The organism is Amycolatopsis silviterrae, assembly GCF_042684085.1.
GTDB lineage: Bacteria > Actinomycetota > Actinomycetes > Mycobacteriales > Pseudonocardiaceae > Amycolatopsis > Amycolatopsis silviterrae.
Map to the genome: position 1 here is coordinate 228,265 of NZ_JBHUKS010000006.1, position 115,343 is coordinate 343,607.

Annotated in this window: 65 protein-coding genes and 1 pseudogene (2 of these 66 only partly in view); 44 read left to right on the plus strand and 22 right to left on the minus strand. The window is 70.4% G+C overall.

What is annotated here, in order from left to right; translation table 11 throughout:
• A protein-coding gene (locus ACFSVL_RS10250; RefSeq protein ID WP_378302805.1) for an NACHT domain-containing protein crosses the window boundary here: on the minus strand, positions 1-1,316 show its 5' portion. 1,510 nt of this gene lie to the left of the window's left edge; only the first 1,316 of its 2,826 coding nucleotides appear in the window; the start codon lies at positions 1,314-1,316; its stop codon lies off the left edge, out of view.
• A gap of 101 nt (positions 1,317-1,417) precedes the next feature.
• Here ACFSVL_RS10250 and ACFSVL_RS10255 point away from each other — a divergent pair, with 101 nt between their 5' ends.
• Together ACFSVL_RS10255 and ACFSVL_RS10260 are read left to right on the plus strand one after the other, a co-directional pair.
• On the plus strand, positions 1,418-1,873 hold the full coding sequence (locus tag ACFSVL_RS10255) for a flavodoxin family protein (RefSeq protein WP_378302807.1): 456 nt from the start codon (positions 1,418-1,420) through the stop codon (positions 1,871-1,873).
• 234 nt (positions 1,874-2,107) lie between these two features.
• Entirely contained in the window at positions 2,108-2,869 is a 762-nt protein-coding gene (locus tag ACFSVL_RS10260) for a hypothetical protein (RefSeq protein WP_378302809.1), read from the plus strand.
• 79 nt (positions 2,870-2,948) lie between these two features.
• On the opposite strand, the gene ACFSVL_RS10265 is transcribed toward ACFSVL_RS10260, so the two are convergent.
• Positions 2,949-3,320: an antibiotic biosynthesis monooxygenase family protein gene (locus ACFSVL_RS10265; protein ID WP_378302811.1), complete on the minus strand. Its 372-nt coding sequence runs from the start codon at positions 3,318-3,320 to the stop codon at positions 2,949-2,951.
• A 667-nt stretch (positions 3,321-3,987) separates the two neighbouring features.
• Here ACFSVL_RS10265 and ACFSVL_RS10270 point away from each other — a divergent pair.
• Positions 3,988-6,741 carry a helix-turn-helix transcriptional regulator gene (locus ACFSVL_RS10270; RefSeq protein WP_378302813.1) on the plus strand — a complete coding sequence of 918 codons (2,754 nt, stop codon included), beginning with the start codon at positions 3,988-3,990 and terminating at the stop codon, positions 6,739-6,741.
• Positions 6,742-6,807: 66 nt separating this feature from the next.
• On the opposite strand, the gene ACFSVL_RS10275 is transcribed toward ACFSVL_RS10270, so the two are convergent.
• Positions 6,808-7,638 carry an SDR family NAD(P)-dependent oxidoreductase gene (locus tag ACFSVL_RS10275; RefSeq protein WP_378302815.1) on the minus strand — a complete coding sequence of 277 codons (831 nt, stop codon included), beginning with the start codon at positions 7,636-7,638 and terminating at the stop codon, positions 6,808-6,810.
• A gap of 325 nt (positions 7,639-7,963) precedes the next feature.
• Here ACFSVL_RS10275 and ACFSVL_RS10280 point away from each other — a divergent pair, with 325 nt between their 5' ends.
• The 4 genes from ACFSVL_RS10280 to ACFSVL_RS10295 all read left to right on the plus strand — a co-directional run bounded on the left by ACFSVL_RS10280 (position 7,964) and on the right by ACFSVL_RS10295 (position 11,479).
• Positions 7,964-9,145 carry an LLM class flavin-dependent oxidoreductase gene (locus ACFSVL_RS10280; RefSeq protein WP_378302817.1) on the plus strand — a complete coding sequence of 394 codons (1,182 nt, stop codon included), beginning with the start codon at positions 7,964-7,966 and terminating at the stop codon, positions 9,143-9,145.
• Between the two features lie 69 nt (positions 9,146-9,214).
• On the plus strand, positions 9,215-9,400 hold the full coding sequence (locus tag ACFSVL_RS10285; protein WP_378302819.1) for a hypothetical protein: 186 nt from the start codon (positions 9,215-9,217) through the stop codon (positions 9,398-9,400).
• Positions 9,397-10,623, plus strand: a complete 1,227-nt coding sequence (locus ACFSVL_RS10290) for a cytochrome P450 (RefSeq protein WP_378302821.1) — start codon at positions 9,397-9,399, stop codon at positions 10,621-10,623. The genes ACFSVL_RS10285 and ACFSVL_RS10290 overlap by 4 nt, the downstream gene beginning before the upstream one ends.
• Before the next feature lie 25 nt (positions 10,624-10,648).
• Positions 10,649-11,479: an SAM-dependent methyltransferase gene (locus tag ACFSVL_RS10295; protein WP_378302822.1), complete on the plus strand. Its 831-nt coding sequence runs from the start codon at positions 10,649-10,651 to the stop codon at positions 11,477-11,479.
• Between the two features lie 76 nt (positions 11,480-11,555).
• Here the strand turns inward: ACFSVL_RS10295 and ACFSVL_RS10300 are convergent, their stop codons facing one another.
• On the minus strand, positions 11,556-15,530 hold the full coding sequence (locus tag ACFSVL_RS10300) for a type I polyketide synthase (protein WP_378302824.1): 3,975 nt from the start codon (positions 15,528-15,530) through the stop codon (positions 11,556-11,558).
• 4 nt (positions 15,531-15,534) lie between these two features.
• The gene (locus tag ACFSVL_RS10305) at positions 15,535-27,279 is read right to left on the minus strand and encodes an SDR family NAD(P)-dependent oxidoreductase (protein ID WP_378302826.1); all 11,745 of its coding nucleotides are present in this window, start codon (positions 27,277-27,279) and stop codon (positions 15,535-15,537) included.
• A gap of 296 nt (positions 27,280-27,575) precedes the next feature.
• Here ACFSVL_RS10305 and ACFSVL_RS10310 point away from each other — a divergent pair, with 296 nt between their 5' ends.
• From ACFSVL_RS10310 to ACFSVL_RS10360, 12 genes and pseudogenes are all read left to right on the plus strand, one after another.
• Complete coding sequence (locus ACFSVL_RS10310) at positions 27,576-28,100, plus strand: pyridoxamine 5'-phosphate oxidase family protein (protein ID WP_378302828.1); 525 nt, start codon at positions 27,576-27,578, stop codon at positions 28,098-28,100.
• 205 nt (positions 28,101-28,305) lie between these two features.
• Positions 28,306-30,726: pseudogene (locus tag ACFSVL_RS46620) on the plus strand (type I polyketide synthase); the annotation flags it as partial.
• Positions 30,727-30,861: 135 nt separating this feature from the next.
• The gene (locus tag ACFSVL_RS10315; RefSeq protein ID WP_449224371.1) at positions 30,862-40,599 is read left to right on the plus strand and encodes a type I polyketide synthase; all 9,738 of its coding nucleotides are present in this window, start codon (positions 30,862-30,864) and stop codon (positions 40,597-40,599) included.
• Positions 40,596-58,361, plus strand: a complete 17,766-nt coding sequence (locus ACFSVL_RS10320; protein ID WP_378302832.1) for a type I polyketide synthase — start codon at positions 40,596-40,598, stop codon at positions 58,359-58,361. The genes ACFSVL_RS10315 and ACFSVL_RS10320 overlap by 4 nt, the downstream gene beginning before the upstream one ends.
• A gap of 28 nt (positions 58,362-58,389) precedes the next feature.
• The gene (locus tag ACFSVL_RS10325; protein ID WP_378302834.1) at positions 58,390-59,610 is read left to right on the plus strand and encodes a cytochrome P450 family protein; all 1,221 of its coding nucleotides are present in this window, start codon (positions 58,390-58,392) and stop codon (positions 59,608-59,610) included.
• Positions 59,611-59,641: 31 nt separating this feature from the next.
• The gene (locus tag ACFSVL_RS10330) at positions 59,642-60,001 is read left to right on the plus strand and encodes a nuclear transport factor 2 family protein (RefSeq protein WP_378302836.1); all 360 of its coding nucleotides are present in this window, start codon (positions 59,642-59,644) and stop codon (positions 59,999-60,001) included.
• Positions 60,002-60,029: 28 nt separating this feature from the next.
• Positions 60,030-60,452, plus strand: coding sequence for an allene oxide cyclase barrel-like domain-containing protein (locus ACFSVL_RS10335; RefSeq protein WP_378302838.1), 423 nt, complete (start codon positions 60,030-60,032; stop codon positions 60,450-60,452).
• 8 nt (positions 60,453-60,460) lie between these two features.
• Positions 60,461-61,294: a mycofactocin-coupled SDR family oxidoreductase gene (locus ACFSVL_RS10340; RefSeq protein ID WP_378302840.1), complete on the plus strand. Its 834-nt coding sequence runs from the start codon at positions 60,461-60,463 to the stop codon at positions 61,292-61,294.
• Between the two features lie 11 nt (positions 61,295-61,305).
• Positions 61,306-61,770 (plus strand): nuclear transport factor 2 family protein, encoded by a 465-nt coding sequence (locus ACFSVL_RS10345; protein WP_378302842.1) that lies wholly within the window; start codon positions 61,306-61,308, stop codon positions 61,768-61,770.
• Between the two features lie 22 nt (positions 61,771-61,792).
• Positions 61,793-61,927: a hypothetical protein gene (locus tag ACFSVL_RS10350; protein WP_378302844.1), complete on the plus strand. Its 135-nt coding sequence runs from the start codon at positions 61,793-61,795 to the stop codon at positions 61,925-61,927.
• 36 nt (positions 61,928-61,963) lie between these two features.
• Entirely contained in the window at positions 61,964-62,719 is a 756-nt protein-coding gene (locus tag ACFSVL_RS10355; protein ID WP_378302846.1) for a thioesterase II family protein, read from the plus strand.
• On the plus strand, positions 62,716-64,425 hold the full coding sequence (locus tag ACFSVL_RS10360) for a 3-hydroxyacyl-CoA dehydrogenase family protein (protein WP_378302848.1): 1,710 nt from the start codon (positions 62,716-62,718) through the stop codon (positions 64,423-64,425). Before ACFSVL_RS10355 ends, ACFSVL_RS10360 begins: the two co-directional genes overlap by 4 nt.
• A gap of 244 nt (positions 64,426-64,669) precedes the next feature.
• Here the strand turns inward: ACFSVL_RS10360 and npdG are convergent, their stop codons facing one another.
• The 5 genes from npdG to ACFSVL_RS10385 are packed head-to-tail and all read right to left on the minus strand — an operon-like array spanning position 64,670 to position 69,399.
• On the minus strand, positions 64,670-65,356 hold the full coding sequence (gene npdG, locus ACFSVL_RS10365; protein WP_378302850.1) for an NADPH-dependent F420 reductase: 687 nt from the start codon (positions 65,354-65,356) through the stop codon (positions 64,670-64,672).
• A 32-nt stretch (positions 65,357-65,388) separates the two neighbouring features.
• Positions 65,389-66,798 (minus strand): NAD-dependent succinate-semialdehyde dehydrogenase, encoded by a 1,410-nt coding sequence (locus tag ACFSVL_RS10370; RefSeq protein ID WP_378302852.1) that lies wholly within the window; start codon positions 66,796-66,798, stop codon positions 65,389-65,391.
• Positions 66,799-66,827: 29 nt separating this feature from the next.
• A complete protein-coding gene (locus ACFSVL_RS10375) occupies positions 66,828-67,535 on the minus strand; it encodes a transglutaminase-like domain-containing protein (protein ID WP_378302854.1) in 708 nt (235 codons plus the stop codon).
• 32 nt (positions 67,536-67,567) lie between these two features.
• Positions 67,568-68,572: a TIGR03619 family F420-dependent LLM class oxidoreductase gene (locus tag ACFSVL_RS10380; protein ID WP_378302856.1), complete on the minus strand. Its 1,005-nt coding sequence runs from the start codon at positions 68,570-68,572 to the stop codon at positions 67,568-67,570.
• Complete coding sequence (locus ACFSVL_RS10385) at positions 68,569-69,399, minus strand: Rv0792c family HTH-type transcriptional regulator (RefSeq protein WP_378302858.1); 831 nt, start codon at positions 69,397-69,399, stop codon at positions 68,569-68,571. The genes ACFSVL_RS10380 and ACFSVL_RS10385 overlap by 4 nt, the downstream gene beginning before the upstream one ends.
• 174 nt (positions 69,400-69,573) lie before the next feature.
• Between ACFSVL_RS10385 and ACFSVL_RS10390 the strand changes: the two genes are divergently transcribed.
• The 3 genes from ACFSVL_RS10390 to ACFSVL_RS10400 all read left to right on the plus strand — a co-directional run bounded on the left by ACFSVL_RS10390 (position 69,574) and on the right by ACFSVL_RS10400 (position 71,567).
• A complete protein-coding gene (locus tag ACFSVL_RS10390; RefSeq protein WP_378302860.1) occupies positions 69,574-69,885 on the plus strand; it encodes a putative quinol monooxygenase in 312 nt (103 codons plus the stop codon).
• Positions 69,886-69,949: 64 nt separating this feature from the next.
• Positions 69,950-71,302 (plus strand): MFS transporter, encoded by a 1,353-nt coding sequence (locus tag ACFSVL_RS10395; RefSeq protein ID WP_378302861.1) that lies wholly within the window; start codon positions 69,950-69,952, stop codon positions 71,300-71,302.
• Positions 71,303-71,321: 19 nt separating this feature from the next.
• Entirely contained in the window at positions 71,322-71,567 is a 246-nt protein-coding gene (locus ACFSVL_RS10400; RefSeq protein ID WP_378302863.1) for a hypothetical protein, read from the plus strand.
• 12 nt (positions 71,568-71,579) lie between these two features.
• Here the strand turns inward: ACFSVL_RS10400 and ACFSVL_RS10405 are convergent, their stop codons facing one another.
• On the minus strand, positions 71,580-72,185 hold the full coding sequence (locus tag ACFSVL_RS10405; RefSeq protein WP_378302865.1) for a LysE family translocator: 606 nt from the start codon (positions 72,183-72,185) through the stop codon (positions 71,580-71,582).
• Positions 72,186-72,548: 363 nt separating this feature from the next.
• Here ACFSVL_RS10405 and ACFSVL_RS10410 point away from each other — a divergent pair, with 363 nt between their 5' ends.
• The 4 genes from ACFSVL_RS10410 to ACFSVL_RS10425 all read left to right on the plus strand — a co-directional run bounded on the left by ACFSVL_RS10410 (position 72,549) and on the right by ACFSVL_RS10425 (position 76,536).
• Complete coding sequence (locus tag ACFSVL_RS10410) at positions 72,549-73,481, plus strand: nucleoside hydrolase (protein ID WP_378302867.1); 933 nt, start codon at positions 72,549-72,551, stop codon at positions 73,479-73,481.
• Positions 73,482-73,562: 81 nt separating this feature from the next.
• A complete protein-coding gene (locus ACFSVL_RS10415) occupies positions 73,563-74,288 on the plus strand; it encodes an alpha/beta fold hydrolase (protein ID WP_378302869.1) in 726 nt (241 codons plus the stop codon).
• A 333-nt stretch (positions 74,289-74,621) separates the two neighbouring features.
• Positions 74,622-75,044 carry a BP74-related protein gene (locus tag ACFSVL_RS10420; protein ID WP_378302871.1) on the plus strand — a complete coding sequence of 141 codons (423 nt, stop codon included), beginning with the start codon at positions 74,622-74,624 and terminating at the stop codon, positions 75,042-75,044.
• A 508-nt stretch (positions 75,045-75,552) separates the two neighbouring features.
• A complete protein-coding gene (locus ACFSVL_RS10425; protein WP_378302873.1) occupies positions 75,553-76,536 on the plus strand; it encodes a S1 family peptidase in 984 nt (327 codons plus the stop codon).
• Between the two features lie 53 nt (positions 76,537-76,589).
• Here ACFSVL_RS10425 and ACFSVL_RS10430 read toward each other — a convergent pair whose 3' ends face one another.
• Positions 76,590-77,639: a LuxR C-terminal-related transcriptional regulator gene (locus tag ACFSVL_RS10430; protein WP_378302874.1), complete on the minus strand. Its 1,050-nt coding sequence runs from the start codon at positions 77,637-77,639 to the stop codon at positions 76,590-76,592.
• A 76-nt stretch (positions 77,640-77,715) separates the two neighbouring features.
• On the opposite strand from ACFSVL_RS10430, the gene ACFSVL_RS10435 reads away from it, so the two are divergent.
• A complete protein-coding gene (locus tag ACFSVL_RS10435; protein WP_378302876.1) occupies positions 77,716-78,882 on the plus strand; it encodes a glycosyltransferase in 1,167 nt (388 codons plus the stop codon).
• Here ACFSVL_RS10435 and ACFSVL_RS10440 read toward each other — a convergent pair.
• Positions 78,845-79,672 carry an IclR family transcriptional regulator gene (locus ACFSVL_RS10440; protein ID WP_378302878.1) on the minus strand — a complete coding sequence of 276 codons (828 nt, stop codon included), beginning with the start codon at positions 79,670-79,672 and terminating at the stop codon, positions 78,845-78,847. The two genes, ACFSVL_RS10435 and ACFSVL_RS10440, sit on opposite strands and share 38 nt — an antisense overlap.
• Before the next feature lie 103 nt (positions 79,673-79,775).
• Between ACFSVL_RS10440 and ACFSVL_RS10445 the strand changes: the two genes are divergently transcribed.
• The 5 genes from ACFSVL_RS10445 to ACFSVL_RS10465 all read left to right on the plus strand — a co-directional run bounded on the left by ACFSVL_RS10445 (position 79,776) and on the right by ACFSVL_RS10465 (position 85,851).
• Complete coding sequence (locus tag ACFSVL_RS10445) at positions 79,776-80,726, plus strand: DUF1177 domain-containing protein (RefSeq protein ID WP_378302880.1); 951 nt, start codon at positions 79,776-79,778, stop codon at positions 80,724-80,726.
• A complete protein-coding gene (locus tag ACFSVL_RS10450; protein ID WP_378302882.1) occupies positions 80,723-82,063 on the plus strand; it encodes a cytosine permease in 1,341 nt (446 codons plus the stop codon). The genes ACFSVL_RS10445 and ACFSVL_RS10450 overlap by 4 nt, the downstream gene beginning before the upstream one ends.
• Complete coding sequence (locus tag ACFSVL_RS10455; RefSeq protein WP_378302884.1) at positions 82,060-83,349, plus strand: M20/M25/M40 family metallo-hydrolase; 1,290 nt, start codon at positions 82,060-82,062, stop codon at positions 83,347-83,349. The genes ACFSVL_RS10450 and ACFSVL_RS10455 overlap by 4 nt, the downstream gene beginning before the upstream one ends.
• Positions 83,350-83,378: 29 nt before the next feature.
• The gene (gene pepE, locus ACFSVL_RS10460) at positions 83,379-84,113 is read left to right on the plus strand and encodes a dipeptidase PepE (RefSeq protein ID WP_378302886.1); all 735 of its coding nucleotides are present in this window, start codon (positions 83,379-83,381) and stop codon (positions 84,111-84,113) included.
• A gap of 466 nt (positions 84,114-84,579) precedes the next feature.
• The gene (locus ACFSVL_RS10465; protein ID WP_378302888.1) at positions 84,580-85,851 is read left to right on the plus strand and encodes an MFS transporter; all 1,272 of its coding nucleotides are present in this window, start codon (positions 84,580-84,582) and stop codon (positions 85,849-85,851) included.
• 6 nt (positions 85,852-85,857) lie between these two features.
• On the opposite strand, the gene ACFSVL_RS10470 is transcribed toward ACFSVL_RS10465, so the two are convergent.
• Positions 85,858-86,340, minus strand: a complete 483-nt coding sequence (locus ACFSVL_RS10470) for a MarR family winged helix-turn-helix transcriptional regulator (protein WP_378302890.1) — start codon at positions 86,338-86,340, stop codon at positions 85,858-85,860.
• Between the two features lie 50 nt (positions 86,341-86,390).
• Here ACFSVL_RS10470 and ACFSVL_RS10475 point away from each other — a divergent pair, with 50 nt between their 5' ends.
• The gene (locus tag ACFSVL_RS10475) at positions 86,391-86,798 is read left to right on the plus strand and encodes a nuclear transport factor 2 family protein (RefSeq protein WP_378302892.1); all 408 of its coding nucleotides are present in this window, start codon (positions 86,391-86,393) and stop codon (positions 86,796-86,798) included.
• A 6-nt stretch (positions 86,799-86,804) separates the two neighbouring features.
• On the opposite strand, the gene ACFSVL_RS10480 is transcribed toward ACFSVL_RS10475, so the two are convergent.
• From ACFSVL_RS10480 to ACFSVL_RS10490, 3 genes are read right to left on the minus strand one after another with little or no spacing between them, the layout of a single operon-like run.
• Positions 86,805-88,217: an amidase gene (locus tag ACFSVL_RS10480; RefSeq protein ID WP_378302894.1), complete on the minus strand. Its 1,413-nt coding sequence runs from the start codon at positions 88,215-88,217 to the stop codon at positions 86,805-86,807.
• A gap of 9 nt (positions 88,218-88,226) precedes the next feature.
• Positions 88,227-89,525, minus strand: a complete 1,299-nt coding sequence (locus ACFSVL_RS10485; RefSeq protein WP_378302895.1) for an MFS transporter — start codon at positions 89,523-89,525, stop codon at positions 88,227-88,229.
• Between the two features lie 7 nt (positions 89,526-89,532).
• On the minus strand, positions 89,533-90,729 hold the full coding sequence (locus ACFSVL_RS10490; RefSeq protein ID WP_378302897.1) for a dipeptidase: 1,197 nt from the start codon (positions 90,727-90,729) through the stop codon (positions 89,533-89,535).
• Between the two features lie 201 nt (positions 90,730-90,930).
• Between ACFSVL_RS10490 and ACFSVL_RS10495 the strand changes: the two genes are divergently transcribed.
• The gene (locus tag ACFSVL_RS10495; protein ID WP_378302898.1) at positions 90,931-92,031 is read left to right on the plus strand and encodes an oxidoreductase; all 1,101 of its coding nucleotides are present in this window, start codon (positions 90,931-90,933) and stop codon (positions 92,029-92,031) included.
• A 6-nt stretch (positions 92,032-92,037) separates the two neighbouring features.
• On the opposite strand, the gene ACFSVL_RS10500 is transcribed toward ACFSVL_RS10495, so the two are convergent.
• The 3 genes from ACFSVL_RS10500 to ACFSVL_RS10510 are packed head-to-tail and all read right to left on the minus strand — an operon-like array spanning position 92,038 to position 97,406.
• Positions 92,038-92,820, minus strand: a complete 783-nt coding sequence (locus tag ACFSVL_RS10500) for an IclR family transcriptional regulator (protein ID WP_378302900.1) — start codon at positions 92,818-92,820, stop codon at positions 92,038-92,040.
• Between the two features lie 52 nt (positions 92,821-92,872).
• Positions 92,873-93,415 carry a DUF2165 domain-containing protein gene (locus tag ACFSVL_RS10505; RefSeq protein ID WP_378302902.1) on the minus strand — a complete coding sequence of 181 codons (543 nt, stop codon included), beginning with the start codon at positions 93,413-93,415 and terminating at the stop codon, positions 92,873-92,875.
• Between the two features lie 25 nt (positions 93,416-93,440).
• On the minus strand, positions 93,441-97,406 hold the full coding sequence (locus ACFSVL_RS10510) for an nSTAND1 domain-containing NTPase (RefSeq protein ID WP_378302904.1): 3,966 nt from the start codon (positions 97,404-97,406) through the stop codon (positions 93,441-93,443).
• A gap of 1,084 nt (positions 97,407-98,490) precedes the next feature.
• Between ACFSVL_RS10510 and ACFSVL_RS10515 the strand changes: the two genes are divergently transcribed.
• From ACFSVL_RS10515 to ACFSVL_RS10540, 6 genes are all read left to right on the plus strand, one after another.
• On the plus strand, positions 98,491-98,853 hold the full coding sequence (locus ACFSVL_RS10515; protein ID WP_378302906.1) for an effector-associated constant component EACC1: 363 nt from the start codon (positions 98,491-98,493) through the stop codon (positions 98,851-98,853).
• Positions 98,854-98,856: 3 nt separating this feature from the next.
• Positions 98,857-100,170, plus strand: a complete 1,314-nt coding sequence (locus tag ACFSVL_RS10520) for a caspase, EACC1-associated type (protein WP_378302908.1) — start codon at positions 98,857-98,859, stop codon at positions 100,168-100,170.
• A 367-nt stretch (positions 100,171-100,537) separates the two neighbouring features.
• Positions 100,538-101,131, plus strand: coding sequence for a TIR domain-containing protein (locus ACFSVL_RS10525; protein WP_378302910.1), 594 nt, complete (start codon positions 100,538-100,540; stop codon positions 101,129-101,131).
• Positions 101,128-102,777 carry a KGGVGR-motif variant AAA ATPase gene (locus ACFSVL_RS10530; protein ID WP_378302912.1) on the plus strand — a complete coding sequence of 550 codons (1,650 nt, stop codon included), beginning with the start codon at positions 101,128-101,130 and terminating at the stop codon, positions 102,775-102,777. The genes ACFSVL_RS10525 and ACFSVL_RS10530 overlap by 4 nt, the downstream gene beginning before the upstream one ends.
• 11 nt (positions 102,778-102,788) lie before the next feature.
• The gene (locus ACFSVL_RS10535; RefSeq protein ID WP_378302914.1) at positions 102,789-103,394 is read left to right on the plus strand and encodes a hypothetical protein; all 606 of its coding nucleotides are present in this window, start codon (positions 102,789-102,791) and stop codon (positions 103,392-103,394) included.
• A complete protein-coding gene (locus tag ACFSVL_RS10540; protein ID WP_378302916.1) occupies positions 103,391-106,549 on the plus strand; it encodes an ATP-binding protein in 3,159 nt (1,052 codons plus the stop codon). Before ACFSVL_RS10535 ends, ACFSVL_RS10540 begins: the two co-directional genes overlap by 4 nt.
• A 57-nt stretch (positions 106,550-106,606) precedes the next feature.
• Here the strand turns inward: ACFSVL_RS10540 and ACFSVL_RS10545 are convergent, their stop codons facing one another.
• Entirely contained in the window at positions 106,607-107,509 is a 903-nt protein-coding gene (locus ACFSVL_RS10545; protein WP_378302918.1) for a hypothetical protein, read from the minus strand.
• Positions 107,510-107,747: 238 nt separating this feature from the next.
• Here ACFSVL_RS10545 and ACFSVL_RS10550 point away from each other — a divergent pair, with 238 nt between their 5' ends.
• Both ACFSVL_RS10550 and ACFSVL_RS10555 read left to right on the plus strand, forming a co-directional pair.
• On the plus strand, positions 107,748-107,921 hold the full coding sequence (locus tag ACFSVL_RS10550; RefSeq protein ID WP_378302920.1) for a hypothetical protein: 174 nt from the start codon (positions 107,748-107,750) through the stop codon (positions 107,919-107,921).
• A gap of 113 nt (positions 107,922-108,034) precedes the next feature.
• Complete coding sequence (locus tag ACFSVL_RS10555; protein ID WP_378302922.1) at positions 108,035-109,228, plus strand: helix-turn-helix domain-containing protein; 1,194 nt, start codon at positions 108,035-108,037, stop codon at positions 109,226-109,228.
• A 3-nt stretch (positions 109,229-109,231) separates the two neighbouring features.
• Here the strand turns inward: ACFSVL_RS10555 and ACFSVL_RS10560 are convergent, their stop codons facing one another.
• Positions 109,232-112,165 (minus strand): AfsR/SARP family transcriptional regulator, encoded by a 2,934-nt coding sequence (locus ACFSVL_RS10560; protein ID WP_378302924.1) that lies wholly within the window; start codon positions 112,163-112,165, stop codon positions 109,232-109,234.
• A gap of 249 nt (positions 112,166-112,414) precedes the next feature.
• On the opposite strand from ACFSVL_RS10560, the gene ACFSVL_RS10565 reads away from it, so the two are divergent.
• Positions 112,415-113,404 (plus strand): hypothetical protein, encoded by a 990-nt coding sequence (locus ACFSVL_RS10565; RefSeq protein ID WP_378302926.1) that lies wholly within the window; start codon positions 112,415-112,417, stop codon positions 113,402-113,404.
• 115 nt (positions 113,405-113,519) lie between these two features.
• A protein-coding gene (locus tag ACFSVL_RS10570; protein ID WP_378302928.1) for a hypothetical protein crosses the window boundary here: on the plus strand, positions 113,520-115,343 show its 5' portion. The gene runs 36 nt beyond the window's last position; the window shows 1,824 of its 1,860 coding nt (coding positions 1-1,824); it begins with the start codon at positions 113,520-113,522; its stop codon lies beyond the right edge, outside the window.

Sequence of the window (115,343 nt, forward strand, 5' to 3'; positions counted from 1 at the left end):
GGAATGTAGCGGTCGCTTGAATACATGGCGCAAATCAGGGCCAGGATGAGGGAGTTGCGGCAGAGTTCCTTGACGTACTCGCTCTCGCTGGTGAACGACTGCGCCAATTGCCGCTGCTCGGCGGCCGACAAAGCCGGGTCCAGCGCGAACCATTTTTCCGCGTAGGCGGCGACCTCGTCGTCGGCCAGCTCGGTCACTACGCCGACCTGGAAGAGGTTGAGGCTCAACGGAGCCTCCGCGTAACCGATCTTCCGGGCGGTGACCAGCACGGGAACCAGCGGGTACCGGTTGACGAAGCCCTCGACCAGCTGTCCGACCCGCCGGCGAAGCTCCGGCTCGGCAAGCTCGTCGAGACCGTCCAGCACGACCACTGCTCTTCCGTTGCGCAGCAAGTAGTCCACCGCGTGTGCGGGCGGCTGGAGATTGTAGGGATCCTGGCACGCTTTTTCGAGGTAGCGCACCAGCTGTGCGCCGCCCCGCCGGAAGGAGCCGGCGAAACTGCGGAGCACGATCAGGAACGGGACCCGGCCCTCCGCACCGGGAAACCGGTCCGCGGCCACGTCACAGGCGAGTTTGGCGGCGAGGGTCGACTTCCCGGCTCCAGGATCGCCGAGGATCACCGTGCGGCGGCAAGGATGTGCCAGCTGGTCCAGCTTCGGGACGGGCTGACCGTCTTTCTCGCTGCAGAGACTGGGTTCCGTGTAGAGCTGTTCGTACGGGACTGACCGGCTGATCCCCAGATGAGGCAGCCGGATCTCGCTGTGCAGGGCGACGACCTGAGCACGCAGCTGCTCGGCGAACCGGTGGAACTCCGCGAGGCTTTCCACCTTCTGGAGCAGCCTGCTGTTGGCCGCCGCGGCCGCGCTCAACCGGCCGGCGACCGCCAGGGTGTTCGGATCGATGGCGGGGCCGACGCTCTGAATCGCGTCCTTGCCGGCGACGACCAGCGCCTCGAAGACGACATCGGCACACGAGGTCAGCAGTTCGGTGCGGATGCGGGCCGCGCGCCGGAGGCCCAGCCGCAGCTCGTCGCGGATGTCGACGGACAGCCGCTCCCACCGCACATCGCTGAGCTTCAGGCCGAGCACCAGCTGGAGGGCTATTTCTTCGAAGTCGGGAGAGCGCAGGTATTCGTCGAGCCGGAGCCGCTCGTCGTCGGAGAGGTCTTCGAGAAGCTGATCGGCGACCTGGCCGGCGGTGAGCGGGCGGGCCTGCGCTCGGGTTCTCCGCCGCTTGCGTTGTCCCAGCGCGGCGCTGAACAGCCGAGGCACCACCTTCTGCAGTGCTTGCTGAGCAGCCACCTCGATACCGGACATCGTGCCCCTCCCTAGCCGCGGACGCCGCACTCCTGCTGTCACATTCTCCGCCCCAGCCTCGTCCTGGAGTCATGAATCAGGGAAGCGAAGGGGACCGCGTCATGAAGTCCGTCATCGTGTGCACCTCCGTGTCGCACGGCAACACCAAGAGGATCGCCGACGTCATGGGCCAGGTCCTGGACGCCCCGGTCGCCGCTCCGGGGCAGGTCGGCCCGGCCGCGCTCGCCGGCTGCGATCTCGTGGGTTTCGGTTCGGGGATCTTCCTGGGGTCGTTTCACGCGCAGCTGCGCGAGTTCGTCCAGTCGCTGCCGCACGGACGGCGCGGCAAGGCGTTCGTCTTCGCCACCAGCGGTTTTCCCGAAGCCCGGTTCCAGCGGTTCTCCCGTCCGCTGGTACGGCTGCTGGAGGAGAAGGGTTTCGAGGTGGTCGACACCTTCTCGTGCCGCGCGTGGGACACCTACCTCCCGTTCAAACCGATCGGCGGCATCCGGAAGGGGCGGCCCGACGCTGCCGATCTGGCCGCGGCGCGCCTCTTCGCCGAAGGATTGCGCGCCTGACCCGCTGGATACGCGTGCAGGCCGCGCCCGGCCCAACCGGCCGGCGTCGATCCGGCCACCTGCGGAAGCGTGCTTCGACCCCCTCACCCGCTACGGACCTCTCGGACCCAACGACCCGGTCTTCCACCTCGCGCACGCCCGGGAAATTTCGTGGTCCTCGCGAGTAGATTGATTGTTGTCCCGGTCCACCGGGAACGACCCCATGAGATTGGGTCTGGTTTAGAGGGGAATCAGATGCACAAGGGTTTTGTCCTGTCCATCGGCCGCGCGGCCGTGGCGATCGGCACGGTCGCCGCGCTGGCGGCGTGTTCGTCGGAAGCCACCTCGGCGCCGCCGGAAACCGCCAGACCGGAGGCTTTCGGCGCCGCGGGGTACCGCGGCATCGCTCCGGGGATGGCCAAGGAAGCGGCGCTCGCCACCGGGAAACTCGCCACCGCCCCGGTGTCCGCGCTGGACGGCTGCACCGTTTTGAGCTGGCAGGGCGGCCCCGCGCCGGACCAGGCCCGGCTGGCGGCCGAGGCCGAGGCGGAGCGGAAAGCCACCGACCTCCACGCCAAGTCGGACGCGGCGGACCAGGAGGCGAAGCAGCGCACCGGCGGGTCGTCCGCCGCGGATTCGGCCAAAGCTGCCGCCAAGGACGCGGAGGCGGCCCAGCTGGCGGCAGACTCGGCGATGGCGGCCGCCGACCTGGCAGGCAAGCGAGAAGAGCGCGACAAGGCGTTCGCCGCGGCCGGCGGCGCTTCGTTCGGCAAGAACGGCTTGCACGAGCTGGGCGCGCCGCCCGGGGCCAAGACCGCGGAGGGCATCGGCGCCGGATCGTCGCTGGCCGACTTGCACAAGGCGTATGACGCACGCGGCCTGAAGCAGGGCAAGGCGGGACGGTTCGAGCTGCCCATCGCGGAAAAGCCGGGCTGGGTCTTGGCGTTCACTCCCACTGCCGATGGTGCCGCGGTCGGGGGAGTGGCGATCGTCGACAGCGTCACGAAGTGCCGTTGACGGAGCGCGGCGCGCGCTGAGTCCATTGTGGACGGATGAGGGCCTCCTTGTCGCCGTGGCAAGGAGGCCTTCTTCGCGCTCAGGTGTCGCGAAGGCCGGGTATGTCGATCTCGCGCTCCAGGGCCGGATACAGGACGGTGCCGTCCGGGTACAAAGGCAGGAGTTCCTTGAATTCCGGGCTGCCGAGCACTGCCCGCAGGTCGGCGACGGATTCCCAGACGGCCACGACGGTCACCACGCGGCTCTGCCCGATCCCGCGGAGGAGCTTCGCGGAGACGAACCCGGGCGCGACCTTGATCAGCTCGAAGCCCAGCCGCCACGCCTCCGCGAAAGGCTCGTACTGCCCGGCGGGCACGACGAAGGTGTTGATGACGGTGACCGGCCCGGGGTCCGGCTCCTCGAACTGCGCCGACCACGGCAGGTCCGGTTCGAAGTCTCTGATCTCGAGCACGCGCGTCCCTTCGGAGAAAGAAAGTTCCCGGGTCCGGTGGCCCACGCTAGCGAGGCGCCGCGAGTTTCGCCACGCCGCGGGCGTCGGTGCGGCGGGGCAGGGAGTGTTCGGACACGACGGCTGACCGGCCGTGCAGAATCCGTTTCGGGTGGTCTCCGCGGGGTCTCGTCCGCCGGTAGCCTGCGCTCATGATCAAGACGGCACCGCCGGGAGGGGCCCGGCCGCGCGGGCCAGGGCGGACGGCGGTGATCTGCGCCTCAGCCGTGCCCGGGGGCGCGGGGCCGGACCGCCTACCCGATCAGCGCCCGCGGTTCAAGAAGAATTCGCTGAGAAAAACTCGATGTGCTAATGCGGCAATCGGCGAGCGCAATTCTTCCCGGTCCGGGCAATGCGCCCCGCGCGTTCTTCGCCCGTCTCCGGCGGATCCGCCAGGTGTGCCCGTTCCTACGCGGTGGTGTGCCTCTCCTGCTCAATGATGGAGGCCTGGCAGGCGGAACGGGAATTGTGTCCTGTTGCGACCCGTTCGCAGAAGTGCTTGGCCGGTATGTTCGAAGCGGGAGAACCGATTCTTTGCGCAAGAAATAGTACTGGCCGCGTATCCCGCGCGGTCCATCGGCGCGGCCGCCGCACTCCTAACGAACCGCTCCGCAAGGCAGGGGGATCGTGCATGATCGAACGAGAGTCCGAACTCGCTGAATTGACCGAGGCTTTCGCCGAGTCCGCCACCGAGGGCGTGCGCGTCGTCGTGCTGAAGGGGGTTGCCGGGACCGGCAAGACAGCGCTGATCGACGAGTTCGACGGCCGGGCCCGCGGCCTCGGGGCGCGGCTGCTGCGCGCCAGCGGGGCGCCGACCGAATGCTCGTTTTCCCTGGGCATCGTGCGTCAATTGCTGGCTGGCGGGGTCTTCGACGGCGAGACGGCCGAGGTCGTCGGCGGCCTGCTCGACTACCAGCTGCTCGCCGACGCGGCGTCCGACGGGGTGAGCCGCTCCCGGGTGCTCGACGGGCTGGCGGCGGCGGTGCTGGACCTGGCCCGCCGGCATCCGGTGGTGATCGCCATCGACGACGCGCAGTACATCGACGCGTTCTCCCAGGAATGGCTCATCTATCTGATCCGCCGTGCCAGCCAGGCCCGGATCCTGATCGTCCTCGGCTGGCGCGACGACACCGAAACGTGCCCGAGCAGCCCCCGGGTGTTCTGCGCAGAGTTCTACCAGCAGCCCTACTTCCGGCTGCGGCTGCTGGCCCCGCTGTCGCCGGGCGGCGTCGCCGAGCTGATCACCGAACGGCTTCCCGAGCCCGCCGCGCCGGACCTGGCCGCGAAGGCATACCGGCTCACCGGCGGGAATCCGCTGCTCCTGCACGCGTTGCTGGAGGACAGCCGGGCGTCCGCGGGCGGTGACGGCCCGCGCGCCAGCCTGGACACCGGGCCCGAGTTCGAGCGGGCGGTCCAGCGCGTCCTGCACCGGTGCGATCCGGTGACGCTGCGGGTCGCGGGCGCGATCTCGGTGACCGGCGAGCCGTCGCGGTTCGCGTTGCTCGGCGGGCTGGCCGGAGCCGAGCCGGACCGGGTCGACGCGGCGGTGCGGGTGCTGACCCGGATCGGGCTGGTGGAAGCCGGGCGGATGCGGCATCCGGTCATCGCCGGCGCCGTGCTCGCCACTTTCTCCGCCGCTGACCGGTCCGAGCTGCGCCGGCGCGCGGCGGAGCTGCTCAAGGCCTGCGGCGCGGACTCCCTGACGATCGCGGAGCACTTCGTCGCCTCCGGCCGGCTCGACGACCCGTCGGCCGTGCCGAACCTGGTCGAGGGGGCGCAGCAGGCGCTGGAGGAGGGCTACCCGCGCCGGGCCGCGGAGCTGCTGCGGCTGGCGTACCAGGCGGACACCGACGTCCAGCGCCGGACGGAGACCCTGGCCTTGCTGCTGCGGGCCGAGTGGCGGGTCGACCTCGGCGCCTCGGCCGGCCATCTGTCCGCGCTGACCGACGCGATGCTGAGCGGACGGCTGCGGGGCGCGCACGCGACCATGCCGTTGATCATCATGCTGCTCCAGGGCCGGGTGGCCGACGCGTGCACCGTGCTCTCCCGGATGGAGGCCGAGTCGCCGCCGGGCTCCCGTCCGTCGTGGGAGTTCGAGACGATGCAGACGTGGCTGGCCGAACTGTATCCGGGCGTCGTCCGGCGGGCGGCCGGCACGCCCGCCAGACCGCCGGGCGCCATCGGCTACCGGCTGCTCGAACACTTCCAGAGCACCCACCACCAAGGGGCGACCGCGGAACGCCTGGTGCAGGCGGACGAGGCGCTGTGGCAGCAGCCGCTGACCGAGGCCAACCTGCTGCCGCTCGTTCTCGCGCTCTGCACGATGGTTTACGCCGAGCGGCTGGAGGAAGCGGAACGGCGGTGCCAGGGGCTGATGCTGACCTGCCTCGAACTCCAGGCGCCCACCTGGCACGCGCTGTTCTGCGCGATCGCGGCGGAAATCGCCTTGCGCGGCGGTTCGCTCGGCGTCGCGGCGACCCGGGCGGCGGCCGCGCTCGAACTCATCCCGGCCGCCGATGCGGGCGTGCTGGCCGGCGTTCCGCTGAGCACTCTGCTGACGGCGCAAACGCTGCAGGGCGAAACCGAAGAAGCGGCGCGCACGCTCGCCGTGCCGGTGCCGGACGTGATGTTCGAGACGCCGTTCGGCCTGTTCTATCTGCTGGCGCGCGGCCGGCACTACGTCGAGCGCGGGCTCGCGCAGGTGGCTCTCGACGACTTCCAGGCCGTCGGCGACCTGCTCGACCAGTGGGGGATGGCGGAGACCGGGGCGTTCCCGTGGCGCACCGAGATGGCCGCCGCCTACCTCCAGCTCGGGGACCGCGAGGCGGCTGCCCGCCATGCGCGCGAACAACTTCGCCTGCTTGGCCAAGGCGGCCCGCTGCGAGTGCGCGGGCGCACCCTGCAGTTGCTGGCGGCGACGCGCGAACTGCGCGCCCGGCCGCCGGTGCTGCGCGAGGCGGTGGACGTCCTGCACCGAAGCGGGGACAAGTTCGAGCTGGCGAGCGCGCTCGCCGCCCTGCACGACGCGTACACCCGGCTCGGCGAGGCCGGCCGGGCGCGGTCGGTGGCGCGCAAGGTCAACAGCATCAAGCAGGCGTTCTTCGGGGAACAATCTGCCCGGCGGGCCGGTGCTTCGGACGTGCTGGAGGAGTCGGAGGTCGACCTGCTGATGCTCAGCGACGCGGAGCGGCGGGTCGCGAAGTTCGCGGTGAAAGGCATGACCAATCGGGAGATCGCCGGTCGGCTGTATCTCACCACGAGCACGATCGAGCAGCACTTGACGCGGATCTACCGGAAGCTCGGGGTGAGTTCGCGGGTGCAGCTGTTGTCGCGGCTCGGGCCCCAGTCGGCGCTTCCGCGCCCGGCGGGCGAGGCCTCCGCGTAAACACCAGCGCTGGCAACGAAAAGCGCGTCCTGCCGGGCCAGCCGGCAGGACGCGCTGTGGAAAAGCTCAGTCGCGGTGCGCGGTGTCCAGCGCCTTGTCGCGCCAGGGAGCGATCTGCTTCGCAACCATCGCGTTCTTGGCCTCAAGCCGCTCGTAAGCATCGCTGCCCACCAGCAGATGCGAGGGCAGCATCTCGCCGTCGGTCACCTCGACGATCAGTGCCGCGCCCTTGACCGGATCCCCGGGCTGTGCGTGATTCGCCGCATCGATCCCGTCGCGCACAAGGTGGGCGGGGGTGCCGTCGTAGGCCGCCAGGCGCGTCGCGGAGATCGACAGCGAGCTGGCGTCGAAGAGGTCGGTGCGGAACGCCCCGGGCTCGACGACCATGCTCTGGATCCCGAACGCGGCCACCTCGGCGGCGAGGGCTTCGCTGATGCCAGCGACCGCGAACTTAGTGGCGCTGTACAGGCCCACCCCCGGCTCGCCCTCGAACCCCGCCCGCGAACCGATGTGCACGATCTTGCCGCGGCCGACGGCGCGCATGACCGGCAGGACCGCGCGCGTCACATTGATCAGCCCGAAGACGTTGACGTCGAACAGCGACTTGGCCTCGGCGTCGGTGACCTCTTCCAGCGCACCGGCCAGCACCCGGCCCGCATTGTTGATCAGCACGTCGATCGTGCCGAACCGGTCGACGGCCTGCGCCACGGCCCGGTCGATCTGGGCCTGGTCGGTGACGTCGAGGGCGACCGGAAGGCAGCGTTCGCCGCGCAGGTCGCCGGGCAGCGCGCCGACCCGGCGGGCGCCGACGGCGACGTCGTGTCCCGCTTTCAAGGCGTGCCGGGCGATCTCGGCGCCCAGCCCCCGGGCGGCTCCGGTGATGAACCATGTCGCCATGACGGAAACGTCTCCTTCTGCCGGCATCGGTGCTTACGGCTATCCCACCACGCATTCCCGGTCCCGGCCGCAATTTCGCGCGGATCGCGACCCCAGGATTCCGGGCATAAAACCCCAGAAATGCCGGGGCAGAATTAGGGGGGCGCCGAGCGGTCCGGAGAGGGTGCTGACCGGGCCGGAGGTGGACTACGTTGGGCCGCAGCCAGCCTGCTGGAGGTAAATTCATGGCTAATGCCGGGCACGCGCCGATCCTGATCCTTTTTCCGTCCGCGCCGAATGCGCCGCTCGAGCGAACCTCAGGCGCCGAGTCCTTCGCGGTGCTCGCATGACCAGCCTGCGCTTCGGCGCGTTCCTGCCGCCGATCCACCCGCTGGGCGAGAGCCCGACGTGGTGGCTGCGCCGCGACCTCGACCTGATGGCGCACCTCGACCGGCTGGGCTTCGACGAGGCGTGGATCGGGGAGCACCATTCGACCGGCCGGGACATCATCGCCTCGCCCGAGATCTTCATCGCGGCGGCCGCGGAGCGGACCACCCGGATCCGTCTCGGGACCGGCATGACCACGCTCCCGTACCACCATCCGCTGTGGACGGCCGACCGGATGGTGATGCTCGACCACCTCACGCGCGGCCGGGTGATGTTCGGGGTCGGCCCCGGCTCGCTGCCCGCCGACGCGGCGATGATCGGCCTGACTCCCACCGAAAGCCGCGAACTGCTCGAGACCCATCTCGACGTCGTCCAGCGGCTGCTGGCCGGCGAGTCGGTCACCGCGAAGGTCGGGGCCCACACGCTGGTCGACGCGACGCTGCAGATGCGCCCGTACACCGAGCCGTGCTTCGAGATCGCGGTGGCCGCGACGGCGTCGCCGACCGGCGCGCGCCTGGCCGGAAGCCGTGGCGTGAGCCTGATTTCGCTCGGCGCGACGATGACCCAGGACGGCTTCGACGCGCTGGGCTACCACTGGGGGATCGCCGTCGAGCGCGCCGCCAGCGCGGGACGGCCGGAGCCGGACCGCTCGACCTGGCGGCTGGTCACCGAGGTGCACGTCGCCGAGACCCGGGAGCAGGCGTACCGCGACGTCGAGTTCGGGCTGAAGGAGTGGCTGGGGCACCTGAACGAGAACGCGGCCGTGCCCGGGCTCGCACTGCCCGAGGGCAGCACGCGGGAGCTGGTCGAGTTCGTCAACAGTTCGGGCCTGGGCGCGATCGGCACCGCCGAGGACGTCCGCCGCCAGATCCAGCGGATGGTCGACCAGTCCGGCGGGTTCGGCACGGTGCTGCTGCTGGCGCACGACTGGGCCGACCCGGCGGCGTCGTGGCGCTCGTGGGAGCTGATCGCCCGTCAGGTCGCCCCGCATTTCCAGGGCGCGGGGAAGACGCACGCCCAGTCGTCCCTCGACGCCCGCGCCCGGATTCTCGCGCGGCGCGAGGAAGCGACCGTCGCGGCCGGCGCGGCGCTCGAGCACATGAACCGCAAGTACGCCGACGAGGTGGCCGGCCGAGCCTGACCGGCCGGTCGGGAAACGCTTGCCCGCGCCCGGATTTCGGCGCCGATCAGCCAACAGGAGAGTGCGGCCATGGGCCTTGAAGTGAGCTGCCCGATGTGCGGAGGCCTCATCGAGGCAGCGGGCAAGGACGACCTGATCCGCTTGGCCCAGTTGCACACGCGCGACGCCCACCGCTACGACGTTCCCGCCGAACACGTTGTGGCCGCGATGACACCCGGCGAGGCCGATCCCGGCCGGGGAGAGGACCTTCGATGAACCCTGCAGTGGCGGACTGTCCCGCCGTCGACTTCGACATGCTCGACCCTGCCTTCGCGCAGGATCCCTACGACACCATGGACTCCTGGCGCGCGATGGGGCCGGTCGTCTACAACTCGCATCACGACCAGTACATGATCACGTCGCATCACAACTGTGTGCGAGTGCTGGGCGACACCAGCCACTTCAACTCCGCGAAAGTGCTCGCGGAGATGGAAAAAGCCTTCGGCGGGCCGACTTTCCTCGGCACGGACGGGCACCGGCACCAGACGGTCCGCGAAATCTGGGCACCGGGATTCGAGCGCAAGGCCGTCGAGGCCGACTGGACCGCGCGGATCCAGCGCATCGTGGACGTTTATGTGGACGAATTCGTCGAACGCCTTCGATCCGGCGAATCTCTCGACGCACTCGCCGGGATGACGCGGATTATCCCCACTGTGGTCACCGCTCAATTGCTGGGCGTCGAAGAGGATGTGTACCAAGACTTCATCAAGTGGAGCGACGCGACAGCGGCGGTTCTCGGCGCCCGGCTGGACCCGACTCCGCGTGGTCAGGAGATTATCGCCGAGGGTGCCGCCGCGGCGGCCGCGTTGAATTCGTACATCGGCGGCCTCATCGAAAAGCAGCGTGCGCAGGGGTCGTCGGACGGAACGCTGATGGCCCAGATGGTGTACGACGATTTCGCGTCGTCCATGCCGGACCGGGAAATCATCGCGAACGGGACGATGCTGACGGTCGCGGCGAACGAGAGCACGGCGCAGGTGATGGCGATGGCCCTGTACGCGCTGGCGCTTCATCCCGACCAGCGTCGCGCGCTGGTGGCCGACCGGTCGCTGGTCGCGCCCGCGATCGAGGAGGTCCACCGCTGGTCGACGCTCACGCAGCTGGTTTTGCGCCATGCCTGCAGCGATGAGTCGCAGGTCGAGGGCATTACGATTCCCGAAGGCGCGGCGGTCGTGTCTCTTCTGGGGTGCGCGAACCGCGATCCCGCTCGCTGGAAGGACCCGCATTCCTTCGACATCTCCCGTCCCCGCAAGGCGCATATCGGCTTCGGTTTCGGGCCGCACATCTGCCTGGGAATCCACCTGGCCCGGCTGGAGATGGGCGTCTGGCTGAACCGGCTGCTGGACAAACTGCCGGAGTACGAGCTGGCCGGCGAGATCAAATTCGGCTCCGACTTCACGCTGCGCGGAGTTCTGGGCGTCCCGATCGCCGCGGCCTGACCGAGCATCTACCGGGAAGAAGGACATGACGGAAAAGATGGCTGGCCAGCCGGAGCTGGTCTCGGAATTCTACGACGTTTTCACCCATATGTTCCTGCGTTTCTGGGGCGAGAACTTCCACTACGGATACTGGCTTTCCGACGAGGACGACAGTTCCGTGGACGTCGCCACCGACCGGCTCACCGACGTGCTCATCGAGCGCCTGAAGCTGCGGCCCGGCCAGCGGATGCTGGACGTCGGCTGCGGTATCGGCACGCCCGCGCTCCGCCTGGCCGGCACCGTCGAAGCGGACATCACCGGCGTCACGATCAACCCGGGACAGGCGCGGGAGGCCACCGCCCGCGCCGCCGCGGCGGGACTGTCCGGCCGCGTCCGGTTCGAGCACGCCGACGCGATGGCGCTGCCTTATCCGGACGCGTCGTTCGACGTGGCTTGGGCGTTCGAATCGTTGCTGCACATGGACCGTCCCCGCGCGCTGGCGGAAATGCGGCGCGTGCTGCGCCCCGGGGGCCGCCTGGTGATTGCGGACACGTGCCAGCGCGAACCGATCCGGCCGGAGTACCAGGACGTGCTCGACGACGCGAAGGCGAAGTTCGCCATCGCCGAACTGCCCAGCATCGACGACTACCGGGCGCTGATCACTGGCGCGGGCCTGGAGCTGGACGAGATGCTGGACGTCAGTGCTCATACGAGCCGGACGCTGCGGCTGATGGGTGAGGGTGCGAGTGAGCATCGCGGGGCGCTGGAGGAGCAGTTCGGCGACGCGGCGCGGCAGTTGATCGAGGTGCTGCTGCATCCGATTTCCACGCTGCCGGAGTTCGGCTATTTGGTGGCTACGGCGCACAAGACGGCGTAATCCCCGGAGGTAACTTTACGTCCGTGAGGGGAACCCTGGGGGAATCTGATTCCCTCAGGGTTCCCCTCACGGCCTGTCACGGGATTCCTTGCCCGGCAGCATCCGAAGCCCGGGGATGAGCGGCCAGCCAACTGCTGATCGCCGAGGCAGTGCTGCCAGCGTGTTCGTCGATCAGACTCAAGTGCGTACCAGGCACATCAACAGCGTCGTGGCCGGAAACCCATCGGGCCCGCCAGTCGTCGCCGGTGCGACCGCCCATCCGTTCCGTGGCGCGCAGCAACAGCGTTGGCACGCCAGGGATCTCCGCAGGCACCCAATCGTCGAACAACTGCAGGTGGTGTGCCATCGCGGTCAGTTCGGCGGCGCGCGGCGGTTGTGCCGCGGTCCAGTCGGCGTACGCGTCGCCGAGCAGATCGACCTGGATCTCGGCCAGGCCGGTGCTGCCGGGCAGGTGGCTGTCCAGCAGCACGAGCGACTCCGGTGCCGCGCTGAGTTCCTTGAGCCGGGCGGCGGCCGCGTGGGCGATCCAGCCGCCGGAGGAGTAGCCGACGAGGACGTACGGTCCGGTCACGCTGCCGCGCACGGCTTCGGCGACTGTGGCCACCAGGTCGGTCCGGGTCGGGGGAAGGGACTCGTGGTCGGCGTAGCCGGTCAGCGGCAGCACGGCCACGTTGTGCGTGGTGCGCAGTGCGCGGGCGATTCGCGAGTATTGGTAGACATTGCTGGGCGCGACCACGGACGGGATGCAGACCAGCGTCGGTCCCGCGAGCCCCTGCGAGAAGCTGACCGGTTCGCGCGGCTGGCCGGTGCCCACGCGCAGCCGGGCGGCGACGGCCAGCAGGTCCAGCCCGTCCTGTACTCGGCCCTGTGCGCAGGCCTGGGCGAACAAGGCCGGGAGCGGTTCGGCCGCCGGCGGGGCGGTGGGGGACAGGTCGAGAGCGGCGAAGCGGTCGGCGAGATGGGTGGCGACGGCGTACGGCGTCGGATGGTCGATCGTCAGCGTTCGGGAAAGGTCCAGACCAGTGGTGGCACCCAGTCGTTCGGTCATCCAGGCCGAGGTCAGCGAGTCGAAACCCTGTTCGGCGAAGCCCCGCTGGGCGTCTACGTCCTCGGGTGCGTCGTAGCCCATCAGCTGCGCCACCTGGTTGCGCACCTCGGCGAGCAGGATCTCCGCCCACTCCTCGCGCGGGTGATCGGCCAGCCTGTCCCGTGTGGAGGGTGTTTCCTCGACTGGGGCGACGTCCGGCGGCGTGCCCGTCCCGGCGACAACGCCTTGGTCGGCCAGCAAGCTCGCGCCTGGGGGCAGGTGGTCGACCAGCCAGTAGCGGCGGCGCTGGAAGGCGTACGTGGGCAGGTCGAGCTGCGCCGCGCCGGTGCCCGCGTACACCGCGCGCCAGTCGACCGGCACACCGCGGACGAAAAGGGCGGCCATCGCGTCCATCAGCGCGGCGGGCTCGGCCCGGCCTTGACGCAGCGTCGGCACGAAGACCCGCTTCGGCACGTCTGGACCGGCCGGCGGAAGGCAGTCCGGGCCGAGGGCGGCGAGGACCCCGCCCGGGCCAAGCTCCAGGAAGGTGGTGACACCGGCCTCGCTCAACCGCGCGACACCGTCGGAGAAACGCACCTCCGCACGGGCCTGGGCGACCCAGTAGTCCGCCGACCGCATCCGCTCGCCCCGGTCCGCCTCGCCGGGTGCGAGCGGCACGATGGGGATGCGCGGCGCGGCGTACGAGATGCCCTCGATCGCCGAACGGAACTCGGCCAGGATCGGGTCGATCAGCGGGGAGTGGAAGGCATGGCTGACTCGCAGTTCGCGGGTGTGGAAACCCTTGTCGGTCAACGCTTCCGTCAGGGTGGCTAGCGTCTTCTCGTTGCCGGAGAGCACGACTGAAGCGGGGCCGTTCACTGCGGCGACGGACACGTCGTCGGCCAGGTCCAGCATCGGCCGGATGTCCTCTTCGGACGCGCGTACCGCGATCATCGCGCCGCCGGGCGGCATGCTCTGCATGAGCCGGGCCCGGGCGGCGACCAGCGCGCAAGCGTCCGGCAGAGACAGTATCCCGGCCACGTGCGCGGCAGTGATCTCGCCGATCGAATGCCCAGCAACGAAATCCGGGCGCACGCCCCACGATTCGACGAGCCGGAAAAGCGCGGTCTCGACGGCGAAGAGCGCGGGCTGGGCGAAGCCGGTGCGGTCCAGGAGACCAGACTCGTCGGAGGCGAAGATCAGGTCGCGCAGCGAGCGGCCGATCGGGCCGTCGAGATGCGCGCACACCGCGTCGAACGCTTCGGCGAAGACGGGGTGTTCGACGTATAGCTCGCGGCCCATGCCCAGTTTTTGCGCGCCCTGGCCGGTGAACAGGAAGGCCAGCCGTCCGCGCACCGTCGCGCCCGTCGTGACAGCGGCGTCTGGAGTGCCCGTGGCGAGGGCGTTGAGCCCGCTGAGCAGGCCGTCGCGGTCGGTGGCCACGACGACGCTGCGGTTCTCCAGTGCGGCGCGCGTCGTGGCCAGCGAATATCCGACGTCGACGGGGTCGGCCTCGTCGGTCAGGAAGGCGGCCAGCCGCGCGGCCTGGGCTCGCATGGCGGCTGGGGTGCGGCCGGAGACCAGCCAGGGAATGGCCGCGAGTGCGACACCGTCAACTTTCCGTTCAGTGTCCACTTCGGACACTGCTTCCAGAATGGCGTGCGCGTTGGTGCCGCCGATGCCGAAGGCGGAAACCGCCGCGCGTCGGGGGCGGCCGTCGGTGTCCGGCCACGCTCGCGGCTCCTGCAGGAGTTCGATGTCGCCCGCCGTCCAATCGACCTCAGTGGACGGTGGGTCGGCGTGCAAGGTAGGGGCCAGCTTGCCGTGCCGGAGCGACATCACCGTCTTGATCAGCCCGCCCACTCCGGCGGCGGACTGGCTGTGGCCGAGGTTGGACTTGAGCGACCCCAGATACAGCGGACGGCCGGGCTCCCGGTCCCGTCCATAGGTGGCAAGCAGCGCCTGAGCCTCGATCGGGTCGCCCAGCGTCGTGCCGGTGCCGTGGGCCTCGACGGCGTCGACATCGGCGGACGTGAGCCCGGCGGCGGCCAGCGCGCGCCGGATCACTCGTTGCTGGGACGGGCCGCTCGGCGCGGTGAGCCCGTTCGACGCCCCGTCTTGGTTGATCGCCGAGCCGCGCAGCACCGCCAGGACCGGGTGCCGGTGGCGGCGGGCGTCGGAAAGCCGTTCGACCGCCACGATGCCGACGCCCTCGGCCCAGGACGTGCCGTCCGCGGTGTCGCCGAACGACTTGCAGCGGCCGTCCGGAGCGAGCCCGCGCTGGGTGCTGAACTCGACGAACGGGCCCGGCGTGACGAGCACGGACACCCCGCCGACCAAGGCGAGCGAGCAGTCTCCGGCGCGCAGCGCGCTCGCCGCGAGATGCAGGGCGGTGAGCGACGACGAACAACCGGTGTCGACGGTGACTGCCGGTCCCTCCAGCCCCAGGAGGTAGGAAAGCCGGCCGGAGATGATGGCCCCGGCCAGGCCGCTGAGCAGGAGGCCCTCGAACCCGGCGGGGTAGCGCGCGAGCAGGGCGGCGTAGTCGGTCACGCTCGGGCCGATGAACACTCCGGTTTCGCTGCCGTGCAGCGAATGCGGATCGATCCGGGCCCGTTCGATGGCCTGCCACGCCGTTTCCAGCAGCAGCCGCTGTTGCGGGTCCATCGCGATCGCCTCGCGGGGCGAGATGCCCCAGAACTGCGCGTCGAAGTCCGCGACGTCGGCCAGGAACCCGCCTTGCTGGGTGTAGCTGGTGCCGGGGTGTTCGGGGTCGGGATGGTAGAGCGAGGCGAGGTCCCAGCCCCGGTCTTCCGGGAACGGGGTGATCGCGTCCCGCCCGGTGACCGCCAGCTCCCACAGGTCTTCCGGCGAGCGCACGCCGCCCGGGTAGCGGCAGGCCATGCCGATGATCGCGATCGGTTCGCCTGCCCGCCGCTCGAGTTCCTCCGTCCGTTTGCGGGCCTTGACGAGGTCTGCCGTGACCAGATTCAGGTAGCGCCGGAGTTTGGGCTCGTTGTCCATGTGCTCACCCGTCCTGGCGGCCGAGTTGGGTGTTGATGAAGCTGAACAGTTCGTCGTCGGAGGCCGCGGTCAGCGTCGCCACGTCGCCCTCGCCGTTCGCTTCCGGCGTCGGGCCCGTGAGCCGGCTGAGCAGTTCTCGCGCCCGGCTGACGAGCACGTCGCGCACTTCCCGGTCTTGGGACGGTATCGAGGAAAGCGACGCCTCCAGCCGGTCGAACTCGGCGAGTGCCGCGTCCGTCGGCGACGGCACGCTGGCAGCCACCTCGGAGCGCAGGAACGAGGCGAGGCTCGCCGGATTCGGGTAGTCGAAGACGAGCGTCACCGGCAGCCGCAACCCGGTCGCCGCGTTGAGCCGGTTGCGCAGCTGGACGGCGATCAGCGAGTCGAAGCCGATCTCCTTGAACGCCCGCTTGCGATCGACCTGCTCCCCGGAGTCGTAGCCGAGCACGGCCGCGACGTGCGAGCAGACCAGGTCGAGCACTGCCGGTTCCCGGTCCTCCTCGGGCAGCGCGGCCAGCTTCTCGATCAGCGCGCCGCCGCGCGCGGCCGAGTCGGCGGGCTCCGCCGTCGGCAGCGCGCGCACGTCCGGCAGGTCGGCCAGCAGCGGGCTGGGCCGCAGCGAGGTGAAGCGGGAATGGAACCGGGGCCATTCGACCCTCGCCACGACCGGGCAAGGCTCGTCCCCGGCGACGATCCGGTCCAGGGTCGCCAGCCCGGAATCCACTGGCAGCAAAGGCAAACCGCCGCGGCGCAGCGAGTCGGCCATCTCCTGGTCGTGGGCCAGCATGCCAGCCTCCCACGGGCCCCATGCCACCGAAACGGTGTGGCCGCCGCGATCGTGCCGCTCCCGGGCCAGTGCGTCGAGGTAGGAGTTGGCTGCCGCATAAGCGGATTGGTTGCCGACGCCCCAGGTCGCGGAGATGGAGCCGAACAGCAGCACCGTCTGGATGCGGTCGTGGTCGAGGAGTTCGTCGAGGTGCGCCGCGCCGAGCACCTTGGCCGCCAGGATGTCGCCGAACTCGGCCGGTGTCATCTCGGCGATCGGCCCGCCGTCGAGGCTGGCGGCAGCGTGCACGAGCGCGGTCAGCGGGCGCTCCTCGGGAACGGAGGCCAGCAGTTCGGCTACGGCGGCCCGGTCCGTGACGTCGCAGGCCTTCACCGAGACCGAGACGCCCTTGGCGGTGAGTTCTTCGACCAAACGCTGCGCACCGGGCGCGTCGGCACCGCTGCGGCTGGCGAGCATCAGGTGCTCGGCACCGCGGTCGGCGAGCCAGCGGGCCGTCTCTGCGCCGAGGCCGCTCGTGCCGCCGGTCACGAGCACAGTTCCGCTTGGCTGCCAACGTGTCGGCTTTTGCTCGGGTGCTGCCGCCCGGACCAGGCGACGGGCTAGGACAGCTTGTGAGCGTACGGCGACTTCGTTCTCGTCACCGCCCGCGAGCACTCCGGCCAGTTCGGCGATCGCGTCGTCGTCCACTGTCTCCGGAAGGTCGATCAGGCCGCCCCAGAGCCGGGGGTGTTCGAGACCGGCGACCCGCCCGAAGCCCCAGACCAGCGCCTGGGCGGGGGAGCCGATGCGGTCCTCGGGACCGGCCGCCACCGCGCCCCGGGTAGCCGCCCAGAGCGGGGCGTCGAGTCCGGCGTCGAGCAGGGCTTGGGTGAGCACCAACGTGCCCGCGAGCCCTTGCGGCAGCGCCGCCGAGCCCTCGCACGGGGTCTCGTCCTCGGCCAGCAGCGAGAGCACTCCGGCTGGATTCAGCTCGCGCAGCCGCTCGGCCAGCGCCGTCCGGTCGAGGTCCCCGCACGGCACGGTCCAGGTCACGAGGTCGGGTGCGTGAGCAGCGAGGCGGCGCACGGTTTCCGCGGCCCAGCCGTCGGTCTGCCCTTCGGCCACCACCGCCAGCCAGGTGCCGCTGAGCGGCGAGCGCGGGCCGCCGGGCAGCGTGCGCCACTCGACGCGGTAGTGCTCGTCGTCGGTATCCACGGTGATCCGCAGCTGGTCACGGCTGACCGGCCGCGCGACGATGGAGTCGAACGAAGCGACGGGCTGGCCCGCGTCGTCGGCGAGCAGCATCGTGGACGCGTCCGGGCCCTTGCGCCGGAAAGCGACCCGCAGCGAGCTGGTTCCCCGGGTGTGCACCGTGATGCCGCTCCAGGAGAACGGCATCACTGCTTCGCTCTCGCTGTCGATCAGCCCGGCGACCGGCACCTGCAGTGCGGCGTCCAGCAGCGCCGGGTGCAAGCCGAACTGTCCCGCCTCGCCGCGGACGACGCTCGGCAGCGCGACCTCGCCGTACATGTCGTCGCCGTCCCGCCACAGCGCGCGGATCCCGGCGAAGGCAGGCCCGTAGGCGTATCCGCGCTCGGCGAGCCGGGGATAGAGGTCGGTCACGTCGACCGGCTGCGCACCGGTCGGCGGCCAGGCCGTCAGATCGCCCGCCGCCGGGCCGGTCCCGGCCGGGGCGAGCGTGCCTTCCGCGTGCAGGATCCACTTGCCGTCGGCTCCGGTGCGCCGCGAGTGCACCGTGACCGAACGCCGTCCAGTGGAGTCGGCGGCACCGACCGCGACCTGCACGGCCACGCCCGACTTCTCGGAAAGCACCAGCGGAGCTTGGAAAGCCAGCTCTTCCAAACGACCGCAGTCGACGTGCCGCCCGGCGTGGGTGAGCAGTTCGACGAACGCGGCCCCCGGCAGCAGGAGGGTGCCGAGCACGACGTGGTCGGCCAGCCACGGCTGGGTCGCCAACGACCACCTGCCGGTGAAAAGCACCCGGTCGTCGTCGGCGTGTTCCACGGCGGCACCCAGCAGCGGGTGATCGGCGGACGCCAGCCCGAGGTCGGCGGCACTGGCGGCCGTCACGCCGGCGGGCTCGACCCACAAGCGGCGGTGCTGGAACGCGTAGGTGGGCAGGTCGATTCGCCCGCCGGCGGGGAATGCCGTTGCCCAGCGCACCGGTGCGCCGTGCACGAAAGCCGCGGACAGCGAGCGGGTGAACTCGGCGTCGCCGCCGTCCCGCCGCAACGACCACAAGGTGGTGACTTCGGCGTCTCGGGCCTGGGCAACCGCTTCGACGGCATCGGCGAGCGCCGGGTGCGCGCTCAGCTCCACGAAGCAGCTGTGCTCGTCGTCGAGGAGGGCCTCGACGGCTGCGCTGAACTGCACCGTCTCTCGGAGATTGCGGTACCAGTACTCGGCATTCAGTTCGGTGCCGTCGACCTGGCCGCCGGTAACCGTGGAATAGAACGGCACTTCCGCCTCGGCCGGCGTGACGCTGGCCAGCGCGTCGATGAGTTCGGTGCGGAGTTCCTCCACGCCATGCGAGTGCGACGCGTAATCGACGAGGAGCTTGCGCACCGGGACTTCCTCGGCCGCGAGCGCATCGCACAGGTTCTGCAGCTCGTCGGCGGGGCCGGAGACGACCACCGACCGCGGCCCGTTGATCGCGGCGACGCCGAGCCCTGGGTAGTCGGCGAGCCGTTCCCGGACCTCGGCGACCGGCAGGCCGATCCAGCCCATTCCGCCGCGCTCGGTCAGACCGGCGATCAACCGCGAGCGCAACCCGGCGATGCGGGCACCGTCGGCGAGAGTGAGGACACCGGCGACGACGGCCGCCGCGATCTCGCCTTGAGAGTGGCCGACCACTGCGGCGGGCTCGACCCCGAGCGACCGCCACAGCCGCGCCAGCGACACCATCACCGCGAACAGTGCGGGCTGCACCGCGTCCACCCGGTCCAGGCTGGGCGCGTCCGGAGCGCCGGTGAGGACGTCCAACAGGGTGGCGCCGTTCCAGTCGACGTGCGGCGCAAGCGCGGCGTCGCACTCGGCCATCGCGGCGGCGAACAGCGGGCTGGTGTTCCAGAGGTCGACGGCCATGCCGCGCCACTGCCCACCCTGACCCGCGAAGACGAAGACCGGCCGGTTCGCCGTGCCGCCGTTGCCCAGCACGACATCCGCGTTCGTGTCCGCGGTGCCGTCGGCGATCGCCGCGAGCCCAGCGGTGAGCGTGCCCAGGTCCTCGGCGAGCACCACGGCGCGATGCTCCATGGCGGTCCGGCCGCTGAGCGAACGGCCGAGCGCGTCGAGGTCCGCCTCCGGGCGCTCGGCGAGGTAGGCGCTGAGCCGGGCTGCCTGACCGCGCAGTGCCGCCGCGCCGCGTGCCGAGACGGCGAACGGCTTGATCGAGGGCGCGAGCAGCCGCTCGGACTCGGGCCGCGGTTCCAGCTCCGGTGCCTGCTCCAGCACCACGTGCACGTTGGTGCCGCTGATCCCGAACGCGGAGACCGCGCCGAGTCGGGGCCGGTCGCGCTCCGGCCACTGCCGGGCCGCGGTCAGCAGCTTCACCGCGCCGTCCGACCAGTCCACGTGCGGGGTGGGCTCGTCGGCGTTCAACGTCCGGGGCAGCAGGCCGTGCCGCAGCGCCTGGACCGTCTTGATCACCCCGGCGACGCCGGCCGCCGCCTGCGCGTGGCCCAGATTCGACTTCAAGGAGCCAAGCCACAGCGGGTTTTCCTCGGTGTGCTCCCGCCCGTATGTCGCCAGCAGCGCCTGCACCTCGATCGGGTCGCCGAGCTTCGTGCCGGTGCCGTGCCCCTCCACGAGGTCCACGTCCGAGGCGGAGACGCCCGCATTGGCCAGCGCTTCCCGGATCACGCGCTGTTGCGAGCGGCCGTTGGGCGCGGTCAGCCCGTTGGAAGCGCCGTCCTGGTTCACGGCGGAACCCTTGACCACGGCGAGGACCTGGTGGCCGTTGCGGCGAGCGTCCGACAGCCGTTCCAGCACGAGCAGCCCGACGCCCTCGGCCCAGCCGGTGCCGTCCGCGTCCGCGCCGAACGCGCGGCAGCGGCCATCGGGGGAGAGGCCGCCCTGCAGCGAGAACTCCTGGAACACCACCGGGGTGGACATCACGGCCACTCCACCGGCCAGCGCGAGGTTGCACTCGCCGGTCCGTAGTGCCTGGGCCGCCATGTGCACTGTGGTCAGCGAGGACGAGCAGGCGGTGTCGACAGTCACCGCGGATCCTTCGAGGCCGAACTCGTAGGCGATGCGGCCCGATGCCACGCTCGGTGCGGTCCCGGTGAGCAGGTGACCGTCCAGGCCGTGCGATTCCCGGGCGAGCAAGTTGCTGTAGTCGTGGGCGCTGAGGCCGACGTACACGCCGGTTTTCGTGCCGCGCAACGCCGACGGGTCGATCCCGGCCCGCTCGAACGCCTCCCACGCCGACTCGAGCAAGAGCCGCTGCTGCGGGTCCATCGCGGTGGCCTCGCGGGGCGAGATGCCGAAGAACTCGGGATCGAATTCCGTTGCCCCGGAAAGGAAACCGGCGGCCCGGGCGTTGGTCGTGCCCGAACGGCCGGGCTCGGGATCGAAGAGTTCGGCGAGGTTCCAGCCGCGGTCGGCCGGGAACTCGGCGGCGGCGTCGCGGCCCCCCTCGACCATGGCCCACAACGCCTCCGGCGAGTCGGCCCCGCCGCCGTAGCGGCAGGCCATGCCGACGATGGCGATCGCGTCGCCGCTGGTGTCTGCGGTCGCGGTCGCCGCTGGTGCGGCGGGGCTGGTGCTGACCAGCTCGCCGAGCACGTACTCGGCCAGCGAAGCGGGATCCGGATAGTCGAAGACCACCGTCGCCGGCAGCCGCAGGCCGGTGAACGCGGCGATCCGGTTCCGCAGCTCCACCGAGGCCAGCGAGTCGAAGCCGATGTCCTTGAAAGTCCGGTCCGGCGAGAGATTCGCCGCCGACGCGTGTCCGAGCACAGCCGCGGTTTCGGCGGCGACCGCGTCCAGCACGATCCGGTGCCGGGCGGCTGGCGGCCGGGCGAGCAGGCGGCGCGTCCACGAGCTGGCGTCGCCGCCGCTCGCGACCGCGGCCCGGCGCACCCGCCCGGAGACCTGGTTGCGCAGCAGCGGCGGCACGTCGCCGCGGAAGGCGGCCAGGTCGAGCCGGACCGGCAGCACCACCGGGGCGCCGACGGTGAGGGCGGCGTCGAAGAGGTCCAGACCTTCCTCGTCGGAGAGCGCCTTGATGCCGGCGCGGGACATCCGTTCCCAGTCGGTGTCCTGCAGCGAGGTCGTCATGCGGCTGGCGGCGGCCCAGAGACCCCAGTCGAGCGAGACGGCGGGCAGCCCCAGCGCGCGGCGGTGCCGGGCGAGAGCGTCCAGGAATGCGTTGGCAGCGGCGTAATTGGCCTGTCCCGGCGCGCCGAAGGCCCCGACGGCGGAGGAGAACAGCACGAACGCGGAGAGGTCGAGGTCCTTGGTCAGCTCGTGCAGGAGCCAGCCCGCGTCCACCTTGGGCCGCAGCACAGTCTCGACCTGTTCAGTGGTCAGCGAGCCGACGACGCCGTCGTCGCTGACGCCCGCGACGTGCACGACTGCTGTCAGCGGGTGTTCGGCGGGGATCGCGTCCAGCATCTCCTGCAGCGATGCGCGGTCGGACACGTCGCAGGCGACCGTCGTCACCGAGGAGCCAAGCTCGGTCAGCTCGGCGGCGAACTCGGTGGCACCAGGGGCATCCGGACCGCGCCGGCTCGCCAGCACCAGGTTGCGTACGCCGTGCTCGGCGACGAGGTGCCGGGCGATCAGGCCGCCGAGCGCACCGGAAGCTCCGGTGAGGAGCACAGTCCCTTGTGGATCCAGGGGAGTCGGGATGGTGAGCGCGATCTTGCCGATCTGCCGGGCCTGGCTGAGGAACCGGAACGCGTCCGGTGCGCGGCGGACGTCCCAAGTGGACGTCGGCGGCAGGGTCAGCGCGCCGCGGCCGAACAGGTCGAGCACCTCGGCCAGCATCTCCCGCACCCGTTCCGGCGGCACCGCAAGCAGATCGAAGGCCTGATAGCGGACCCCGGGGAACGCGTCGGCTGCCCAGCCGGCGTCGCGGATGTCGGTCTTGCCCATCTCGGCGAACCGGCCGCCACGCGGCAGCAGCCGCAGCGAAGCGTCCACGAGTTCGTTGGTGAGCGAGTTGAGGACCACGTCGACGCCGCGACCGTCCGTGGCAGCCAGCAGATCGGACTCGAACTGCGTGGTGCGGGAGTTCGAGATGCGTTCGCGGGGAATGCCGAGTTCGCGGACGGCGGCCCATTTGGCGGGGCTGGCGGTGGCGTAGATCTCGGCGCCGAGATGGGCGGCCAGCTGCACGGCCGCGATGCCGACGCCGCCGGCCGCCGCGTGGATGAGCACGGACTCGCCGGACTTCAGGCCGGCCACGTCGACGAGCCCGAAGTACGCGGTCAGGTAGGTGATCGGGACGGTCGCCGCCTGCAGGTACGACCATCCGTCCGGGATCGGCGCCACCATCCGGTGATCGGCCACGGCCAACGGCCCGAACGGCCCGAAGAACAGGCCCATGACGCGGTCGCCGGGCTTGAGGCCGGTGACGCCCGGACCGACCTCGGTCACCACGCCCGCCCCTTCGCCGCCAAGCACTTCCTGGTCGCGGACCAGCCCGAGGGTGGACATCACGTCGCGGAAGTTCATGCCAGCCGCCCGGACGGCCACCCGGATCTCGCCCTCGGCCAACGGCGCGACCGCCTCGGGCGACTCGATGAAGGCGAGCCCGTCGAAAGTGCCGGGCTCGGGAGCCGAGAGACGCCAGGCAGCCGACTCCGCTGGCACGGTGAGCGTCGTCGAAGCGGAGACTTTTGCCAGGCGTGGCACCAAAATCGTGCCCGCTCGTACCGCAACCTCGTCCTCCCCGGCGTCGAGCGCCGCCACCACGGCGGAGTTCGGCTCGCCGGGCGCGAGGTCGACCTGCACGAGCCGGCCCGGGTTCTCCGCACGCGCCGAGCGGAACAGGCCGTGCAGGGCCGCGCCGGTCAGGTCGCCGACGTGTTCGCCGTCGTACGTGGCCAACGCGCCGCGGGTGACCAGGACCAGCCGCGAGGCGGCCAGCCGTTCGTCGGCCAGCCAGTCGCGCACGAGGTCGAGCATCTGGTTGACGCCCGTGTGCACGTCCGCGGCGGTGTCGCGGCCGTCGTCGGGAACGGGAGCGGCCAGCACCACGGAGGGCGTCTCGTCTCCGGCGTCGAGGGCCGCTCGCAGCTCGGAGAAGCCGTCGTACGCCGTGCCGATCGCGGGCGCTGCGCCGCCCAGGTTCGCCCAGCTGGTGGGGGAGGAGGCGGCGGCCTCGCCCGCGGAGATCCACTCGATCTCGTAGAGGGAGTCGCGGGACTGCGGGGCGCTCGCCGCGATCTGCTTCGCGTTGGCAGACCGCAAAGTCAGCGAGTCGACGGACAGGACCGTGCGGCCAGTTCCGTCGGCGGCCAGCAGCGAGACGGTGTCGGCCCCAACCGGAGTCAGCCGTACGCGGAGCGCGGAAGCACCGACGGCGGACAGGCGGACGCCCGCCCACGAGAACGGGATGACGCCCTCGGCGGTGCCGGTAACCGCGATCGCGTGCAGAGCGGCGTCCAGCAGCGCGGGGTGCATGCCGTACGCGCTGGCATCGCTGACGTGCTCGGGCAGCGCTACCTCGGCGAAGACCTCTCCGTCCCGCACCCAGGCGGTTTTCAGGCCGCGGAACACCGGCCCGTAGCCGTATCCAGCCGCGGCGAAGGTCTCGTAAAGGTCGCTGATGTCGACTTCCTCGACTCCGGCGGGCGGCCACTCGGCGAGCTCCGGGTCGTCGTGGCTCGCTCCGGCGGTCGCGGAGACAAAGCCGCTGGCGTGCCGGGTCCAGGGGGCGTCGAGGTCGGGGGAGTCCGGGTCCTGCCGCTGCGACCAGACGGCGATCGACCGCCGTCCAGTGGCTTCCTCCGGCTCGCCGACCACGATCTGCAGCGCCGCACCGCCTCGCTCCAGCAGCAGCGGGGCTTCGACGGTCAGGTCCTCGACCAGCTCGCAGCCGACCTGGTCCGCCGCGCGCAGCGCGAACTCGACGAACGCGGTGCCGGGCAACAGGACTCGGTCGAACAGGGCGTGATCGGCAAGCCAGGGCTGCGCGGAAAGCGACAGCCGGCCGGTGCACAGGAAGCCGCCGTCGTTGGCGAGCGAGACGCCGGCGCCCAGCAGCGGGGCGTCCACCGAGCGCAGGCCGACCGAGCTGAGGTCGTGTCCTCCGACGTGGCTGGTCTCAAGCCAGAAGCGCTCGTGCTCGAACGCATAGGTGGGCAAGTCGACGCGCTGCGCGCCGGTACCGGCGAAGAAAGCCGCCCAGTCCACCTCGACGCCAGCGGTGTGCAGGGTGGCCATCGCCGTCGCGAGGCATTCCACCTCGTCGCGCTTGCTGCGCAGGGCCGGCGTGGCCACCACCGGGTCGTCGCCGTAGCACTCGCGGACATGGCTGGTCATCGACGCGGCGGGCGAGAGTTCGAGGAACCGGGTGACGCCGCGCTCGCGCAGCCGGGCCACGGCGCCGACGAGATCCACGGTGTCGCGCATCTGCCGGACCCAGAACTCGGGCGTGCACAGCTCTTCGGCGGGCACCGCCATCGGGACGGCCGGGGCCGAATAGGTCAAAGTCTCCACCACAGCCCGGAATTCGGCCTGGATCGGCTCCATCGTGGCCGAGTGGCCCGCGACGCCGACCCGCAGTGTGCGGCACGCGTAACGGAGTTCGGTCAGCCGCGCCACCGCCTCCTCGACCGGACCCTCCGGCCCGGAGATGGTGACCGCGCTCGGGCTGCTGATCCCGGCCAGCGAAACGCCTTCGATGCCGGCGATGATCGGCTCCACCACGTCGGCGCCGGCCGCGACGGTGGCCATCGCGCCGGGGGGAGAGGTCTGGATCAGCCGGGCCCGGGCGGTGACCATGGTGGCCGCGTCCGCAAGCGACAGCACGCCCGCGATGTGCGCCGCCGCGATGTCCCCGCAGGACTGGCCGAGCAGGTAGTCGGGCCGCAGCCCCCACGACTCGACCAGGCGGTAGAGCGCCACCTCGATCGCGAACAGCGCGGGGTGCGCGTACTCGGGCCGGTCCAGCGTCGGACCGCCCTTGGCGATGATCTCCGGCAGCTCGGGGTCGAGGTGCTGCAGGACCTCCGCGTAAGCCGTGGCGAAGACCGGGAACGCGGCCGTGAGCTGGGCGCCCATGCCGATGCGCTGCGGGCCCTGCCCGGGGAACATCACCGCGGTGAGCCCGCGGCATTCGGTGCCGGTGACCGCCGTCGCGCCGCTGCCGCCGTCGGCCACGAGGTCGAGCTGGGCGAGCAGCTCCTCCTTGGTGCCCGCGACCACGGCGGCGCGATGCTCGAACTTCGCGCGGTGCAGCGCAAGGGACTTCGCGACGTCGGGCAGGGCGACGTCCTCGTCGGCGAGCCAGTCGCGAAGCCGCGCCGCCTGACCGGCCAAGGCGCGCGGAGTACGGGCGGAGAGCAGGAACGGCAAGGCATTCGGATGCGCGCGCACCGGTTCGGGCTCCGTTGCCGCCAGCTCGGGCGCCTGTTCGAGGATGACGTGCGCATTGGTGCCGCTCATGCCGAACGACGAAACCCCGGCCCGGCGCGGCCATTCGTTCTCCGGCCACGGGCGAGCCTCGGTCAGCACCTTGACCCCGCCTGCCGACCAGTCCACCTCGTGCGTCGGCTCGTCCACGTGCAGCGTCTTGGGGAGAACCCCGTTGCGGATGGCCATCACGGTCTTGATCACGCCCGCCACGCCCGCCGCCGCCTGGGTGTGCCCCACGTTCGACTTGAGCGAGCCCAGCCACAGCGGCTCGCCGTCCTTTTTCTTGCGGCCGTAGGTGGCGAGCAGGGCCTGCGCCTCGATCGGGTCGCCCAGCCGGGTGCCGGTGCCGTGCCCCTCGACCAGGTCGACCTGCCCCATCGGCACCTGGGCGTCGGCCAGCGCCGCCTGGATGACCCGTTGCTGGGCGGGGCCGTTGGGCGCGGTGAGGCCGTTGGAGGCGCCGTCCTGGTTGATCGCCGAACCCCGGATGACGGCGAGCACCGGGTGGCCGTTGGCCTGCGCGTCGGAGAGCCGTTCGAGCAGGATCAGGCTGACCCCCTCCGACCAGCCGGTGCCGTCCGCGGTGTCCGAGTACGCCTTGCAACGGCCGTTGGGCGCGATCCCGCGCTGGCGGCTGAAATCGACCATGACGAGCGGCGAGCACATCGACGCGACGCCGCCGGCCAGGGCCATCGTGGACTCGCCGCGGCGCAACGCCCGGACGGCATAGTCCAGCGCCACCAGCGAAGAAGAGCAGGCGGTGTCGACAGTGACAGCGGGGCCCTCGAAGCCGAACGTGTACGCGACGCGGCCGGAGAGCACACTGGGTGCGTTGCCCAGCAACAGATAGCCGTCGACCTCGCGCGGTGCGGTGACGGTCAACGGCACGTAGTCATGGGTGTTCGAGCCGATGAACACGCCGGTGGTGGTGCCGCGCAACGTCTCCGGGTCGATGCCGGCCCGTTCGAACGACTCCCAGGCGGCCTCGAGGACGATCCGCTGCTGCGGGTCCATGGCAAGAGCCTCGCGCGGGGAGATGCCGAAAAACCCGGCGTCGAAGTCCGCCAGGCCGGACATGAAGCCGCCCTCGCGGGTGTAGGTCTTGCCGGGTTTGCCGGGCTCCGGGTCGTAGATGCTGTCCATGTCCCAGCCCCGGTCGTCCGGCGAGTCGCCGATCGCGTCGGTGCCGCTGGCGACCAGGTCCCAGAGGTCGTCGGGCGACCAGACGTCGCCGGGCAGCCGGCAGGCCATCGAGACGATGGCGATCGGCTCGGCGTCGCGGTCCTCGATCTCGCTGATCTTCTTGCGCGCCTGGTAGAGGTCGCTGGTGACCAGCTTGAGATACTGGCGAAGCTTGTCCTCGTTCTCCACAGGAGAAACCCCATCTGTCGCTGTGTGTTCCAGTGGCGTCCGGCGAAGCCGGGCTACCCGGCGAAGTGCGCGAAAAGCGGGATCGGGCGGGGCCGCGATCAGGTCTGCCGCTCAGCGGTCGCGTGAATAACCATGGTCGGTCGGGGCCGGCACGGGGACCCCCTAACTCCCCTAGCTGTCCGGCCCGGGGAACGGCTTCGGCGGCGTGATCCTTATGGGTGTCGGTGACGCGGGCGCGCTGGAAGCATGACTGGCGTGGTGCTGAAGAAAACGCGACTGCCGAGGTGCGGAAAAATATGACAGCCGAGGTGTTGAAGAACGCACAGGAGCCGGCGGGAACGTCGGCCTTCATTTTCAACCAGACCGCGTCGGGGCCGGTGAAACCGTGGAGCTGGGTCTCGGATTTGCTCGAGTCCGCGCCCACGTACTGGCTGGTCACCACCAGTCCGGACGGCACCCCGCACAGCAGGCCGCTGTGGGGCATCTGGGCGCGGAATGTCTTCTGGTTTTCGAGCCAGAACCGCTGCGGCGAATTCCTGAAGGTCAACCCTCGGGCCTCGGTGAATGTGCAGCTGGGCGAGGACGTGGCGATGATCGAGGGAAAGTCTTCCCGAGTGACCGCGGCTTCGGAGCTCAGTGTGCTCGCCGAAGGCGTCGGGGTGAAGTACGACTGGAAGCTCTCGGTGATCGAGGACCGGGTCCACACGCAATTCGGCCAGAGCGCGCCGGTGTTCCGGCTGGATCCCGACCGGGTTTACGGCTGGTCGGGCATCGCCGGATGGGAATCCGCGACCAGATGGGACTTTCCGCCCTCCCGGTGACTTTGCGGGTTTTCGGCGGCGATTTCGCCAGACGCGATGCGCGCCGCGACGCACCGGCAGAGCCGCGCGGCCCCGCGGAAGTCCGTGAGGGGAACCCTGAGGGACTCTGATTCCCTCAGGGTTCCCCTCACGGACGCTGGCCTCGCGTACCGGCCCACCGGGAAAACCTCAGTGGCTGCCGTGGCTCATCAGAAGCAATGCGCGAATGGGAAAGGGGAAGATCCGGGTGGATGTCCGGGCCCAAAGTGACGACGTGGCCGTGGTCGGGATGTCGTGCCGTTTCCCCGGCGCCGACGGGCCCCGGCAGCTGTGGCGGCTGCTGGCCGAGGGACGGCATGCGATCACCGAACGCCCGCCCGGACGCGGCGCCTCGGAGCGGACAGTCGCGCCCTCGTGGGGCGGTTTTCTCGACGCCGTAGACGAGTTCGACGCCGGGTTTTTCGGTATCTCCGCCCGGGAAGCGGCGGCCGTCGATCCACAGCAGCGCCTTGTCTTGGAGCTGGGGTGGGAAGCGCTGGAGGACGCGGGAATCGTGCCGAACCGCCTGCGCGGTGGCCGGCTCGGCGTCTTCGTGGGCGCGTTCGCCGACGACTACGCCCATCTTGTCCACCGGCACGGTTCCGCCGCCGCGTCGCAGCACACCTACCCGGGCATCGAACGCGCTGTCATCGCCAACCGGCTTTCGCATTTCCTGGACGCCCACGGGCCCAGTGTGAGTGTCGACAGTGGACAGTCGTCGTCGCTGGTCGCCGTGCACATGGCCTGCCAGAGTCTGCTTGCCGGTGAGTCGGACGTCGCTGTCGCGGGCGGGGTGCAGCTGAACCTGCTGCCGGAGTCCTTGGACATCGCGGACCGCTGGGGGCCGCTGTCGCCCGACGGACGGTGCTACACCTTCGATGCCCGCGCGAATGGTTATGTGCCAGGCGAAGGCGGCGGCCTGGTGGTGCTCAAACGGCTCGATCGTGCCCTCGCCGACGGCGACACCGTGCACTGCGTGATTCTCGGGAGCGCGGTGAACCACGGCGGGCACAGTCGTGCGCTGACCCAGCCTCAGGTGGCCGGGCAGCAAGACGTCCTGCGCCGGGCGCACGAGCGCGCGCGGATCACTGCCACGCAACTGCAATACGTGGAGCTGCACGGAACGGGCACTCCCGCCGGTGACCCGGTCGAGGCTGCCGCGCTCGGTGCCGTGGTGGGTTCTGCGCGTCCGCGACCGCTGCCGGTCGGATCGGTCAAAACGAACGTGGGGCATCTGGGGGCGGCGGCGGGGATCGCCGGCCTGATCAAGGTGGCCATGGCGATCCGGCACCGTGAACTGCCCGCCAGCCTCAACTTCGAGCGGGCGAACCCGGAGATCGCGCTCGGCGACCTCAATCTCCGGGTCCAGCAGGACCACGGCCCGTGGGAAGCGCCCGATCGTCCGTTGCTCGCCGGAGTCAGTTCCTTCGGCATGGGCGGGACGAACTGCCACCTGGTCCTCGGCGACGCCCCGGCCGCCGCGGTCGGGACACCCGAGACTGGTGCGGCGATGGTGCCGTTCGTGCTGTCGGGCCGGAGTTCGGCGGCGTTGCGCGGTCAGGCGGCCCGGTTGCGGTCGTTTGTGGCGGAGCGGCCGGATCTCGCGTTGGCGGACTTGGCGTATTCGCTGGTGACTGATCGTGCTGTTTTTGAGCATCGGGCGGTGGTGGTTGCTTCGGGGCGTGAGCAGTTGCTGGATCGTTTGTCGGCTGTTGCGGATCCGGTGGTGGTTGAGGGCCGGTTGGCGGTGGTGTTCACCGGTCAGGGTTCGCAGCGGGTCGGGATGGGCCAGCAGTTGTATGGCCGGTTCCCCGTGTTTGCGACGGCTTTTGACGAGGTGTGTGAGCTTCTGGATCCGTCGGTGCGTGCGGTTGATGCCGCTGGTTTGGAGATGACGGAGTTTGCGCAGCCTGCGTTGTTCGCCGTTGAGGTGGCGCTGTTCCGGTTGTTCGAGTCGTGGGGCGTGGTCCCGGATTTCGTGACGGGTCATTCGGTGGGGGAGATCGCGGCGGCTCATGTGTCGGGAGTGCTGTCGCTGGAGGATGCGTGTCGGCTGGTGACCGCCCGGGGGCGGTTGATGCAGGTGCTTGAGCCTGGGGTGATGGTCGCGGTCGCCGCTGGCGAGGACGTGGTCGCACCGCTGGTGGCCGAGGGCGTCTCGATCGCGGCGGTGAACAGCCCGTCGTCGGTGGTGCTTTCGGGAACCGAGTCCGCGGTGGAGCGGGTAGTCGGACGGCTGACGGGTTTCCGGACGAAGCGGCTGGCAGTGAGCCACGCGTTCCATTCGTCGCTGATGGAGCCGATGCTGGACGACTTCCGTGCTGTGGTCGCGGGCTTGACGTTCCGGCCGCCCCAGATCGAGACCGTGAACGAAGAGATCGCGGATCCGGAGTATTGGGTGCGGCACGTGCGCGACACGGTGCGATTCGCTGACACCATTGAAAAACTGCACGATCGCGGCGTGACCCGGTTTGTCGAGCTGGGTCCGGATGCGATGCTGACCGGGCCGGTGCGGGAATGCTTGGCAGGCCACGACATCGCGGCGGTGCCGAGCTTGCGTCGTGGTCGCGACGAGGTCGAATCGGTGCTGACCGGGCTGGGCGGGTTGTTCGCCGCCGGACTGCCGGTGGACTGGCCGGAGGTCTTTGCCGGGACCGGTGCCCGGCGCACCGAACTGCCCACTTACGCCTTCCAACGCCAGCGCTACTGGCTGGGCATGAAGCTGGACGACGAGAAGGCTCCGGTGCGCGACTTGCCGGAGCTGGCCCGCTCGCAGATCACCGCCACGCTCGGCAGCGGCGAGATCGCCCTCGACCGGACTTTCCGGGACCTGGGCTTCGATTCCCTGATGTCCGCCGAACTGCGGGACCGGCTCTCGCACGCCCTGAACATCCCCCTGCCGAGTTCGGTGATCTTCGATTACCCCACTCCCGCTGTCCTCATCGAGCACCTGCGATCAGTGGTGTCCGGTAAAGACGCCGACGTACGAGACCACGCCGTGCCGATTGCCGACGCTGACGATCCCGTGGTGATCGTCGGAATGGCATGCCGTTACCCGGGCGGGGTGGGTTCTCCGGAGGATCTGTGGGACCTGGTTGTCGAAGGCGGGGAGGGTATTTCCGGTTTTCCGGAGTCGCGTGGCTGGGATGTGGCGGGTCTGTATCACGCCGATCCGGATCATCCGGGGACGACGTATGCGCGTGGTGGCGGGTTTTTGCATGACGCGGGTGACTTCGATGCCGGGTTCTTCGGGATTTCGCCGCGTGAGGCGGCGGCCATGGATCCGCAGCAGCGGTTGCTGCTGGAGGTGGCGTGGGAAGCGTTCGAGCGCGCGGGTATCGACGCGGAGTCGTTGCGCGGCAGCCAAACCGGCGTGCTGGTGGGAGCCACCCCGCACGGATACGGCACTGCCGGACCGGACGCCAGCGGATACCTGCTGACCGGCACGACCCCCGGCGTTCTCTCCGGGCGGATCGCGTACCAGTTCGGCTTCGAAGGACCCGCGATCACGGTCGACACCGCATGCTCGTCATCGCTGGTCGCGCTGCACCTGGCGGCGCAGGCTTTGCGGTCCGGGGAATGCGAGCTGGCACTGGCCGGCGGTGCCACGGTCATGGCCACCCCCATGATCCTCACCGAGTTCGCGCGCCAGCGCGGGTTGTCCCCGGACGGCCGGTGCCGGTCATTCGGCGCGGGCGCGGACGGCACGGGCTGGTCCGAAGGCGTCGGATTGCTGGTGCTGGAACGGCTGTCCGACGCGCGGCGCAACGGGCACCGGGTGCTCGCGGTGCTGGCGGGCTCGGCCGTGAACCAGGACGGGGCTTCGAACGGGCTCACGGCACCCAACGGCCCGTCGCAGCAGCGGGTGATCCGGCAGGCGTTGGCCAGTGCCGGGCTGCGGGCCGCCGACGTCGACGCGGTGGAGGGCCACGGCACGGGCACCCGGCTCGGCGACCCGATCGAAGCCCAGGCCCTGCTGGCGACCTACGGGCGCGAGCACACCGACAGCGCGCCCCTGTGGCTCGGGTCGGTGAAGTCGAACATCGGACATCCGCAGGCGGCGGCGGGCGTCGCCGGGGTCATCAAGATGGTGCTGGCGCTGCGGCACCGGGTGCTGCCGAAAACCCTGTTCGCGGAGGACCCCTCGACCGAAGTGGACTGGTCGTCGGGCGGGGTGGCGTTGCTGAGCCAATCCCGGGAATGGCCGGATGCCGGACGGCCCCGGCGGGCGGGAGTGTCCTCCTTCGGCATCAGCGGAACGAACGCGCACGTCATTCTGGAGCAGCCAGCCGACGAACCCTCGGTGACGCGGACACCGGAATCTTCGGTCCTGCCGTTTGTGCTCTCGGCTCGCGGGATCGGTGCGTTGCGCGGTCAGGCGGCCCGGTTGCGGTCGCATGTGCTGGAGCGGCCCGACCTGGTGCTGACGGATCTGGCGTATTCGCTGGTGACTGATCGCACCGTTCACGAGCATCGAGCGGTGGTGGTCGCTTCCGGGCGAGAGCAGTTGCTGGATCGTTTGTCGGCCGTTGCGGATCCGGTGGTGGTTGAGGGCCGGTTGGCGGTGGTGTTCACCGGTCAGGGTTCGCAGCGGGTCGGGATGGGCCAGCAGTTGTATGGCCGGTTTCCGGTGTTCGCGGCGGCTTATGACGAGGTGTGCGGGTTTCTGGATCCGTCGGTGCGTGCGGTTGATGCCGCCGGTTTGGACCGGACGGAGTTCGCGCAGCCTGCCTTGTTCGCCGTTGAGGTGGCGCTGTTCAGGTTGTTCGAGTCGTGGGGCGTGGTCCCGGACTTTGTGACCGGCCACTCGGTCGGCGAGATCGCGGCGGCTCACGTGTCCGGGGTGCTGTCGCTGGAGGACGCCTGTCGGCTGGTTACCGCCCGGGGCCGGTTGATGCAGGCGCTCGCGCCCGGGGTGATGGTCGCGGTCGCCGCTGGCGAGGACGTGGTCGCACCACTGGTGGCCGGGCAGGACGTGTCGATCGCCGCGGTGAACAGCCCGACGTCGGTGGTGATCTCCGGGACCGAGTCCGCGGTGGAGCGGGTAGTCGGACGGCTGACGGGTTTCCGGACGAAGCGGCTGGCAGTGAGCCACGCGTTCCATTCGTCGTTGATGGAGCCGATGCTGGATGACTTCCGCGCCGTGGTCACGGGCTTGACGTTCCGGCCGCCCCAGATCGAGACGGTGAACGAGGCGATAGCGGACCCGGAGTATTGGGTGCGGCACGTGCGTGACACGGTCCGATTCGCCGACACGGTCGGGAAGCTGCACGAGAGCGGCGTGACCCGGTTCGTCGAACTGGGTCCGGACGCCGTCCTCACCGGGCTGATCCGGGAATGCCTGGACGGCCACGACATCACGGCCGTCCCCAGCCTGCGACACGGCCGCGACGAGGTCGAATCGGCACTGACCGGGCTGGGCGGCTTGTTCACCGCCGGAGTACCCGTCAACTGGCCGGAGGTCTTCACCGGGACCGGCGCCCACCGCACCGAACTGCCCACTTACGCCTTCCAGCACCAGCACTACTGGCTGGATGCCCCGGCCAACACCCTCGTGCTGTCCCTGGACGAACAGCCATGGCTGGCCGACCACGTGGTGTCGGGTGCCCCGATTCTGCCCGGAACCGGCTTCCTCGCCCTGGCCTTGCACGCCGCCCGGCGAACCGGTGCCGGTGTGGTGGAAGAACTCGTCGTACACACCCCGCTGGCCGTGCCGGAGCGCGGCGAAACCCGGCTCCAGCTGGCAGTCGACGCACCGGACGGCACCGGTCGCCGTGCGCTGCGCGTGCTGTCCCGAGCGGAAGACGGCACCTGGACCCGGCACGCGGACGGCGTCCTCGCCTCACCGGCTGGATCAGCACCCGAGTGGACCGCCGATCCCGACGCCCAGCCCATCGACATCACCACCGCCTACGCGGAACTCGCCCGCCGGGGATACGACTACGGACCAGCCTTCCGCGGACTCCGCACCATCCACCGCGGCGCCGACGTGGTCTTCGCCGACATCGCGGCGGAATCCGGCGACGAGTGGTTCGACCCGCATCCCGCGCTCCTGGACGCCGCAGTCCAGGCCGCACTGGTTGGCCTGTTCGAGACCGCGGACGAGACCTTGGTGCCGTTCGCGTGGAGCGGCGTCACCGTGCACACCGCGGTCCCGACGGCGGTGCGGGCCCGTATTCAGAAAACCGGCGCCGACTCGGTGGCCCTGCTGCTCGCCGACCACGACGGCAACCCGGTCGTGACGATCGACTCCCTGGTCCTGAGGCCCGCCGCGCCGACGGAGCAAGGCGAGGCCGCGCTGTTCCAGGTGTCGTGGCCGCCCACGGAGATCGGCACTCATCCCGGCACCGACGACTGGGCGATGGTGGGACAGGACCCGCACCCGCCGGTAGCCGTCGAACGCAGGTACGCCGACCTCGCCTCGCTGCGGGCCGCAGTGGCGGCGGGGGCGCCGAAGCCGGCCAAGGTGCTCACCGTCGCGGACTCCGGCGTACACCACATGCTGCGGCTGGCACAGGACTGGCTATCCGACGAGACGATGGCCGACGCGCAGCTGGTCGTCGTCACCACCGACGGTGATCTCGACCAGGCGCCGGTCTGGGGCCTCCTGCGGTCCGCGCAGTCCGAGCACCCCGGCCGCATCGTGCTCGTCGACGTAGCGCCGGGCAACGCGGGGGCCGACCGGCTCGCCGCCGCGGTGGCCACGGGGGAGCCGCAACTCGCGCTGTCCGCCGAGGGCGCTCGAGTCCCGCGTCTCACCCGATTGGAACCCGACGCAGCGGAGAAGCCGCTGCCGGAGCGCGGAACCGTGCTGGTGACCGGTGCGTTCGGCAGGCTTGGCCGGTTGCTCGCCCGGCACCTGGCCACCGCGCACGGGGTGACGAGCCTGCTGCTGGTGAGCCGCAGCGGCCCCGCCACGCCCGAGGCGCGCGCCTTGGTGGCCGACCTGACCGCGCTCGGCGTGGAAGTGCGCGCCGAAGCCTGCGACGTCGCTGACCGCAACGCGCTCGCCGCATTGCTTCGCGACCTCCCTGCCGATCGCCCCCTCACCGCCGTGGTCCACACCGCTGGCGTGCTCGACGACGGAGTCTTCACGGAGCTGAGTCCGGAACGCCTCGACGCAGTGATGGGCCCGAAGGCGTTGGCAGCCAAGAACCTCCACGAACTCACCGAAGACCTGCCCCTGTCGGCATTCGTGCTGTATTCCTCGATTTCCGGCCTGATCGGCGCGGCGGGCCAGGCCAACTACGCCGCCGCCAACACCTACCTCGACGCACTCGCCCGCCACCGTGCCCGGCAAGGACTCCCGGCCACATCGCTGGCGTGGGGAATGTGGGACCAGCAGGGCGGAATGGCTGCGGCCCTCAGCGCCGGAGACCTCAACCGGATGGCCCGGTCCGGAGTAGCGACGTTGTCCGAGACCGAGGGACTCGCCCTCTTCGACGCCGCCATCCGGCGGAGCGAACCTCTGCTGGTGCCACTGAAGCTGGACACCGCTTCGGCAAGCGAAAACGTGCACCCGCTGCTCCGCGAACTGATCACACCCCGGCGAGACCGCGAGGACGCGCCTGCCCGGCCCGCGCGACTGCTGGAACTGGTGCGCACAGAGGCAGGCCGAGTCCTCGGTTACGACGGGCGCGACTCGATCGGCATCGACCGCACCTTCAAGGAATCCGGGCTCGACTCGCTCACCGCCGTCGAGCTGCGCAACCGGCTCAACGCGGCCACCGGATTGCGGTTGTCCGCCACCGCCGTCTTCGACCACCCGACCCCGCGTGCCCTGGCCGACCACTTGCGCGGCGAGTACACGAGCAGCGAGACACCGAAAACGACCAAGCCGCCAGAGGACGATCCAGTGGTGATCGTCGGAATGGCGTGCCGTTACCCGGGCGGAGTGAGTTCTCCGGAGGACTTGTGGAACCTGGTTATTGAAGGCGGAGACGGCATCACCGGTTTCCCGGAGTCGCGTGGCTGGGATGTGGCGGGCCTGTATCACTCCGATCCGGATCACCCAGGAACGACGTACGCGCGTGGTGGCGGTTTTCTGCATGACGCGGGCGAGTTCGATGCCGGGTTCTTCGGCATTTCACCCCGTGAGGCGACGGCCATGGACCCGCAGCAGCGGTTGCTGCTGGAGGTGGCGTGGGAAGCGTTCGAGCGTGCGGGTATCGACGCGGAGTCGTTGCGCGGCACCCCAACCGGCGTGTTCTCCGGCGTCATGTACCACGACTACGCCCCGCCGCTGGACCTCGTGCCGGACGACCTCAGCGGAGCGGTCCTGACCGGCAGCGCGGGCAGCGTGCTCTCCGGCCGGGTGGCGTACCAGTTCGGCCTGGAGGGGCCCGCCGTCTCGGTCGACACCGCGTGCTCGTCGTCGCTGGTGGCACTGCACTTGGCCGCACAAGCACTGCGATCGGGGGAGTGTTCGCTCGCGCTGGCGGGCGGGGTCACGGTGATGTCCACTCCGATGACGTTCGTCGATTTCGGCCACCAGCGGGCTTTGTCCCCGGACGGCCGCTGCCGCGCGTTCGGCGCAGACGCGGACGGCACCGGCTGGGCCGAGGGTGCCGGCCTCGTGGTGCTCGAACGCTTGTCGGACGCGCGCCGGCAAGGCCACGAAGTACTCGCGGTGCTGAAAGGCTCCGCGGTGAACTCGGACGGCGCGTCGAACGGCCTGACCGCGCCGAACGGGCCCTCCCAGCAGCGAGTGATCCGCCAGGCGCTGGCCAGCGCCGCGCTGACGGCGGCTGACGTCGACGCGGTCGAGGGACATGGCACCGGCACCCGGCTGGGCGACCCGATCGAGGCGCAGGCACTGCTGGCCACCTACGGGCAGGCACATCCGGCCGAATCGCCGCTGTGGCTGGGGTCGTTGAAGTCGAACATCGGGCACACCCAGGCCGCCGCCGGGGTCGGCGGCGTCATCAAGATGGTGCTGGCGCTGCGGCACGGCGTCCTGCCGAAAACCTTGCACGCCAAGCAACCCTCGCCGTTCATCGACTGGTCGCAGGGTGCCGTTGCCCTGCTCGACGACAACCAAGACTGGCCGACGACCGGTCGACCGCGCCGCGCTGGCGTTTCTTCCTTCGGCATCAGCGGAACGAACGCGCACGTCATCCTCGAACAGGCACCGGAGCCGCCCGCGGCGCAGCAGGCGGACGCGGTGACACAGCTCGGCGTAGCCGCTTTCCCCGTCTCGGGCCGGGGATCGGCGGCGTTGGCCGATCAGGCAGCCCGCTTACGGGCCGTGCTGGCCGACTCGCCGGACCTCGCCAGTTTCGGCGCGGCACTGGCGAAACGCGAGTCCTCGCACTCCCACCGAGCCGTGATCATCGCCGAGCACCGCGACGAACTGCTGGCGGGCCTGGACGCGATCGCGGCCGGTCAAGCGGACAGCTCGGCCCTCGTGGCGGCGGGAACCGGCGAAACCGGCCACGCCGGCCCGGTTTTCGTGTTCCCCGGGCAGGGCAGCCAATGGCTCGGGATGGGCATCGAGCTGTGGGAGAGCAGCCCGACCTTCGCGGAGCTGATGGAGACCTGCGACAAAGCCCTGGCGCCGTACGTCGACTGGGACGGTTTCTCGCTGCGGGACGTGCTCGCCGGAGCCCCCGGCGCGCCGAGCCTGGGCCGGGACGACGTCGTGCAGCCAGCGGCGTTCGCGGTCGGCGTCGCGTTGTCCCGTCTCTGGGCGGCACTCGGCGTCCGGCCCTCGGCGGTCGTCGGGCATTCCCAGGGAGAGTTCGCCGCCGCGGTGGCGGCGGAAGCGTTGTCCCTGAACGAGGGCGCGCGCGTCGTGGCTCTGCGCTCTCGGGTGCTTCGGCAGTTGGAGAACCACGGCGGCATGGGCTGGGTGAACCGGGCCGTGAACGAGGTGCGCGCACGCCTGGCTGACTACCCACAGCTCGGCGTCGCCGCGGTGAACGGCCCACTGTCCACAGTGGTCTCCGGACCCACCCCCGAGCTGGATCGCTTCCTCGCGGTCTGGGAGTCCGAGGGAGCGCGGGTCCGGCGCGTGCCGATCAACTACGCGTCGCATTCCGCGGTGGTTGAAGAAATTCAGGCCGAACTGGCCGACACGCTGGGCGCGGTCGAGTGCTCTGACGGCACGGTTCCGTTCTACTCGACGGTCACCGGGTCGGTGCTGCGCGGCCGGGAGCTGGATGCTGGCTACTGGTACCGGAATCTGCGCGAGATGGTGCGTTTCGAGGACGTGGTCGAGCAGCTGCTCGGCGACGGGCACCGGGCGTTCCACGAAGTGGGCGCGCACCCAGTGCTCGTCAACGCGATCCAGGAACTCGCCGACGCCAAGGCGACCTCGGTCACGACGGTCGGCTCGCTGCGGCGCGGCCACGGCGGCGCAAGGGAATTCCTGCGCAACGCCGCCGAGGCATACGCGGGCGGCGTCGCCGTGCGGTGGTCCAGCCTGTTCCCCTCGGGCGCGCAACCGGTGCGGTTGCCCACCTACGCCTTCCAGCACACCCATTACTGGATCGAGCCCCGTAAACCCACTGGCACCGAAACCGACGCCCGGTTCTGGAAAATGGTCGACCAAGGCGACCTCGAAGGGCTGACCACGGCACTGGCCATCTCCGACGAGGCAGGCCGGTCTTCGCTGAGCGCCGTGCTTCCGGCCCTGTCGTCGTGGCGCGAGCGCAGCCAGCAGCAGACGACGCTGGCCGACTGGCAGTACCGCGTCACCTGGCGTCCCACCGAAAACCCGAGCCGACCGCTCACCGGCCGATGGCTAGTCGTGGTACCGGCGGAGGTCGATGCGCCGTCGTGGCTCGACCCGGCCATCGCGGCGCTGATCGCCCGGGGAGCCGAGGTCAGCCGGATAGCGGTGCCCCGAGGAACAGATGCCGAGACGCTCCGTCATCAGCTGGACGGCCAACGGGCCGAGAGCGTGTTGTCGTTGCTGGCCATGGATACGGCCGACACCGCATCCGTGCCAGCTGGCCTTTCCCGCACGCTCGCGTTGGTGCAGGCGGGCCTGTCGACTCCGATCTGGTGCGTGACCCAGGATGCGGTCGCAGTCCGCCCGGGCGATCCCGTTTCCCAGCCACGGCAAGCTGCGCTGTGGGGATTCGCCCGGCACGCGGGGCTGGAGCAACCCGACCGGTGGGGCGGCGTCATCGACCTGCCGCGCGAGGTCGGCCACACGGACCTCGCCGCGCTGGCCGAAGCGCTCGGCGATGAGGAGAGCGAGCTGGCGGTGCGGGACGGCGCGGTCTTCTGCCGCAGGCTGACGCGAGCCACGGCACCCGCGCCTCGGGTGCGTGAGCCGATCGAACGCAGCGCGCTAGTCACCGGCGGCACCGGCGCGCTCGGGGCGGAGGCGGCGCGCTGGCTCGTCCGGCGCGGCACCCGGCACCTGGTGCTGGCCAGCCGTCGCGGCCCGGCCGCCCCCGGCGCAGCCGAACTGGCCGCCGAGCTGACCGAACAGGGCGCTTCGGTGTCGGTGGTCGCCTGCGACGCAGCCGACCGGGCACAGCTCGCCAAGCTGTTGGCCAACTGGCCCGCAGAGCATCCGCTGACCACAGTCGTGCACACCGCGGGTGTGCTCGACGACGGCATCATCGACCGGCTCACCCCGGAACGCTTCGAGCGAGTGTTCCGCCCGAAGGTGGCCGCTGCCTGGCACCTGCACGAGCTGACAAGGGACCACAACCTCGCCGACTTCGTCCTGTTCTCCTCCTTCGTCGGCACGGCGGGCCCGGCTGGGCAAGCCAACTACGCCGCCGCGAACAGCTCGCTGGACGCACTCGCCGCGCACCGCCGGGCCCTCGGCCTGACCGGGACGTCCATCGCCTGGGGACTCTGGCAAGGCGCAGGGCTGGCCGACCGCGACGGAGTGGAGCAACGCCTCGCCGCCCGTGGCGTGCGCGCGATGGCTCCCCGCGACGCCGTCGAAGTCATGGACCAGGTGCTCGACCGCGACGAGACGGCCGTGGTCGTGGCGGACGTCGAATGGTCCTCGTTCGCCGCCGAGCTGATCGGCACCCGATCGGTCTCGCTGCTCGAAGAACTGCTCCCCGCGAAGGCCGAGCAGCCAGCCGACACCGACCTGCGCGAGCGGCTCGACGGCCTGCCCGCCGCCGAGCGGAGGTATTCGCTGACCGAACTCGTCCGGTCCACGGTGGCGGCCGTGCTCGGCTACCCCGACCTCGGCGCGGTCGAGTCAAGGCGCAGCTTCCAGGAGATCGGTTTCGACTCGCTCACCGCCGTGCGGCTCCGAAACCGGCTCACCGCGGCGACCGGCGTGCCACTGCCCGCCACGCTGGTCTTCGACTGCCCGACGCCCGCCGCGGTCGCCGAACTCGTGCATTCCGAGCTGTTCGGCGAGGACACCGAGGACACCGAGGAGAGCGAGAACGACGCCGTGCCCCCCAGCGAGATCGACTCGATGGACACCGCTGATCTCATCCGCGCCGCATACGGCCGAACCGATGCGAGCGACCAGTCGGAGGGACCGACCTCATGACCACCCCGTCCATGAACGAACTCGTCGACGCGCTGCGCACCGCGCTCAAGGAGAACGAGCGCATCCGGCAGCGGCTCGGCGAAACCGAGGCGCGGAACCGCGAGCCGATCGCCATCGTCGGCATGGCCTGCCGCTTCCCGGGCGACGCCGACAGCCCCGAAGCCCTGTGGCAGCTCGTCGCCGACGGCACCGACGCGGTGACCGGCTTCCCGGAGAACCGCGGCTGGAACCTGGGCGAACTCTACGATCCCGACCCCGCGAAGACGGGCCGGACGTACTCCCGCGGCGGCGGTTTCCTGCGGTCGCCGGACCGGTTCGACCACGAGTTCTTCGGCATCCCCCCGCGCGAGGCGACCGTGATGGACCCGCATCAGCGGCTGCTGCTGGAGACCTCCTGGGAAGCGCTGGAACGAGCGGGAATCAGCGCCGACGCGGTACGCGGAAGCAAGACCGGCGTGTACGTCGGCGTCAGCTACCAGGACTACATCTCGCAGCGCACGGTGCCGTCGTCCTACGAGGGCTACGTCCTCACCGGCAACATCGCCAGCGTCGTCTCCGGACGGCTGTCCTACACGCTCGGCCTGCAAGGGCCCGCGGTCACCGTGGACACGGCGTGCTCCTCGTCGCTGGTCGCGCTGCACTTGGCGGCCCAGGCGCTGCGCTCGGGGGAGTGCTCGCTCGCGCTGGCCGGCGGGGCGACGATCATGTCGGGCCCGGCTTCGCTGATCGAGTTCGCCCGGCAGCGCGGGATCGCCCCGGACGGCCGGTGCAAGGCCTTCGGCGACGAGGCCGACGGCATGGGCTGGGGCGAAGGCGCGGGCGTGCTCGTGGTCGAGCGCCTGTCCGACGCCCAGCGCAACGGCCACCAGGTGCTGGCGCTCATGACCGGATCCGCGCTCAACCAGGACGGCGCCTCCAACGGCCTCACCGCGCCGAACGGCACGGCCCAGCGCGAGGTGATCCGGGCCGCGCTGGCCAACGCCGGCGTGTCCTCGACGGACATCGACGCGGTCGAGGCGCACGGCACCGGCACCCGGCTCGGCGACCCGATCGAGGCCCGCGCGCTGCTGGCCGCCTACGGCCGGGAGCGGACGGCGGAAACGCCGCTGTGGATCGGCTCGCTGAAGTCGAACATCGGGCACCCGCAGGCGGCGGCTGGCGTCGGCGGCGTGATCAAGATGGTCATGGCGATGCTCCACGGGGAGCTGCCCAGGACGCTGCACGCCCAGCGGCCGACATCCCATGTGGACTGGTCGGCGGGCACGGTCCGGCTCCTCGCCGACTCGCGGCCGTGGCCCGACCGCGGCCAGCCCCGGCGCGCGGCGGTGTCGTCGTTCGGGATCAGCGGCACCAACGCCCACGTCATCCTGGAACAGGCCCCCGAGACCCCGGTCGCGGCCGAGCCGATGCGGCGGGCTGGCACCGGTCCGTGGCCGTTCGTGGTGACCGGCCGGGGCACCGCCGGGCTGCGCGGCCAGGGCGAGAAGCTGCGCTCCTTCGTTGAGCAGCACCCGGAACTGGAGCTGGCCGACCTCGGGCGAAGCCTGGTCACTTCCCGCGCCATGCTGGCCGACCGCGCGGTGGTAGTCGCCGAGGGCCGGGAGGCCCTGCTGGCCGGTCTGTCCGCACTGGCCGACGGCACAGACAGCGCCGCGGTGCACGTCGGCCGGGCCGCGGAAGGCCGGCTGGCGATCGTCTTCACCGGTCAGGGCGCCCAACGCGCCGCGATGGGGCGAGAGCTGGCGGAGCGGTACCCGGTGTTCGACGCGGCGCTGGACGAGGTCTGCGGTGTGGTCGACGGGCTGCTGGGCCGGTCGCTGCGCGAGCTGATGGCCGACGGCGGCCCGGCGCTGGACCGCACCGAATTCGCCCAGCCGGCGCTGTTCGCCTTCGAGGTCGCCCTGTTCCGGCTCGTCCGGTCGTGGGGCATCCGCCCGGACTTCGTCGCCGGGCACTCGATCGGCGAGATCAGCGCCGCGCACGTGTCCGGCGTGCTGTCCCTCGCCGACGCCGCTCGCCTGGTCGTGGCGCGCGGCCGGTTGATGCAGGCGCTGCCGGCGGGCGGCGTCATGGTCGCGGTGAACGCCGCCCCGGACGTGGTGGCCCCGCTGGTCGCGGACGGAGTGTCCGTGGCGGCGGTGAACAGCCCCAGTTCGGTGGTGCTGTCCGGGGAGGAGGGACCGGTCGCCGAGGTCGTGGCCCAGCTGACCGCCGCCGGCCACCGGACCCGCCGGCTCGCGACCAGTCACGCGTTCCACTCGCACCTGATGGACCCGATGCTCGAGGACTTCCGGGCCGTCGTCGCCGGGCTTTCCTTCGGCACGCCCGAAATCCCGGTGGTGTCCACTGTGGACGTCGCAGCCGCGCTCGGCGAGCCCGAGTACTGGGTCCGGCAGGCCCGCGAGCAAGTCCGCTTCGCCGACAGTGTGGCCGCCCTGCACGAGCGCGGCGTCACCCAGTTCCTGGAACTGGGACCGGACGCGGTGCTCTCGGCCATGATCCGGGAATGCCTGCCCGGCGACCGCCGGGTGACCGCTGTGGCCGCCTCCCGCCGCGACCGGCCCGAGGCAGTCGCCCTGCTCGCCGCGACCAGCCGCATCTTCGCCGGCGGCGGCGCGGTGAGCTGGGCGGAGCTGTTCCCTGAGGAGGGCCAGCGGGTCGACCTGCCGACCTACGCCTTCCAACCGCATCGGCACTGGCTGCCGCGCGACGGCTCCGTCGCCCCGGCCCCGCCCGCACCCGAGCCGGAGACCACCGCCGCGGACGTGCTGGCCGTCGTGGACCAGCGCCGGGTCATGAGCGACCTGGTGCGGACGTCGATCGCCTTGGTGCTGGGCCACGATTCACCAGCCGCGGTCGACGCCGAACGCACCTTCCAGGACCTGGGCTTCAGCTCGCTCGCGGCGGTGGAGCTGCGGGACCGGCTGAACTCGGCGCTCGATCTCCAGCTGCCCGGCACGCTGGCCTTCGATTACCCCACGCCCGCTGCCCTGACGGCGTACCTGACCGGCCTGGTGACCGGCACGGCCGAGGAGGAATCCGGCTCGACCGCAGCCGCCGCGTCCGCGGCCGACCCGATCGTCGTGGTCGGCATGGCCTGCCGCTACCCGGGCGGCGTCAGCTCGCCGCACCAGCTCTGGGACCTGGTGGACCGCGGGCGCGACGCGGTGTCCGGGCTGCCGACCGACCGGGGCTGGGACCTCGACACGTTGCTGCACCCGGATTCGACCCGTCAAGGCGCCACGCACGTGCGCGGCGGCGGCTTCCTCGACGACGTGGCGCAGTTCGACGCGGGGTTCTTCGGCATCTCGCCGCGCGAGGCGGCCTCGATGGACCCGCAGCAGCGGCTGCTGCTGGAACTGACCTGGGAAGCGCTGGAGCGGGCCGGGATCGACCCGAAGTCGTTGCGCGGCAGTCAAACCGGCGTGTTCGCGGGCACCAGCGACCAGGACTACGCGGACCTGCTCCGCGGCAGCGCCGAGCTGGCCGACGGCTACCTGCTCACCGGGACCTCCGCCGCGGTGCTCGCCGGGCGGGTCTCCTACCAGTTCGGCTTGGAAGGGCCCGCGCTGACGGTCGACACGGCTTGTTCGTCGTCGCTGGTGGCGATGCACCTGGCCGCGCAGGCGCTGCGGTCCGGGGAATGCGAGCTGGCGCTGGCCGGCGGGGCCACTGTCATGGCCACCCCGGTCGACCTGCAGGAGTTCGACAAACAAGGGCTGTCCGCCGACGGCCGGTGCAAGGCGTTCGGCGCGGGCGCCGACGGGACCGGTTTCGCCGAGGGCGCCGGCCTGCTGGTGCTGGAGCGGCTTTCCGCCGCCCGCCAGCACGGCCACCCCGTGCTGGCCGTGCTCCGCGGCTCGGCGATCAACCAGGACGGCGCCTCCAACGGCCTCACCGCGCCCAACGGCCTTGCCCAGCAACGGGTCGTCCGGCGGGCGCTGGCCAACGCCGGCCTCCGCCCCGGCGACGTGGACGCCGTGGACGGGCACGGCACCGGCACGGTGCTCGGCGACCCGATCGAAATCAAGGCGCTGCAACAGGTCTACGGCCGGGACCGGGAGGAGAGCCCCCCGCTCTGGCTGGGCTCGCTCAAGTCCAACATCGGCCACACCCAGGCGGGCGCCGGGGTCGGCAGCGTGATCAAGATGATCCTCGCGATCCGGCACGGCCTGCTGCCCCGGACCCTGCACGCGGACCGGCCCTCCGAGCACGTCGACTGGGAGAGCGGACAGGTCCGGCTGCTCGGCGACGCCCAGCCGTGGCCGGAGACCGGACGGCCCCGGCGGGCGGCGGTGTCGTCGTTCGGCGCGAGCGGGACCAACGCGCACGTCATCGTGGAGCAGGCACCGGAATCCGCCGACGCACCAACGGACCGATCCGACTCGCCGCGCGTGCTGGCACTGCCGCTCAGCGGCCGTGGCGAAGCGGCGCTGCGCGGTCAGGCGGAGCGGTTGCGCGAACACCTTCTGGCGCTGGGGGAGACCGGCCCGGCGGAGCTGGCCGACGTGGCGTTCTCCTTGGCCAGCGCCCGCTCTTCGCTGGAGCACCGGGCCGTGGTGCTCGGCACCGACGCCACCGAACTGCTGTCCGGATTGGACGGTCTGGCGGCGGGCACCACGCCGGTCGCCGGACCGGTCAGCTCCGGCACCGACCCGGTGTTCGTGTTCCCGGGACAGGGCGGCCAGTACGCCGGGATGGCGTTGCAGCTGTGGGACTCCTCGCCGGTCTTCGCCGCCGCCATGGCGGAGTGCGAGGCGGCGCTGGCCCCCTACGCGGACTGGGACGGCCGCACCCTGCGCGATCTGCTGGCCTCCGAACTCGATGCCGCTGAAGAGGTCCAGTCGACGCTGTTCGCGGTCATGGTTTCGCTGGCCCGGCTCTGGATCTCCCGAGGCGTCGTGCCCGCCGCGGTGATCGCGCACTCGGTGGGGGAGGTCGCGGCCGCGCACATCGCCGGGATCCTCACCCTCGACGACGCAGCCCGGGTCCTGACCGCGCGAGCGCGCGTGTCCGGCCGGATGAGCGGGTACGCGACGCTCTGGGTCGGCCTGCCAGCCGAGCAGGTCGAACGACAGACCGACGTGCACGTCACCGCGATCAACGGCCCGCGCTCCGTCGTGCTGACCGGCCCGGCCGACCGGGTGGCCGCGCTGCGGGCCGAGTACGAGGCGGCCGGAGTCCGCGCGCGTCCCATCCCGATGGACTACCCGACGCACTCCCCGCACATGGCAGTGGTCGAGGACGAGCTTTTGGCGCTGCTGAACGACATTCGCCCGGCCACCGCTTCGGTGCCGTACTACTCCACGACGCTCGCCCGCCGGGTGGAAGGCACCGAACTGGACGGCCGGTACTGGCTGACCAACCTCGTGCAGCCGGTGCGGTTCCACGACACCGCCGCCGTCCTGCTGGCCGACGAGTACCGCGTGCTGCTGGAGGTGGCCCCGCACTCGCTGCTGGGCCCGTCGATCCAGGAGACCGCCGAGGAACGCGGCGTCGACGTGACCGTGTTGGCGACCCTCCGCCGCGGCGAGAACGACTCGGACAGGTTCCTTCGCTCGGTCGCCGCCGCGTGGCAGGCCGGGCTCACCGTGGACTGGTCCGACGCCTTCGCTGGCGCTCGGCGGGTCGACCTGCCGACCTACGCCTTCCAACGGCAGCGCTACTGGCCGACCGCGTCCGCACCAGGCAACCTGGCCGCCAGCGGCCTCGAACAAGCCGACCACCCGCTGCTCGGTGCCAAGACGGCGCTCGCAGGCGACGCCGGATTCCTGTTCACCAGCCGGATCACGCGGCACGCGCACCCGTGGCTCGCCGACCACGCGCTCTTCGACCAGCCGCTGCTGCCCGGCACGGCGTTCCTGGAACTGGCGATCCGCGCGGCCGACGAAGCGGGCCTCGACCAGTTGGAGGAGCTGACCCTCGAAGCGCCGCTCATCCTGCCGAGCCAGCACGACGTTGTGATCCAGGTTCTCGTCGGCCCTCTCGACGGAGACGGCCGCCGCACCATCGAGATCTACTCGCGGCCAGCGGAACCCGGCTCTTCGTGGACGCGGCACGCGCAGGCGAGCGCGGTGCCCAGCGACGAACCCGAGCCGGAGCCGACCGGCTTGACCTGGCCGCCGACCGGAGCGACCGAACTGGACGTCGCCGGATCGTACGAGCGGCTCGCCGCGCTCGGTTACCACTACGGCCCCGCCTTTACCGGACTGCGCCGGGCCTGGCGGAAGGGGGAGCAGGTCTTCGCCGAGGCGGAGCTGCCCGAGGGGCTCGACGCGGCGCGGTTCGGCCTGCACCCGGCCCTCCTGGACACCGGCCAGCACAGCCTCGCTGTGGACCAGCTCGACTCCGGCGTGCGGGCACCCTTCCTGTGGTCCGGAGTGCGGCTCTTCGCCTCGGGTGCAACGGCTTTGCGGCTCGTGTTCTCGACGGCGGGCCCGTCCTCGTGGTCGGTCGACGGGTTCGACACCACCGGCCGTCCGGTGCTCCGGGTCGACTCGCTGGTCGCCCGTGAGGTGTCCGCCGAGCAGCTGCGCGACGCTGGCACCGCGCCCGGCGACGCGCTGTTCGAGCTGGACTGGGTCGACTGCGGACCGGCCGAGACCGGTTCGAGCGCCGAAGGACGGATCAGCTGGGTCACGCCGTCCGGCCTGGCCGCCCTCGGCGCACCGCTGCCCGAGGTGGTGGCGCTGCGCGTTCCCGACGGCCAGCCGACGGTGGAATCGGTGCACACCGCGGTGAACAGCACGCTGGGAGTGCTGCAGGACTGGTTCGCCGACGCCCGGTGGGAGCAGTCGCGGCTGGTCGTGGTGACCAGCGGCGGGCTCGTGGGCGCGGCGGTGGGCGGTCTGGTGCGCTCCGCGCAGTCGGAGAACCCGGACCGGGTGGTGCTCGTCGAGCAGGCGTCCGCCGACTCGGATTCGCTTGTCCTGGCTGCGATCGAGTCGGACGAACCGGAGGTGTCGGTCCGGGACGGACGGCTGTGGTCGCCCCGGCTGACCAAAGCCGAGCCGCAGCGCGATGAGCCGTTATCGGTGTGGGGCAACGGAACCGTGCTGCTGACCGGCGCTTCCGGAGTGCTGGCCGGGCTGGTGGCCGAGCACCTCGTGACCGAATGCGGCGTGCGCCAGCTGCTGTTGGTGTCGCGGCGCGGTCCGTCCGCTCCCGGGGCGAGCGAGCTGGTCGAGCGGCTGTCTGCGGCGGGTGCCTCGGTGCGGATGGCCGCGTGCGACCTGGCCGTGCGAGACGAGGTAATGGACCTAGTCGGCTCGGTCCAGCTCAGCGCGGTGGTGCACTGCGCGGGCGTGCTCGACGACGCCACTGTGGGCTCCCTGACCCCCGACCGGGTCGACGCGGTGCTGCGGCCCAAAGTGGACGGTGCCTGGCATCTGCACGAGGCCACCCAGGACGCGGAGCTGTCGGCGTTCGTGCTGTTCTCCTCGGCCGCGGCGGCGTTCGGCGCGGCCGGCCAGGCGAACTACGCGGCGGCCAACGCGTTCTCCGACGAACTGGCCGAACACCGGCGGCGGCTGGGCCTGCCCGCGGTGTCGATCGCCTGGGGCTGGTGGGCCGAGGCCAGCGGAATGGGCAGCCACCTCGGCACCCAGGACCGGGCCCGGATGGCCCGCACCGGTATTCGCCCGCTGGACAACGACTTCGGTCTCGCCCTGTTCGACGCGGCCGTCCGCAGGCAGGGCCGCATCGTCGCCGCTCCGTTCGACTTCGCCGGTCTTTCCGAGGTCCCGGGACTGCTGCGCGGGCTGGTGCGCCGTCCGGTGCGGCGGGTCGTCGAAGCGGGCCGGGCCGTCGCGGGCCTGGCCGCACTGGAACCGGCGGAGCGCGATCAGGCCGTCGCCGAACTGGTGCACACCCAAGTCGCGGCCGTGCTCGGACACTCCCCGGGCACCGCGATCGACGACCGGCAGCCCTTCACCGCACTGGGCTTCGACTCGCTGACCGCGGTAGAGCTGCGCAACCAGCTCAACGCGGCGACCGGGCTCCGGCTCCCGGCCACGTTGATCTTCGACTACCCCTCCCCGGACGCCCTGATCGAGTTCGTGCGGAACGAGATCGGCGGCGGAGCGGCCACGCCAGCCGTCCGCCTGACAGCGGTCCAGGCTGCGGAGGACCCGATCGCGATCGTGGGCATGGCCTGCCGCTTCCCGGGCGGGATCAGCTCGCCCGACGACCTCTGGGACGTGGTCGCCGAGGGACGGGACGTGATCGGCGCGTTCCCGACCAACCGGGGCTGGAACCTGGACGGGCTCTACCACCCGGACCCCGAGCACTACGGGACCACCTACACCCGCGAGGGCGGCTTCCTGCACGACGCCGACCAGTTCGATCCCGGGTTCTTCGGCATCTCGCCGCGCGAGGCGATCACGATCGACCCGCAGCAGCGGCTGCTGCTGGAAACCGCCTGGGAGTCCTTGGAAAACGCGGGCATCGATCCCACCTCGCTGCGCGGCGGCCCGACCGGCGTGTTCGTCGGGCTGATGTACCACGACTACAACTCGCGGCTGCACACCAAACCCGAGGAATTCGAGGGCTACCTGGGCAACGGCAGCGCCGGCAGCATCGCGTCGGGCCGGGTCGCCTACGAGTTCGGCTTCGAGGGCCCCGCCGTCACCGTGGACACGGCGTGCTCGTCATCCCTGGTCTCCATGCATCTCGCGGCGCAGGCGCTGCGAACGGGCGAGTGCTCGCTCGCGCTGGCCGGCGGGGTGGCGGTGATGGCGTCGCCCGAGCTGTACGTCGAGTACAGCCGGCTGCGCGCGAACTCCCCGGACGGCCGGTGCCGGGCCTACGGCGCGGACGCGGACGGCACCGGCTGGTCGGAAGGCGCGGGCCTGGTGGTGCTGGAGCGGCTGTCCGACGCACGCCGCAACGGGCACCAGGTGCTCGCGCTGGTGGCCGGCTCGGCGCTGAACCAGGACGGCGCGTCGAACGGGCTGACCGCTCCCAACGGTCCGTCCCAGCAGCGCGTGATCCGCCAGGCGCTGGCCAACGCCGGACTTTCCGCGTCCGATGTGGACGTGGTCGAGGGACACGGCACCGGGACCCGGCTGGGCGATCCGATCGAGGCGCAGGCGCTGCTGGCCGCTTACGGCGGCGAGCACACCCAGGACGACCCGCTGTGGCTGGGATCGGTGAAGTCGAACCTCGGCCACACGCAGGCGGCGGCGGGCATCGCGGGCACCATCAAGATGGTCCTGGCGATGCGGCACGGCATCCTGCCCAAGACCCTGCACGCGGAGACTCCGTCGCCGCAGGTGGACTGGTCCTCCGGCGCGGTCGCGCTGCTCGGCCGGGCCCGGGAATGGCCGGACCGCGGCCGTCCCCGCCGGGCGGGCGTGTCGTCCTTCGGCGTCAGCGGGACCAACGCGCACCTCATCCTGGAACAGCCCCCGGCCGAGCCCGCCGCCCCGGCGTCTGAGCACGCCGAGCTGGAGACCTGGCCGCTCGTCCTGTCGGCCCGGGGACCGGAAGCGCTGCGGGGCCAAGCCGATCGGCTGGCCGCCCACCTGCGCGACCGGCCCGACGTCGCGCTGGCGGACGTGGCCCATTCCCTGGTGGCCGAACGGGCCGCCCACGACCACCGGGTGGTCCTGCTCGCCCGCGACCGCGAGCAGGCATGGGAACGGTTGGCGGCGCTCGGGGACGGGGGAGTGGCCCGGCGGGGCTCGCTGGCGATGGTGTTCACCGGCCAGGGGTCGCAACACCCTGGCATGGGTTCGCAGCTGTACCAACAGTTCCCGGTTTTCACGGCCGCGTTTGACGAGGCGTGCGAGCAGCTGGCTCCGGCGGTCCGGGAGGCCGTCCTCGGCGACGGGGGAAACCGGCTCGACTCCACGGAAATCGCCCAGCCCGCGCTGTTCGCGGTTGAGGTGGCGCTGTTCCGGCTGTACGAGTCCTGGGGCGTCCGGCCGGACTTCCTCACCGGTCATTCGGTGGGCGAAATCGCGGCCGCGCACGTCGCCGGCGTGCTGTCGCTGCCGGACGCGGGACGGCTGGTGTCCGAGCGGGGCCGCCTGATGGCCCGGCTCGCCCCGGGCGGGGTGATGGTCTCGGTGACCGCCAGCGAGCAGGTGGTCGCTCCGCTGGTCGCCGAGTACGCGGACGCGGTGTCGATCGCCGCGGTCAACACCCCCGGTTCGGTGGTGCTCTCCGGGCATGAGGCGGCCGTCGCCGAGATCGTGCGGCGCTTGACCGAGAACGGGCACCGCACGAAACAGCTCGCCGTCAGCCACGCGTTCCACTCGCCGTTGATGGACCCGATGCTGGACGAATTCCGTGCTGTGGTTCGAGATCTGGCGTTCCAGCCGCCCCGCATTCCGTTGGCCGGCGAGGTGACGGATCCGGAGTACTGGGTGCGGCACGTGCGGGACACGGTGCGGTTCGCCGACCGGGTGTCCGAACTGCACGGCGACGGCGTCACCCGGTTCCTGGAGATCGGTCCCGACGCGCCGTTGACCGGTGCGATCCGCGAGTGTCTCGACGAGCCGGACGTCGTCGCGGTCCCCAGCCTGCGCCGGGATCGCGACGAAACCGAGACGGCGCTCACCGGACTCGGCACGCTGTTCACCGCCGGAGTGCAGGTCGACTGGCTGGCCGTGTTCGACGGCACTGGCGCTGGGCACACTTCGCTGCCCACGTACGCGTTCCAGCACCAGCGGTACTGGCTCGACGCCCCCGAACCACCGGCCGATCTCGCCGCCGTCGGCCTCGATCCGCTCGACCATCCGCTGCTGGTGGCCGGAGTGGAAATGGCGGGCGGGGAAGCCGTGCTGCTGACTGGCCGATTGGTGCCGAGGACCCAGCCGTGGCTGCGGGAGCACGTGCTGTTCAAACAGGCCCTGCTGCCCGGCACCGCGTTCGTGGACCTGGCGCTGCGGGCCGCCGAACAGGTCGGCTGCAGCCTGCTGGACGAGCTGACGATCGAGGCCCCGCTGCTGATCTCCGAAGCAGTCGCGCTGCAGATCGTGGTGGAAGCCCCCGACGAGGACGGCCGCCGGAAGATCACGATCTCCGCCCGCCCCGACGACGATCTCCCCTGGACCCAGCACGCCACCGGAACGGTGTCTGCGGAAAGCACACCGGACCCCGACGCGCTCACCGAGTGGCCGCCGCCGGGAGCCGAGGCCGTCGACGTCGACGGCGCGTACGACCTGTTCGCCGAGGCGGGCCACGACTACGGGCCGACGTTCCAGGGCCTGGTGGCATGTTGGCGACGCGATGCGGAGCTGTACGCCGAGGTGGCGTTGCCGCCGGAGGGCACGGACGTCGAGCGCTTCGGCGTACACCCGGCGTTGCTGGACGCCGGTCTGCACGGCGGCGTGCTCCGGGCCCTCACCTCCGACACTCCGCAGGGGCTGGTGCCGTTCTCGTGGGCGGGAGTACGACTGTTCGCTTCAGGTGCGACCGCACTGCGCATCCGGGTCCGGCCGGTGTCCACCGACACGGTCGCCCTGGATGCCTTCGACGTGACCGGCGCTCCGGTCTTCAGCGTGGCAGCGCTGTCCTCGCGCTCGGTCTCCGCGGACCAGCTCCGCGCTTCCCGCGACGACGCGCTGTTCGAGATCAACTGGGTCGAATGCGGCCGGTCCGAGGACCTCGTGCTGGACGGCCCGCCCATTGTGGCGATGTCGGTCCCGGGGGAGGCCACCGGTCCCGCCGATGTCCACACAGCGGTGAACGACGTGCTCCACTCGGTGCAGACCTGGCTGACCGATCCAGCCTCGGAGTCCTCCCGGCTGGCCGTCGTGACGACCGACAGCCTGATCGGCGCGACGGTGCGTGGCCTGCTGCGCTCGGCACAGTCGGAGAACCCCGACCGCATCGTCCTCATCGAAGCCGACACGATCACCACTGCAGCGCTGCAGGCGGCCGTGGAATCGGGCGAGCCGGAGGTCTCGGTGCGCGACGGCGCGCTCTATGCCCCACGGCTCGCGCGCGTGGGCACCACCGATACCGCGCACGCCACCTCGTGGGCGGCCGGAACCGTGCTGATCACCGGTGCCTCCGGGGTGCTAGCCGGGCACGTGGCCCGCTACCTCGTCACCGAGCACGACGCGCGGCACCTGCTGCTGGCCTCCCGACAAGGCCCCGAATCGCCCCGGACCGCCCAGCTCGCCGCCGAACTGACCGAACTCGGTGCCACGGTCCGCGTCGTCGCCTGCGATGTCGCCGACCGCGAGCAGGTCGCGGCCATGGTGCGCTCGGCAGCGCCCTCGCTCGCCGCGGTGGTGCACTGCGCCGGGGTGCTGGACGACGGCGTGTTCGGCGCCCTGACCAGCGACCGGGTCGACGCGGTACTCGCACCCAAGGTCGACGGCGCATGGCATCTGCACGAAGCGACCCGGGAGCTGGACCTCTCCGCGTTCGTGCTGTTCTCCTCCTCCGCCGCACCCTTCGGCGCACCAGGCCAGGCGAACTACGCCGCTGCCAACGCTTTCCTCGACGCGCTGGCCGTCGAGCGCAATCGCGACGGCCTCCCCGCGGTCTCGATCAGCTGGGGCTGGTGGGGCGAGGACGGCGGCATGACCGAGAACCTCAGCGAGACCGACGTGGCTCGCATGGGGCGGGGCGGGATGCTGCCGATGCCGACCGCCCAGGGCCTCGAAGCGCTGGCTGCGGCAGCGGATCTAGCTCGCCCGAACGTGATGGCCGCCCGCCTCGACCTGGCCGCGGTGCGGTCGGCGGGCACGGTGCCCGCTCTGCTGCGCGGCCTGGTGCGGCGTCCGGTCCGGCGCGCGGCGCGAGCGTCGTCCGGGGGACTGGAGCTGACCGGTTCCTCTGTCGCCGAGCTGGTGCGCGAGCAGATCGCCGCGGTGCTCGGCTATCCGAGCGGAGCGTCGGTCGACATGACCCGCGCCTTCTACGAGGTCGGGTTCGACTCGCTCACCGCGATCGAACTGCGCAACCGGCTCACCGCCGCCACCGGGCTGCGGCTGCCGGCGACGCTGGTGTTTGACTACCCGACTCCTGAGGCGCTGGCCGAGTTCGTCCGGTCCACGCTGGTGGGCGACGAAACCGAGACCGCTCCGGCCGCACACGTGGCCGCGAAAGCCGACGACCCGATCGCGATCGTCGGCATGGCCTGCCGCTACCCGGGCGGGGTGAACTCGCCCGACGAACTGTGGCGGCTGGTGGCCGAGGGCCGCGATGCGATCACCGGCTTCCCGGCCGACCGCGGCTGGGATCTGGCTGGCCTCTACGACCCGGACCCCGAACACGCCGGCACGACGTACGCGCAGGGCGGCGGTTTTCTCGACCGCCTGGCCGAATTCGACTCCGGCTTCTTCGGCATCTCGCCGCGCGAGGCGATCGCCATCGACCCGCAGCAGCGGTTGCTGCTGGAGACGGCCTGGGAGTCGTTCGAGAACGCGGGCATCGTCCCGTCGGTCCTGCGCGGCGGCCCGGTCGGGGTGTTCGTGGGCGCGAACGGGAGTGACTACCCGGCCGTGCTGGCCAAGGACTCCCGCGACTTCGGCGGCCGGGTGCTGACCGGCAACGCGGCCAGCGTCATTTCCGGGCGGCTGTCCTACGAATTCGGCTTCGAAGGGCCGTCGGTCTCCGTCGACACGGCGTGTTCGTCCTCGCTCGTGGCCATGCACCTGGCAGCCCAGGCACTGCGCTCGGGCGAGTGCTCGCTGGCGCTGACCGGCGGCGTCGCCACGATGGCCACCCCCGGCATGTTCGTGGAGATGGCGCGGCAGCGGGGCCTGTCCCCGGACGGCCGGTGCCGGGCCTTCGGCGCTGGCGCGGACGGCACCGGCTGGGCGGAGGGCGTGGGCCTGCTCGTGCTGGAGCGGCTTTCCGACGCCCGCCGCAACGGCCATCGCGTGCTGGCAGTCCTGGCGGGCTCGGCGGTGAACCAGGACGGCGCTTCCAACGGCCTCACCGCGCCGAGCGGCCCGTCGCAGCAACGCGTCATCCGCGGCGCGCTGGCCAATGCCGGGTTGTCCGCGCACGAGGTCGACGCGGTGGAGGGACACGGCACCGGGACCCGGCTCGGCGATCCCATTGAGGCGCAAGCCCTCCTGGCCACCTACGGACGCGACCGCGAAGCCCCGCTGTGGCTCGGTTCGATCAAATCGAACATCGGGCATTCGCAGGCCGCCGCCGGTGCCGCCGGAGCCATCAAGATGATCATGGCGATGCGGCACGGCGTGCTGCCCCGGACCCTGCACGCCGAGACCCCGTCGCCCGAGGTCGATTGGTCCTCCGGCGGGGTGGCGCTGCTGGACCAGTCGCGCGAGTGGCCTGAAGCGGGTCATCCGCGCCGGGCGGGCGTTTCCGCGTTCAGCCTCAGCGGAACCAACGCGCACGTCATCCTGGAACAAGCACCCGACGACGTCCCCGCGGACGAGGACTCCGCGACCAGGCCGGTGCACCCAGTGGTGCTGTCGGCCCGAGGACCGGAAGCCCTGCGCGCCCAGGCGGCGCGCCTCCACGACCACCTGACCGAACGGCCCGAACTGACGGTGGCCGACGTCGCGCGTTCGCTGGTCACCGACCGCGCGATGCATGAACACCGGGCGGTGATTCTCGCCGACGGCCGCGACCAACTGCGCGACCGGCTCGCGGCGTTCACTGACGACACCCCCGCACCCGGCACCAACGGTGGCCTGGCGGTCGTGTTCACCGGGCAGGGGGCGCAACAAGCCGGGATGGGCCGCGAACTCCACGCCCACTTCCCGGTTTTCGCCGCCGCGTTCGACGAGGTGTGCGCGGCACTAGACCCGTCGCTGCGGGACATCGTCTTCGCGGAGGACGATGCCCGGCTGAACGCCACGGAGTTCGCCCAGCCCGCGCTGTTCGCCATCGAAGTGGCGCTCTTCCGACTGTTCGAGTCCTGGGGCATCCGGCCCGACTTCGTCACCGGCCATTCCGTCGGCGAGATCACGGCCGCCCACGTGTCGGGCGTGCTTTCGCTGGCCGACGCCTGCGTGCTGGTGACGACCCGGGCCCGGCTCATGCAGGCGCTCCCGCCCGGCGGAACCATGTTGTCCGTCAACGCGGGCGAGGACGTGGTGGCTCCGCTGCTCGTGGAGGGGGCCGTGTCGATCGCCGCGGTCAATACCCCGCAGTCGGTGGTCATTTCCGGCACCGAACTCGCCGTCGCCGAGGTCGGGCAACACCTCGCCGACGCCGGATACCGCACGAAGCGGCTGGCCGTCAGCCACGCGTTCCACTCGCCGCTCATGGACCCCATGCTCGCGGAATTCCGGGCTGTGCTTGAAGACCTGGACTTCCGGCCGCCGCGGATCCCGATGACCGGCGGCGAGGTGGCCACCCCCGAGTACTGGGTGCGGCACGTCCGGGACGCGGTGCGGTTCGCCGACCTGGTCGCCGAACTCCGGGACGGCGGGGCGACCCGTTTCCTGGAGCTGGGGCCGGACGCGATCCTCACCGGCCTGGTCCGCGAATGCGCGCCCGGCGTCGTCGCGGCGCCCAGCCTCCGGCGAGGCCGTCCCGAGACCGAATCCGTGCTCGCCGGGCTGAGCACCCTGTTCACCGCCGGGGTCGAGGTCGACTGGTCTGCGCTGTTCCCCAAGGCGGGCACGGGACGGACCCCGCTGCCGACCTACGCGTTCCAGCACCAGCGTTACTGGCCGGACACCCCGGCCGCGGCGGCAACCGGCGCGGACACCGTGGACAGCCGGTTCTGGGGATTGGTCGAACAGGGCGACCTCGACGGGCTGAGCGCCGAACTGTCCACAGAGGAACGCGACGGCCTCGGTGCCGTGCTGCCTGCCCTGACCCGGTGGCGCCTCGGCCAGCGCGAGAAGACGACGGTCGACAGCTGGCGGTACCGGCTGAGCTGGCGGCCGGTCCCGACCCGCGCCGACGGCACGCTCACCGGCACCTGGCTGCTGGCAGTGCCCGCCGGTCACCGCGACGACTGGGCCGCGTCGATCGAAGCGGCGATGACCGCAGCCGGGGCCGAGGTCCGCGTCCTGGCGATCGGTGAGCACGAGCTGGACCGGGCCACCCTGGCGGACCGGCTCGGCGACCCGCCGCTCGCCGGGGTGGTCTCACTCCTGGCGGCGGAACAGTCCCGCGTCCCGGGGCACCCGGGCGTGCCGGTCGGCCTGGCCGCGACGGTGAGCCTGGTCCAGGCGCTGGAGGACCGCGAGATCGACGCGCCGCTGTGGTGCCTCACCCAGGGCGCGGTGCACGCCGTCCCCGGCGACCGCCTCGACCATCCCGGCCAAGCCCTGCTGTGGGGTCTCGGCCGGACGCTCGCGCTGGAACGCCCTGGCCGCTGGGGCGGCCTGGCCGACCTGCCGGGCACCCCCGACGACGCCTCGGCGGCCGCGCTGATCCGCCTGCTGGGCGACGGCGGCACCGGGGAACAAGCCGCGCTGCGGGACGGCGTCGTCCTCGGCGGCCGGCTGGTCCGGGCCGACCCGGACGAGCTGCCGCGCCGGAACTGGCGGCCGTCGGGCAGCGTGCTGGTCACCGGCGGCCTCACCGGTCTGGGCGCCCGCACCGCGCGCTGGCTGGCCGAACAGGGCGCGCCACATCTCGTGCTCACCTCCCGCCGGGGCCGCGAAGCGCCGGGTGCCGCCGAACTCGAAGCCGATCTCACCGCTTTGGGGTCCGCGGTCACGATCGCCGCCTGCGATGTCGCCGATCGGGAGGATGTGCGGGCCTTGCTCGCGGATCTTCCCGACGACCTTCCGCTGACGGCCGTGTTCCACAGCGCGGGCGTGGCCAACGACGGCGTCCTCACCGAGCTGACCCTCGACCGGCTGGACCACGTGCTGCGGTCCAAAGTGGACGGAGCGGGGAACCTGCACGAGCTGACCCAGGACCTGGACCTCTCGGCCTTCGTGCTGTTCTCCTCGGCCGCCGGTCTGATCGGCTCGCCCGGCCAGTCGCATTACGCGGCGGGGAACGCCTTCCTCGACGCACTGGCCCACCACCGGCGGGCGCGCGGCCTGCCCGCCACGACGATCGGCTGGGGCCTGCTGGCCGGCGGAGGCATGGCCGACGACACCGGCGCGACTGACCGGGCGAGCCGCCGGGGCCTGCACGCGATGGATCCCGGCCAGTCGCTGGCCGGGCTGCGGCGGGCGCTGGACCACGACGAGACCTACCTCGCGATGACGCACGTCGACTGGACCCGCTTCGTCAAGGCGACCGCGGGCACCGTCAAATGCGCGGTGATCAGCGACCTGCCCGAGTATCAGGCGGCATTCTCGGCGGCGGATCGGCTCGCCGAGCCAGACGGCGGCGGGTCTGGGGCTTGGGCACGGCTGGGCGCCCTGGGCGGGGACGAACGCGACGCCGCGCTGCTGGAGCTGGTAGGGGAGCAGGTGGCCGAGGCGCTCGGGCACAGCTCGACCGAAGCCCTTTCGCCGACCAAGCCGTTCGCTGAACTGGGTTTCGACTCGCTCGCCGCCGTCGAACTACGTAACCGGCTCGTCGCGGCGACGGGGCTCGCGATGCCCGCGACGCTCACCTACGACCATCCGACCCTGCTGGCGCTGCGCGACTACCTGCGGGCAGCGATGTTCGGCGCGGACGCCGACCCGGCCGAATCCGCGCTGGCCGAACTCGACCGGCTGGAGGAGATGCTCTCGGCGGTCACCGACGAGGCAGCCAAGGACGAGGTGCTGCGGCGAGTCCAGAAAATGGCCGCCGCGTTCGCCGGCCATTCCGAGCAGAGCCAGCTCATCGCGGACGCCGACGACAACGAATTGTTCGACTTCATCAACCGGGAATTGGGCGGTCCCGGCCAGCACCGCTGATTCCTCCGACACTTTAAGGACACCCGCTATGACTGAGTTAACCGAGGCCGACCTGCTGAGCTGGGAATTCATCCAGGACCCGTACCTGGCCTACCGGGAGATGCGTGCCGGGAAAGGCCCGCGGCGGCTCGTCATCAAGACGTTGAGCACCGGACTGCACGCATGGCTGGTCACCGAGTACGACGACGTGCGCCGGCTGCTGGCCGATCCCCGGCTCTCGAAAGCGGCCGGGGGCGCCGCGCCGGTCATCGCCAAGCACAGCACGGAGGACGTCTCGGGCGAGGCGATCACGTCGGAGAGCATGCTGTTCAGCGATCCGCCGCGGCATTCGCGGCTGCGCCGGATGTTCGGCAGGGCGTTCACGATGCGCCGGACCGAGAACCTGCGCCCGCGGATCGAGGAAATCACCGACGAGGTGCTCGGGTCGATCCCCGCCGGCGCCGAGATCGACCTGGTGGAGCAGGTGGCGATGGCCATTCCCATCGCGGTGATCGGCGAATTGCTCGGCGTGCCCCGCGCCGCCCATCACGATCTCCGCCGGTGGAATCGCACGCTGACCAGTGTCGATTCGGAACCGTCGGACAAGTACCGGGCGTACATGGCGTCGTTCGAGTACTTCCGCGATTTGATCGCCGAGAAAGCGGCGAGGCAGGACACCGCGGACGACCTGATCAACGCGATGACCGATCCGGGCAACGAGGAGCGATTCGACGAGTCCGAACTTCTTTCCACCATCTTCTTGATGATGAACGCGGGGTACGAGACGACTGCGAACTTGATCAGCAGTTCGGTGTACGCTTTGCTGAAGCACCCAGAACAGCTGGAACTGCTGCGCGGGGACGCTGCTCTGCTGCCGAACGCTGTAGAGGAGTTTCTGCGCTATGAAAGCCCGCTGAATCTTTCCACTTTGCGCTACACCACCGAATCCGTGGAAATCGGTGGTACTGTCGTACCCGCCGGCGAGGTGGTATTTTTGGCGCTGTGCTCGGCCAATCGGGACCCGGATCGGTTCGCCGAACCGGACCGGCTGGACATCCGCCGGAATGCGGCCGCACACCTGGCTTTCGGGCACGGCATCCATCATTGCGTCGGCGCGCCGCTCGCCCGGCTTGAAGGCGAGATCGTGCTGTCGCGGCTGCTGGAAAGGTTCCCGCGCTGGGAAGCGGCGGCACCACTGGACGAGCTGAACTGGCGTTACACCCTGCAGTTCCGCGGTCTGGAGCGGCTGCCGGTGAAATTGCACGCATGACCACTTTCGACAAAGAGAATGGAGCGGAGCTATGTCCGCAGAAGTGATCGAACGGTTCTTCAAGACTTCGGGTGCGGGTGACGTCGAGGCCGCCGTCGAGTGTTTCGCCGACGACGGCCAGTGGATCACGCCCGACGGGGACGGGGTCGGCACGGCGCACGCCAAGAACCAGCTCGGCGACCTGATGCGCGGAATGAACGCGATGCGCGAGAAAATGCTCGCCTCCGGCACCGACGCGAAATTCGAAGCGCCGATCATGCTCGGCGAGGACCTGGGACTGGTCCGGTGGACCGTGGAGACCGAAGCCGGGAAGGTGCTCAACCGCGGCGTCGACCTTTTCGTCCTGCGCGACGGGAAAATCGTGCTCAAAGACGTCTACCGCAAGATCTGAACCGCTCGACCGGAAAAGGGGAGACATCATGCTCAACAGTTACGAGGACCTGGTCGAGACGACGATCAGCGCCACCACGGACATCGAGGACCTGCAGAACATCCAGGTCGGCCAGAGCGGCAGCTACGAACACGCGCTGTTCACCAAGTCCGGGGAAAAGGTGGCCACCACCTCCGGCGGGTACAAGGTGCTCTACCGGCGGGAATCCGACCAGCAGTTCATGGCCTACCTGACCAACGAGGTCGTCTTCGAGGACGGGTCCGGGACGATCCGGGTCGCCGGGTGGATCGATCTGGGCTCCCTGCTGTCCGGGGGCTGGGCCTATTACCCGAGCGTCGGCGTCAGCGGCCGGTACCTCGGCCAGACCGGGTTCATGGCCTGGCGTCCGTACGACCTCGGCAAGGAAGAAGGCGCCGACGTCAAGCTGATCATGTTCGCGACCGCCGAATGACCGGCCGGATGGCGGGGAAAGTCGCCCTGATCACCGGAGCCGCGCGCGGAATGGGCCGTTCGCACGCGGTGCGGCTCGCCGAAGAAGGGGCCGACATCGTCGCCGTCGACCTGTGCGCGGAGCTGGAAACCGCACCGCATCCGGGCGCGGACGGCCAGGATCTCGCCTCGACGGCGCAGCTGGTCGAAAAGCTGGGCCGGCGGGTCATCGCGCGCCAGGCGGACACGCGCGACCTCCCGGCCTTGCAGGGCGTGGTGGACGAGGCGATCGCCGAGTTCGGCCACATCGACGTCGTCTGCGCGAATGCCGGGATATCCAGCTTCGGGTTCGCCTGGGAGCTTTCCGAAGAGACCTGGCAGGAAATGATCGACGTCAACCTGACGGGCTCGTGGAAAACCGTGAAAGCGGTGATTCCCCGCATGCTCGAACGGAACGAGGGCGGGTCGATTGTCTTCGTCAGTTCGGTGTCCGGGCTGATCGGCGTGCCGACCATGGCGCACTACACCGCGTCCAAGCACGGCGTGGTCGGGTTGATGCGCGCGCTGGCGGTCGAGCTGGCGCCGCACAACATCCGGGTGAATTCGGTGAACCCGGGCAACGTCGACACGCCGATGGTCAACAACGCCACGATGCGGAAAATGTACCTGCCCGAGGTCGAGGACCCGACGCCCGAAGCCGCGGACAATGTCATGAAAGAACTGAGCGCGCTGCCCACCGGCTGGATCGACCCGCGGGAAGTCAGCGACGCGGTCCTGTACCTGGCCTCGGACGAGGCGCGGAACATCACCGGGATCACGCTTCCGGTGGACGCCGGAATGATGATCCCCAACAAATTGCGATAAGGACAGTCCCCATGACACAGAGCGCACTCGCGCTGGTCGCCCATCGGCTCGACATCATCGAGCTGACGGCGAAATACGCGTACCGGCTCGACACCCGCCAGTTCGATCTTCTGATGGAGCTGTGGAGCGACGACAATCCGGTTTTCGACGAGGAAGACTTCGAGCTGGGAAAGGCCGTCGGGAAAGACGAGATCCGGAAACACTTCGAGAACGACATTTACGGGCAGATGGAGAATCTGTGCCATCTGACGGCCAATCACGTCATCACCGACCTTTCCGAGACCAGGGCTTCCGGCACCTGCCACGTCTTCGCCCAGGGCGACGTGCGGGCCGGCGGGGCTTCCCGGGCCACCGCGTACTACCAGGACCACTACGTGCGCGAGAACGGCGAGTGGAAGTTCTCCAGCCGCAAGGTGATCCCGTTGACCAGGCCGGAAGTCGGTGCCTTCCAGTTTCCGGAAGGCACCACCGCGTAACCCTCCCCGCGGAGTTTTCCCGATGAATGCCGAAGACGAAGACGAGGAGCCGGTCACCGTGGCGGAAAGCTGGCCCGCGACCTGGATCGACGAGGACCACGTCGAATGCGTCGGGATCGGCGACAGCCACCTCGACGACGACCCGTGGCCGGACTGACCTGGAGCAGACCGGACTTCTCAGCAAGGAGCAGGAGTGGCGCAAGACGTCGAAGCCGACCGGTGGACGAGGCGGTTCCACCCCGTGCCGGACGCGCCCGTGCGGCTGGTGTGCTTCCCGCACGCGGGAGGTTCCGCGAGCGCCTACGTCGCCCTGTCGGAGCGGTTCGGGCCGCAGGTCGAGGTCGTGTCGATCCAGTACCCGGGACGGCAGGACCGGCGGAAAGAGCCGCTGCTGCCCAGCGTGGCGGCGATCGCCGACGCGGTGCTCGAACCGGTGCTCGGCTGCGCCGACCGGCCGATCGCCCTGTTCGGCCACAGCATGGGCGCCTCGGTCGCCTTCGAGGTGGCCGCCCGGCTGGAGGCGAGGTCGGTGTACCCGCTGGCGCTGTTCGCGAGCGGGCGGCGGGCCCCGTCCCGGCATCGCGACGAGCGCGTGCACACCCTCGACGACAGCGCGCTCGTCGCCGAGATGAAGAGACTCGCCGGCACCGACGCGCGGGTTCTCGCCGACGAGGAGATCGTCCGGATGATCCTGCCGGAGGTGCGCGGCGACTACCGGGCCGCCGAGACCTACCGGTGGCAGCCCGCCGCTCCGCTGCGCACCGCGATTCATGTCCACATCGGACAGACGGACCCGAAGGTGTCGCTCGACGAGGCAGAGGCATGGCGGGACCACACCGTCGGGGAGTTCAGCCTCACCACCTATCCGGGCGGCCACTTCTACCTCAACGACCAGCTGTCCCCGATGGTGCGGTCGATGACGGCCGCGATAAGGGAGGACCTGCGATGACACCACCGTTTTCCCTGGTCTGGGTGTTCGGCCTGGGCGAGGTCGGGGCCACGCTGGTCGCGCAGCTGGCCAAGGCGGGCCACCGGGTGGTCGGGACGGAGGTGGACGCGGACGCACTGGCGAGAGGACGGGAAAAGGTCCGCGCAGCGGTGGCCGACGACTCAGCCCGCGACCGGATCACCTGCACGACGGACCCGAGCCTGCTGTCGCAAGCCGATCTGGTCGTCGAGGCGGTCCCGGAAGCGCTCGACGTCAAGGTGGACGTCCTGCGCACCGCAGTCGCGCGGTGCACCCCGGACGCCGTGTTCGTGGCGACGACGACCGGGTTCTCCGTCACGGAGATCGGCGCCAAGATCGGTGCCCTGGAACGCACGGTCGGCCTGCAACTGGACGTTCCTGCGGCGGGGGAGACGATCGGCGGCACCGAGCTGGTGTCGACGCCGGTGACAGACCAAGGCGTTCGTCAGCGAGTGGACGACCTGGTGCGCTCGCTCGGCTGCGTTCCCTTGTGGCAGAACGACCAGCCCGGGTTCACCGGGGCCGGCCTGCTGCTGCGCTACCTCAACGACGCGGCCCGGATGTACGGCTCCGGGTACGCGTCGTGCGAGGACATCGACACCGCGATGGAACTCGGGTGCGGCCTGCGCCATGGGCCGCTGCGGCGGATCGACCTGATCGGGGTCGACAACGTGGTCCGCTCGCTCACCGCGCTCGCCGACCGCACCGGCGACGCGAGTTTCGCACCGGCCCCGATCCTCGCCCGGATGCACCGCGAGGGCGTACTTGGCCGCAAATCCGGGCAGGGATTCCACTCGTACGACCGAGAAACTCCGCCGAAACCGGCCGCCGCCCCACGACACCCGCCCCTGCGGATCGGCGTGGTCGGCGCGGGAACGATGGGCACCGGAATCGCGTCGGTGTTCGCGCAGCACGGCCATTCGACCACGCTGCTGGGCCGAAGCGGGACGCGGGTAAACGAGGCGAGGGCGGCCATCGAGCGCTCGCTGTCCAAGCGGGTGGCCGCCGGCAAGCTTTCCGCCGAGGACATGGCAGCCGCGGTGGGACGGCTCGCCGGAGCGGTCGACTACGACGCGCTCGCCGACTGCGACCTGGTGGTGGAAGCCGTCTCGGAGGACATCGAGACGAAGCGCTCGGTGTTCGCCGCACTGGACAAGGTGGTGCAGCCGGAAGCCGTGCTGGCCACCTCGACCTCCAGCCTGCCCGTGCTCGACAGCGCCCTCGCCACGACCCGCCCCGAACAAGTGCTGGGAATGCACTTCTTCAACCCCGCGCCCGCCATGAAGCTCGTCGAAGTAGTGCACACCGTCCTCACCGACAAGGCGGTGACCGCCGCGGCGGGCGACCTCGTGCGGTCCCTCGGCAAGGTGCCGGTGCACTGCTCCGACCGGGCCGGGTTCATCGTCAACGCGCTGTTGTTCCCGTACCTCAACCGCGCGGTGACCCTGATCCAGGACCGGCAGGCCACCCTGGACGCGCTCGACGACGTGATGACCCAGGCCTACGGCTACCCGCTCGGCCCGATCCGGCTGCTGGACGTCGTCGGCCTCGACGTCTCGCTGGCGATCCAGCAACGCCTGCACGAGTCCTTCGACAGCCCGGGCCTGGCGCCCGCCGGCCACCTCGCGGAGTTCGTGGCGGCCGGGTACTTCGGCGTCAAGACGGGGCGGGGGTTCCGGCCGCATTAGCGCCAGTGCCAGGAACTTAAGCCGCGTGGCGTCGCGCCCGCCTTTTTCCCCGAGTCCGTGAGGGGAACCCTGAGGGAATCAGATTCCCTCAGGGAGGCCCTCACAGCCCCGCACACCCGGTCACGCGGGGATTAATCGGGCGTTGGCGTCCTTTGTGGGCGGTCGACAGGTGCGGCGTCGCCTTAAGTTCCTGGCGTTGGGAATCAGAGTCCGTGAGGGTTCCCCTCACGGACTTTCCGCGGAATCACGCGGGCTGTTCGAGCTTGGGCGCGGACAGCCCGGTGAGCCGGATGCCGGCGTGGGTCCGGTAGCGCCGGTTGACTCCGATCAGCAAAGCGGTCATCCGCTCGCAGACTCCGCTCAGGTCCAGCGGGCCGCAGTCGATCGCCCGAAGACCCGGGATCCGGGCGATCAGCGCCGCCGCGGCCTCCTTGTCCGCCTTCTTGTCGCCACAGAGCAACACGTCCTCGTCAAGGTGCTGTGCGGTGTCCCGCAACGTCGCGGCGCTGACGGTCTGCAGCGCGGAGACGACGGAAGCACCGGCTGGCAACAGGTCCTGCGCCTGCTCCGCCGCCGAGCCCGCCCAGGGGGTGATGGGGCGTAGGCCACGCCGTCCGGGCACCATCGGCGCGGTCGTGTCGATCAGCAGCTGGCCCGGCTGAATGACGCCGGCGATCGTCCGGACGGTTTCGATGTGCGCGCTGAAGGGCACCGCGACGACGACAACGGGCGCGTCTTTGATCATCTCGGCGTTCTCGCCGCCGGACGCCCCGGGTAGGTGCGCCGCGGCGGCCTTCGCGGCGTCCGCGCGGCGAGAACCGATTTTCACCTGGACGCCGGCGTGCGCCCACCGGGTCGCGAGCCCGAAGCCGAGCGCTCCGGTGCCGCCGACGATGGCGACGGTTTCTAGGTTCGGCGAATGTGGATGCATGGGAGGTCGCTTTCGTCGGGGTGCGGGGGAGTTCATTCGCTGAGCGGGCTGTCCTGGCCGTTCTGGGCGGGCCCGACCCAGACGCTCTTGACGTTGGTGAACTGCCGGAGCCCGAAGGCACCGAGTTCGCGTCCGTAGCCGCTGCGCTTGACGCCGCCGAACGGCAGGCGGGGGTCGGAGGCGACGATCCCGTTGACGAAGACCGCTCCGGCGTCGAGGCGGGGAACGATGCGGTCGGCCCGGTCAAGGTCGCTCGTCCACAGCGCGGCGCCGAGACCGAACTCGGTGGCGTTGGCGAGGTCGACGGCTTCGGCCGCGTCCTTCGCGCGCACGACAGCGGCGACGGGGCCGAACGTTTCTTCCGCCGCGACTGCCATCTCCGGACTGACCTGATCGAGAACCGCTGGCTGGTAATAGAAACCGGGCCCGTCCGGGACGGTGCCGCCGGTCACGACGCGGGCTCCGGCCGCGACACTGCGGGCGACCTGGTCGATCAGGTCGGCGCGAATGCCAGCCCGGGCGAGCGGGCCGACGCGGGTCTCGCGATCGAAGGGATCGCCGACGGTCAATGCGGCGACACCGGCCGCGAACGCTTCGGTGAAATCGTCGGCGACGGCGTCTTCGACGATGAAACGCTTGGCGGAGATGCAGCTCTGCCCGGAGTTGAGCATGCGCGCGGTGACCGCTGCCGCGGCGGCGGCTGGCACGTCGGCGTCGGCGAGCACGATGAACGGGTCGGAGCCGCCGAGTTCGAGCACCTGCGGTTTGAGGTGCTGCGCTGCCATCGCGGCGACGGTGGCGCCGACCTCGGTGGAACCGGTGAGAGTCAGCGCGTGGACTCGGTCGTCGGCGATGAGGCCGGGCACGGCGTCCGGACCGACGAGCAGGGTGCTGAACAGACCCGGCGGGCAGCCGGCCCGGTCCCAGACGTCGGCGATCGCGAGCGCGCAGCGCGGGACGTTCGACGCGTGCTTCAGGACCGCACCGTTGCCCGCGAGCAGGGCCGGCGGCGCGAAGCGGAACACTTGCCAGAGCGGGAAGTTCCAGGGCATCACGGCGAGCACCAAGCCGAGCGGGTCGTAGGCGACGTGGCTACGCGCGGCAGCGGTCGCGACGGGCTGGCTGGCCAGCAGCGCCGGGCCTTCGGACGCGTAGTAGTCGCAGCACCACGCGCACTTCTCGACCTCGGCTTCCGCTTCGGCGATGGGCTTGCCCATCTCCTCGGTGATCAGCGCGGCAAGCCGGTCCCGGTCGGCGCGCAGCACGGCGGCGGCGCGCTGGAGGTGCTGGGCTCGGTCTTCGATCGGTGTTGCCCGCCATTGGCTGGCGGCGGTGGTGGCGCGGGCGAGTGCGGTTTCGATCTGTGCCGGGGTGTGCGGGTCGAACTGAGCTAGCACTTGCTCGGTAGCAGGGTTGACGGAGGTGATCTGGCGAGCGGGCATGGGGGTGCTCCTCGGGTCGGTGGGGGAAGTCAGGCGACGGCTTGGCTGTTCACCGCTTCGGGGTCCGGGCCGCTCCAGAGGACGTCGTCGGCGGCGACCCGGTCGTGCGCGGCCGGGTCGCCGAGCGCGTCGAGGACCTCGCGAGAGACCCGCAGGTACCAGTCCGCGACCTCGGCGGGGTAGTCCGCGTAGCTGCCGTTTTCGCGCAGCACCGGCCCTTCGACGGTCGGGATGTCGGTGCGGCCGTCGTAAGCGACGGTGTAGGGCTTCCCGAGCCGGGCCGCGGTGGGTGCGTCGATGGTGGCGTCGAGCTTGACCCAGCGGCCGTCGACGAAGGCTTCGCCGAGCGAGTGCCACGGCAGCGGGCGTCCGGCCGGCCCGCCCCACAGCACGCGGACCTCGGGGGAGAGGAACTCCATTTTCGGCGCGTCCAGTGCCTGGAAGGCGACGCGCGCCGGGATTCCCGCCGCGCGGGACAGGGCGACGAACGAGCTTGCTTTGCCCATGCAGAAGGCGACGCCGTGCTCGAGCACCGCGCTCGCGGCGGTGTGGCCCTGCGCGAGATAGCGGAACGAGGCGAGGATGTCGTAGGGCAGGTCGCGGACGTAGTGGTAGATGCGGCCGAGTCGTTCGACCTCGGTCGTCGCGCCCGCGGTGAGTTCGCGGGCGGTGGCGACGACGAGCGGGTGGTCCGAGTCGATGTACGCGGTCGGGCGGAGGTATTCCTCGGAAGGCATGATGGGGCTCGCTTTCTGCGGTGCGGGCGGGCTCAGGCGGACAGGTGCGGCAGGATCTGCTCGCCGACGACGTCGAGACGGTCCGATTCCGCCACGTCGGGAATCGTGAAGAGGAAGTGGTTGATTCCCGCGTCCTGGTATTCGCGAAGCCGTTCGAGACAGGCTTCGGGAGAGCCGGTGATGAGACCGCTTTCGGGGATCGACTTGAACCGCGCGCGCAGCTGTTCCTGCTCCGCGGCCGACTCGGTGGGGGCGATCAGCGTCGTCAGCGACAGCTCAAGAGTGGCCGGGTCGCGGCCGATCGCCTCGCACTCGCGGTCGAGCAGCGCACGGCGTTCGGCGCATTTCGCGGCAGCCCACCACCGGACGTTGATCCCGTTCGCGTGCCGGACGGCGATGCGGCTGACCCGCGCGCCTTCCCCGCCGATCCACAAGGGAGGGTGCGGCCGCTGCACCGGCGGCGGGTCGCAGATCGCGCCGTCGATCTCGTAGAACTTCCCGTGGAAGCGGGGGTTCGGCTCGGTCCAGACGCTGCGCAGCACCTGGAGCGACTCGGCAAGCGCGGAGACCCGGTCGCCGGTCGACGGGAACGGGATTCCGTAGGCTTCGAATTCCTGCTGGAACCAGCCCGCGCCGAGGCCGAGGTCCAGCCGCCCGTCCGAGATCACGTCGAGGGTGGCGGCCATCTTGGCGAGGACGGCGGGGTGGCGGTAGGAGTTGCACAGCACGCTGGTGCCCAGCCGCAGCGTCGTGGTGTCCCGGGACAGCGCGGACAAGGCCGTCCAGCATTCGAGCAGGGGGATCGAGGAGGGGCCTTCGGCGGGCGCGTCCGCTTCGGCACTGTCGGCGATCCCGGCGTCCCGGACGTAGTCGTCCGGGCTGAGGGTCAGGAAGTGGTCGCACAGCCACACCGAGCCGAACCCGTGGGACTCCGCGGTTTTGGCCACGCGGGCCATGTCCGGGTAAGCGCCCACGGACAGGCCGCGGATGGTCAGGGCGAGGATCAGCCCGGCGTGCGGGCGGACGGGATCGGTCATGGGGACTGCCTTTCTGTTCGGTCGGTCATCCCGGCCGGGCTGCCGGACAGGACCCGGGGGAGGGTCACGGCGAAGCCGTAGCGTTCCGGCCGGTAGTGGAAGACCACGACCTCCAGCGGACGGTTCTCGTGGTCGAAGCTGACCCGGTCGAGGACGAGGACCGGGGCGCCCTCGTCGATTTCCAGTGCCGCCGCGACTTCCGCGGAGGCGCCGGCCGCGTGGATCTCGTGCCGGGCTTCGGCGATGCGGGTGCCCAGGCGCTGTTCCCACATCGTGTACGTGGTTTCGGTCGCGGGCTCGGCCGACCGCAGGGGTTCCGCGGCCTCGGCGACCCGGGCCGGGAGGTGGATCGTCACCAGCGCCACCGGCTGTTCGCTGTCGCTGTATCGGCGGCGGATGGTGAGCACTTCCGGTTCGCCAAGGACCTGGGCGACGGGAGCCGGCGCGGGTTCGATCCCGAAGCTCAGGACGTCGATGCGCGGGGTGACGCCGCGGTCGAGCAGGACCTCGGTGATCGTGCGGACACCGGAGGACAGCTCCTGGTCGCGCGGTTCGGACACGAACGTGCCCAGCCCTTGTTTGCGCACCACCCAGCCCTGGGATTCGAGGACGCCCACCGCGGCCCGGACGGTGATCCGGCTCAGCCCGGACTCCGCGATCAGCTCCTTCTCGGTGGGCATCCGCGCGCCGGGCGGCAGCTGCTGCTTGACGATCTGGGCCTTGATCTGCTCCGCGAGCTGCACGGTGGCCGGGGTGCGGCCCCGTTCGATGCGCAGACCGGCGGCCGACAGGTCGAGGCGGGACTCGGCGTCCTGATGGGATGTCATAAGTCGTATTGAACCGGCCGGCGGCCTGGTGCCGCACGGCGACCGGCGCGAGGGACCGGGCAGCGGGTTCGCCGCGAGCCGCGGAGCCTTGACACTGTGCATAAGACGTTTTATAACGTCTTATCGAAGGGGATGCAAGAGGCGCCCCGGCAGAACCCGAAGAGTGGAGACACCGTGACCGACGAAAACCCCGTGACCGTGATCGCCCGTTTCGCCCCGACGCCCGAGCGCGCCGCGCAGCTGAAGGCGCTGCTCGGCGGCATGGTCGAGCCGACCCGCGCCGAACCGGGCTGCCGCCGCTACGACCTGTTCACCGCCAGGGAAGGCGACACGGAGTTCGTGCTCGTCGAGCGCTACGAGGACACGCCCGCGCTCGAGGCGCACCGCGCCTCCGCGCACTACAAGAACTACCGGGCCCAGCTGCCGGAAATGCTGGCCAAACCGATCGAGGTCACTGTCCTCGCTCCGGTCGACGTGGTCGACTGATCTCGGCACCCATCCCCGGCGTCGCGCTGAACGCTCAACGAAGAGCAGCTCAAAGGAGAGCACTGTGTCCGACCTGGAAAGCGGCCTGCCACCGCGCAAAACCGTTGCTCGACCCCTGACCGTGCGCAGTATCGACAAGACCAGCCGCCGCGCGCTCACGGCGTCCTGGCTCGGATGGACGTTCGACGGCTTCGAGACCTACGCGCTCGTCCTGGCGGGGCCGGCCGCCGTCGCCGGGCTGGGCACCAGCGGCCAGCTGGACCGGCTTCCCGCGTACGTCGCGGCGCTGGTGGCCGCGACCCTCGCGGGATGGGCGTTAGGAGGGATCGTCGCCGGGTTCGCCGCGGACTACCTCGGACGGCGGCGCACCCTCCTGATTTCGATCCTCTGGTACGCGTTGTTCACCGGCATGACCGCCTTGGCGCCGAACTACTGGTGGTTGCTGGCCCTGCGTTTCGTCACCGGCATGGGGCTGGGCGCCGAGTGGGGCAGCGCGACGACGCTCATCGGCGAACTGTGGCCCGATCGCAGCCGCGGGCGCGCCGCGGCGGTGCTGCAATCCGGTTTCGGGGTGGGCGCGGTGCTCGCCGCGGTCGCCTGGTTCCTGGTGCAGCCGATCGGGAACCAGGCCTGGCGGTGCCTTTTCCTCATCGGCACGCTGCCGGCGCTGGTGGTGCTTTACGTGCGCCGCGCGGTGCGCGATCCGGAGATCTGGACGACGGTTCGCGACCGCCGGCGCAGGGCCAAAGCAACCGTTGCCAACGGCGGGGAGGTATCCGAGGAGGACCGCGAGCTGTTGCGTTCCCCGTTCGTCTCGGTGTTCAGCCAGCGTCATCTCCGCCGCCGCGCGGTCCGGCTGCTGGTGATCACCGTGGTGTCGGTGATCGGCCTCTACGGCGTGTCCGCGTGGATCCCGCAGTACACCGCGCAGCTCGCCGGGCCCGGCGGGAGCGGGTGGGCGGCGAACGCGGGGCTGGTGTTCAACGCCGCTTCGGTGCCCGGTTATCTGCTGCTGGGCTACCTGGCGGACCGGTGGGGCCGAAAACCCACCATGGTGCTGTACTACGTCGGGTCCGCGGTGATCCTTCCGGTCTTCTTTTTCGCTGTGCACACGCCGGAAATCGCGCTGGTCGCGGCTGGGGTCGCCGGGTTCTTCGTCCTGGGACAGTTCGCCTGGATGCCGATCTACATGCCCGAGCTGTTCCCGACCACGGGCCGCGCCACCGCGATCTCGGCGGTGTTCAATTCCGCCCGGATCGCGGGCGCGGCGGTCACGCTCTTCACCGGCGTGCTCATCAGCCTGCTGGGCGGCATCTCGACGGCGGCGACCACAGTCGGGGTGGCGGCGTATGTCATCGCGCTGGCCGTGATCTGGTTCGTGGGGCCGGAAACCAAGGGCCGGCCGCTTCCGCGCTGAGGCCGGGCGGTGTCGTGGCTTGACGGGGCACGACACCGCCCGGGTGCGGTGGGGTCAGCCGGAGCTGTCCGGATCTACCGCTGTCGTGCTCGCTGTGGTACGGGACCATGCCGACGCCGATCGTGGTGGTGCTGAGCGCTTTCTGGGGTTCTGGGCGATCGCCGGCTCGGCCCAGTTCTCCGCGCTGGTGACCGAGGCCGACGACCCGGTGCTGGCGTTGGTCGCGTTCCGGCGGACTGCCGTTGTCCAGCGGGAAGCCGGCTGAGCTGAACGCGGGTCAGGCTGACGCAGCCACCTTGACTCCGAACCCGATGAGGACGACGCCGGTAATGCGGTTCATGGCCCGGCGCACGGCGGGCTTCTCGAAGAACGCGCGGGCTTTCGCCAGCAACAGCACGTAGCCGCCGAGCCAGGCGAGGGTGAGAGCGGCGTGGATCAGGACCAGCAACGCCATCCCCACCTGCGGCGGAAGCCCGGACGGCGCGAGCGCCGGAAGCAAGCCGGTGTAGAAGACGGCGATCTTCGGATTGAAGAGGTTGCTGATCAGCCCGGTCCGCCACGGGCTCCCGGACGTCTTTGTGCCGGACTCCGCCGGTCGCTTCCGGCTGTGGAGCAGCGCCTGAACGCCGAGCACGAGCAGAAAGACCGCTCCGGCGAGCTTGACGACGGTGTAGGCCGTGGCAGACGCGGCCAGGACGGCAGCCAAGCCGACCACCGTGAGCACACCCCACACCAGCAGCCCCGCGGTGATGCCGCCGACCGTCCTCAGCCCGTCTTGCCAGCCGGAGCCGATGGCCCGCTTCGTCACTACCGCCATGTCGGGCCCGGGCACCACGGTCAGCAGGGCGAGCACGCCCGCCGCCGCGAGGAACTGGATCACCATGCGCCCTACTCTCGCATCGTCGGCCAGCGTTGCCTACCTCGTTTTCGCTGTGGTCCGGGAGTTGTGCGGAGTTGGTTGTAAGGTGCGCGTCCGCGATGCCGGACAACCCGCGAACGGCTAGAAGTGGACGTCTGGACCTCTTCGAACCGATTGACTGCCCGTCCGACCCCAGCGGGCGGGTGCCGTCGCATCCCAGACCGCGGCGGCGCGAAGAGGCGGGACTCCGGCGCGGCCGCGAGGGAGGGCGCGATGTCCGCGCCGGAGTCCCGTGTCCAGGAGACGGCCGTGCCGTTGGAGAAGGTCATGACAGCGGTGCAATCCGGTCCGTAGTCTGCGGAAACGATCACGCACCTGGAGGACCCCATGCCCGTCCCGGTCATCATCGACTGCGATCCAGGCCACGACGACGTCTTCGCCCTCTGGCTCGCCGCCGGGAACCCGGCGATCGACCTGCTCGGCGTCACGACCGTCGGCGGGAACGGCCGGCTGGAGCACACGACGAACAACGCCCGCGTCGCGCTCACCGTCGCCGGTGTCGACGGGGTGCCGGTCGCCGCCGGGGCGGACAAGCCGTTGCGGCGCGAACTCACCCCGGCGACCTGGATCCACGGCGACAACGCCCTCGGCGGTCCGGTGCTGCCCGCTCCGACGGTCCCGCTGGACGGACGAAGCGCGCTCGAGCTGATCGCGGACCTGCTGGAGGGGGCGGCGGAGCCGGTCACGCTGATCCCGACCGGACCGCTCACCAACATCGCGATGCTCCTGGAGCAGCGGCCCGACTTCCGCGAAAAGATCACGGAGATCATCTGGATGGGCGGCTCGACCGGGCGCGGGAATGTCGGCGCCTATGCGGAGTTCAACGCCTGGGCCGACCCGGAAGCGGCCGACCTCGTCGTGAAAGCCGGTCTGCCGTTCACGATGGTGGGGCTGAACATTTCGCACCAGGCGCTGATCACCGAGGAGGTGATCCGGTCGATCGGCGCGATCGGGAACGAGACCAGCGCGTTCGGGGTCGAGCTGCTCCGGTTCTTCTGCGCCGCCTACGACGCGGCCGAGGGTATGCCGGAAGGCCCGCTGCACGATCCCATCACGGTGGCGATCGCGATCGACCGGAGTGTCGCGACCGTCCAGCGCAGTCACCTTGACGTCGAGACCAAGGGCGAATTCACGTCCGGGGCCACGGCGGTGGACCTGCACGACATGCTCGGCAAGGAGCCGAACGCGGACATCGCGATCACGCTGGACGTGCCGAAGTTCTGGCTGCTTATCCGTGAGGCGGTCGCGAACCTGAAGTGAAGCCGCTGCCGGGACCGTTCCCCGCCGCCGGGACTACCCTCCCCGCGCTAGTCGCGGACCCCGGCAAACGGAGGCACGATCATGACGACGTTCGTTCTCGTGCACGGCTCCTGGCACGACGGCTCGGCCTGGGACGAGGTCGTTCCCCGGCTGGAAGAACTCGGTCACGTCGCCCACCGCCCGACGATCGCCGGGCACGGCAAGGGCGCGGACAAGGCGGTCAGCCACGAGGACTGCGTGCGGTCGATCCAGCAGTACATCGTGGGCAAGGACCTGGCGGACGTGGTGCTGCTCGGCCACAGCTTCGGCGGGACGGTGATCGCGCGGGTCGCCGAGGAGATCCCGGAGCGGCTGCGCAGGCTGGTCTTCTGGAACGCGTTCGTACTGCGGCCGGGCACCAGCGTCGAGGACGATCTCCCGCCGAACTACCGCGAACTGTTCGCGCGCCTGGCAGGAGAATCGGCCGACAACACGGTGACGCTGCCGTTCCCGATCTGGCGGGAGGCGTTCATCCAGGACGCCGACCTCGACCACGCGACGGCCGCCTACCAGCGGTTGTCGTCGACGCCGTACCAGCCTTTCCTCGATCGGCTCGACCTGTCGAGGTTCTACCGGCTGGAGATCGCCAAGAGCTACCTGAACGGCACCGACGACACGGCACTCCCGCCCGGCGAATGGGGGTGGCACCCGCGGATGTCCGGACGGCTCGGGCTGCATCGGCTGGTGCAGCTGCCCGGCAGCCATGAGGTCGTCTTCACCAATCCCGGGCTGCTCGCCGAGAAGATCGTCCACGCCGGGAGAGACTGAGCCCGCGACGCCGAGGGTCGTAACCGCGTTTTCGTCATCGAATCTGCCACTGGCCGACTGAATTCGTCGTGAGTACTTCGGCACGGGCTGAAACTCGGGAGAATCATCGGAAAACGGTTCGAACTCGGTGCGCGGAGACTATCCGTGTGCCTTGGCAGGGCTGTCTCATTACGATTTCCGGAGAAAGCCAAGAAGGCGAGAAAAGTTCGCAAAGTCGCCGGGACGAATATGCACTCTCTGTGCACGAAAAACCGATTATCTCCCGTCAATCCGCCGCTAACGTCGAACCCGGGCGAGAACCGCCCGAAGAGGGACGACAAGGAGGATCCGCACATGCGTACGCTTACTGCGGTGGTGGCCGGTGCGACGGTCGCCAGTGCTCTGCTGGCGGGAACCACGACCGCGAACGCGCAGCCCCGGCAAACCGGTGCTCACATCGCCGCGATCCAGGTCTTTTCCAGCGGCGAAATCTACCGCGTCGAACTGCTCAAGCAGGCTGACGCGGACCAGGCCGTCAGACTCATGAACGGAGAGGTCGACCACCCGGGCATCCCGATCGGCGACATCGTCCGGGGTTCCTCCGGGGTCAACACCGGATACGACTGGCACATCGACCCCGCCACGTTCAGCTGGGCGGACGTCACCGCCGAGGCGTGCGACGGCCAGCCGCACGAGGTCAGCAACGCCGGCGAATGGAAGATCAAGCAGTACTGCCCGTGGACCATCAAGGTCCTCTCGGTCACTCCGGAAAGCTGACCGCCAAAACAGGCGCTGCCGTCCTTCGGCGGCATTGAGACGAGCGCGGGGCGGCCACGACGGCGGCCCCGCGCTCAGTCCTGAGCAGCGAACCTCCCGGAAGCCTGCGGCCCGGGGGAGTGGAAGACGCGGTCCCGCAACGGGTTTAACCGGCGGCACGGGCCGTCGAAGACCGTCTCAAGTGGACACTCGCGCCCGGCGCGGTCAGCTGAGCACGCCGCGCCTGTCACCGCCGCTGCGCCGTTCGGGCGCGCGATTGCGACAAACGGGAACCTACCTTCGTCGGTGTCGCGGTCGGCCGGACCTGTTCGAGAATCACGAACCTGAGGTTGATCACGTTCCGTTTCAACGACGAGACGGTCCGGACCGCCCGAACTGGAGGCCCATGGTCCCCATCCGGTCACCCGGCGCCCAGGGAGGAGACCGCGCCGGGCCCGGCATCGAATCCGGAAGCCCGGATGCAGGCTCCCCACGTCCTTTCTCTCCCGTTCCGCGCAGGAGGAAACACATGCGATCGACACGTTTCAGGCTGAGCGCTCTCGCCGTCGGCTCGTTCGGCACGCTGGCGCTGGCCATGACCGCCGTGCCAGCCGCGTCGGCGGCGGCGACCCCGGCCGCGGTCATGAGCAGCCTCGGTTCCGCCACCGGCGGGCACTACCTCGACGACAGCGGCGCCTCGGTCGTCACGGTGCTGAACGACAACGACGCGGCCAAGGTGCGCGCTTCCGGCCTGAAGGCCGAAGTGGTGCGGTACAGCCTGGGCCAGCTCGGCTCGGTGAAACAGCGCCTCGACGCCACCGGCGGCGTGCACAGCGCCGGCTGGGGCCTCGACCTCGCCCACAACCAGGTCGTCGTCGACGTCTACGACGCCACCCCGACGGCGGAGAAGGCCAAGCTGCTCGAGACCGCCGGCCAGTACGGCGACATGGTCCGCGTCGAGCACCACCCCGGCGCCATGTCGTTGTTCATCAAGGGCGGCGACAAGATCAGCAACGGCCAGGCGTCCTGCTCCAACGGGTTCAACGTGGAGAAGGACGGCAAGAAGCTGCTCCTCTCGGCCGGCCACTGCGAGAAGCTCGGCGGCGGCGGTCCGTGGAACGACGGCAAGACCGTCGACGCGGTGTTCCCCGACGAGGACAACATGCTCGTGGAGAACGCTTCGGGCGAGGGACCGAGCGAGATCAACGACGGCACCAAGATCACCGAGTTCGCCGACGCGACGGTGGGCGAGCAGATCAAGCGGGCCGGGATCACCTCCGGCGTGACGTCGGGCGAGGTCACCAAGGTCGACTACACCTTCGAAGCCGAGGGCTACACGGTCTACCACGAGTTCTGCACGACCGCGCGCTCCGACCACGGCGACTCCGGCGGTCCGGCCTACGACGGGGGCAAGGGTCTCGGCACCCTCTCCGGCGGAGACACCCAGACCTCGTGCTTCTTCCCGGCGACGTTGTCGGCCAAGCGGTACGGCGTGACGCTGCCCCAGTCCTGACCCGCACGCGCCGCCGGGAGGAGCCGGTCCTCCCGGCGACGCGCCCGTGGAGGTCAGCCGGTGATCGCGGCGACCAGTTCGTCCCGGCCGCTCGCCGCGGTCTTGCGGAAGACCGCCTTCAGATGCTCGTTGACGGTGTGCACCGACAGGTCGAGACGGCGGGCGATGTGCTTGGCCGCCGCTCCGTCGCACAGGTGCTCGACGACCTGGCGCTCGCGGGGAGTGATCCCGTACCAGTCGCAGAACGACGGCAGCAGCCGTTTGCCGGTGATGGCTTCGATGACCACGGCTACGTCCCCGGAAGCGTCGTCAAGCGGTTGCGCGTGGCAGCCGACCCAGCGGCCGTGGCTGGCGGGCGGCGCGGTCAGCACTGGCGTGCGGGCACCCGGGTCTCCCAAGCAGCGACGTGTCTGCAGTGACAAGCCCGCCAAGTGCGCGGCATCGGTGAAGTCCGGGGTGCGGTGGCTGGCTCGCAGGCGTTCCTGCCAGGCACGGGCTTGCGGCGTGGCCGCCCGCAACCGGTGATCCGGCCCCACGACGAGCACGCCCGGGGCCAGCATCGGCGTCTGCGGCGCCAGCGGCCCCGCGGTGACGTACTGACGCAGCACGGCGGCCAGCGCCGGGCCCAGCCGTGCCGCCCGGCGTCCGTCCTCGTCGTCGAACTGCCTGCCGCCCTGGGACCGCAGCAATTCCAGCGCGCCCCACGTGCCGCGACGGTCGCGCAGGAGGACCAGCAGTGCACTGCCGACGCCGTACGCGCGATACAAATCGTCGCCCAGCACGACGGCGGGTCTCGCCCGTGCCAACGGTGAGCACTCGCCGCTCGGGGCGTACGTGCGGTGCAGCAGCGCCAGCCCGAGGCCGGGGTCGAACTTGTGCCAGAAGCTGAAGGCCGCCGGTCCGAACTCGGCGGCCGGGTTCGTCGCGGCCAGACGCAGCGCGTCGTGCGCCACCAACGGTGCCAGTGCCCGGGACAGCGCTTCTCCCGCGGCGTCCGAGCCGGCGCCCTGCCCGACCGCCTCGTGCACGTCGCCCAGCGAACACCCCGCCGCCCCGCCCATGCGATCAAGCATGGCCGTCCCGTACCGGACCGGCAACGACATTCCCCCCAATTCTCGGTATGTCCGGCCCGCCGGAGGAGTGCCAGCCTGAGCACAGCTGAACTCTGGAGGCGTCTCGATGCGTGTGCTGCTGACCGGTTTGCCGATTCGCTCGCATCTCGTACCGGCCGTAGTCCCGGTCGCGAACGCGCTGCGGCGGGCCGGGCACGAGGTCGCGATCGCCACCGGCGGCGCGATGCGCGGGGAGATCGAACGGCTCGGCGTGCCGGTGCTCGTGCTGCCGGATGTCCTTGCGCCCGAACAGGTCCAGGCGAAAATGCCCCGGCCGCCCGGGGGGACGGTGCACGGGTGGCGGCCGGAGGTGACCGGTCCGGTCAACGTTCCGCTCTTTGACGAGCAGATGACCGCGGCCTTCACCGCCAACCTGCTCGACGTCGCGAAGCCGTGGCGGCCGGACCTGATCGTCCGGGAGACCAACGAGTACGGCGGGTTCCTGGCCGCGGAGGTGCTCGGCGTCGACCTGGCGGTGCTCGACATCGCGCCGCTGATCGCCGGGCTGGTGCCGGATCTCGTCGAGCAGCTCAACGTCGTGCGCGCGAAATTCGGCCTCGCCGCGATCGGGTCCCTGACACCTGCGTACGGGAAGCTCGCGGCCGGCCTGCTGCCCGAATCGTGGTACCCGCAGGCGCTGCGCACGCCCCAGCACCGCTACTACCGCGTGCCCGACGTCCCTGGTGACCCGCTCGACGCCGCGATCGCCGCGGTCCCCGCCGACGCGCCGCTGGTGCTGATGAGCCTCGGCTCGAACGTGCGCATGCTGCTGTCCGCCGAGTCGCGGCTGCTGACGATCGCGGTCGAGGCCCTGGGCACGTTGCCGGTCCGCGCGGTCGTCGCACTCGGCCACGACCCGGCGGCCTGGACCGGTCCGCGTCCGGCGAACGTGCATTTCGTGTCGTTCGTTCAGCAGCGCCTGCTGCTGGGCGCGTGCGACGCCTTCCTCACCCATGCCGGATTCAGCGGGGTTCGAGAAGCGCTCGACCACGGGGTTCCGATGGCAGCGTTGCCGCTGTTCGCCGACCAGCCCGCGAACGCCGCCCGCGTCGAGGAGCTGGGCGCGGGCGTTCAGGTGGACGTCGCGGGGCTGACGCCGGACAAGCTGGCCGCCGCGCTCAAGCAGGTGCTGGACGAACCGTCCGCCAGGCTGGCCGCACGCGGCTTTCAACGCCGGATCCTCGCCCTGCCTTCGCTCACTCGGTTCGCCGCGGACCTGGAAGACCTCCGCTGAGGCGGTTCACCGGCCGGGACAGCCGCAGTTCGATCAGCTCCGCGCCCCGCCGCAGCAGGTCCACCCACTGCTCCGGGTCGTGGTCGAAGCGCGAGGCGGACCAGCCGACGGACAGGCTGCCGTACGGTTCGCCGCGCAGGAAGACCGGCACCGCGAGCGTCGCCACGCCGGTGTCGTACTCGCCGGTGGTGAACGCCCAGCCCCGGGAAGCGACCTCGGCCAGTTGCTCGCGCAAGACGGCGAGGTCGGTGACCGTGTCCGGCGTGAACCGCGCCATCGGGCGGTCGGCGAACAGCCGGTCGCGCTCCGCTTCGGGCAGGAACGCGAAGTACGCCTTGCTGGTCGCGCCCGCGTGCGCCGGGTACAGCTCGCCGACCAGGGAGTAGCCGCGCAGCCGTCCGTCCGCGCCTTCCGCGGCCAGGACGCATCGCGTGTGCGCGCCGTCGGGCAGGGACAGCAGGGCGGCGTGCCCGGTCTGTGCGGCGAGGTCGGACAGGACCGGGACGACCAGCAGGTCCAGCGCGCCGGCCCGGTCCCACAACCGGCCGAGGTGCAGGGCGGCGGGGCCGATCCGGTACTTGCGGGTGCTGTCGTCGCGGACGAGGAAACCGCGGTGGGCCAGCACCGCCAGGATCCGCTGGGCGATCGACGTGTGCAGCCCGAACTCGCGGGCCACCGCGGTGACGCCCCATTCCGGGCGGGCGCGGTCGAAGGCGAGCAGCACCTGCAGCGCGCGGTCGGCGGTCTGCGGCAGGCCGGGCGGGGTGGCGCGGTCGTCGGGGTCCGGCATCCGGCCATTGTGCGAATAACGGGAAATGTTTGTAAAGCCGGGGCGCGCGGACGGAGTCTGGTCGGACCAATCCCGGCGGCCTTGACTTCTCCAGAGGAACCACATGCTCAAACACGTCCTGGAACTGCTCGAAATCCTCGACGACCCGGCGGTGACCGGGAAAGAGGCCGTCGCCTACCTCGACGCCGTCGCCGGCCCGGACGGCAGCGGCGCGGAGATCACGACGGTGCCCGGCCCGGCCGGGAAGACCGACTTCGTCCGGGTCCGGGTGGCCGGCAGCCGCGGCCGTGCCGCGGGCGGCGACGCGCCCACCCTCGGCGTGGTGGGGCGGCTTGGCGGAGTCGGCGCCCGGCCGGAGGTGACCGGGTTCGTGTCCGACGGCGACGGCGCCGCCGCCGCGCTCGCCGCCGCGGCCAAGCTGCTGTCGATGCGCGCTCGCGGGGACGTGCTGGCCGGCGACGTGCTGATCGGGACGCACATCTGCCCGGACGCGCCGACCCTGCCGCACGATCCGGTCCCGTTCATGAACTCGCCGGTCGACATCGCCACGATGAACAGCTACGAGCTGTCCGGCGAGATGGCCGCCGTGCTGTCGATCGACACCACGAAGGGCAACCGGGTGATCAACCACCGCGGGCTCGCCCTGTCGCCGACCGTGCGCAGCGGCTACATCCTGCGGGTCTCCGAGGGCCTTGGCGAACTGCTGGAGGCGGTGACCGGCGCGCCGCTGGTGACCTACCCGATCACCACGCAGGACATCACTCCCTACGGCAACGGCGTCTACCACCTGAACTCGATCCTGCAGCCGGCGACCGCGACCGACGCGCCGGTCGTCGGACTCGCGATCACCTCGGCGGCGACCGTGGCGGGCTGCGCGACCGGCGCCAGCCACGAGACGGACATCGCGGCCGCCGCGCGGTACGCGGTCGAGGTCGCGAAGCAGTTCGGCGCGGGCACGCTGCACTTCCACGACGAGGCGGAGTTCGCGGCGCTGCAGGCTCGCTACGGCTCGATGGCGCACCTGCAGACGCTGGGCACGGAGGTGGCCGGATGAGCACCGCGACGAAAACCGCGAAGCAGACCCGGAAACGGATCGGCAACGACGACTACTCGCTGCGCCGCGTCCCGCAAGAGGCCCGGTACGGGTTCGGCTCGATGCTGCTGCAGTGGCTCGCGCAGTCCGGCTCGCTGTCGCAGTTCGTGCTCGGCGCGACGCTCGGCGTGGGAATGCGGTTCTCCGACGCGTTCTGGGCGTTCACCCTCGGCGCGGTGATCCTGGAGGTGGTGATCTTCCTGATCGGCCTGGCCGGCCAGCGGGAAGGCCTCACCATGACCATGCTGACCCGGTTCACCGGCTTCGGCCGCAACGGCTCCGCGCTGGTGAGCCTGGTGATCGCGATCAGCCTGGTGGGCTGGTTCGGCGTGCAGAACGGCATCTTCGGCAAGAGCATGAACGCCCTCGTCGGCGGGCCGCCGTGGCTGTGGTGCGCGGTGTCCGGCGTGGTCTTGACGCTGCTGGTGATCTACGGCTTCAAGTACATGATGTGGCTGGCGAAGATCGCGGTGCCGCTGTTCTTCGGGCTGGTGGCGTGGAGCGTCATCTCGACCCTGTCCGACCATTCGGTGGGCGCGCTGATGTCGGCCGCGCCGACCGCGACGGCGATCTCCATCCCGGCCGCGGCGACGATCATCGCCGGCGGCTACATGACCGGAGCCGTGGTCGCCCCGGACATGACCCGGTTCAACCGCAAGGGCTGGCACGTCCTGCTGCAGAGTTCCGCGTCGATCGTGCTGTCGGAGTACATCGTCGGCATGACCGGCGTGCTGCTCGGGCACCTGGTCGGCAGTTCCGACGTCACGCACATCGTGCTGTCCACGTCGGGCTTCGTCGGGCTGATCGTGGTGGTGCTGGCCACCGCGAAGATCAACGACTGGAACCTGTACGGCTCTTCGCTGGGCGTCGTGAACTTCGTGCGGACCGTGTTCGGCCGCCCGCTGCACCGCGGCGTCGTCACGCTGGTGATCGGGATCGCCGGGACGGTGCTGTCCGCGATTGGCTTCCTGCAGCACTTCACCGCGTTCCTGTCGGTGCTGGGCGTCGCGATCCCGCCAGTGGGCGGGATCATCGTGGCCGAGTACTTCCTGGTGCGCCGGCTGTCCACGCCGCTGCGGGAGACGCGGGCCGCCGGACGGGTCCCGGCGACGATGCCAGTGTGGGTGCCCGCGACGCTCGCGGTGTGGGCGGCGGCGTTCTGCGTCGGCGAGTTCGTGCACTGGGGCATCCCCGCGCTGAACTCGCTGCTCACCGCCGCGATCCTGTACACGGTGCTGGGCCGGGCCGGGCTGATCCGGCCGATGGGCTCGGCGGAACTCGAGGAGGTGGCCCGGTGACCAGCGCACAGGACGAGGTGGTCGACCTCTGCCGGGACCTGATCCGGATCGACACGTCCAACCCGGGCGCGGCCGAACGGCCCGCCGCCGAGTATGTCGCGGAGAAACTCTCGGACGCCGGTCTGGAACCGACTCTCGTGGAAAGCGAGCCCGGCCGCGCCAGCGTGTTCGCCCGACTGTCCGGAGTGGACTCTTCGCGGCCGGCGCTGCTCCTGCACGGGCACCTGGACGTGGTGCCCGCCGACGCCAGCGAGTGGAGCGTCCCGCCGTTCTCCGGCGAGATCGCCGACGGCCTGCTGTGGGGCCGCGGCGCGATCGACATGAAGGACTTCGACGCGGCGATCCTCGCGCTGGCAAGGCAATTCGGCCGCACCGGCGAGAAACCGCCGCGGGACATCGTGTTCGGCTTCCTCGCCGACGAGGAGGGCGGCGGGAAGTTCGGCTCGCACTGGCTGGCCGAGCACCGCCCGGACCTGTTCGACGGCGTGGGGGAGGCGATCACCGAGGGCGGCGGGGTGTCGTTCGACCTCGGCAACGGCAGCAGGCTGTACCCGATCGAATGCGCGCAGCGCGGGCAGGCCTGGCTGCGGCTGGTCGCCACCGGCCGCGCCGGGCACGGCTCCTCGCCGAACGACGAGAACGCGGTCACCGATCTCGCCGAATCGCTGGCGCGGATCGGGCGGCACCGGTTCCCGGTCCGGCTGATCGAACCGGTGCGGGCGCTGCTGGAACGCGCGGCGGAACTGCTCGGCGTCCCGTTCGATCCGTCCGATGTGGACGGAAGCCTGGCGCGGATGGGCCCGGTGGCCGGCCTGGTGGACGTGATCCTGCGCAATTCGGCGAACCCCACCATGATCTCCGGCGGCTACCAGGTCAACGTCATCCCCGGCCGGGCCACCGCGGCGGTGGACGGCCGCTTCCTGCCCGGGTACGAGCAGGAACTGCTGGACACGATCGACGAACTGCTGCTGCCGTCGGTGCGCCGCGAGTTCATCCACCGGGACATCGCGATGGAAAGCGGCTTCGACGGCCCGCTGGTGGACGCGATGTGCGCCGCCATCACCGCGGAGGACCCGGACGGACACCCCGCGCCGTACTGCAACGCGGGCGGCACCGACAACAAGGCGCTGTCCGCGCTGGGCATCCGCGGCTTCGGGTTCAAAGCGCTGCGCGTCCCGCCGGAACTGCCGTACAACCGGCTGTTCCACGGCGTCGACGAACGGGTGCCGCTGGAGTCGCTGCGGTTCTCCGTCCGGGTGCTGGAGCGGCTGCTGCGGACTTGCTGAACAATGGCGGGCGAACCAAGGAGAATCGCGTGACTGACTTGCTGTTGCTGTCCAACTCGGCCAACCACGGCCGCGAACCGCTGGAACACGCGCTGGACGCGGTGGCCGAGGTGCTGGCCGGCCACACCGAGCTGGTGTTCGTCCCGTTCGCGCTGGCCGACCACGACGGCTACACCGAACGCATCGCGGCCGCGGCGGCCCCGCTCGGCGTGCGGGTGCGCGGGCTGCACACCTTTGCCGACCCGGTCGCCGCGGTGCGTTCGGCGCCCGCGGTGTTCACCGGCGGCGGCAACACGTTCCGCCTGCTGTCCGAACTGTACCGCCGGAAGCTGCTGGAACCGTTGCGGGACAGGGTGTCCGAGGGAATGCCCTACCTCGGCGCCAGCGCGGGAACCAACATCGCCGGCCCGACCGTGCGCACCACCAACGACATGCCGATCGTGGAGCCGCCCAGCCTGACGTCGCTGGGCCTGGTGCCGTTCCAGCTCAACCCGCACTACGTCGACCCCGACCCGGCCAGCACGCACATGGGGGAGACCCGGGAGAAGCGGCTCGCGGAATTCCACGAATGCAACGACATTCCGGTGCTGGGCCTGCGCGAGGGCGCGTGGCTGCGCGTGCGCGGCGGCTGGGCGGAACTGGCGGGCGTGTCCACGAGCGGCGGCGCGCCCGGCAGGCTGTTCCGGCGCGGCGTGCCCGGCGAGGACGTCTCGGGCGATGTCAGCGATCTGCTTACTCCGGCGAGCGCGCCGGAGTGGGGCTGACGCCGGTCTGTCGGGTGGCGTAAGGGAAGGGCTGGGCCTGCGGGCCCAGCCCTTTTCTTTGTGCGGTCTTCTCCGCGGCGCGGTGTGCGACGGGCCGGGCAGTCCCGCTCCCGCCGACGTCCGTGAGGGGAACCTTCACGGACTCTGATTCCCAATGCCAGGAACTTAAGCTGTGTGGCGTCGCGCCGGTCGACCGTCCATAAAGGACGCCTGTGCTGTCGAAATGCCCGATTGATGTCCGCGTGACCGGGTGCACGGGGCTGTGAGGGCCGCCCTGGGGGAATCTGATTCCCCCAGGGTTCCCCTCACGGACCTTCCGCGTCGCGCACCGGACTCTGGCGGGAAACCTTGACATAAGCATCTTAGGACAAAGATACTTCCGGGCGACCCCGCCGGCCGAGGCGGCCGGTCCGGCGCTGCGGCGGCCGGGCAGCCTCGCGATGGTCCGGCCCGGAAAGGACTCGCGGTGACCGTGTCGAGGGAAGCGCGGCGGCCCGGCGCGCCGCTGTCCGCGTGGCTGGGCGTGCTGGCGCTGCTGGCGGTCGTGGCGATCTCCTACATCGACCGGGTCAACGTGTCCGTGCTCATCACCGATCCCGCCTTCGCCGAGCACTTCGGGATCGCGGGCAACCGGGCCGCGCAGGGCGCTCTCATGACGCTTTTCCTGGCTGGCTACGGAATCGCGGCCATGCTGATCACCCCGTGGTACGAAGCGGTTTTCGGGGTGCGGCGCGGGTTGCTCGTCAGCCTGGGGTGCTGGGCGCTGTTCACTCTCGTGTCCCCGTACGCCGGAAGTGCGATGCTGCTGCTCACGCTGCGGTTCCTGCTCGGGGCCAGCGAGGGTCCGCTGTTCTCGCTGAAAACCATGTACGTCAAGGACAATTTCGCCGAAGGCGCGTGGGGCAAGCCCAACGCGGTCAGCTCGATGGGCGTTTCCCTCGGCACGGCGCTGGGCATCCCGGTGATCACCTTCGCCCTGGTGCACTTCGGCTGGCACGGCTCGTTCCTGCTGCTCGCGGCCCTCAATGTCGTGGTCGGGCTGCCGCTGGTCGCCGTCTTCGTCCGGACCCGGCGCCGGACCGCCGAACGGCAGCCCGCGGCACGCCGGTTCGCCAGCGCGCTGCGCACACCCAAACTGGGCTGGATCCTGCTGATCGAGGTCGCCACACTCGGCTATCTGTGGGGCAGCACGTCCTGGCTTCCGTCGTATTTGCTGCAGGCACGGCATTTCTCGCTCGCGCAGATGAGCGCGCTGTCGGCACTGCCGTTCGTGGTCAGCCTCGGGTCCGGCTTCCTCGGCGGCTACCTCATCGACCGGATGCCGGGCCGCCGAGCGCCACTCGTCCTGGTGATCGGCAGCATCGGCACCGCACTGTGCGCGACGACCGCGACCTTCGCCGATTCACGCTGGCTCGCCGCGGCGGCGCTCATTCTCGCCAACGCGTTCTGGGGCCTGCAGGGACCGGCGATCCCGACGCTGGTGCAGCAATACGCTCCGGCGGGCACAGTCGGCAGCGCCTACGGCCTGATCAATGGAGTCGGCAACCTCGTGTCCGCGCTGCTCCCCACGTTGATGGGCGTGGCGATCGCGGCAGGCGGCAACCACGGATTCGCCGCCGGATACGCGCTGCTGGCCGCGACGCAACTGCTCACGCTGCTCGGTGCGCTCGTGCTGCTCCGCGGTCGCGCACCGGCCGGAACGGCTCCCTCGGCACGCCGCGGAGCCGGGGTCCGATGACTTCGCTTATTCGCTAGGCAGGGCAGCGCGACGCGCGATCACCTCCGCGGTTCCCCCTGTCACGTCAAGCAGCCGAGCCAGTACTGACCGGGCCGCTTCTGCCGCGTCCTTGCCCGCCGACCTCGTCAGCCGCTGATTCAGCCGCTTCCGGATCCGGCGGCTGTCGTCGACGAGCCGCCAGCCGTGGTCGGTGAGCTGGGCACGGCGCACCCGGCTGTCGGCCGGATCCGGCACCCTCGCGACGTAGCCGAGCCGCTCCAGTTCGCGAAGGTGCTTCGACGCCGCCTGCTGGGTGACGCCGAGCAGCCCGGCGAGTTCGGACACTGTGGGCGCCCGGTCGATCAGATGCTGGACGACGTACCCGTGGGAGTTGCGTACGCCGGGGTGGCCCGCCTCGTGCAGCTCCGCGAGGATCGCGCGGTTCGCGGAACTGCCCGCCAGCCAGGCGAGGGTGGCGAGGTCGAGGTCGGCCGGGTCCAATGCAGTCACGGTGCCACCATGCAATTGACAACCTAGATTGTACAACTTAAGTTGTGCTTATGGGTGAGCCGGTTGCCGTCGCGACGTCCCTGCTGTGCGCCCTTGAGGCCGGACAGTGCGGCGAGGACCTCCGGAAGTACTTCGCCCCGACGGCGTCGACCGTCGAGCATCCGAACCGGCTCAAGCCCGAGGGTGCCCGTGCCAGCCTGGACCAGATGCTCGCGGCGTCGGAGGCCGGTGCCGGGCTGATGTCCAGCCAGCGATACGACGTACGGTCGGCCGCGGCGGTCGGGGACACCGCGATCCTGCGCCTCACCTGGCGCGGGGTGATCGCGCGCGACACGGGCCCTTTCCGCCGCGGCGACGAACTCGTCGCGCACATTGCCCAGTTCGTCGAGACCGCGGACGGCTTGATCGCCTCGATCGAGACCTTCGACTGCTACGAGCCATTCGACACGCAGCGGTGAACGCCGTCAGATGCTGACCGGGGTGAGGTGCTCTCCGGCCCAGCGCGCGATCGCGACGGTGCGGGCATCCGTCCCAGGCTGGCCCATCACCTGCAGCCCGAACGGGAGCCCGCCGACGCTCATCAGCGGGACGTTCACCGCGGGCGCGCCCAGCAGCGAGCTGGGGAAGTTGAACCCCGGATCCCCGGTCGGCCAGCGGACCGGCGGCTCTCCCGGCACGTCCCCGGCCCAGACCGGCGCGGGCCCGGTCGAGGTCGGGAGCAGGACCGCGTCCGCACGAGGGCCGAGGAGCGCGTAGGCGGCCGTCACCGCCGCGCGGGTGCGGAGAGCTTCCTCGTAGCCCGCCGCGCCAAGACGGTCGGCAGTGTCGAAGAAGAACCGCTTGACCCGCGCGCTGAAGTCGCCGGGACGGTCCGCGGCGAGGTCGCGGAACGCCCAGGAGTGTTCCCAGGCCAGGATGTCGCTGCCGAGGTCAGACACGCCGACGAGGGCTTGTTCGAAGCGCTCGACGACGGCGTCGTCGCGACGGCGCAGGATCGTCACTCCGGCGGCCTCGACCTGGGCGACTACCTGCTCGAAAGCGTTGCGGCTCAACGGGTCCAGGCGCGTCCACGCCTCCGTCTCGACCACCGCGACCGTGCTCGGCACGCGGGCGGGCGGCGGGGCGGCGGGACCGTGCAGGGCGGGCCGGCCCGGGTCGCCTCCGGCGCGTGCGGCGATCTCGATCGCGACCTGCCACATGTCGCTCGCCGACCCGGCGTGCACGCCGTGGGTGGTCATGCTCGCGGTCTGGCGCTCCCCGCGGTTGATCGCGCCCTGGGACGGCTTGAATCCCCACGTGCCGTTGAAGCTCGCCGGCCGCATCAGGGAACCGCCGGTCTGGGTCGCGATCGCCGCCGGGACCATCCGCGCGCCGACCGCGGCGCCGGAACCGGACGAGGAGCCGCCGGGGGTGCGGCGCGGGTCGAAGGGATTCGTCGTGGGGCTGGGCTCCGGGCCGCCCAGCTCCGTCGTCACCGTCTTGCCGAGGACGACCGCCCCGGCCTGCCGCAGCGCCCACACGGCGGCGTTGTCCCGCTTGGGGAAATTGCCCGCGAACGCGGCACATCCCATCTGAGTGGGCATATCCCGAGTCTGCAGGAGGTCCTTTACTCCGATCGGCATGCCGTCGATCGGCGACAAGGGCTCGCCCCGGCGCCAGCGTTCGGTGCTTCGGTCGGCCTGCTCTCGCGCCCCGTCCTCGTTGAGCACGACCCACGCCTGAACGACCGGTTCGCGCTCCGCGATCGTCGCCAGGCATCGTTCGAGGTATTCGCGCGGGGAATCGGAGCCGTCGCGGAAGGCGGCGGTCGCGGGGTGGAAGCGCAAGGCTTCGAAGGTTCCGGGGCGGTAGGCCGGTTGGTCGTGGGTCTTCGGCACGGACTCTCCTCAGTGTTTTTGGTGGCTCAGCGGGGTCTTCTGGAGCGCGGGCTCGTCGGCACGGGTGCGCCGGAGCGTCTCCGGCAAGGCGACGACCACGACGACCAGCGCGATCACCGCGAGCGCGGCGATGTAGCCACCCGGGGCGAGCCGCCCGAACCATCCGGTCAGCAGCGCTCCGAGCAGCGGGGCAGTGCCGCCGAAGATCGCGTAGGCGACGTTGTAGGCCAGTGCGGTGCTGGTAGCGCGAATCCGCGCCGAGACCAGCTCGACCGCGACGACCGTCGATCCGACGGTGACGAGCGCGGCCGGGACGACCAGGAGGACTTCGGTCGCGAATGTCGTCGCCAGCGTCCCGCCGCCGGCCAGCAGGTAGGCGGGCAGCGAACCGGCGACGGCGACCGCGATCCCGGCGATCAGCAGCGGCTTGCGCCCGATCCGGTCGGCGAGCATCCCGGCCGGGACGCAGAGCGCCGCGCAGAGCAGCAGCGCGAGGCCGCCCGACACGAGCACGGTGTCGCCGCGGACGTGACCGGTCGTCGCCAGATAGGTGGGCAGGTAGCCGAGGAGGTTGTGGACCACGACGGCCAGCAGGGCGAAAAGCGCGAACAGCAGCAGGAAAACCCGCCAGTCGCGGAAGGTGTCGCGGATCGGCTTGGCCGCGGTTTCGTTCGCGGACTTCAGTTCGCGGAAGGCCGGCGACTCGTCGAGCCGGAGCCGCATGTAGAGCCCGACGAGCGCCATCAGCCCGCCCGCCAGGAAGGCGAGCCGCCAGCTCCAGCTCTCATACGCCGGGACGGAGATCGACCGGAGACCCAGCAGTGCGAACGAAGCGAGCGCGGACCCGACGTAGGTCGCGCTGCCCACCGCGCTGAGCCACAACCCGCGCCGCTCCGGCGGTGCTTGCTCCATCACGTACGACGCGGCGCTGGTGTACTCGGCCCCCATCGAGATGCCTTGGGCCAAGCGGCAGCACAGCAACAGGATCGGGGCCAGGACTCCCACACTCTCGTAGCCGGGCAGCACCGCGATCGCGGCCGTCGAGACGGCCATGATCAGCACCACCGCCGACAGCGCGGTCCGCCGGCCGAGCCGGTCGCCGATGCTGCCGAAGATCGCGGCGCCGAGGGGACGCACCACGAACGCCAGCCCGTACACGGCGAGTGCGGACAGGACCGCCAGAGCGGGGTTGCCCGCCGGGAAGAAGTGCTTCGCGATGATCGTCGCCGAGGCGCCGTAGACGACGAAATCGTAGGACTCGACCCCGTGGCCGATCATCGCGGCGCTGAGCACCTTGTTGGCCTTCATGGGTTCCTCACCAGATCTTCTCGAGCGCGCGGAGGACGTTCCCGCCGATGACGGCGGCGATCTCGTGATCGGGGTAGCCGTGCTTCACCAGCCACCGGGTGATGTTGCGGAAGCACTCGCCGGGGTTCTCCAGCCCGGCGACCGCGTCGACCGGCTCGAACTCCGGACCGGAGCGGATCGTCTCCTCGACACCCCACTTCCGGCTCATCACGTGGTGCATGTCGAGGTGGTCGCCGAAGAAGGTGTCCGGCCCGAACGCGACGTGCTCGATCCCGACGAGGTCCACGCAGTGCCGGAAGTGGTCCATCACCGATTCGATGGTGTGCCGGCGATGGCTGGTGCTCACGGTGGTGTACGGGGCGGCCTCGATCCCGATGACGCCGCCGGATTCGGCGCAGGCCCGGATGACCTCGTCGGGCTTCATCCTCGGGGTGTCCCAGACCGCCCGCGCCCCGGCGTGCGTGATGAGCACCGGCCGCTCGCTCGCCTCGATCACCTCGAGCGCGGTCCGGTCTCCGGAGTGGGACACGTCGATCGCCATCCCGAGCTGGTTCATGCGCCGGACGGCACGGCGGCCGAACGCGGTCAGTCCGCCGTCGCCGCGCTCGCGCAAGCCGCTCCCGAGGGAATTCGCGTCGCTGTAGGCGACGCCGATCTGCCGCACCCCGAGCCCGTAGAGCACGTCGAGGCGGTCGACCTCGTTCTCGATCAGCGCGGCGCCCTCCAGCCCCGCGACGACGGCGAGCCGTCCCTCGGCGTGCGCCCGCCGGATGTCCGCGACGGACTCGGCCCGGATCACGTAGTCCTGGTGGGCGAAATCGCAGAACCGCATGCCGAGGTCGGTGATGACGTCGTCCCACTTCCAGCCGTTGCGCGACTCGCACGCACCCCAGCCGAGGTTGTCGAACACCGCGTCGAGCCCGGACCGGCTCAGCCCCTCGTAGCCGTAGGCCAGCCGCGCGCCCCGGTTCCACTCGACCAGTTCGGTCCGGGCGTGCCGGGGCAGCCGCACCGGATGGTCGTGCAGCGACACCACCACGTTTTCGGCCAGCAGGCGTTCGGCCCGCGCCGACTCCGCGCCGGTCAGCCCGAGGTCGTGCGGCGGGAGCCGGCCGACGTCCGCCGACGGCTCGAACTCGGTGAAGTCCGTCCCCGGCTCGAGGTACGAGAAGGAGCGGTATCCGCGGTAACGGGTGGGTGGCATCGGTCGCCTCCAAGACTGCGCTGTCGTTCGCTATTGCGGCACGCCGTGCTACTTTGCGGCACGAACAGGCCGCCGTCAACTGCCTGTTCATTCCGGGTTTATTAAGGAAGATCGTTCTGGCGTCCCTTCTCGATGTGCCGCCATCCGGCACGGTGGGCTCCGTTGGTTGACACTCCACGGAGGGCGTTTTACCGTGCCGTTATGCGAGACGATGTGCACCATTGCGGCACGACGACCGGTGCTCGCGCGGCTTGGACGCCGCTGCGCCTGCGAGACGTGACGCTGCCCAACCGGGTGTGGATGTCCCCGATGTGCCAGTACTCAGCGGAGGGCGACGGCACTCCGACCGACTGGCACCTCGCGCATTACGGAGCGCGAGCGGCGGGCGGCCTCGGCTTGGTGACGGTCGAGTGCACGGCCGTCGCGCCCGACATGCGCACCACGGTCCGGGACCTCGGTTTGTGGAACGACCAGCAGATCGCGGGGCACCGCAGGCTGACCGAGATGATCACGACGATCGGATCGGTGCCCGCGGTCCAGCTAGGCGTGGCCGGGCGGAAGAGTTCGCACGGCGTGCCCTGGGACAACGCCGGGACCCGCAGTGCGATCCCTCCGGACGAGGGCGGCTGGCAGCCGCTCGCGCCGTCCCCGGTGCCGTTCGCCGGCCTGGCCGTCCCGGCCGAGATGTCCTCCGCGGACGGGGAAAGGCTGCTAGATGACCTCGAACGGGCCGCACGGGCCGCCCACCGCGCCGGCTACCAGCTCCTGGAACTGCACGGCGCCAACGGCTACCTTTTCCACGAATTCCTGTCGCCACTGGCGAATCACCGCACCGACGAATGGGGCGGCGACCTCCGGGCCCGGATGCGCTTCCCCCTGGCGATGGTGCGGGCCCTGCGCGCGGGATGGCCGGAGGAAAAACCGCTCGCGGTCCGCATCCCGGCCGAGGATCTGCTGGACGGCGGGCTCACCGTCGAGGACATGACCGTCGTTGCCGCAGGACTGTCCGCATGCGGCGTCGACCTGATCGACCTCTCCTCCGGCGCTCTCGTCCCGGAAGCCCGGCGTCTCTCCGAACCGCTGCACAATGCACAGTACGGACCGCTGTTCCGCGCGTCCGGAGCGGCCATCGCCGCGTCCGGCGAGATCTCCTCGGCCGCACACCTCGACGAAGCCGTCCCCGCTCTCGTCGACGCCGTGTTCGTCGGCCGCGCGCTGCTGCGCGATCCCTATTGGGCGTTGCGCGCCAAGGATTCCTCCCCGGCCGAATCCTGGCCGCGCCAATACCGCCGCGCCTTCTGACCCGGCTCAGGCCGAGGAGATCAGCCCGCTGATTTCCTCGGCAGCCGACACGATCAACCGCGCCAGCCGCTCCTCGTCGGCGGGGGAGAAGCGCGTCTCCGGAATCGCCAGAGTCAGCGCCGCGAAAGGCCGCCCCGTCGCATCGGCGACCGCCGCGGCGAACGAGGTCACCTGCGGCCGGAACCACGCCGACCCGTTGAGCGCGTAACCCCGCTCCGCGGTGCGGGCGATCTCCGCGCGCAGCTCCTTCGCCTTCGGGACCGGCCCAGCAAAGCCCTTCACCGGCCGCCCGAGGACCTCGCCCGCCTCGGCCGGCTCCAGCCCGGCCAGGATCGCGACCCCCGCGGACGACGCGCGCAACGGCACCCGGGTGCCGACCTCGACGAACACCCGGACGACCTGAGTGCTGTCCTCGCGCGCGACGACGAGGATGTCGTCCCCGTCGCGCAGCGAGAAATGCACGGTCTCGTCCGTCTCCGCCGCGAGCCGCTTGACCACCGGACGGGCAAGGTCGCGCAGATCCTGCTCGCCACTGCAGCGCAACCCGATGGTGAGCGCCTTCATCGTCACGCCCCACCGGGTGCGGTCGGGGTCGACGATCCGCAGCCAGCCCGCCTCCCGGAGCGTGACCAGGCAGCGCTGGACCGAGCTTTTCGGCATCGCCGTGATCCGCGCGAGTTCGGAAACGCCGATCGGCTGCCGCGCGGCGACCTCGTCCAGGATGCGAAGCGTGCTCAACGCACTGCTCAACGGCCGCACGCTGCTGGCCGGCTTGTCGGTCGCCGTCACGTCCGCGCTCTCGTAGTGCCTGGTCGGGGAATTGAGCTTAGCATCGCCGGTCTCACCGGAGCGCTTCGTCAGCTGGCGCCCCCGCCCTTGAATCCTTCGCGGCGAGGTGGGTGATCACGAGACCGAAGGCGGCGACAATGAGGTTCTGCAGGGCTGCCTGGAGACCGTTCCACTTGCTGGATTGCCACATTTGAAACCATTCTCCGCCGATTGCCATGAAGCCGACCCCGAAAAGCGCGAACTGCATCGCCCAGCCAAGGACGGGCAGGTGGTTCGCCAGCGAAAGCGGGCGTCCGGTCAGGTGGTTCCGGATACGCGCGACCAAACCGGCGATGAGCACCAGTGCGGTGAGCGCCTCCCATACGATGATGGCAATGTATGCGGCGTCGGCAATTCCGGGATTGGTGATGGCGCGCCACATCATGTTCGGCGACTGGAATGTGGTGTCCATCGCCAGGACATGACGGACGAACTCTTGATTTGTCCCGAAGTCCGTGATGTTGCCGACGGCGACCAGGGTCATTTGCACGGCGGTCATGCCGGTGAGAACCGTGGCTGCTGCGGAAAGGGTTCCGAGTCTGCGGAAGATATTCATGCGTGAACCTCAATGGTCGAGAATGTCACGGACAGGGCGGATCGTAAGTGATGTGCGGGAGATGCAGTTGCGATTGCTGGGAAGTCAGCACGTTGTTGGTCGACGCGCATATTCGCTGGATAGCCCGCTCCTCGTCGAGGTTCCAGATGCGGACCGCGCCGTCTTCACCGCCGGTCGCCAGGATTTTCCGGCGCGGATCGAAGGGGTGAAAGGAGCTTATGTGGACGATGCCCGCGTCCGTGTCGATGGGTTGCCCCATGGGTGTCGCGGACGTCGCCGAGACGGCCCATAGGTGAAGTTTTCGATCGGTACTGCCGGTCGCAAGCATCGCGCCATCGGGGCTGAAAGCAATGGCGTTCACGGCCTCGGTGTACCCGGAGAGAGGCTGGCCTAATGGGGCGGAGGGATCGTCAATGTTCCACAGCCGGAGTGTTTGATCTTCGCCGCCGGTGGCGAGAAGACGACCGGTTGGGCTGAACGCGACGGACAGCACTGGCTTGCTGTGCCCGGCAAGAGGGTGTCCGAGGCGGGATGCGTGTGCGGGATCGGCGAGGCTCCAGAGTTGCACTGTGCTGTCCTCGTTGCCGGCGGCGAGGATACGGCCGTCGGGACTGAATGCCGCCGAGTTCACGTTCGACGGGTTGCCGGGAATCGGCTGGCCGATCCGCACGGGCTCCGCCGGGTCGCGGACGTCCCAGAGCTGCAGGGTGCGATCGTCGTGGGCGGTGACGAGAAGACGACCGTCCGGGCTGAACAGAACGGGGCTGCCGTATTTCGTTTTCAGCCGGAGAGGAGGCCCGATCGGAGCCGGGTTCGCCGGAGCGGCGACATTCCAGAGTTGAATTGTGCTGTCGTAGTTGCTGGTGGCGAGGACGCGGCTGTCGGGACTGAAGGCAATCGAGCTGACGGCCCCGCGGTGTCCCGTCTTCGAGAGCCAAAGCGGACGCGGACGCGTTACGTCGGTGACGTCCCAGAGCTGGCCTGCGTTGTCTTCGGAACCAGCGGCCAGGAGACGGCCGTTCGGGCTGAAAGCCAAAGAGGAGATGGCTGATTCGTGCCCCAGCAGGACGAGATCGGGTATCGACCACAGCCGGGCGACGCCGTCCCCGCTGCCGACTGCGAGCGTATGTCCGTCCGCGCCGAACATGACTGAGAACACGTTGCCGTTGCTGGCTGACAGCGGCTTGCCGAGCGGCACCGCATTGGAGGGGCCGGAAAGATTCCAGAGCCGCGCGGTGCTGTCGCCTCCTGACGCGAGCATGCGGCCGTCCCGGCTGAACGCGACCTGCCAGACCTCCCCGACGTGCCCGAGGAGAGGCTTGCCGAGAACGGCCGGCGCGGCGACGTCCCAGAGACGCACCGTCTTGTCCTCGCTCCCACTGGCCAGAGTGCGGCCGTCGGGACTGAACGCCACCGAATGCACGATGCCGGCATGGCCGAGGAGCGGCTGTCCCCGGGGCGATGCCCGGGCAGGGTCGGCGACGTCCCACAGCCGGATCGTATGGTCGTTGCCGCCGGAAGCGAGGGTGCGCCCGTCCGGGCTGAACGCGACGGTCCGCACGAGTCCGGTGTGGCCGGCGAGCGGGCTCCCGAGCGGGACCGGGTGTGCGAGGTCGGCGATGTTCCAGAGTCTTACGGTGCGATCGCTGGTGGCGGTGGCGAGCGTGCGGCCGTCCGGGCTGACGGTGGCGGTGTAAATGGTGCCGCCGCCGTCGGTCGGAGGTCCCAGCGGACGCGGGCGGGCGGGATCGGAGACGTCCCACAGCCGGAACGCATGGTCGTCTCCGGCGGTGATCAGCGTGCGGGCGTCCGGGGTGAAGACCGCCGAAGCGACCCAGCTGCCGAATCCGGTCAAGGGAACCCCGAGCTGGCGCGGCCGTCCTCGGTCGCGCAGGTCCCAAAGGCGGACCGTACGGTCGGCGCTGGCGGTGGCCAGGACAGTTCCGTCGGGACTGAAGCCGGTCCAATACACCGCGCCGTGGTGGCCGGTGAGCGGGGTGGCCAGCGGGGCCTGCTGGGTAGAGAGCAGCCGGGTCACTACGTTCTGATCGTCGGGACGCAGCTGGTGCGCGACGAGATCGAGCTGGGCCGCCAGCGAGGGGTCGGACGCCTGCAGCCGGTCGGCTTCCGCGACGACCTGCTGGAACTGGGCTTCGTCCCGTTGCCGGACGGCGACCACCGCCGTTGATGCCGCGACAAGGGCGAAGACGACCACCGCGGCCATGGCGGCGCGCCGGGCCCAGCTGTTTCGGCGGCGGTGCCGGGAAGACGCCGCGAGGAATTCCTGGGCGGTGACTGTTGCGTCGGCGGGGTCGGCCGCCTTCATCCACTGCGCTGCCGCCTCCAGGCGCGCGCCCCGGTAGAGCAAGGACGCGTCGCGTTCCTGGCTGTCCCAGGAGGTCGAGTCCTCTTCAAGCCGCTGCCGCAGGAGGTTGCCCGCTCGGTCCTGGTCGAGCCAGCTCCGCAGCCGTGGCCAGGCTTGAAGCAGGGCTTCGTGCGTGATCTCGACCGATCGCTCGTCGAGCGTGACCAGCCGGGCCGCGGCCAGCATCTCCAGCGCCTTTCCCGCGGACGCGGGATCCTCGGCCTGATCGGCCAGCTGGTGCCGGGTCGAGCGCCTCCGCGTGTCGCGCATGTCCTCGCTGACGCGCACCAGCCGCAGGAGAATGGCACGTGCGGCGGTTTGGCCGGGCCGATCCAGGTCGGCCCACACGCGTTCCGCGGTTGCCGCCACCGCACCCCGGATTCCGCGGGCTGCCTGATACGCCTCGATCGTCAGCTTGCCGGGCTGGCGATGCTGCCAGGTCGCCAGCAACGCGTGCGACAGCAGAGGCAGAACTCCGGCGTCGTGGAGGCTTTCCGTCGAACCGGTGCGAGTCCGCGCCGCTCCGGCGCCGACGTCGCGGACGATCAGATCGACGAGCCCCGGTTCCAGTTGCAGGCCGACCGACTTCGCCGGGCCGGTGATGGCGTCGCGTAGCTCGCCGGTCGTCATCGGGCCGAGAACCTGCAGATCGCCGCTTTGCGAGGCGGCCGTGAGTTCCGGGTATTCCAGGCAGTGAACGAAGAAATCAGCCCGCAACCCGAGCAGCACGGCAGCGGGCCGTCCAGCGCCGGCTGAAGCGGAGCTGCTGATGGCGTGAAGAGTGCGAACGAATAGCCTTCGCTGGGATTCGTCCGCGCACAGCGTAAAAGTTTCCTCGAATTGGTCCACGACCAATACAAGCCGAGTCTTCGATCGCGCTCGCCGGTCGAGGTGGTCCGCTATAGCGACCTGAACCGCGGCCAGGAAATCCTCCTCGACGCCATCAGACAAGAGTTTTACCGCATTCTCAAGCTCTGGCACCCGGGCGGTGAGTTCGCGGATCGGATTGTCGCGCGGAGTCAGCGTGATCGTCGTCCAGCCACCGCCCGATGCGGCCTCTTCCAGCCTCGGGAGCAGACCGGCGGCGATCAGCGACGACTTCCCAGCACCGGACGCTCCGATCAGCAGGACCACGCCGGGGCTTGCCTTGGCCGTCAACCTGGCCACGAGGGCGTCAGTGCTGCGACTGCGCCCGAAGAAGGAGCCAGCGTCCTCTTGCCGGAACGAGGCGAGACCCCGGTAGGGACATGCGGATCCGGGCTGCTCGGCAGGGGTTTCACCGGCCGGGGGAGCGCCGGGAATCGGACTGCCGAGAGCCAGCTTCCACAGCTCTCGCCAGGCAGTCAGGTCGTACAGGTCGGGCACGATCGGAGTGGCGCGCAGCTGGCGCGCCTGTCCGATCAGGATCTCCAGGACGACGGCCAACGAGGCGAAGCTGGCAGGGACGTTCCGTCCGCGTCGCCAGTCGCTGACCCGCTGCGCCGCGACTCTGACCGGACGACCCCGTTCGTCGGCCCGGCGCGTGCGCAAAACCGATTCTGTCACCCGCTTCAGCGGAGGATCGCCCGCCTCGGCGTAGAGCAGCGCGAAGCGCTCCGCGAATAGCCCACGCGGCTCGAAGCCCATTCCATCGTCCTCCCCAAGCCGATGTCGTCGCCGCGGTCAGGCGCCGTGAAGCGGCTGCTCCCTGGCGGGCGGAGATTCATCCTGGTCACCGAGACTCAAGAATGCAAGGTGATCTTTGCCGGAGTTTCCCGCCGTGGTCGCCGCTTATGCCGGCCCCGACATTCAAGGCGGGTCGACTGTCCGGACCGGAAAACCCGATCAGGCCGCTGGCCTCGGCTTATGGAGAGTGAACGGTCCGGGAAGATCCACTCGGCACGGAGGGGCGGCAGACTGAACGGAGAAGATCACGGCAGCGATGTCGTGGTGTCCGGCACCATGCCGCGGGCTTTCGTCAGCTCGTTCCGGACACCGGGTTCGACGGTGCACGACCTGTCGAGGGGGCAGTTCGTGCAACGTCGAGGGGAGATAGAGAGGAAGCGATGTCGAACCAGGATCCGCGGGCGATCGGCTGCCTGCTTGGCTCCGGCATCCGCCTCGGACAACTGAGGGAGCAGCGAGAAGCCGGAGGCGCTGTCCCCCTGTGGCCTGACTGATGATGCGGCTCGACTCGGCCAGTCAGGCATCGCCAGACACCCGTGTTGTCGAGGACGGCGCGGGATCGTCAGATCGTACTTATTGCGAGAGCCGGCCCCCAGCGGCTTCACGATCTGGCGAGGAAAGAGGCGGCGGGGCGGCGGGTGCCCACTGCTAAGCGTCCGCTCAGCCCCGCTGCCTCTTTTGGCGCTTTTCGGCCTGTCCGTACGGCCTTGCTGGGATGGCACGGAATTACTCGATGTATGTGCTTTGCTCGGCGATGAACTGCCGGTATTCACCGTGCCTTCGGCGAATACCGGAAATCGTCCGTTCGGGTGTATGGGGTGCCTGGAAACGGGAACGCGGTCCCGCTGCCGGGAATACCGGCCCGGTGGCAGGCCGTCCGTCCCCGACGGTCAGCCACCGGCTGCCGCCAAGATCCGGATCTACGCCGTCCGGTGCGAGCCCGGACTGCCATCCCAGATCGACAATGCGCCAATAAGTGATGCGGTCTCCCGGAGCTTCGGCCATTCACCCCCTGTGCCAACCACGACAGTGCCAGGATGGCGGGATGCGCGAAGTCGACGACACGTCGTTGCTGATCGAGGTCCCGCCGGTGCACGTCTTCGCCCTCCGGGACTGGCTCGCGGCCGAGGACTCGCTGCGCGGCAGGGTCGTTCCCCGGGCCGCAGCGCCGAAGCCGGACCAGATGGGCGGCGCGGTCGAGGTGCTGACTGTCGCAGTTGGTTCCGGCGGCGCCGCCACGGTGCTGGTCCGTTCGCTGTGCACCTGGCTGGTGCATCGTCGGGCTGACGTCACGGTCACCATCACCGCGTCCGACGGGCGGCGGATCCAGGTCGATGTCAAACGGGCCGGTGACCCCGAGTCGGTGATCCGCGAGGTCGGAGCCCTTGCCGCCGGTGACCCGGAGTGACTGATGCCCGGACCGTGGTTCCCGGACCGGCAGCTGTCGAGGGCGGTGCTGATCGGCACCGCTGCCTTCCGGTCCGCCGACCTGCCCGACCTGCCCGCGGTGGCGCACAACCTCGACGCCCTCCGACAGGTGCTCACCGACGCCCAGCACGGTGTGGTCGAGCAGTGCACGGTCCTAGCGGATGACGAGGTCACCGATGCCAAGGTCGGCGCCGCCATCGCGGAAGCGGCCCGGGAAGCGACCGATCTGCTGCTGGTCTACTACGCCGGACACGGCGTGCTGGACGAGGACGGCCGGCTGCATCTGGCCCGCCCGGACACCAGCCTGGACCACATCGGCTGGACGAGCGTGTCCGTCGACCTGCTCAAGCGGGACGTGGTCCGGGCCAGAGCACGAGCGCGGGTGCTGGTGCTGGATTGCTGCTTCTCCGGCCGTGCGGTCGCGGCGATGTCCGATCCGCGCAGCCTGCTCGCCGGTCAGCTCGCCTTGGCCGATCCGCGCGGTCCGGTCGTCGGCCAACGCGCCTTGTCCGGCACCTACACCCTGACCTCCACCACGGCGACCGCACCCAGCCACGCTCCGCCGGGCATGCGGTACACCTCCTTCACCAACGCGCTGCTCGGCGCATTGGCGCAACCCAATCCGCTCACGCTGGACGAGATCTACCAACGGATCTCTGCCGAACTGGACGGCCTCGGCCTGCCCCTGCCACAACACAACGCCACCGGCGACGCCGCCACCCTCGCGCTCGCTCGCGGCCTGGTGCCGGCCTCCGGCACCCCATTGCCGCCACCGGCCGCCCCACCAGTCGCCCAGCGCGTGTTCCTCGCTGCGCGTCCACCGTCACGAGCGCGAATGACAGCCACCTGGGCCGTCTTCGTGCTCGGGCTAGCCGCGATCGGCACGGCCAGCGCGGTCCTGGCCTCCGGCCGGTGGGGCGCGGTCTTCAGCTGGATCCTGCTCCTGCTGGGGCCCGCGCTGCTGCTCGCACCGTTTCGCGCGGCGAGGGGAAAGCTGGAAATCCAGCGGCACCATCTGAGCGTCCAGTGGCAGTACGGCCGGCGAACCGACATTGCGTGGCAACGGATCCACCAGATTCGCGTGGTCCCTGTCGACCGCCCGGAACTGCGGATGCCACGCTGCGATATCGAAATAGAACTCGGCAACGCCAGCTACCTCCCGCTCGACGGCGGGCCGCTCAAACGGGTGCCTGACTGCGAACGGCCTACCTACTGGTTCGGCGAGATCGACACGTCACCGCGCCGGCTGGTCGCGGCGCTGCGGCAGTATCTGCCGCAGCAAGCCCGGATGGGCTGACCCGAAAGCCTGGCCATCGTTGATTTCGCCGTAACGCCGAAGCGGCGATCGGCTGGACACGGTTCCAGGGTGTTCAGGTGAGTTCCGGCTTTCGCCGATCAACATCGACGCTGGACTGGCAGGCCAGGTCGGTTGCAGCGGTGCGTGTGGTGCGCGACCCAAAGCGACGCTTGCGGTGCGGAGTGGCGCGGTGCAAGACCCTTTCGGCTGGTCGCCGACCACCACCTCTGTCGGGCTGTACAGCGATCCGTCGTCGTGCGCGGTGCCGACCGTTGTCCCCTTTCTGTCCCGTTGACTGGCCAGTTGTCCGGGTAATTTCCATTATCTGTCGATTTTCGCCCGTTGTTCGCCGCATATCATCGTTGGCGTGTCCGAGTACGAGTTCGATCTGTTCATCAGCTACAGCCGTCACGGCAGCGTGCAGAAATGGCTGCTCAACCACTTCTACGGCAGACTGCGGGAATGCCTCGCCGACGAGTACGGCAGCCTGAGCGTGTACCTGGATCGGCAGATGCCCAGTGCGGTGCACTGGCCGTCCAATCTGCGGGATGCGTTGCAGCGCAGCAAGATCATGGTTCAGTTGCTCACCCCGCCGTACTTTCAGTCATCCTGGTGCATGGCTGAGATGCGCAGCATGCAGGCGAGGGAGGAGATGCTCGGACTCGCGGGAAGCGGTGTTTCTTCCCAAGGGTTGATCTACCCGATCCTGTACGCGGACTCGGAAAATTTTCCCGAAGAGGGAAAGGTGCGGGCCTGGCGGGATTTCAAGGATGTCGCTTATCCGGATCCGTGCTATCAGCAGAGCGTTGAATACAACAAGTTCCACCAGAAGGTCAAGGAGCTCGCCAGGGACCTGGCGCAACTGGTGGCCCAGGCGCCGCCGTGGCAGCCGGACTGGCCGCTCGTCGAAGTACCGCAACCGGTGCTGATGCCGACTCCTCCGCTGCCGAGGTTCGAATGACGACCGGCACCGTGCTCACCTTCTACTCGTACAAGGGCGGGGTGGGCCGCAGTTTCACACTGGCGAACGTGGCCGTGCTGCTGGCGCGCTGGGGATACCGGGTGCTCACGGTGGACTGGGATCTCGAAGCGCCCGGGCTGCACCACTACTTCGGGCCGAAGCTGGTCGAACAGCCGGAACGCGGGATCGTCGACCTCGCGCACGACTTCCTGCGCGATGCCGGATCACCGGAGGCCCCGCGGAACCTGGAGTCCTACGCCGTCCGGGTCGGCGTCGAAGGCGGTCGGCTCGATCTGCTGGCCGCCGGACGCGTGGTTTCCGGCAAGCTCGAAGACTCCTATTCGAAGCGGATGCAGGCGCTGAACTGGGAGGAGCTGTACCGGCGCGGGTTCGCCGCGTACCTGGAGCGGTGCCGGGCGGCGTGGACCGAGGACTACGACTTCGTACTGCTCGACAGCCGGACCGGCGTGTCCGACATCGCCGGCATCTGCACCGCGCATCTGCCGGACCGCTTGGTCGTGGTGTTCACCGCCAACGACCAGAACCTCGACGACGTGGTGGACGTCGCCCGGCGGGCCGACCGCGCTCGCGACCGCCTGCCCTACGACCGGCCCCGGCACTCGGTGCTCCCCATTCTGTCCAGATTGGACAATCGGGTCGAGTACGAGCGCGCCGAGCTGTGGCAGCGCAAATGCGCCGAGACCGTGGCGCCGCTGTTCGGCAACTGGCTGGCGCAGACCGTTCCGGTGGACCTGATGATGCGCCACCTCACCGTGCCCTACGTCTCCTACTGGAGCTTCGGCGAGCAGTTGCCGGTCCTGGACGAGGAGGTGCCCAAGGCGGACCAGATCTCCTACGCGCTGGAGACGGTCGCGTCGGTCATCGCGCAGGACTTCGACCGCACCGACGTGCTGGCCGACAACCGCGACGCCTACGTGGCCGCGGCACGGGACCGGTGCCGTGAGTTCGACCTGGACGTGCTGGTGTCGAGCGCACGGCAGTCCAAGGTCGCGGCGGAACTGATCGAAGAACTGCATCTGCTCGGAGTGCGCGCCGACCGGTCGTTGTCCGGCGACCCGGGATTCCTGGCCGAGGCCACCGATTCTGCCCAGCACCTGTGCCTGGTCGTCGAGGGGCCGCTGAGCCGCTGGCAGATCACCGAGTCCGAACGGTTCCTGCGGCACACGCTCGGGCCGGAGGGCAGGCATCGGCAACTGTTCTGCCTGCTCGCCCGCGGCATCGACCGCAACGAGCTGCCGGGCTTCGTGCGCAATCTGCACCATCTGGAATTCACGCCGGACGCGCGGCCCGTCCGGGTGGCCAGGCAACTGCACGACCTGCTTACCGCCACCGGGGCAGGGCCGGACCAGGAGGCGCTGCGGACCGCGGCGGACGCGCTTCGCGCGCTGCCGGACACCCTGCCCTACGCCGAACGCTCCGTGCTGGTCGAGGACACCGTGCGCGGGATGGCCACCGCGCTGGACCACGGCGACCTGGCCCTGCTGCTCGACCGGTCGGCGGACCTGGCCTTCCTCAGCAGGGCCCGCGTCGACGGCGCCGGGGTGCCCGCACCCCCCGCGCTCCTCGACGCGACGAGGGCGCTGCTGAGCCGGATCGATCGACGGATCAACGCGTTCACCGAATGAAAGGCGGCGAAATGCCGGAGCAGTACTCCACGAATGCCAGAGCCGCACTGCTGGCGCTGGTGCTGGCCAACCGGGACATGCTCAACACCGAACTGGTCAACGACCACAAGATCCGGCTCGGCCGGGACGACCGCGACCGGCTGAACGCCGCCGGGCTGCTGGAGAGCTTGACGAACCTCCGGCCGATGGTGCACCGGATCACCGACGAGGGGATCGACTGGTGCATGACCGACCTGGTCCGGGCGGAACTGCCGTCCCGCTCGGGGCCGCAGGCCCGGCAGCAGCTCGACCTGCTGCGCCGGCTGGTGCCGTTCCTGCGCCAGCGCGGTCTGCTGGCCGAGGCGCTGCGGTCCGGCGACCTGGAGGCGCTCATCCGCGGCGTCTACGCCGAGCTGTCGGTGGGCGTGCAGGACTGGATCCGCCTGGCCCGGCTGCGGCCGAAGCTCAACGGCGCGGACAAGGACGAGGTGGACGCCGTGCTGGTCGAGATGGCGAAGACGGGCACGGTCCACCTGGCCCCCGACTCCAACCGCAAGGTGCTCACCGACGCCGACCACGACGCCGCCGTCCGGGTCGGCGGCGAGGACAAGCACCTCATCGTGATCGAGGAATCATGACCGACGACTTGCGCGAGGTCCTGGCCGTCCTGCGGTTCAACTCCGCCGAGACCCCGGACGACGTCTGGCACACTTCGCCCTCGCACGTCGACGGACTGCACGCCAGGGTCGAGCACAACATCAAGGCAGGCATCGAGGACGCCAGGGCCAGCACCGGCCCGAGCCCGGTGGGCGTGGCCGTGCAGGGGGAGAAGGGAGTGGGCAAGACCCACCTGCTCGGCACGGTGCGCCGCATGGCGCAGCGCGAGGGCGGCTACTTCTTCCTGGTCGAGCTCACCACCGGGGACGCGTTCTGGGACGACATCGCCGAGGCGATGCGCAGCGAACTGCACCGGGCCAACGACGACGGCGAGCGCCAGCTCACCGTGCTGCTGCGGCAGTTGTGCGCCGGCGCCGCGGTGTCCGAAGAGGTCAGCCGAGCCATCGTGGGCGAATCGGCACTGGAGCCCGACCATGTGCGGGCATTGCTCAACGGCCTGCGGAAGGCCGACGGCCGCATCGCGGTCGAATGCGGCGACACCATCCGGGCTCTGGTGCTCTACGGGTCCGACGCCGCGGACATCGGCCTGGAATACCTCCAGGGCCACGAAGGCAGCGAAGACGACCGCCGGTTCTGGGGCATGCAGCACCGCGCCAAGCCACCCCGCGTGCTGGTGCGCGACATCTCCCGCGTCCTCGCCCTGACGGGACCGTGCGTCGTAGGGGTCGACCAGCTGGACACCCTGGTCAGCAAGGGGCAGGACGCCCTCGACACCCGGGAGACCGACGCCGAGGCGACTCGGGAAATCGCGCTGATCTCCGACGGGCTGATGGCCCTGCGCGAATCCACTCAGCGGACGCTGACCATCGTGGCGTGCCTGCCCAACACCTGGATGCGGTTGAAGGACGTGGCCAGCGACACGGTGGCCGACCGGTTCACCCAGACCTCCTTCCTGGGAGCGATCCAGGATCCGGCGCTGGGCAAGAAGCTGGTCGAGAAATGGCTTCGGGTGATCTACGAAAAGCAGGGAGTCACACCACCGCACTCGACCTGGCCCGTAGCCGCCAGCGCGTTCGGGGAGAGCTGGACGAGCCGCACGCCGCGGCAGTTGCTCAAGAGGATCCACGCCCACGCCGAAGCCTGTTTGCACGGGGAGATCCGGGAACTGGGTTCCTTCGACGAGAAAGTGGTCGAGACCGTGCCCATGGCCGTACTGCCGGATCATTCTCTCGGCGAACTCGACGAGGAGTTCGCCCGGCTGCGCGCTGAGGTCGACCTCAGCGCGCTGGACATCAGCAAGGACAACGAAAACGACATCGCCCCGCCCTTGCTGCTGGCCGGTCTGAAGGCGTGGATCACCGAGATCGGCAACGACGACCTGAAGTGGCAGCCGGAGTCGCTGTCGGACGAGAAGAGGCTGCACGCCAGCCTGCGCCGGCTCCTCGACGACGCGCTCGACATCCAGGAGCAGTGGACCTTCCGGGTCATCTCCGGGGGCCACGGCACGACGGTGCTGCGCCGGCTGCGCAGCGCCCGCGACGCGGCGGGCATCCGGGCGGGGGCCAAGGACCGGCACCTCGTGCTCATCCGCTGGGGCGACCGCGGCTGGACCGGGCCGACCACCCGCAAGGAGTTCACCGCGCTGGAGCGGCTGGGGGTGCGGCGCCTCGACATGTCGGACGAGGATCTGCGGACCTTCAGCGCGCTCCGGGAAATGCTGGCCAGGCCGAGCCACCGGTTGATCACCTGGCTGGTGGCGCGCAAACCCGCCAGCGGCCGGACGCTGCTGCGCCACGTCCTGCCCCAGCCCACCCAGCGCAGGAGCGGCCATCAGGAAACGCGGCCGCCGCCGGGACCCGCCGTCCCGCCCCCCGCCGAGCCGAATCCCGCCCCGCCGAAGGCCCCGGTTGCCGAACCGGCTGAACCCCCGCCCGCGGAACCGTCCGCATCGGCGGGCGACGAACTCGTGCTCGGGCTCAAGGGAGAAATCCGCATCGAACTGGAGTCGCTGCGCAAGCACGTCATCGTGTTCGCGGGGTCCGGCAGCGGGAAAACCGTGCTGCTGCGCCGGATCGTCGAGGAGTGCGCGCTGCGCGGGGTGTCGGCGATCGTGCTGGACCCCAACAACGACTTGGCACGCCTTGGCGACGCCTGGCCCGAACCTCCTGCCGACTGGCTGCCCGGGGACGCGGGCAGGTCGGCGGAGTACCTGGCCGGCACCGAGGTCGTGGTGTGGACACCCGGCCGGGCGGGCGGACGTCCGCTCAGCTTCCACCCGTTGCCCGACTTCGCCGACGTCCGCGAGGACGCCGACGAGTTCGCGGCCTCGGTCGAAGCCGCCGTGGCGCGGCTGGTGCCGCACGCCAGGGTCGCCAACGGGACCAAGGGCGCCGTTCGCGGCCGGGCGGTGCTGCGCGAGGCGTTGACGCACTACGCCCGTTCCGGGAAGCGGGACCTCGACCGGTTCATCGAATTGCTCGCCGAATTGCCGGAGGGGGTGAGCAATCTCAGCACCGGCGTCGCGATGGCCGCCGATCTCGCGGAAACCCTGCGGGCGGCGGTGGTCAACGACCCGCTCCTCGGCGGGCAGGGGGAAGCGACCGACCCGGGGAAGCTGCTCACGCCGTCGGCGGGCAAACGGGCCCGGATCTCGGTGATCAGCTTCATCGGGTTGCCGTCGGAGGAGCAGCGGCAGGGCTTCGTCAGCCAGCTCCAGTGGGAGGTGTTCGCCTGGATCAAACGCCATCCGGCCGTGGACCGGCCGCTCGGCGGGCTGTTCGTGATGGACGAAGCGCAGACTATCGCGCCTTCGACGGCGTTGACGGCCAGCACGCAGAGCACCATCCTGCTGGCTTCCCAGGCACGCAAGTACGGGCTCGGCCTGGTGCTGGCCACTCAGGCGCCGAAGGGCGTGCACAACCAGGTGGTCGGCAACGCCACTACGCAGTTCTTCGGCAGGCTGAACAGCCCGGCGCAGGTGGCCGCCGCGACCGAGATGGCCAGGGCGAAGGGCAGTTCGGTGGGCAACATCGCGCGGCTGGAACGCGGGCAGTTCTACGCCGCCGGCGAGAACTTCGCCTTCCGCCGGATGCGGGTGCCGCTGTGCCTGAGCCACCACCCGCCGAGTCCGCTGCGGCTCGAAGAAGTGCTCGACCGGGCCCGCGGGAACCGGTGACCGACGGCGAAAAGCGCCCCTCACCCGCTTCAGGTGAGGGGCGCTTTTCGCGTGGGGTCAGCGCACCACGGCCGCGACCTCGGTGTTGATGCGCTGCCACAGCGCGGCGAACAGGTCTTCCCTGCGATAGACACGGGGCTCGCCGGTGCTGCGGCCGAGCACCGAGAAGTCGTGCAGTTCGAGCACGGCGGCCCCGGTCTCAGTGCTGTACACCGGGCGGGCCCAGCCGTTGCTGCACACGCTGCCGGTGTCGGTCTGGTGCCTGCCGACCACGAAGTTCACCGTCTCGTCCCCGCCGATGCCCCCGCGCTGGATGTCCAGCGCGTATACGGTGTCACCGGCCTGCTCGACCCGGATGCTGATGCGCGAGTCACCGCGGTGCACGGTGCCGACGAACCCGCTGCGCTCCAGGCCCGGCATCGCCGCGGTGAGCTGGTCGCCCAGGTAGCGGAGGGTGGCCTCCTGTTCGGCGTACCGGCTGAACGTGGCGGGCACGGCTGGTGAGCTGATGAGCCGCCGGGCGCCGGTCACTACCTCGGCGACCGATGCCCGCTCGGCCCCCGCCGACTCGGCGGCCTCGACCCGGGCAGCCAGCGCGTCCGTGAGCAGGTCGGGCCGCGCAGGGTCGAACCGCAGGTAGCTCACGTGCGGGTGCAGCAGTTCGGCGGGCACGGCGAGCTCGCCGACGAGCACCGGCAGCACGTGCTCGTCCCCGTTCTTGACCGCGCGCAGCATCGCGGCGCCGAAATCGTCCACAGCGGAGACGAAGGGCAGGAAGAAGCGCACCGGTGCGGTCGGCAGGTCTCCCCGGTCTTTGTGTCCCCACCACTCGTGGGTCTGGTCGGGCCCGTGCAGGACCGTCAGCCCGCGCTGCCGGCTCGTCTCGACCACCTCGCCGACCGCGGACCGCGACTGCTCGGTGAACGAAACGGCGACGTCATAGACCGCGTTTTCCTTCATAACCCACCTTCCTGGTCGTCGCCGGCGCCACGCCGGCGAGTACCGGGGGAGGCTTCACCGCCGCTGTCGACCAGAAGTGGACGCGGTGTGGATCCCCTCCCGTTTCCCGTTGACCGCGGCGGGGGAAACGGTCACCTCCTTGTTGGCCGTCCGGGCTCTGATGAATCCTCGATATGGGCGCCGGAACAGATCCGGAAAAGCCCGAAATCAATTCGCCAATTCCCCGGGAGGATTTGTCATGTCCAAATTCGTCTCCGCTTTCGCTGCCGTCGCCGCTCCGGTCGCGGCCGTGCTGTGCCTGGCCGTGACCGGTTCCGCCGGCGGTTCCGCCCTGTCCTCGGACGAGCCGCCCGCAGCGCCGCCGACCGCCACCTCCGCGTCGAATCCGGACGGAAACCCCTGGCACGACTGAGCTGCCGCGAAAGCGACCACCCGGTCGCCCGCGATCACCTCGCGGGCGACCGGGTGATTGCGCGGGTTCGGGGCAGGTGCTGTACTCGAAGCCAGTCGGAGCGGGAGGCTTTGGTGGTCGGAAAATTTGGGGAATTGCTGCGTGAATACCGCATCGCCGCCGGTCTGTCGATGGGTCAGCTGGCCAAGCGAATCCACTACAGCAAGGGATATCTCAGCAAGATCGAAAACGGGCTGAAACCGCCGCACGATTCGATGGCCCGGCTCTGCGACGGGGAACTCGGCGCGGGCGGCGCGCTGCTGGCGGCGGCGCGGTCGGCGAGGGAGGCCGAGGTGACCCTCGACCGTCGCCAGGTGCTGGTGGCCGGCACCGTGCTCGGCGTGACGCTCGCGGGCGGGCCGCGGCCGGTGCCGGACGAACGGGTGGTCTTCGGGATCCGCACCACCTTCGAGGACCTGCGGCGCCTCGGCATGCAGACCAGTCCGGTGGTGGTGCTGGAATCGCTGACAGCGCAGGTGCGGATGCTCTGCGCGCTGGCGGGGGAGAACCCGGAGCCGAGCAGGTCGCGCCTGTTGCTGCTGGCCGCGCGGATCGCCGAGTACACCGGGTGGATGCAGCAGGAAGCCGGCGACGACCGGCGCGCGCTGTCCTGGACGAGGAAGGCCGCGGAACTGGCCGTCGCGGGCGGGGACCACGAGATCGTGAGCTACGCCTTCGTGCGGGAAGCCGGGCTCGCGCTTTACCGGCACGATCCGATCGCCACGATCGAGCTGGCGCGCCGGGCGCAGCGGGCGGGGCCGGCCGGTTCACGCACCCTCGCCCTGGCCGCGCGGCGGGAGGCGCAGGGCCACGCACTGGCCGGCGATCGCAGCGAGTACGACCGCGCGCTGGACAGCGCACTGCTTCACGCCGACGCGGCGGGCACGGACCCGTCGGCGTACCCGGTGCTCGGCTCCACGGCCCCCGATCCGATCGGGCTGGCCCGGGGCTGGTCGCTCTGCGACCTCGGCCGGCCCGGCGAAGCGGCCGAACTCCTGGACCGGGAGCTGACCCGGCTGCCCGCGGACTCGCGGCGCACGCGGGCGCGGTTCGGCGTCCGCAGGTCGCTGGCCTACGCCCTCGCGGGCGAGGTCGAGCAGAGCTGCCAGACCCTGACCGAAACCCTGGAGGACGCGGCCCACGTCGATTCGGCGACGATCCGGCTGGACCTGCGGGAACTGGCCAGGAATGTCGGCCGGTGGCATAACCACGCCTCGGTCCGCGAGGTCTACCCGGAACTGCGGCGCGTGCTGCACCAGCGAGTCTGAAGCTCAGCGCACTCCTTCGCGGCAGGCGCAGGTCAGTTCCGCCCGTTCGGTCCGCACCTGGCCGGCCTCGGGCAATTCCAGAGCGGTGAACTCCTTCTCGGCCGCCTCCCAGTTCGCGAGGGCGTCTCCGCATCGGCCCAGCCGGTGCAGGGTCTGGGCGATACCCCGATCGGCGTGCGCCCGGTGCCCCTGGTTCCCTGACGTGGCCGCCAGCTCCAGTGCGGCCTCGTAGAGGCGCAGCGCTTCGACGTGGTCGCCCTTGGCCTGGGCGGTCGCCGCGCGGTCGCGGAAGAGCTGGGTGCGGAGGTCCGCGTCGAAGACCCCGGCCGCGATGCCGGCGGCTTTTTCCTGGTAGCGCTCGGCTTCGGGGATCCGGCCCGCCGACCGGTGCACGTTGCCGATGTTGGACAGCGCGTAGGCCATGACGCACGCGTCGCCCAGTTCGGCGGCGAGGTGGTGTGCCTCCCGGTGGTCGACCAGCGCTTCGCTCGGGAGCCCGAGGCGCTGCCGGACCGAGCCGAGGTTGTTCAGCACGTGCGCCAGCCCCTGCATGTGGTGGATTTCGCGCAGGATCGGCACCGCGGCGCGGTGCTGGCGCAGCGCGACGTCCAGCTTTCCGTGCAGTTCGTTGAGGTAGCCCAGATTGCTCAGCGCGTGTGCCTGCCCGCGCAGGTCACCGACTTCCTCGTACTTCTCCAGTGCCGTCTCGAAGTGGGTGATCGCTTCCGCGTGCCTGCCGAGTTCCATGGTCGGGATGGCGATGGCGCACCACGTCGTGGCCTCGCCCCTGGCGTCGCCCAGCCGCGTCCAGCAGGACAGCGCCCGCCGCGCCAGTTCCAGGGCCTCGGCCAGCTCGCCGCGGCGGTTGTGCACGGTGGCCAGCCTGAGCAGCACGTGCGCCTGGCCGACCGTGTTGTCCTTGTCGGCGGTCACCAGCCGCCGGGCCAGTTCCATGGTCTCGGCCCAGTCGTCGAACTGGCTCGTCGTGTGGAAGTAGCGCCAGATGAGCACTGCCAGCCGCCAGGCGTGCTCAGGCAAGCCATGCGTGGCGGCGTAACGGATAGCGGCCACCAGGTTGTCCCGCTCGGCGGTGATCCACGCCACCGCGGCGCCGGTGGTCTCGAAGGTGCGGGCCACCGGCGACGTGCAGGTCACCGCGGGCAGCCGAGCGCGCTCGAACGGATAGGCCGTCCCCGCCGCGTCCGCGAGGGTGACCAGGTAGAAGTCGAGCAGCCGCAGCACGGCACCGGAGTGCTCGCCGGGCTCGGCCGCGGCGAACTCCTTGAGCGGGTCCAGCATCTGGTACCGCTCCGGCGTGAGCTCCTCGACCAGGCACACCTCGTGCAGTTCGTCGAGCACCAGCCGGGCGCGGGCAAGCGCGCTGTCCGCCAGCGCGGCGGCGCCTGCCACGGTGATGTGCGGTCCCGGCGTGTGCCCGAGCAGGCGGAACATCTTCTGCTGAGATTCGCCCAGCTGCTGGTAGGAGACCCGGACGGCCGCGGCGCCCGCGTCGTCGCCGGCGTCGGCGTGCCAGGGCCCGCTTTCGGCCAGCAACCGGAGCAGGTGCTCGAGCGGCCACCGGTCGTGCCGGCGGAACAACGCGGCGGAAACGCGGATCGGCATCGGCAGGCGACCGCACCGTGTGACCACCTCGGCCACCTCGGCGGCACGGCCGGCGACCCGCAGCGGCCCGGCCAGCGTGCGGAACAACGCGGCGGCGTCGTCCGGGGGCAGCGGAGCCAGCCGCACCTGCTGCCCGGTGTCCGGTTCGCCCACCCGCCTGCTGGTCACGATGGCGAAGCAGCCCGGGGCGTCCGGAAGCAGGGCGCGGACCTGCTCGGCGGACTTCGCGTTGTCCAGCAGGATCAACGTCCGGGTGCCGTACAACTCGTTCTGGTACATCGTGATCTTGCGCCCCGGCGAGGCGGGGATCTGCTCGGCGGGCACCCCGAGCTCGAGCAGGAGCTGGGTGAGTGCGTCGCCCATGGTCATCGCGGTGACGTTCGGGGTGAACCCGTTGAGCCGCAACAGCAACTGCCCGTCGGGGAATCGTTCCCGCAGCCGGTGCGCGGCTTCCACGGCCAAGCCGGTCTTGCCCGCTCCCGGTGCGCCGCTGACCCACACGGCTTTCTCGCCGGCGCCCGCCGCCGCGGCGATCAGGCCGAGTTCGCTTTCGCGGCCGGTGAAACCGCCGGGCCGGGACGGCAGAGAACTGGCGGGCTCGCCGCGTTCGGCCCGGGCGGCGATGTTGCGCAGCCTCGGTTCCGGCTCGAGACCGAGTTCGGCGAGCGCGTCGCGGGTGCTGTGGAACACCCGGATCGCCTCCACCCGGTCGCCGTTGGCGAGCAGCGCGCGCATCAGCAGCTCGGCGTGCCGCTGCCGATCCGGTTCCTTGCCGACGATGCGGCGCAACCGGTCGCGCGCCGACCGATGGTCCCCCGTGGTCAGCTCCAGTTCGGCGAGATCGCCGACGGTGTCGAAATAGCTGTCGGACGGCGAGATCACGTCCGTGCCGCCCACCCGGTCGATGTCGATGTCCTCGAGGAAGCGCCCGCGCCACAGGTCGACCGCGGCGCGGAGCAGTTCGATCTGGCGGCGCGGATCCTGCTCCTGACGCGCCTGCTCACGCCACCGGTCGAAGCGGTGGAGGTCGACCTGTTCCCGGGAAACCCGCAGCAAGTAGCCGGTCGCGGTGGTCTCGATCGCGACGTCGTCGGCCGCGCCGAAGGCCTTGCGCAACTTGTTGATGTAGCCGCGGACCAGGGTCCGGCGCTCGGGGTTGGCTCCCCAGACGATTTCGGTCAGCCGGTCGGCGGAAAGCGGTTTGTTGGCGTGCAGCAAAAGCACGATGAGCACGAAGCGCTGCTGCTGGTCGCCGAGATGCACCGGAGCGCCGTCGTGCCACGCCTCCAGCGGGCCCAGCATTCGAAAATCCACTCCGCCTCCCTGTTCGCGAGCCTATGTCCATCACTATGTCGTGCAAGCGGCCATTCGTGTGTCACCGAAAGCGACCATTTTTCGGCCGGTATGCGCGTCGTGCGCGGACACCTTCGTTTCCGGGGAGCGCGAGCTGGGGAAACGAGTGCCGGGGTGCCGGTGTGCGGACCGATCCACGACATGTCCACTTCTGGTCCACTCACCCGTCGCAAGCTGCCGGTCATCGGAGATCGGCGGGGAGGCTGGCTGGTGAACACCCATGCGGAACTGGTGCGGGAACTCAAGTCGTTGCGCAAGGGCCGAGGGGTGCACGCCGGGAGGATCGGCGAGCGGATCGGCCCGACGCTGCGCCTGCTGTGCGGTGTGACGGAGGACGACGGTCCGGTCGCCATCCGGGAGAAGCTCGTGGCGCGGCTGACCGGATTGGCCGAGCAGTTGCCGGAGGACATGCGCCTGGCCACCGTGGCAGCCTTCGGGCTCACCGCCGACGTGCGCATGCCGCTGTACCGGGACCGCGTCAGCTGGGCCGCGCCCCGGATCGATCGTGACGCGCGGACCGTGCGCCGCCGGGTCGACGATGCCATCGACCAGCTCGCGGAACTGGTCGTGACCGTCCCGCTCCGGCCGGACAGGGCCTGGCACATCGCGGAACTGCACGCAGTGGCGACGCTGGACCGGCCGCGGCACGAGGTGCTGGAGCAGTACCGCATCGTCGCCGACCACGACGGGCTGCACGAACTCGACTTCACCTCGCCGGCGTTCGAACTGCGGGGCCCGCTCGACGTTGACGTGCTCTACGGGGGCACCCTGTGCCCCGGCGGCACAGCACGGGGCGGCTTGTCCCTCACGCTGCCCGAACCGCTCGCGCAAGGCGACATGCATGCCTTCGCCGTGAGTTACCGCTTTCCCCGGCCGCGGGTGCTGCGGTCGTACGTGGTGCATGAACTGGAACAGTCCTGTGATCTGTTCGATCTGCGCGTGCGTTTCGCCAGATATCGCATTCCGCGCCAGGTGTGGACATTGCGCGATGTCACCGGTCCGCACGGTGGTCACCAACAACCGGTGGACCGCGCGGGGGAAATACATCAGCGATTCCAGAGACTTTTGCCGGGCCGCTCCTACGGTGCGCGCTGGGACGGTGAGGAAGCGGGGAACGAATTCTGCGGGCATCATTGTTCGTGTGCGGATCGGAGCGCGCCCGGAACACCAGTTCCGCCGAAAAGCGGGCTTGGAATGTGAGCTGGCCGGGCAGTGTCGTTCCCATCGGTGGTCCACATCTGATCCACACTCCGTGCACGCAACGAGTTCATGCTTCCAGAAGGCGCCGCCACAGTGCTGAAAGGACGGCAATGCGATGGACATCGACAAATCCCTTGTGGACTCCCCAGCGCCCCGGCTGGAGGGCCTGGCCGAGTTGACGCCGACCTTCTCGGTGGCCGTGCTGCACTGCAACCCGGACGCGGACCCGAAGGCCGCGTTCCGCTCGCTCGTCACCTTCCTCCGAACCACACTGGAGTCGCGGGGCCAGGCGCGATCGGTTCGCTGCCTCGGCGAGGTCGTGCTCGCCGAGCCCGACCAGATCGAAGGCGTCGGATCGCTGTTGGAGCTGGGCATCGATGGCCTGTACGCATCCGTTCGCGAGCGTCGCACGATGCCGAGCTGGGCCGGAGAAGACCAGCAGGTATTCGACGTCGCCAACCAGTTGACGGTCGTGGTGCGCTGCGGAGCCTTCGTGGTGCTGCACACGCCGGTGAGCGACGAGGCGTTGCGCAAGTGGCTGCAGAAGTTCAAGGGGCTCTACCGGTACCTGCCGAGCGCGATCCTGCGGAGAACGCTCCAGGGCGACGGGAAGACCGTATGGCTGCGTGGAGTACATCGCCGCCGCGCCACCAAGGCCGACAGCAAAACGTTGGGCGGGCTGCGGATCCAGGAGGTGCTCGACGACGAGGACGGCAGCTTCGCGTTGAGCGCGGCTGTGATTGATTACCTGCCCCTGGACGAATCCGCCGTAGTGCGCGGCAGGCTGACCGTCAGCCCCGCGAAGTCGCACCTCTACTGGAAATTCCGCGTCGATCTGCTGACGTTCCTCGCCGCCGCCACCGAAACCGTGACCCTGTTCGAGAAGTCTTTCGCCGTCGAACCGCCGGAGGAGCCGTTCTGGCAACTGGCGGTGCCGGAGACCGAACTGGCCAACGTGTACGGAGCGTACGACGTCACCATCGCCGAACCGGATGAACTCCCCGGCGCGGCGGACCCGGACGGGGAACTGGCGGAACGGGCGGAGCTGTTGCGGAACTCGTTCCTCGAAGTCCGCGGGCACTCCGGGTCCCCGGCGTTCACCGCGGTCGTCGGTCGCGAAGGGGCTGAGGTCGGCTCACTGTCGATCAAACCGGCCGCCCGGGGAGACGGCTTCGAACTGGACGTCCGCTTCGCCGGAACGCCGTCGAATGAGGCGGTGGCACGGCAGATCCGGGACGCCGTCGGCAACGGTGAATTGCTGAGGATCTACTACGAGTCCGGGCACACGTTCGGCGAGTGCCAAATCAACCTGCAGAACCAGACCGCACCGCCGTTCGCCAACCTGGAATTCGCCGATTTCGGTCGTTACCGGGTGAACCAGGAAAAGCCGTCGGTGCGCGGCGACCAGGCCATCCACGACGCGATCGGCCTGATCAACGACTGCTCGTTGTTCGCTTGGGTCGCAACGGCTTACCCCACCGGCTGGCTCGTCTGTGACGATGGCGCGGGCGAGGTCGCCGACTTCCTGCACCTGGCCGACGGCACGCTGACCGCCATTCACGTCAAGGGCGCACAAAGCACGTCGTCGACCAGGCAGGTCGCGGTGACGGCGTACCAGGAGGTTGTTGCGCAAGCCGTGAAGAACTTGCGCTTGCTGGACAACCGGTCGCTCATCGAACGCTTCACCACCCCGCGGATCGCGCGCCCGGCGGCCTGGCTCGACGGCACCCGGCAGACGGAACTGTCGGAGTTCCTGACCGCGCTGCGGGCGCGCACCACCCTGAACAAGACCAAGGTGGTGATCGTGCAACCGCACCTGCTGCGCCCCGTGCACGATGCGGCGCGAAAAGCAGCCGAAGAGGGCAAGCCGACCCGCGACTCGCGCAGCCTGACCCTGCTGGACGGCCTGCTCCGAAGCGCGCGGAGAACTGTCATCTCG

Coding starts and splice junctions, on each gene's coding strand:
- ACFSVL_RS10255 (WP_378302807.1), top strand. CDS start 1,418: ATGAAGTCCGTCATCGTGTGCACCTCCGTGTCGCACGGCAACACCAAG.
- ACFSVL_RS10270 (WP_378302813.1), top strand. CDS start 3,988: ATGATCGAACGAGAGTCCGAACTCGCTGAATTGACCGAGGCTTTCGCC.
- ACFSVL_RS10350 (WP_378302844.1), top strand. CDS start 61,793: ATGAATGCCGAAGACGAAGACGAGGAGCCGGTCACCGTGGCGGAAAGC.
- ACFSVL_RS10375 (WP_378302854.1), bottom strand. CDS start 67,535: ATGCCTTCCGAGGAATACCTCCGCCCGACCGCGTACATCGACTCGGAC.
- ACFSVL_RS10445 (WP_378302880.1), top strand. CDS start 79,776: ATGCTCAAACACGTCCTGGAACTGCTCGAAATCCTCGACGACCCGGCG.
- ACFSVL_RS10285 (WP_378302819.1), top strand. CDS start 9,215: ATGGGCCTTGAAGTGAGCTGCCCGATGTGCGGAGGCCTCATCGAGGCA.
- ACFSVL_RS10320 (WP_378302832.1), top strand. CDS start 40,596: ATGACCACCCCGTCCATGAACGAACTCGTCGACGCGCTGCGCACCGCG.
- ACFSVL_RS10495 (WP_378302898.1), top strand. CDS start 90,931: ATGCGAGACGATGTGCACCATTGCGGCACGACGACCGGTGCTCGCGCG.
- ACFSVL_RS10340 (WP_378302840.1), top strand. CDS start 60,461: ATGGCGGGGAAAGTCGCCCTGATCACCGGAGCCGCGCGCGGAATGGGC.
- ACFSVL_RS10310 (WP_378302828.1), top strand. CDS start 27,576: ATGACAGCCGAGGTGTTGAAGAACGCACAGGAGCCGGCGGGAACGTCG.
- ACFSVL_RS10385 (WP_378302858.1), bottom strand. CDS start 69,399: ATGACATCCCATCAGGACGCCGAGTCCCGCCTCGACCTGTCGGCCGCC.
- npdG (WP_378302850.1), bottom strand. CDS start 65,356: ATGCATCCACATTCGCCGAACCTAGAAACCGTCGCCATCGTCGGCGGC.
- ACFSVL_RS10325 (WP_378302834.1), top strand. CDS start 58,390: ATGACTGAGTTAACCGAGGCCGACCTGCTGAGCTGGGAATTCATCCAG.
- ACFSVL_RS10450 (WP_378302882.1), top strand. CDS start 80,723: ATGAGCACCGCGACGAAAACCGCGAAGCAGACCCGGAAACGGATCGGC.
- ACFSVL_RS10335 (WP_378302838.1), top strand. CDS start 60,030: ATGCTCAACAGTTACGAGGACCTGGTCGAGACGACGATCAGCGCCACC.
- ACFSVL_RS10260 (WP_378302809.1), top strand. CDS start 2,108: ATGCACAAGGGTTTTGTCCTGTCCATCGGCCGCGCGGCCGTGGCGATC.
- ACFSVL_RS10415 (WP_378302869.1), top strand. CDS start 73,563: ATGACGACGTTCGTTCTCGTGCACGGCTCCTGGCACGACGGCTCGGCC.
- ACFSVL_RS10360 (WP_378302848.1), top strand. CDS start 62,716: ATGACACCACCGTTTTCCCTGGTCTGGGTGTTCGGCCTGGGCGAGGTC.
- ACFSVL_RS10435 (WP_378302876.1), top strand. CDS start 77,716: ATGCGTGTGCTGCTGACCGGTTTGCCGATTCGCTCGCATCTCGTACCG.
- ACFSVL_RS10405 (WP_378302865.1), bottom strand. CDS start 72,185: ATGGTGATCCAGTTCCTCGCGGCGGCGGGCGTGCTCGCCCTGCTGACC.
- ACFSVL_RS10510 (WP_378302904.1), bottom strand. CDS start 97,406: ATGGGCTTCGAGCCGCGTGGGCTATTCGCGGAGCGCTTCGCGCTGCTC.
- ACFSVL_RS10290 (WP_378302821.1), top strand. CDS start 9,397: ATGAACCCTGCAGTGGCGGACTGTCCCGCCGTCGACTTCGACATGCTC.
- ACFSVL_RS10440 (WP_378302878.1), bottom strand. CDS start 79,672: ATGCCGGACCCCGACGACCGCGCCACCCCGCCCGGCCTGCCGCAGACC.
- ACFSVL_RS10345 (WP_378302842.1), top strand. CDS start 61,306: ATGACACAGAGCGCACTCGCGCTGGTCGCCCATCGGCTCGACATCATC.
- ACFSVL_RS10330 (WP_378302836.1), top strand. CDS start 59,642: ATGTCCGCAGAAGTGATCGAACGGTTCTTCAAGACTTCGGGTGCGGGT.
- ACFSVL_RS10485 (WP_378302895.1), bottom strand. CDS start 89,525: ATGAAGGCCAACAAGGTGCTCAGCGCCGCGATGATCGGCCACGGGGTC.
- ACFSVL_RS10530 (WP_378302912.1), top strand. CDS start 101,128: ATGACGACCGGCACCGTGCTCACCTTCTACTCGTACAAGGGCGGGGTG.
- ACFSVL_RS10545 (WP_378302918.1), bottom strand. CDS start 107,509: ATGAAGGAAAACGCGGTCTATGACGTCGCCGTTTCGTTCACCGAGCAG.
- ACFSVL_RS10295 (WP_378302822.1), top strand. CDS start 10,649: ATGACGGAAAAGATGGCTGGCCAGCCGGAGCTGGTCTCGGAATTCTAC.
- ACFSVL_RS10535 (WP_378302914.1), top strand. CDS start 102,789: ATGCCGGAGCAGTACTCCACGAATGCCAGAGCCGCACTGCTGGCGCTG.
- ACFSVL_RS10380 (WP_378302856.1), bottom strand. CDS start 68,572: ATGACCGATCCCGTCCGCCCGCACGCCGGGCTGATCCTCGCCCTGACC.
- ACFSVL_RS10520 (WP_378302908.1), top strand. CDS start 98,857: ATGCCCGGACCGTGGTTCCCGGACCGGCAGCTGTCGAGGGCGGTGCTG.
- ACFSVL_RS10420 (WP_378302871.1), top strand. CDS start 74,622: ATGCGTACGCTTACTGCGGTGGTGGCCGGTGCGACGGTCGCCAGTGCT.
- ACFSVL_RS10475 (WP_378302892.1), top strand. CDS start 86,391: ATGGGTGAGCCGGTTGCCGTCGCGACGTCCCTGCTGTGCGCCCTTGAG.
- ACFSVL_RS10370 (WP_378302852.1), bottom strand. CDS start 66,798: ATGCCCGCTCGCCAGATCACCTCCGTCAACCCTGCTACCGAGCAAGTG.
- ACFSVL_RS10515 (WP_378302906.1), top strand. CDS start 98,491: ATGCGCGAAGTCGACGACACGTCGTTGCTGATCGAGGTCCCGCCGGTG.
- ACFSVL_RS10300 (WP_378302824.1), bottom strand. CDS start 15,530: ATGGACAACGAGCCCAAACTCCGGCGCTACCTGAATCTGGTCACGGCA.
- ACFSVL_RS10490 (WP_378302897.1), bottom strand. CDS start 90,729: ATGCCACCCACCCGTTACCGCGGATACCGCTCCTTCTCGTACCTCGAG.
- ACFSVL_RS10425 (WP_378302873.1), top strand. CDS start 75,553: ATGCGATCGACACGTTTCAGGCTGAGCGCTCTCGCCGTCGGCTCGTTC.
- ACFSVL_RS10280 (WP_378302817.1), top strand. CDS start 7,964: ATGACCAGCCTGCGCTTCGGCGCGTTCCTGCCGCCGATCCACCCGCTG.
- ACFSVL_RS10430 (WP_378302874.1), bottom strand. CDS start 77,639: ATGTCGTTGCCGGTCCGGTACGGGACGGCCATGCTTGATCGCATGGGC.
- ACFSVL_RS10550 (WP_378302920.1), top strand. CDS start 107,748: ATGTCCAAATTCGTCTCCGCTTTCGCTGCCGTCGCCGCTCCGGTCGCG.
- ACFSVL_RS10410 (WP_378302867.1), top strand. CDS start 72,549: ATGCCCGTCCCGGTCATCATCGACTGCGATCCAGGCCACGACGACGTC.
- ACFSVL_RS10505 (WP_378302902.1), bottom strand. CDS start 93,415: ATGAATATCTTCCGCAGACTCGGAACCCTTTCCGCAGCAGCCACGGTT.
- ACFSVL_RS10540 (WP_378302916.1), top strand. CDS start 103,391: ATGACCGACGACTTGCGCGAGGTCCTGGCCGTCCTGCGGTTCAACTCC.
- ACFSVL_RS10275 (WP_378302815.1), bottom strand. CDS start 7,638: ATGGCGACATGGTTCATCACCGGAGCCGCCCGGGGGCTGGGCGCCGAG.